This is a genomic window from Dehalococcoides sp. THU4, assembly GCF_043231265.1.
GTDB lineage: Bacteria > Chloroflexota > Dehalococcoidia > Dehalococcoidales > Dehalococcoidaceae > Dehalococcoides > Dehalococcoides mccartyi.
The window spans coordinates 1,294,181-1,409,523 of the sequence record NZ_CP171266.1; the positions used below are offsets into that span (position 1 = coordinate 1,294,181).

Annotated in this window: 114 protein-coding genes, 9 tRNA genes, 1 rRNA gene, 2 pseudogenes and 2 other annotated features (2 of these 128 running past the window's edge); of the genes and pseudogenes, 49 read left to right on the plus strand and 77 right to left on the minus strand. The window is 47.8% G+C overall.

What is annotated here, in order from left to right:
* A protein-coding gene (locus ACE6F3_RS06930) for a cobyric acid synthase (protein WP_279115591.1) crosses the window boundary here: on the plus strand, positions 1-558 show its 3' portion. It extends 954 nt beyond the left edge of the window; 558 of the gene's 1,512 nt are visible here — the last part of the coding sequence; its start codon lies off the left edge, out of view; its stop codon occupies positions 556-558.
* On the plus strand, positions 555-965 hold the full coding sequence (locus ACE6F3_RS06935; protein ID WP_010936641.1) for a PaaI family thioesterase: 411 nt from the start codon (positions 555-557) through the stop codon (positions 963-965). The genes ACE6F3_RS06930 and ACE6F3_RS06935 overlap by 4 nt, the downstream gene beginning before the upstream one ends.
* Before the next feature lie 18 nt (positions 966-983).
* Here ACE6F3_RS06935 and ACE6F3_RS06940 read toward each other — a convergent pair whose 3' ends face one another.
* From ACE6F3_RS06940 to ACE6F3_RS06980, 9 genes are all read right to left on the minus strand, one after another.
* A complete protein-coding gene (locus ACE6F3_RS06940) occupies positions 984-1,796 on the minus strand; it encodes an ABC transporter ATP-binding protein (RefSeq protein WP_010936642.1) in 813 nt (270 codons plus the stop codon).
* On the minus strand, positions 1,783-2,049 hold the full coding sequence (locus ACE6F3_RS06945) for a hypothetical protein (RefSeq protein WP_279115588.1): 267 nt from the start codon (positions 2,047-2,049) through the stop codon (positions 1,783-1,785). Before ACE6F3_RS06945 ends, ACE6F3_RS06940 begins: the two co-directional genes overlap by 14 nt.
* A gap of 9 nt (positions 2,050-2,058) precedes the next feature.
* Entirely contained in the window at positions 2,059-3,348 is a 1,290-nt protein-coding gene (locus ACE6F3_RS06950; RefSeq protein ID WP_279115587.1) for a phenylacetate--CoA ligase family protein, read from the minus strand.
* The gene (locus ACE6F3_RS06955; RefSeq protein WP_041342292.1) at positions 3,339-4,130 is read right to left on the minus strand and encodes an ABC transporter ATP-binding protein; all 792 of its coding nucleotides are present in this window, start codon (positions 4,128-4,130) and stop codon (positions 3,339-3,341) included. Before ACE6F3_RS06955 ends, ACE6F3_RS06950 begins: the two co-directional genes overlap by 10 nt.
* A 20-nt stretch (positions 4,131-4,150) precedes the next feature.
* Complete coding sequence (locus ACE6F3_RS06960; protein WP_010936646.1) at positions 4,151-5,437, minus strand: ABC transporter substrate-binding protein; 1,287 nt, start codon at positions 5,435-5,437, stop codon at positions 4,151-4,153.
* 88 nt (positions 5,438-5,525) lie between these two features.
* The gene (locus ACE6F3_RS06965; protein WP_041342296.1) at positions 5,526-6,818 is read right to left on the minus strand and encodes an ABC transporter substrate-binding protein; all 1,293 of its coding nucleotides are present in this window, start codon (positions 6,816-6,818) and stop codon (positions 5,526-5,528) included.
* A 42-nt stretch (positions 6,819-6,860) separates the two neighbouring features.
* A complete protein-coding gene (locus tag ACE6F3_RS06970) occupies positions 6,861-7,913 on the minus strand; it encodes a branched-chain amino acid ABC transporter permease (RefSeq protein WP_010936648.1) in 1,053 nt (350 codons plus the stop codon).
* A gap of 2 nt (positions 7,914-7,915) precedes the next feature.
* On the minus strand, positions 7,916-8,800 hold the full coding sequence (locus ACE6F3_RS06975) for a branched-chain amino acid ABC transporter permease (RefSeq protein WP_279115584.1): 885 nt from the start codon (positions 8,798-8,800) through the stop codon (positions 7,916-7,918).
* A gap of 9 nt (positions 8,801-8,809) precedes the next feature.
* Positions 8,810-10,702: an AMP-binding protein gene (locus ACE6F3_RS06980; protein WP_041342299.1), complete on the minus strand. Its 1,893-nt coding sequence runs from the start codon at positions 10,700-10,702 to the stop codon at positions 8,810-8,812.
* Positions 10,703-11,035: 333 nt separating this feature from the next.
* Here ACE6F3_RS06980 and iorA point away from each other — a divergent pair, with 333 nt between their 5' ends.
* Together iorA and ACE6F3_RS06990 are read left to right on the plus strand one after the other, a co-directional pair.
* Positions 11,036-12,832 (plus strand): indolepyruvate ferredoxin oxidoreductase subunit alpha, encoded by a 1,797-nt coding sequence (iorA, locus tag ACE6F3_RS06985; protein WP_279115582.1) that lies wholly within the window; start codon positions 11,036-11,038, stop codon positions 12,830-12,832.
* 4 nt (positions 12,833-12,836) lie between these two features.
* Positions 12,837-13,421, plus strand: coding sequence for an indolepyruvate oxidoreductase subunit beta (locus ACE6F3_RS06990; protein WP_279115581.1), 585 nt, complete (start codon positions 12,837-12,839; stop codon positions 13,419-13,421).
* 6 nt (positions 13,422-13,427) lie between these two features.
* Here the strand turns inward: ACE6F3_RS06990 and ACE6F3_RS06995 are convergent, their stop codons facing one another.
* Genes ACE6F3_RS06995 through ACE6F3_RS07005 form a run of 3 tightly spaced genes read right to left on the minus strand, consistent with a single transcriptional unit; the run spans position 13,428 to position 14,516 of the window.
* Positions 13,428-13,916 (minus strand): CBS domain-containing protein, encoded by a 489-nt coding sequence (locus ACE6F3_RS06995; protein WP_010936653.1) that lies wholly within the window; start codon positions 13,914-13,916, stop codon positions 13,428-13,430.
* 14 nt (positions 13,917-13,930) lie between these two features.
* Complete coding sequence (locus ACE6F3_RS07000; protein ID WP_010936654.1) at positions 13,931-14,131, minus strand: hypothetical protein; 201 nt, start codon at positions 14,129-14,131, stop codon at positions 13,931-13,933.
* Position 14,132: 1 nt separating this feature from the next.
* A complete protein-coding gene (locus ACE6F3_RS07005; RefSeq protein WP_010936655.1) occupies positions 14,133-14,516 on the minus strand; it encodes an iron-sulfur cluster assembly scaffold protein in 384 nt (127 codons plus the stop codon).
* Positions 14,517-14,695: 179 nt separating this feature from the next.
* Here ACE6F3_RS07005 and ACE6F3_RS07010 point away from each other — a divergent pair, with 179 nt between their 5' ends.
* The 5 genes from ACE6F3_RS07010 (at position 14,696) to ACE6F3_RS07030 (ending at position 19,506) form a co-directional block, all read left to right on the plus strand.
* The gene (locus ACE6F3_RS07010) at positions 14,696-14,938 is read left to right on the plus strand and encodes an SHOCT domain-containing protein (protein ID WP_010936656.1); all 243 of its coding nucleotides are present in this window, start codon (positions 14,696-14,698) and stop codon (positions 14,936-14,938) included.
* 11 nt (positions 14,939-14,949) lie between these two features.
* Positions 14,950-17,436: a heavy metal translocating P-type ATPase gene (locus ACE6F3_RS07015; RefSeq protein ID WP_096476712.1), complete on the plus strand. Its 2,487-nt coding sequence runs from the start codon at positions 14,950-14,952 to the stop codon at positions 17,434-17,436.
* Positions 17,437-17,531: 95 nt separating this feature from the next.
* Positions 17,532-18,020 (plus strand): Hsp20/alpha crystallin family protein, encoded by a 489-nt coding sequence (locus ACE6F3_RS07020; RefSeq protein ID WP_010936658.1) that lies wholly within the window; start codon positions 17,532-17,534, stop codon positions 18,018-18,020.
* A gap of 54 nt (positions 18,021-18,074) precedes the next feature.
* Positions 18,075-18,902 carry a ferritin-like domain-containing protein gene (locus ACE6F3_RS07025; RefSeq protein WP_279115576.1) on the plus strand — a complete coding sequence of 276 codons (828 nt, stop codon included), beginning with the start codon at positions 18,075-18,077 and terminating at the stop codon, positions 18,900-18,902.
* 25 nt (positions 18,903-18,927) lie between these two features.
* Positions 18,928-19,506, plus strand: a complete 579-nt coding sequence (locus tag ACE6F3_RS07030) for a superoxide dismutase (protein WP_279115575.1) — start codon at positions 18,928-18,930, stop codon at positions 19,504-19,506.
* 134 nt (positions 19,507-19,640) lie between these two features.
* On the opposite strand, the gene ACE6F3_RS07035 is transcribed toward ACE6F3_RS07030, so the two are convergent.
* The 3 genes from ACE6F3_RS07035 to ACE6F3_RS07045 all read right to left on the minus strand — a co-directional run bounded on the left by ACE6F3_RS07035 (position 19,641) and on the right by ACE6F3_RS07045 (position 20,163).
* Positions 19,641-19,716, minus strand: a tRNA-Arg gene (locus ACE6F3_RS07035).
* A 16-nt stretch (positions 19,717-19,732) separates the two neighbouring features.
* A tRNA-His gene (locus tag ACE6F3_RS07040) sits at positions 19,733-19,808 on the minus strand.
* 70 nt (positions 19,809-19,878) lie between these two features.
* Positions 19,879-20,163, minus strand: a complete 285-nt coding sequence (locus ACE6F3_RS07045; RefSeq protein WP_279115574.1) for a Smr/MutS family protein — start codon at positions 20,161-20,163, stop codon at positions 19,879-19,881.
* A gap of 129 nt (positions 20,164-20,292) precedes the next feature.
* Between ACE6F3_RS07045 and hisF the strand changes: the two genes are divergently transcribed.
* The gene (hisF, locus tag ACE6F3_RS07050) at positions 20,293-21,099 is read left to right on the plus strand and encodes an imidazole glycerol phosphate synthase subunit HisF (protein WP_279115573.1); all 807 of its coding nucleotides are present in this window, start codon (positions 20,293-20,295) and stop codon (positions 21,097-21,099) included.
* Between the two features lie 100 nt (positions 21,100-21,199).
* Positions 21,200-22,252 (plus strand): DUF128 domain-containing protein, encoded by a 1,053-nt coding sequence (locus tag ACE6F3_RS07055; RefSeq protein WP_279115572.1) that lies wholly within the window; start codon positions 21,200-21,202, stop codon positions 22,250-22,252.
* 62 nt (positions 22,253-22,314) lie between these two features.
* Here ACE6F3_RS07055 and mtaB read toward each other — a convergent pair whose 3' ends face one another.
* Positions 22,315-23,556, minus strand: a complete 1,242-nt coding sequence (gene mtaB, locus ACE6F3_RS07060; RefSeq protein ID WP_279115570.1) for a tRNA (N(6)-L-threonylcarbamoyladenosine(37)-C(2))-methylthiotransferase MtaB — start codon at positions 23,554-23,556, stop codon at positions 22,315-22,317.
* An 88-nt stretch (positions 23,557-23,644) separates the two neighbouring features.
* Between mtaB and fabF the strand changes: the two genes are divergently transcribed.
* The 3 genes from fabF to ACE6F3_RS07075 are packed head-to-tail and all read left to right on the plus strand — an operon-like array spanning position 23,645 to position 27,245.
* Positions 23,645-24,913, plus strand: coding sequence for a beta-ketoacyl-ACP synthase II (gene fabF, locus ACE6F3_RS07065; RefSeq protein WP_279115569.1), 1,269 nt, complete (start codon positions 23,645-23,647; stop codon positions 24,911-24,913).
* The gene (recJ, locus tag ACE6F3_RS07070) at positions 24,897-26,597 is read left to right on the plus strand and encodes a single-stranded-DNA-specific exonuclease RecJ (protein ID WP_279115568.1); all 1,701 of its coding nucleotides are present in this window, start codon (positions 24,897-24,899) and stop codon (positions 26,595-26,597) included. Before fabF ends, recJ begins: the two co-directional genes overlap by 17 nt.
* A 15-nt stretch (positions 26,598-26,612) precedes the next feature.
* Complete coding sequence (locus ACE6F3_RS07075; RefSeq protein WP_041342336.1) at positions 26,613-27,245, plus strand: glycerol-3-phosphate acyltransferase; 633 nt, start codon at positions 26,613-26,615, stop codon at positions 27,243-27,245.
* Between the two features lie 108 nt (positions 27,246-27,353).
* Here ACE6F3_RS07075 and ACE6F3_RS07080 read toward each other — a convergent pair whose 3' ends face one another.
* The 3 genes from ACE6F3_RS07080 to ACE6F3_RS07090 form a co-directional block, all read right to left on the minus strand.
* Complete coding sequence (locus ACE6F3_RS07080; protein WP_041342339.1) at positions 27,354-28,136, minus strand: prolipoprotein diacylglyceryl transferase; 783 nt, start codon at positions 28,134-28,136, stop codon at positions 27,354-27,356.
* 67 nt (positions 28,137-28,203) lie between these two features.
* The gene (locus ACE6F3_RS07085) at positions 28,204-30,498 is read right to left on the minus strand and encodes a DEAD/DEAH box helicase (protein ID WP_279115567.1); all 2,295 of its coding nucleotides are present in this window, start codon (positions 30,496-30,498) and stop codon (positions 28,204-28,206) included.
* 11 nt (positions 30,499-30,509) lie between these two features.
* Entirely contained in the window at positions 30,510-30,806 is a 297-nt protein-coding gene (locus ACE6F3_RS07090) for a DUF503 domain-containing protein (RefSeq protein WP_279115564.1), read from the minus strand.
* A 179-nt stretch (positions 30,807-30,985) separates the two neighbouring features.
* On the opposite strand from ACE6F3_RS07090, the gene rpsO reads away from it, so the two are divergent.
* From rpsO to ACE6F3_RS07125, 7 genes are read left to right on the plus strand one after another with little or no spacing between them, the layout of a single operon-like run.
* A complete protein-coding gene (rpsO, locus tag ACE6F3_RS07095; protein WP_010936671.1) occupies positions 30,986-31,249 on the plus strand; it encodes a 30S ribosomal protein S15 in 264 nt (87 codons plus the stop codon).
* Positions 31,250-31,290: 41 nt separating this feature from the next.
* Positions 31,291-33,453, plus strand: a complete 2,163-nt coding sequence (locus ACE6F3_RS07100) for a polyribonucleotide nucleotidyltransferase (RefSeq protein WP_279115562.1) — start codon at positions 31,291-31,293, stop codon at positions 33,451-33,453.
* A gap of 16 nt (positions 33,454-33,469) precedes the next feature.
* Positions 33,470-34,261 (plus strand): 4-hydroxy-tetrahydrodipicolinate reductase, encoded by a 792-nt coding sequence (gene dapB, locus ACE6F3_RS07105; protein ID WP_010936673.1) that lies wholly within the window; start codon positions 33,470-33,472, stop codon positions 34,259-34,261.
* A 10-nt stretch (positions 34,262-34,271) separates the two neighbouring features.
* Entirely contained in the window at positions 34,272-35,288 is a 1,017-nt protein-coding gene (locus ACE6F3_RS07110) for an aspartate-semialdehyde dehydrogenase (RefSeq protein ID WP_041342350.1), read from the plus strand.
* Between the two features lies 1 nt (position 35,289).
* The gene (dapA, locus tag ACE6F3_RS07115; RefSeq protein ID WP_010936675.1) at positions 35,290-36,183 is read left to right on the plus strand and encodes a 4-hydroxy-tetrahydrodipicolinate synthase; all 894 of its coding nucleotides are present in this window, start codon (positions 35,290-35,292) and stop codon (positions 36,181-36,183) included.
* A gap of 2 nt (positions 36,184-36,185) precedes the next feature.
* Positions 36,186-36,809 carry an N-acetyltransferase gene (locus ACE6F3_RS07120; protein WP_279115561.1) on the plus strand — a complete coding sequence of 208 codons (624 nt, stop codon included), beginning with the start codon at positions 36,186-36,188 and terminating at the stop codon, positions 36,807-36,809.
* A 1-nt stretch (position 36,810) separates the two neighbouring features.
* Positions 36,811-37,440 (plus strand): GNAT family N-acetyltransferase, encoded by a 630-nt coding sequence (locus tag ACE6F3_RS07125; RefSeq protein ID WP_279115559.1) that lies wholly within the window; start codon positions 36,811-36,813, stop codon positions 37,438-37,440.
* A gap of 75 nt (positions 37,441-37,515) precedes the next feature.
* On the opposite strand, the gene ACE6F3_RS07130 is transcribed toward ACE6F3_RS07125, so the two are convergent.
* The 10 genes from ACE6F3_RS07130 to nusA all read right to left on the minus strand — a co-directional run bounded on the left by ACE6F3_RS07130 (position 37,516) and on the right by nusA (position 46,978).
* Positions 37,516-38,787, minus strand: a complete 1,272-nt coding sequence (locus ACE6F3_RS07130) for an adenylosuccinate synthase (protein ID WP_010936678.1) — start codon at positions 38,785-38,787, stop codon at positions 37,516-37,518.
* Positions 38,788-38,892: 105 nt separating this feature from the next.
* The gene (locus ACE6F3_RS07135) at positions 38,893-39,474 is read right to left on the minus strand and encodes a CDP-alcohol phosphatidyltransferase family protein (protein ID WP_041342356.1); all 582 of its coding nucleotides are present in this window, start codon (positions 39,472-39,474) and stop codon (positions 38,893-38,895) included.
* Positions 39,475-39,519: 45 nt separating this feature from the next.
* Positions 39,520-40,668 carry a glycosyltransferase family 4 protein gene (locus tag ACE6F3_RS07140; RefSeq protein WP_041342359.1) on the minus strand — a complete coding sequence of 383 codons (1,149 nt, stop codon included), beginning with the start codon at positions 40,666-40,668 and terminating at the stop codon, positions 39,520-39,522.
* 43 nt (positions 40,669-40,711) lie between these two features.
* Positions 40,712-41,824, minus strand: coding sequence for an inositol-3-phosphate synthase (locus ACE6F3_RS07145; protein ID WP_010936681.1), 1,113 nt, complete (start codon positions 41,822-41,824; stop codon positions 40,712-40,714).
* 146 nt (positions 41,825-41,970) lie between these two features.
* On the minus strand, positions 41,971-42,144 hold the full coding sequence (locus ACE6F3_RS07150; protein WP_010936682.1) for a DUF5679 domain-containing protein: 174 nt from the start codon (positions 42,142-42,144) through the stop codon (positions 41,971-41,973).
* 46 nt (positions 42,145-42,190) lie between these two features.
* Positions 42,191-43,093 carry a tRNA pseudouridine(55) synthase TruB gene (gene truB / locus ACE6F3_RS07155; protein WP_279115558.1) on the minus strand — a complete coding sequence of 301 codons (903 nt, stop codon included), beginning with the start codon at positions 43,091-43,093 and terminating at the stop codon, positions 42,191-42,193.
* A 2-nt stretch (positions 43,094-43,095) separates the two neighbouring features.
* Positions 43,096-43,452: a 30S ribosome-binding factor RbfA gene (gene rbfA / locus ACE6F3_RS07160; RefSeq protein ID WP_010936684.1), complete on the minus strand. Its 357-nt coding sequence runs from the start codon at positions 43,450-43,452 to the stop codon at positions 43,096-43,098.
* Positions 43,452-45,233 carry a translation initiation factor IF-2 gene (infB, locus tag ACE6F3_RS07165; protein ID WP_058292968.1) on the minus strand — a complete coding sequence of 594 codons (1,782 nt, stop codon included), beginning with the start codon at positions 45,231-45,233 and terminating at the stop codon, positions 43,452-43,454. Before infB ends, rbfA begins: the two co-directional genes overlap by 1 nt.
* Positions 45,214-45,528 (minus strand): RNase P modulator RnpM, encoded by a 315-nt coding sequence (gene rnpM / locus ACE6F3_RS07170; protein WP_010936686.1) that lies wholly within the window; start codon positions 45,526-45,528, stop codon positions 45,214-45,216. Before rnpM ends, infB begins: the two co-directional genes overlap by 20 nt.
* Positions 45,503-46,978 (minus strand): transcription termination factor NusA, encoded by a 1,476-nt coding sequence (gene nusA / locus ACE6F3_RS07175; protein WP_279115556.1) that lies wholly within the window; start codon positions 46,976-46,978, stop codon positions 45,503-45,505. Before nusA ends, rnpM begins: the two co-directional genes overlap by 26 nt.
* A 189-nt stretch (positions 46,979-47,167) precedes the next feature.
* Between nusA and ACE6F3_RS07180 the strand changes: the two genes are divergently transcribed.
* Complete coding sequence (locus tag ACE6F3_RS07180; RefSeq protein WP_103908389.1) at positions 47,168-48,691, plus strand: YifB family Mg chelatase-like AAA ATPase; 1,524 nt, start codon at positions 47,168-47,170, stop codon at positions 48,689-48,691.
* Position 48,692: 1 nt separating this feature from the next.
* On the plus strand, positions 48,693-49,559 hold the full coding sequence (locus ACE6F3_RS07185) for a GNAT family N-acetyltransferase (RefSeq protein ID WP_103908390.1): 867 nt from the start codon (positions 48,693-48,695) through the stop codon (positions 49,557-49,559).
* 44 nt (positions 49,560-49,603) lie between these two features.
* On the opposite strand, the gene ACE6F3_RS07190 is transcribed toward ACE6F3_RS07185, so the two are convergent.
* Positions 49,604-50,032 carry a GNAT family N-acetyltransferase gene (locus tag ACE6F3_RS07190; RefSeq protein ID WP_236628457.1) on the minus strand — a complete coding sequence of 143 codons (429 nt, stop codon included), beginning with the start codon at positions 50,030-50,032 and terminating at the stop codon, positions 49,604-49,606.
* A 109-nt stretch (positions 50,033-50,141) separates the two neighbouring features.
* Here ACE6F3_RS07190 and ACE6F3_RS07195 point away from each other — a divergent pair, with 109 nt between their 5' ends.
* Positions 50,142-50,786 (plus strand): DUF502 domain-containing protein, encoded by a 645-nt coding sequence (locus ACE6F3_RS07195; protein ID WP_010936691.1) that lies wholly within the window; start codon positions 50,142-50,144, stop codon positions 50,784-50,786.
* 75 nt (positions 50,787-50,861) lie between these two features.
* Here ACE6F3_RS07195 and rplL read toward each other — a convergent pair whose 3' ends face one another.
* The 14 genes from rplL to ACE6F3_RS07265 all read right to left on the minus strand — a co-directional run bounded on the left by rplL (position 50,862) and on the right by ACE6F3_RS07265 (position 58,760).
* A complete protein-coding gene (rplL, locus tag ACE6F3_RS07200) occupies positions 50,862-51,236 on the minus strand; it encodes a 50S ribosomal protein L7/L12 (protein WP_041342380.1) in 375 nt (124 codons plus the stop codon).
* 35 nt (positions 51,237-51,271) lie between these two features.
* Complete coding sequence (rplJ, locus tag ACE6F3_RS07205; RefSeq protein ID WP_010936693.1) at positions 51,272-51,802, minus strand: 50S ribosomal protein L10; 531 nt, start codon at positions 51,800-51,802, stop codon at positions 51,272-51,274.
* A gap of 13 nt (positions 51,803-51,815) precedes the next feature.
* Positions 51,816-51,948 (minus strand) — a sequence feature (ribosomal protein L10 leader region).
* A gap of 11 nt (positions 51,949-51,959) precedes the next feature.
* Positions 51,960-52,673 carry a 50S ribosomal protein L1 gene (gene rplA, locus ACE6F3_RS07210; protein ID WP_010936694.1) on the minus strand — a complete coding sequence of 238 codons (714 nt, stop codon included), beginning with the start codon at positions 52,671-52,673 and terminating at the stop codon, positions 51,960-51,962.
* Positions 52,674-52,676: 3 nt separating this feature from the next.
* Positions 52,677-53,099, minus strand: a complete 423-nt coding sequence (gene rplK / locus ACE6F3_RS07215) for a 50S ribosomal protein L11 (protein WP_010936695.1) — start codon at positions 53,097-53,099, stop codon at positions 52,677-52,679.
* 18 nt (positions 53,100-53,117) lie between these two features.
* On the minus strand, positions 53,118-53,651 hold the full coding sequence (nusG, locus tag ACE6F3_RS07220; RefSeq protein ID WP_041342383.1) for a transcription termination/antitermination protein NusG: 534 nt from the start codon (positions 53,649-53,651) through the stop codon (positions 53,118-53,120).
* A gap of 45 nt (positions 53,652-53,696) precedes the next feature.
* On the minus strand, positions 53,697-53,915 hold the full coding sequence (gene secE, locus ACE6F3_RS07225) for a preprotein translocase subunit SecE (RefSeq protein WP_010936697.1): 219 nt from the start codon (positions 53,913-53,915) through the stop codon (positions 53,697-53,699).
* Positions 53,916-53,938: 23 nt separating this feature from the next.
* On the minus strand, positions 53,939-54,106 hold the full coding sequence (gene rpmG / locus ACE6F3_RS07230) for a 50S ribosomal protein L33 (RefSeq protein WP_010936698.1): 168 nt from the start codon (positions 54,104-54,106) through the stop codon (positions 53,939-53,941).
* Between the two features lies 1 nt (position 54,107).
* Positions 54,108-55,310, minus strand: a complete 1,203-nt coding sequence (gene tuf, locus ACE6F3_RS07235) for an elongation factor Tu (RefSeq protein ID WP_010936699.1) — start codon at positions 55,308-55,310, stop codon at positions 54,108-54,110.
* Between the two features lie 28 nt (positions 55,311-55,338).
* Positions 55,339-55,414: transfer RNA gene (locus ACE6F3_RS07240), tRNA-Thr, on the minus strand.
* A 62-nt stretch (positions 55,415-55,476) separates the two neighbouring features.
* A tRNA-Tyr gene (locus ACE6F3_RS07245) sits at positions 55,477-55,560 on the minus strand.
* A 40-nt stretch (positions 55,561-55,600) separates the two neighbouring features.
* A tRNA-Thr gene (locus ACE6F3_RS07250) sits at positions 55,601-55,673 on the minus strand.
* Positions 55,674-55,834: 161 nt separating this feature from the next.
* Positions 55,835-56,548 (minus strand): PIG-L family deacetylase, encoded by a 714-nt coding sequence (locus ACE6F3_RS07255; protein ID WP_353914991.1) that lies wholly within the window; start codon positions 56,546-56,548, stop codon positions 55,835-55,837.
* A gap of 12 nt (positions 56,549-56,560) precedes the next feature.
* Positions 56,561-57,778, minus strand: a complete 1,218-nt coding sequence (locus ACE6F3_RS07260; protein ID WP_392654715.1) for a glycosyltransferase family 4 protein — start codon at positions 57,776-57,778, stop codon at positions 56,561-56,563.
* Between the two features lie 4 nt (positions 57,779-57,782).
* On the minus strand, positions 57,783-58,760 hold the full coding sequence (locus ACE6F3_RS07265) for a GNAT family N-acetyltransferase (RefSeq protein ID WP_279115549.1): 978 nt from the start codon (positions 58,758-58,760) through the stop codon (positions 57,783-57,785).
* A gap of 126 nt (positions 58,761-58,886) precedes the next feature.
* On the opposite strand from ACE6F3_RS07265, the gene ACE6F3_RS07270 reads away from it, so the two are divergent.
* Genes ACE6F3_RS07270 through ACE6F3_RS07280 form a run of 3 tightly spaced genes read left to right on the plus strand, consistent with a single transcriptional unit; the run spans position 58,887 to position 60,518 of the window.
* Positions 58,887-59,225 (plus strand): metalloregulator ArsR/SmtB family transcription factor, encoded by a 339-nt coding sequence (locus tag ACE6F3_RS07270; protein WP_010936704.1) that lies wholly within the window; start codon positions 58,887-58,889, stop codon positions 59,223-59,225.
* Positions 59,225-60,256 (plus strand): permease, encoded by a 1,032-nt coding sequence (locus ACE6F3_RS07275; protein ID WP_279115547.1) that lies wholly within the window; start codon positions 59,225-59,227, stop codon positions 60,254-60,256. Before ACE6F3_RS07270 ends, ACE6F3_RS07275 begins: the two co-directional genes overlap by 1 nt.
* A 19-nt stretch (positions 60,257-60,275) precedes the next feature.
* Positions 60,276-60,518: a thioredoxin family protein gene (locus ACE6F3_RS07280; protein WP_279115546.1), complete on the plus strand. Its 243-nt coding sequence runs from the start codon at positions 60,276-60,278 to the stop codon at positions 60,516-60,518.
* 73 nt (positions 60,519-60,591) lie between these two features.
* Here ACE6F3_RS07280 and ACE6F3_RS07285 read toward each other — a convergent pair whose 3' ends face one another.
* A complete protein-coding gene (locus tag ACE6F3_RS07285; protein WP_279115545.1) occupies positions 60,592-61,404 on the minus strand; it encodes a DivIVA domain-containing protein in 813 nt (270 codons plus the stop codon).
* Between the two features lie 254 nt (positions 61,405-61,658).
* Here ACE6F3_RS07285 and ACE6F3_RS07290 point away from each other — a divergent pair, with 254 nt between their 5' ends.
* Positions 61,659-61,901: a hypothetical protein gene (locus ACE6F3_RS07290; protein WP_279115543.1), complete on the plus strand. Its 243-nt coding sequence runs from the start codon at positions 61,659-61,661 to the stop codon at positions 61,899-61,901.
* Here the strand turns inward: ACE6F3_RS07290 and ACE6F3_RS07295 are convergent.
* The 10 genes from ACE6F3_RS07295 to ACE6F3_RS07340 all read right to left on the minus strand — a co-directional run bounded on the left by ACE6F3_RS07295 (position 61,855) and on the right by ACE6F3_RS07340 (position 74,657).
* The gene (locus ACE6F3_RS07295; protein WP_010936709.1) at positions 61,855-62,364 is read right to left on the minus strand and encodes an HPP family protein; all 510 of its coding nucleotides are present in this window, start codon (positions 62,362-62,364) and stop codon (positions 61,855-61,857) included. The two genes, ACE6F3_RS07290 and ACE6F3_RS07295, sit on opposite strands and share 47 nt — an antisense overlap.
* Before the next feature lie 38 nt (positions 62,365-62,402).
* On the minus strand, positions 62,403-62,639 hold the full coding sequence (locus ACE6F3_RS07300) for a hypothetical protein (protein WP_010936710.1): 237 nt from the start codon (positions 62,637-62,639) through the stop codon (positions 62,403-62,405).
* Between the two features lie 252 nt (positions 62,640-62,891).
* Positions 62,892-63,143 carry a hypothetical protein gene (locus tag ACE6F3_RS07305; RefSeq protein WP_010936712.1) on the minus strand — a complete coding sequence of 84 codons (252 nt, stop codon included), beginning with the start codon at positions 63,141-63,143 and terminating at the stop codon, positions 62,892-62,894.
* A gap of 200 nt (positions 63,144-63,343) precedes the next feature.
* A complete protein-coding gene (locus ACE6F3_RS07310) occupies positions 63,344-63,733 on the minus strand; it encodes an ACT domain-containing protein (RefSeq protein ID WP_010936713.1) in 390 nt (129 codons plus the stop codon).
* A gap of 20 nt (positions 63,734-63,753) precedes the next feature.
* Entirely contained in the window at positions 63,754-65,073 is a 1,320-nt protein-coding gene (locus tag ACE6F3_RS07315) for a phenylacetate--CoA ligase family protein (protein WP_279115540.1), read from the minus strand.
* Positions 65,074-65,276: 203 nt separating this feature from the next.
* Positions 65,277-69,053, minus strand: coding sequence for a PAS domain S-box protein (locus ACE6F3_RS07320; protein WP_279115538.1), 3,777 nt, complete (start codon positions 69,051-69,053; stop codon positions 65,277-65,279).
* Between the two features lie 169 nt (positions 69,054-69,222).
* The gene (locus ACE6F3_RS07325) at positions 69,223-69,792 is read right to left on the minus strand and encodes a DUF4256 domain-containing protein (RefSeq protein ID WP_279115536.1); all 570 of its coding nucleotides are present in this window, start codon (positions 69,790-69,792) and stop codon (positions 69,223-69,225) included.
* Positions 69,793-70,037: 245 nt separating this feature from the next.
* A tRNA-Ile gene (locus tag ACE6F3_RS07330) sits at positions 70,038-70,114 on the minus strand.
* Between the two features lie 287 nt (positions 70,115-70,401).
* Positions 70,402-71,898 (minus strand): 16S ribosomal RNA (locus ACE6F3_RS07335).
* Between the two features lie 1,040 nt (positions 71,899-72,938).
* Positions 72,939-74,657: an ATP-binding protein gene (locus ACE6F3_RS07340; RefSeq protein ID WP_279115535.1), complete on the minus strand. Its 1,719-nt coding sequence runs from the start codon at positions 74,655-74,657 to the stop codon at positions 72,939-72,941.
* Positions 74,658-75,331: 674 nt separating this feature from the next.
* Here ACE6F3_RS07340 and ACE6F3_RS07345 point away from each other — a divergent pair.
* From ACE6F3_RS07345 to ACE6F3_RS07355, 3 genes and pseudogenes are all read left to right on the plus strand, one after another.
* A complete protein-coding gene (locus ACE6F3_RS07345; RefSeq protein ID WP_279115533.1) occupies positions 75,332-75,541 on the plus strand; it encodes an Arm DNA-binding domain-containing protein in 210 nt (69 codons plus the stop codon).
* An 8-nt stretch (positions 75,542-75,549) separates the two neighbouring features.
* A pseudogene (locus tag ACE6F3_RS07350) lies at positions 75,550-75,627 on the plus strand (hypothetical protein); the annotation flags it as partial.
* Between the two features lie 129 nt (positions 75,628-75,756).
* Positions 75,757-76,488 (plus strand): site-specific integrase, encoded by a 732-nt coding sequence (locus ACE6F3_RS07355; protein WP_279115532.1) that lies wholly within the window; start codon positions 75,757-75,759, stop codon positions 76,486-76,488.
* Positions 76,489-76,565: 77 nt separating this feature from the next.
* Here the strand turns inward: ACE6F3_RS07355 and ACE6F3_RS07360 are convergent.
* Positions 76,566-76,642 (minus strand) — tRNA-Glu (locus ACE6F3_RS07360).
* 13 nt (positions 76,643-76,655) lie between these two features.
* Positions 76,656-76,729, minus strand: a tRNA-Gln gene (locus tag ACE6F3_RS07365).
* A 350-nt stretch (positions 76,730-77,079) separates the two neighbouring features.
* Between ACE6F3_RS07365 and rnc the strand changes: the two genes are divergently transcribed.
* From rnc to ACE6F3_RS07380, 3 genes and pseudogenes are all read left to right on the plus strand, one after another.
* Positions 77,080-77,793 carry a ribonuclease III gene (gene rnc / locus ACE6F3_RS07370; protein WP_171973442.1) on the plus strand — a complete coding sequence of 238 codons (714 nt, stop codon included), beginning with the start codon at positions 77,080-77,082 and terminating at the stop codon, positions 77,791-77,793.
* 29 nt (positions 77,794-77,822) lie between these two features.
* Entirely contained in the window at positions 77,823-77,963 is a 141-nt protein-coding gene (locus tag ACE6F3_RS07375; protein ID WP_010936721.1) for a hypothetical protein, read from the plus strand.
* 21 nt (positions 77,964-77,984) lie between these two features.
* Positions 77,985-78,260: pseudogene (locus tag ACE6F3_RS07380) on the plus strand (acylphosphatase).
* A 25-nt stretch (positions 78,261-78,285) separates the two neighbouring features.
* On the opposite strand, the gene ACE6F3_RS07385 reads toward ACE6F3_RS07380, so the two are convergent.
* The 5 genes from ACE6F3_RS07385 to ACE6F3_RS07405 form a co-directional block, all read right to left on the minus strand.
* Positions 78,286-79,020 carry a DUF362 domain-containing protein gene (locus tag ACE6F3_RS07385; protein WP_010936723.1) on the minus strand — a complete coding sequence of 245 codons (735 nt, stop codon included), beginning with the start codon at positions 79,018-79,020 and terminating at the stop codon, positions 78,286-78,288.
* 536 nt (positions 79,021-79,556) lie between these two features.
* Complete coding sequence (locus ACE6F3_RS07390) at positions 79,557-81,044, minus strand: leucyl aminopeptidase (protein WP_279115530.1); 1,488 nt, start codon at positions 81,042-81,044, stop codon at positions 79,557-79,559.
* Entirely contained in the window at positions 81,044-81,646 is a 603-nt protein-coding gene (locus ACE6F3_RS07395) for an ATP-binding protein (protein WP_279115528.1), read from the minus strand. Before ACE6F3_RS07395 ends, ACE6F3_RS07390 begins: the two co-directional genes overlap by 1 nt.
* Positions 81,647-81,694: 48 nt before the next feature.
* Positions 81,695-82,549, minus strand: coding sequence for a DegV family protein (locus tag ACE6F3_RS07400; protein WP_279115527.1), 855 nt, complete (start codon positions 82,547-82,549; stop codon positions 81,695-81,697).
* Positions 82,550-82,624: 75 nt separating this feature from the next.
* The gene (locus tag ACE6F3_RS07405) at positions 82,625-84,148 is read right to left on the minus strand and encodes a class I adenylate-forming enzyme family protein (RefSeq protein WP_279115526.1); all 1,524 of its coding nucleotides are present in this window, start codon (positions 84,146-84,148) and stop codon (positions 82,625-82,627) included.
* 160 nt (positions 84,149-84,308) lie between these two features.
* Positions 84,309-84,572 (plus strand) — a binding site (T-box leader).
* A 145-nt stretch (positions 84,573-84,717) separates the two neighbouring features.
* Here ACE6F3_RS07405 and ACE6F3_RS07410 point away from each other — a divergent pair.
* The 3 genes from ACE6F3_RS07410 to ACE6F3_RS07420 all read left to right on the plus strand — a co-directional run bounded on the left by ACE6F3_RS07410 (position 84,718) and on the right by ACE6F3_RS07420 (position 88,150).
* Positions 84,718-86,082, plus strand: a complete 1,365-nt coding sequence (locus ACE6F3_RS07410; protein ID WP_010936730.1) for a TrpB-like pyridoxal phosphate-dependent enzyme — start codon at positions 84,718-84,720, stop codon at positions 86,080-86,082.
* Positions 86,083-86,204: 122 nt separating this feature from the next.
* Entirely contained in the window at positions 86,205-87,020 is an 816-nt protein-coding gene (locus ACE6F3_RS07415) for a S1C family serine protease (RefSeq protein ID WP_041342424.1), read from the plus strand.
* Positions 87,021-87,028: 8 nt separating this feature from the next.
* Entirely contained in the window at positions 87,029-88,150 is a 1,122-nt protein-coding gene (locus tag ACE6F3_RS07420; RefSeq protein ID WP_279115524.1) for a S1C family serine protease, read from the plus strand.
* 12 nt (positions 88,151-88,162) lie between these two features.
* On the opposite strand, the gene ileS is transcribed toward ACE6F3_RS07420, so the two are convergent.
* The 10 genes from ileS to rpsF all read right to left on the minus strand — a co-directional run bounded on the left by ileS (position 88,163) and on the right by rpsF (position 96,219).
* On the minus strand, positions 88,163-91,207 hold the full coding sequence (gene ileS, locus ACE6F3_RS07425) for an isoleucine--tRNA ligase (RefSeq protein ID WP_279115522.1): 3,045 nt from the start codon (positions 91,205-91,207) through the stop codon (positions 88,163-88,165).
* A gap of 301 nt (positions 91,208-91,508) precedes the next feature.
* On the minus strand, positions 91,509-92,189 hold the full coding sequence (gene jag / locus ACE6F3_RS07430) for an RNA-binding cell elongation regulator Jag/EloR (protein WP_010936734.1): 681 nt from the start codon (positions 92,187-92,189) through the stop codon (positions 91,509-91,511).
* Entirely contained in the window at positions 92,101-93,048 is a 948-nt protein-coding gene (locus ACE6F3_RS07435) for a YidC/Oxa1 family membrane protein insertase (RefSeq protein WP_041223374.1), read from the minus strand. The genes jag and ACE6F3_RS07435 overlap by 89 nt, the downstream gene beginning before the upstream one ends.
* An 11-nt stretch (positions 93,049-93,059) precedes the next feature.
* Entirely contained in the window at positions 93,060-94,175 is a 1,116-nt protein-coding gene (locus tag ACE6F3_RS07440) for a PQQ-binding-like beta-propeller repeat protein (protein WP_010936736.1), read from the minus strand.
* Between the two features lie 9 nt (positions 94,176-94,184).
* The gene (yidD, locus tag ACE6F3_RS07445; protein WP_077975371.1) at positions 94,185-94,397 is read right to left on the minus strand and encodes a membrane protein insertion efficiency factor YidD; all 213 of its coding nucleotides are present in this window, start codon (positions 94,395-94,397) and stop codon (positions 94,185-94,187) included.
* The gene (gene rnpA, locus ACE6F3_RS07450; protein ID WP_172842998.1) at positions 94,369-94,731 is read right to left on the minus strand and encodes a ribonuclease P protein component; all 363 of its coding nucleotides are present in this window, start codon (positions 94,729-94,731) and stop codon (positions 94,369-94,371) included. The genes yidD and rnpA overlap by 29 nt, the downstream gene beginning before the upstream one ends.
* Before the next feature lie 59 nt (positions 94,732-94,790).
* Positions 94,791-94,931 (minus strand): 50S ribosomal protein L34, encoded by a 141-nt coding sequence (gene rpmH, locus ACE6F3_RS07455; protein WP_010936738.1) that lies wholly within the window; start codon positions 94,929-94,931, stop codon positions 94,791-94,793.
* Positions 94,932-94,967: 36 nt separating this feature from the next.
* Positions 94,968-95,399 carry a 30S ribosomal protein S18 gene (gene rpsR, locus ACE6F3_RS07460; RefSeq protein ID WP_324664321.1) on the minus strand — a complete coding sequence of 144 codons (432 nt, stop codon included), beginning with the start codon at positions 95,397-95,399 and terminating at the stop codon, positions 94,968-94,970.
* A 34-nt stretch (positions 95,400-95,433) separates the two neighbouring features.
* A complete protein-coding gene (locus ACE6F3_RS07465; protein ID WP_010936740.1) occupies positions 95,434-95,841 on the minus strand; it encodes a single-stranded DNA-binding protein in 408 nt (135 codons plus the stop codon).
* A 48-nt stretch (positions 95,842-95,889) separates the two neighbouring features.
* Positions 95,890-96,219, minus strand: a complete 330-nt coding sequence (gene rpsF / locus ACE6F3_RS07470) for a 30S ribosomal protein S6 (RefSeq protein WP_010936741.1) — start codon at positions 96,217-96,219, stop codon at positions 95,890-95,892.
* A 163-nt stretch (positions 96,220-96,382) separates the two neighbouring features.
* Between rpsF and ACE6F3_RS07475 the strand changes: the two genes are divergently transcribed.
* Positions 96,383-96,459 (plus strand) — tRNA-Asp (locus tag ACE6F3_RS07475).
* A gap of 236 nt (positions 96,460-96,695) precedes the next feature.
* On the opposite strand, the gene ACE6F3_RS07480 is transcribed toward ACE6F3_RS07475, so the two are convergent.
* Positions 96,696-97,691, minus strand: coding sequence for an HD domain-containing phosphohydrolase (locus tag ACE6F3_RS07480; protein WP_233417623.1), 996 nt, complete (start codon positions 97,689-97,691; stop codon positions 96,696-96,698).
* Positions 97,692-97,965: 274 nt separating this feature from the next.
* Here ACE6F3_RS07480 and ACE6F3_RS07485 point away from each other — a divergent pair, with 274 nt between their 5' ends.
* Complete coding sequence (locus ACE6F3_RS07485) at positions 97,966-98,208, plus strand: hypothetical protein (protein WP_279115520.1); 243 nt, start codon at positions 97,966-97,968, stop codon at positions 98,206-98,208.
* Between the two features lie 75 nt (positions 98,209-98,283).
* Here ACE6F3_RS07485 and ACE6F3_RS07490 read toward each other — a convergent pair whose 3' ends face one another.
* Positions 98,284-98,661 carry a RidA family protein gene (locus tag ACE6F3_RS07490; protein ID WP_279115519.1) on the minus strand — a complete coding sequence of 126 codons (378 nt, stop codon included), beginning with the start codon at positions 98,659-98,661 and terminating at the stop codon, positions 98,284-98,286.
* A 130-nt stretch (positions 98,662-98,791) separates the two neighbouring features.
* Here ACE6F3_RS07490 and ACE6F3_RS07495 point away from each other — a divergent pair, with 130 nt between their 5' ends.
* Complete coding sequence (locus ACE6F3_RS07495; protein ID WP_279115518.1) at positions 98,792-100,117, plus strand: ATPase; 1,326 nt, start codon at positions 98,792-98,794, stop codon at positions 100,115-100,117.
* A 92-nt stretch (positions 100,118-100,209) separates the two neighbouring features.
* Here the strand turns inward: ACE6F3_RS07495 and ACE6F3_RS07500 are convergent, their stop codons facing one another.
* A complete protein-coding gene (locus tag ACE6F3_RS07500) occupies positions 100,210-101,349 on the minus strand; it encodes a tubulin/FtsZ family protein (RefSeq protein ID WP_010936748.1) in 1,140 nt (379 codons plus the stop codon).
* A gap of 183 nt (positions 101,350-101,532) precedes the next feature.
* Here ACE6F3_RS07500 and recN point away from each other — a divergent pair, with 183 nt between their 5' ends.
* The 6 genes from recN (at position 101,533) to ACE6F3_RS07530 (ending at position 108,654) form a co-directional block, all read left to right on the plus strand.
* Positions 101,533-103,299 (plus strand): DNA repair protein RecN, encoded by a 1,767-nt coding sequence (gene recN / locus ACE6F3_RS07505; RefSeq protein WP_279115517.1) that lies wholly within the window; start codon positions 101,533-101,535, stop codon positions 103,297-103,299.
* Positions 103,300-103,301: 2 nt separating this feature from the next.
* Positions 103,302-104,165: a DMT family transporter gene (locus ACE6F3_RS07510; RefSeq protein ID WP_279115515.1), complete on the plus strand. Its 864-nt coding sequence runs from the start codon at positions 103,302-103,304 to the stop codon at positions 104,163-104,165.
* A 103-nt stretch (positions 104,166-104,268) separates the two neighbouring features.
* Positions 104,269-104,826 carry a hypothetical protein gene (locus tag ACE6F3_RS07515; RefSeq protein WP_279115514.1) on the plus strand — a complete coding sequence of 186 codons (558 nt, stop codon included), beginning with the start codon at positions 104,269-104,271 and terminating at the stop codon, positions 104,824-104,826.
* A gap of 102 nt (positions 104,827-104,928) precedes the next feature.
* Positions 104,929-105,612 carry a response regulator transcription factor gene (locus ACE6F3_RS07520; protein WP_041342452.1) on the plus strand — a complete coding sequence of 228 codons (684 nt, stop codon included), beginning with the start codon at positions 104,929-104,931 and terminating at the stop codon, positions 105,610-105,612.
* A 6-nt stretch (positions 105,613-105,618) separates the two neighbouring features.
* Positions 105,619-107,040: an ATP-binding protein gene (locus ACE6F3_RS07525; RefSeq protein WP_279115512.1), complete on the plus strand. Its 1,422-nt coding sequence runs from the start codon at positions 105,619-105,621 to the stop codon at positions 107,038-107,040.
* A gap of 207 nt (positions 107,041-107,247) precedes the next feature.
* Complete coding sequence (locus ACE6F3_RS07530; protein WP_279115510.1) at positions 107,248-108,654, plus strand: MBL fold metallo-hydrolase RNA specificity domain-containing protein; 1,407 nt, start codon at positions 107,248-107,250, stop codon at positions 108,652-108,654.
* A 367-nt stretch (positions 108,655-109,021) separates the two neighbouring features.
* Here ACE6F3_RS07530 and ACE6F3_RS07535 read toward each other — a convergent pair whose 3' ends face one another.
* Both ACE6F3_RS07535 and ACE6F3_RS07540 read right to left on the minus strand, forming a co-directional pair.
* Positions 109,022-109,720: a response regulator transcription factor gene (locus tag ACE6F3_RS07535; protein WP_279115509.1), complete on the minus strand. Its 699-nt coding sequence runs from the start codon at positions 109,718-109,720 to the stop codon at positions 109,022-109,024.
* Entirely contained in the window at positions 109,717-113,022 is a 3,306-nt protein-coding gene (locus ACE6F3_RS07540) for a PAS domain S-box protein (protein WP_279115508.1), read from the minus strand. Before ACE6F3_RS07540 ends, ACE6F3_RS07535 begins: the two co-directional genes overlap by 4 nt.
* 134 nt (positions 113,023-113,156) lie before the next feature.
* Here ACE6F3_RS07540 and ACE6F3_RS07545 point away from each other — a divergent pair, with 134 nt between their 5' ends.
* The 3 genes from ACE6F3_RS07545 to ACE6F3_RS07555 all read left to right on the plus strand — a co-directional run.
* A complete protein-coding gene (locus ACE6F3_RS07545) occupies positions 113,157-114,338 on the plus strand; it encodes a class I SAM-dependent RNA methyltransferase (protein WP_392654716.1) in 1,182 nt (393 codons plus the stop codon).
* Between the two features lie 341 nt (positions 114,339-114,679).
* On the plus strand, positions 114,680-115,102 hold the full coding sequence (locus ACE6F3_RS07550; protein WP_278532789.1) for a hypothetical protein: 423 nt from the start codon (positions 114,680-114,682) through the stop codon (positions 115,100-115,102).
* On the plus strand, positions 115,077-115,343 hold the beginning of the coding sequence (locus tag ACE6F3_RS07555; RefSeq protein WP_278532788.1) for a hypothetical protein. It continues 951 nt past the right edge of the window; the window shows 267 of its 1,218 coding nt (coding positions 1-267); the start codon lies at positions 115,077-115,079; its stop codon lies off the right edge, out of view. Before ACE6F3_RS07550 ends, ACE6F3_RS07555 begins: the two co-directional genes overlap by 26 nt.

Below are 115,343 nucleotides of genomic sequence, written 5' to 3' on the forward strand. Positions count from 1 at the left end.
AAAAAAGCCGGAAAAGGCACCCATGTTTTAGGCGTCTGCGGCGGCTACCAGATTTTGGGAAAGATGATATACGACCCCCACAAGACCGAGTCTGAAACCACCGAATTAAAGGGTCTGGGTTTGCTGGATACCGAAACAACCTTTGAAAAAGAAAAATCCACCACACAGGTAAGCGGCCAGGTCAGGTTTAATAACGGGCTGCTTGCAGATATGGCCGGCTGTGAAGTGGGCGGCTATGAAATCCACATGGGAAGGACCCGCTTATTTACTGCCCAGCCTGCCTTCCAGATTACCAAAACCCCCAAAGGCCCGGCTGATTATCTGGACGGGGCATCCAATGCCGAAGGTACGGTGCTGGGTACATATATACACGGAATATTTGAAAGTGACTCTTTCCGCCGCGGCTTCTTAAATGCAATCCGCCGTTACAAGGGCATACCGGAGCGGCAGGCAGGCTATTTTGACCGTGACAAAGAATATGATAAACTGGCAGATATAGTCAGGGCAAGCATAGACATGAACAAGATTTATGATATTTTGAACGAGGGAATAAGATGACACACCCTGATGCTGAAGAAAATATTAAGCTTCTGCATGAAAAAAGCCGCACTGAACCTGCCCTGAATTTTCTGGGCATAAAAATACTGGAATTGAAACCCGGCTATTCCAAGCTGAGTATCAAACTCAAACCGGAGTTTATAAATGCCTACGGCATAATTTTTGGCGGAATCACCATGTCTTTGGCAGATGAGGCATTCGGTTATGCAGTGAACAGCCTGAAACTGCCTACGGTAGCCGCCCAGTTCAATATCCACTTTCTGTCAGCCCCGGATAATGATGACGAACTAACTGCGGAAGCCAAAGTAGTCAAATCAGGCCGCCGTCTGGCTGTTGCCGAAGTAGAGGTGACCAATGCCAAAGGCAAACTGATAGCTAAAGTAAGTGCCAGCGGCGTTCCGCTTTAAACCCGCCCGCCAGGTAGTTTATTCATCACCCAGATAGGCCGCTATCACGTGTTCATCATTCTTTATTTCTTCAGGCCTGCCCTCAGCTATTTTGCTGCCAAAGTCCAGCACCGCAATACGGTCAGCTAAATCCATAACTACACCCATATCGTGTTCAATAAGCACAATACACTTTACCCCGTCACGCAGTATGGGAGTATCAGGATAGGTTTCACCCTGCCCTTCAAAAATATCTACAATAAAGCGGGCAATATCTTCTTTCTCTTCCAGGTTCATACCCGCCATAGGTTCGTCCAGCAAAAGTACTTCCGGCTCAAGCGCCAAAGCCCGGCCCAGTTCCACCCGCTTCCGCATGCCGTACGGCAGCATACTGACTACCTTTTTGCGGACAGGCTCTATTTCCAGGAAATCTATTATGTCTTCTACTATCTTGCGGTGAGCTATTTCTTCTTTATGGGCTGGCCCGAAATAGGCACCCCCGGTCAGAAAGTTTTGCTTCATAAATATATGCCGGGCGGCCATCAGATTTTCAAGGGTAGTCAAACCTGAATAAAGCTCTATATTCTGAAAAGTACGGGCAATACCCATTTTAGCCACCCGGTCAGGGCGGATACGGGCAATATTCTGGCCTTTATAAACAATACTGCCTGCCTGGGGTTTATAAAAACCGTTAATGCAGTTTAGCAAACTGGTCTTGCCTGCCCCGTTCGGGCCTATTACGGCAGTTATCTGGTTATCATATATATCCAGATTGATTCCCTTCAGGGCTTTGATACCGCCGAACGAAAGGGAGAGGTCAGCTATTTTTATCTTGGTATCAGGCTGATTCATTCTGCCCTCTCTCCTCATTCATAATCTTATCCCGGTAGCTTATAACCCGGTGGCAAAGAGGGCCTTCGCATTTTAAGCCATGTCCGCATTTTTTAGCCCGCTTTGACATCTCTTTCAGGGTATCACGTGAAGGAGAGCCGTATATATCATAAGCAGTACAGCGTACCGAACCATCATCCTTGATGATTATGGTTATCTCATCACAAACTGCTTCGCAGAGTATGGTACAGGCGGTAATCTGCCAATCAACCATTTATTTCCCCTAATCCCACTTGCGTTCATCCAGCATCAGCTTGGTTTCTTCTGCCAGAGCATTTGCAGCTACAAATTCTATATGGTCTGCCTTTAAAAGACACCTGTCCTGAAATTTTTTATTCAGCTCGTCAGACAGCTTTTTGGCATCAAATTCGGTGTCATCGTGGACACAGACAAAGGTCATCTCATCTTTGTTTTCAGGTCGGTTTATCCTTATCTGGCAGCGGACAATCTCCGGGAAAAGCTTAAAAACTTCCTCAGCCTGTTTGCCGACTACAAACATACCCCGTACCTTTGCCGCATCTCCTACCCGCCCTATTATGCCGCTGAGCTTATAGGCGGTACGCCCGCAGCCGCATTTCTCTTTTTTAAGGCAGGATAAATCACCTGTGCCGAATCGCATAAGCCCCCAGGTTTTGTTATTTACCGGGGTAACCACCACTTCACCAACTTCACCTTCGCCAAGCTGCTTGCCAGTCTTTGGGTCTACTATCTCCACTACATATTCATCAGACATAAGGTGCAGGCCGTTTTTTTCTTCACACTCGTAGGCCAAACAGCCTCCGGTTTCAGTCACCCCGTAAGCCTGATAAGTGTCTATGCCATAATCTTTTTCAAGCGTTTTACGGATAGAAGACGTCAGCATCTCACCGGTAAACCAGGCACGCTTGATATTAAGCTCTTTTTTAACATCCAAACCCATCTCTTCGGCTTTGGCAAACAGGCTCAGCAGATAGCTGGGAGTACCCACAAAGGCAGTTACTTTCAGCTCCTGAATAGTCTTAATCTGCATTTCGGTATGGCCGGTGCCTGAGGCAATGGGCGTAGCCCCGCAGTCACGCAAACCCTCGTGGAAAAGTATACCAGCAGGAGACAAGTGGTAAGTAAAGGTATTTATAACCACATCTGCCTTGCGGAAACCGGCTGCCCAGAAAGAACGCCCGAACCAATGGATAGTGCTGGTGTGCAGCGGTTCATAAACAGGGCCGGGAGAAATAAATATGCGTTCAATATTTTCTTCCGGTATCATCAGAAAACCGCCATAAGGCAGGTTCTGTTTCTGCATTTCAATCAGGTCTGACTTGCGGGTAATCGGCAGCCGCTCTAAATCTTCCACCTTGCGGATAAGCTCAGGCTTCAGCCCGGCTTTTTGGAACATAGCTCTGGTTGCCGCCGAATTTTCATAAGCATAAGCAGCAGTCTCTTTGAGCCTGGTGTTTAAAAATTCAACCCTCTCCTCAAGCCCCATGGACTCCAGCTTGTCAAAGTGGTTGTTTTTGCCGTTTTCTAAAGCCATCTTTTCCGCCTCTTGTAATGTTTGACTTCACGATAGCTTTTTTTAGCGCCCACCGTGGAAAGCCCCATATAGAATTCTTTGACATCTTCATTGTTAGTCAGGAATGAAGTATCACCGTCAAGCACTATCCGCCCGTTTTCCAGCACATAACCGTAATGGGCAATAGATAAAGCTACTTTCACATTTTGTTCAACCAGCAGCACGGAGGTGCCCTGTTCTTCGTTAAACCTCTTGATAATACCGAATATTTCCTTGACCATCAGCGGTGCCAAGCCAAGTGAGGGTTCGTCCAGCATCATCAGCTTGGGGCGGGCCATCATAGCCCGCCCTATGACCAGCATCTGCTGCTCACCGCCGGAAAGGTAACCGGCGGTGTTATGCTGAACGTGCCTGAGGCGGGGGAAATATTCGTATACCATAGCCAAATCTGATTTTATATTCTGGCGGTCCTTGCGGTTAAACGCCCCCACAATCAGATTTTCCTCGGTGGTCAAATGCTCAAAAACATGGCGGCCTTCCAGAGCCTGAACTATACCCAGCTTACCGATAGCTTCCGGATTTTTTTTATCAATCCGGGTGCCGTCCCACTCAATATTGCCGTCCGTTACCAGCCCTTCTTCAATATGCAGCAAGCCGGAAATGGCTTTTAAAGTGGTAGTTTTACCGGCACCGTTTCCGCCCAGCAAAGCCACAATGGATTTTTCCGGCACTTCCAGCGAAACGCCGTGAAGCACCTTGATAACGTTCAGGTAGGTAACTTCTATGTTATTTACTTTGAGCATAGACCCAATATTACCTCCCGTTATTTGCCAAACCAGTCAAAATTTTCATACGCAATGCTGGGTGTTTCTATCCAGCCGCTTATAACCTTAAGCTGCCCGTCTTCAATCCTGAAAACCCTTACAGATTTTACCAGACGGTTATCCCCCACTGAGTAAGAAACCGGGCCATGCAAACCGCCCACATCATACCCGTTCAGCCGTTTTATGCCGAATTCTTCAATAATCTGGGGGGTCAGTGAGTCTACACCGCCGGGGGAGTTTTCTATAGCCAGCCGCAGTATCTCAGCTATTATCAAACCCTCAGCCCACGAGACGATATAATCCATATTGCCGTAATTTTCAGGGTGATACCTCAGGCAGTATTCCTTCATCTTGGCCATAGCCGGAACATCTTCGTCCCAGCTTACGGTGGGATACACCCCCATTATACCCTCAGCCTTATCTGCACCGACAAGCTCAAGCAGTGACTGGGTAAAGCCGCCGTGACCGCACCCTATCTGGACACCGGGGTAAATCCCCAGTTCAATCATCTGTTTTACAATGACAGATGTCGGCTGGGGGGTGCTGGATATATAAACCACATCCGGATTTTGGTTTTTCATATTTAACAGATTGGCTGTGTCATCATTAATAGTAGTGGAATGTTCATAAATACCCACTATTTCCACGCCCAGTTCCTCTGCCATAGCATTAGCGGCATCCCGCGCACCGTAACCGGTGGGGTTCTGGAGTATCATCAGGGCTACTTTCGGTTTGCCCTCACCCTGCCAGACATTCTCCAAATAATACTGCATAAAAGCCACCCAGTCATCACCATAATCAGGCAGCTGGGAGTATATATGCTGGGGAGGATGGGTAAGTGATGGTGAACTGAAAGTGGTAAACCCCGGAAAACCTGCCCGGTTGGCTATTTCCATAGATGCCTGCATATCCTTTGAAGAGTTGGTGGTGAAGAATAAACAGTCAGTAGAAATAAACTCGTTTATTACGGTAACCGCTATAGCGGTGTCATATTTGGTATCCCGGAATATAGGCTCAATCTTGTAGCCGTTTACCCCGCCAAGCTCATCGTTTATGTATTTTATGGCATCCAGCTTGGCATTACCCTGGGGTGTACCCTTTTCAGCCGCCGGGCCGGTATAGCATACACTTAAGCCTACTTTGAGAGTTTTAGTGGATGCCGGCGTGTTATTGTTATTATTGCCAATAATATTATCCAGATTACAGCCGCCCAAGGCAACAGGTACAAGGGCAAGCACCAGAGCCATGAAGATTCTAAAGCCAATTTCAGATTTTCCTAGTCTCATCAGATCCCTCCTCTGAGGCTATATTATCTATTATTAAGCTTCGCAACACAACTCCTTACAGCTCCCCTTGTACCTGTTTACAGCCTATTTAGCTGCCAAACCAGCTAAAATCCTCGTACCTGATAAGCGGTGCTTCTACCCAGTCACTCAAGACCTGCATTACACCGTCTGATATCTGGAATACCCTGACCGCTTTGGCCAGACGGTTATCGCCGCTGACATATGAAACCGGCCCCTGCAAACCGCCCACCGTATAGCCATTAAGCTTCTTTATTCCGTATTCCTCAATGGCCTGCGGAGTCAGATTATCTATGCCGCCGGGGGTATTGATAAGGGCTAAGCGCAGTATTTCGGCCACAATCAAACCCTCTGACCAGGAAGCAATATAATCCATGTTGCCGTAATTTTCAGGGTGATATCTCAGGCAGTATTCTTTCATTTTGGCCATTCCCGGCACATCTTCATCCCAGTTTACGGTAGGATATACGCCGTAAATACCTTCGGTATTAGTTACACCGGCCAAATCAATAAGTGCCTTGGTAAAACCGGCATGGCCGCAACCCACAGTTACTCCGGGATAAATATCCATTTGATTCATCTGCTTGATGATAACCGAAGTAGGCTGGGGAGTGCTGGAGATAAAGACTACATCCGGGTTTTGACTTTTAAGGTTTATCAGGTTTGCCGTGTCATCTGTAATCGTGGCAGAGTGTTCGTAAATACCCACTATCTCTATACCCAAATCAGCCGCCAAGGCATTAGCCGCATCACGGGCACCGTAACCGGTGGGATTCTGGAGTATCATGAGGGCCATTTTAGGAGTACCCTCACCCTGCCAGATATTTTCCATATAGTATTTGGCAAATGATGCCCAGCTGTCACCATAGTCCGGCAGTTGGGCATATATATGCTTTGCCGGGTGGGTGCAGACCGGTGAACTGAAGACCGTAAAACCGGGGAAATTTGCCCGGTTGGCAATCTCCATAGATGCCTGCATTTCCTTGGAAGCGCAGGTAGTGAAGAACAAACAGTCCTTATCCATCATCTCCTGTACAATAGTTGCCGCCAAAGCAGAATCATACTTGGTATCACGCCAGAGTACTTCTATCTGGTATCCGTTTACCCCGCCCAGTTCCTCGTTTATGTACTTGATTGCGTCCAGCTTAGCATTCCCCATTACAGAGCCTTTTTCAGCTGCCGGGCCGGTATATGGTATTGAAAAACCAACCTTCAAAGTAGGCTTTTCCGTTCCGTCAGGATTATTGGCATCAGTATCACTTGAACCGCATCCCCCCGCCGCCACTGAAAAAAGCAAAAGGAGCATGCTAAAAAAGGACAAAGCTCCCCTCTTTATCAATTGTTTACGGTTTTGCCCTAACATGACTTGTGCTCCTCCTTTTTTCAGAATTCCCTATTTTTTCGCCTAATACGAGAAAGGCCAATACCGGTAAGAGGACTTGAACAGTTGCCAGCGGTGGGCGAGGCCTCTTGGTTCAAGCACTAAAAACAAGACGATTGCCAGGCCGAATACCATCGGCCCAAGCCCGGCCGCAAAGCCTGACGGCAACTGAGGGAAAGCAGAGCCCATAAGAGGGGATACATACTGGACACCCTGCTGAAGCAGACGAATAAAGAGCGCCCCGAATATAGGGCCAACCCCTGTACCCAAACCGCCTATAATCACAATACCAACGTATAAAATAGAATCAGACAAGGTAAAATTTTCAGCCGTCAAATAACCTATCCAGTGAGCCATAAGCGAACCGGCCACACCGGCCAGAAAACAGCCGATGAAAAAAGCCAGCAGCTTATACTTGAATACGTTTATACCCATAACCTCAGCCGCCAAATCATTATCCCGTATGGCTACAAATGCCCGCCCTATGCGGGTGCGGGCTATATTTTTCATGAAGAAAATAGCCAAAACAGCCACCAGCATAATAATGAAGTACTGGCTGCCCTGAGTGGTAAAGTCAAAATTAAAAAGATTAATCGGGGGTATCACAATCCCGTTAAAACCGCCGGTAAGACTGGACCAGTGGTTTATCACCCAGATTATGATAAACTGGGCGGCAATAGTGGAAATAGCCAGATAAAACCCCTTTACCCGCAGAGAGGGCAACCCGAACAGCACACCCACCAGACCAGCCATAATGCCGGACGCTATCATGTCAAATGGGAAAGGCACTCCCAGTTTGCTGGCCAAAATAGCGGTGGTATATGCCCCCACCGCAATAAAGCCGGCATGGCCTACCGAAAGCTGGCCGCAGTAACCCATAAGTATATTTAAACCGGCCGCAGCCACAACCGTAATGCCTATAAGGTTCATAATACCCAGCCAGTAACTGCTGATATTGAACGGCAGGCTGAATAAAAGAATCAGAAAACCAATCAGCATAGCCCAATGGGTTTTGGTACGGAAGATAGCCATATCCGTCTTGTAGCTGAAATTACGCGTTCCGCAAGGTAGATCCATAGCTATATCCTCTCAATGCGTTCCTGCCCAAACAGGCCGTAAGGCTTGATGAACATTACGATGATAATAATGATAAAGGGTATTACCTCTTTAACGCCCGGCCAGGTGAGGGAGGTAAGATACCCGCCTCCCAGATTTTCCGCCAGACCAATAATAGGCCCGGCTATCATAGCCCCTAAAAACGAATCCAGCCCGCCCAGTATCACCACTGAAAAGGCTTTGATACCGGTTTCCACCAAGCCCAGAGTGATACCGCCTATGCTGGACATCAATACCCCGCCCACAGCCGCCAGCACTATGGCCAGCATCCAGGACAGGGAAAATATACGGGTTACGGGTATCCCGCAGGCCTGAACGGCCTGCTGGTCATCAGCGGTAGCCCGCATGGCCACCCCCATTTTGTGGTATTTGAAAAAGAGGGTCAGCATAGCAAAAAGAAGCAAAGATATGCCGGCCGCCCAAACATATTCCTGTGAAATAACCGCCGAACCTATGTGGATAGGTGTTTCCGGGAAAATCTTGGGCAGGGCGGCCACACTTTGCGGCCAGATAAAGCTGACCACACCCTCAAGGAAAAACCCCACCCCCAGCGTCACCGTAACCAGCGAAAGGATAGGCTGGCCGATAAGCGGCCTCAGGATAATCCTTTCCATCAGCCAGCCCAGAGCCAGTGCAAATAAAACCACACAGATAAACCCCAGCCAGAAGGGCATGCCAACCTGGACCAGCATACTGTAGGTAAACCATGAGCAAATAAGCACCATCTGCCCCAAAGCCAGATTAGCTACCGAAGAAGATTTCCAGATAAGGGTAAAACCAAGCGCAATAAGAGAGTACACCAGACCAACCGTAATACCGGTTATTATATATTGCAATAAATCTGCCATAATCTCCGCCTACAAAGACCTTACTTTTATACTGGTAGTTACCACGCCCTTGCGCCCGTCCCGATAGGTTACCGCCGCTTCCACCTTTACTTCTTTGTCCAGATGGTACATGGCATCTATCAGGTCTTTATACCGTTCAGATACAAAACCCCGCCGAAGTTTCCGGGTGCGGGTAAGTTCAGCTTCATCAGGGTCAAACTCTTTATGCAGCAAAACAAACTTTTTTACCCGTGAGCCTTCCGGTAGATAGCTGTTTACCCGGATAAGGTCTTTGGCAACTAAATCCGCAACCTCTTTTTTCTGGGAAAGGTCTACAAAGGTGGTGAAATTCAAGCGGTTTTTCTGCGCCCACTTGCTCACCATAGTGAAATCAATATTTATAATGGCGGTTACATATTCCTTGTCTTCACCGCCAACCACCATAGCATCTTTTATATAAGGGCTGAAACGGAGGCGCCCTTCAATATACTGGGGGGCATACTTTATCCCGCTTGCCAGCACGCCCAAATCTTTCAGGCGGTCAAGGAATATCAGGTGGCCCTTTTCGTTTATATTTACGGCATCACCGGTGGCAAACCAGCCGTTTTTAAAGCTCTGGGCAGTTTTTTCAGGGTCTTTGTAATAACCGCTGAACATACAGTCACTGCGGATAAGGAGCTCACCTTCATTAGTCAGGCGCACTTCCGTGCCAAGTGCCGGCCGCCCCACGCTTTCAAAGCTGATATCCCCCTTGCCGTGGGAGGAAATAAACCCGGCTTCGGTTGAAGCATAATTCTGCCTCAGCTCAATACCCATGGAATGTATCATTTTGAATGTATCCAGCGAAAGCACCGAACTGCCGGTAACCCCAAATCTGACCTTACTGACCCCCAGTTTGTCTTTTAAGGGGTGAAACAGCAGCCCGTCAGCTATTTTGTGGCCTATCTTCAAGGGGAGACCGGGCTTGCTTCCGGCCAGAGTTTTTTCAGCCATTTTGTATCCCAGCGGGGAAAGTGCCCTGTAAGCCAGACGCTTAAGCGGGTGGGCATCCATTATTTTTACCTGTATTTCACTCACCAGGCTTTCCCACTGGCGCGGGCCGTAGATAACAAAATCAGGCCCGATTTCGCGGGTATCTTCAGCCACGGTTTCCGGCTCTTCGGGGAAGTTTAAGCGCGCCCCGGAAAGTATATGGGGTACAGTAGCAAAAAAGCTGTCACCCACCCATGAGGCCGGGAAATTTGAAATAAGGTCATCTTTATAATCAAGAGGATAGCGGGCAATAAAACCCTTGGCAGTGGTGATAAGTGAACGGTGGCTGAGCATAGCCCCTTTCTGAAGGCCGGTTGTGCCTGAGGTGTAATAGATAAAGGCTATATCATCCGGCTTGGTAGCACCCAGTAGCTCTTCAAATAAGCCGGGGTGAGCTTTTTCATATTCCTGCCCCAGCTTCACCACTTCTTTAAAGCTTATCAGCATGGGGTCATCATAATTTTTAAGTCCTTTGGGGTCCCAGTAAATAATCTTGGTAAGGTTTGGCAGTTCCGGCAGCAGCTCCAGAAATTTGTCAGCCTGTTCCTGGTCATTTACTACTGCTATTTTTACATCAGCATGACGGGCAATATATTTAACCTCGTCAGGGATAGAGTCTACATATATACCGGTGGGGATTGCACCTATGGCCTGGGCGGCAAATTCCGCCCAAAACCATTCGGGTTCGTTATCGCCGATAATAGCCACCCGGTCAGCAGGTTTAGTACCCAAACTGAGCAGCCCCAAACCGAAATACTTAACCGTACCGTAGTAATCACTCCAGGTATATTTCTGCCATATACCCAGATTTTTCATACACATGGCGGGCTTATTGCCCCATTGTTCGGCGTTATTCTTTACCAGTTTGGGTATCGTGTCTACTTCGGCCATTGCACCCTCTTTATTTATCTGCCAAAAAAACTTCACCTCCCGCTTGGGGGAGGTGAGCTTGTAAAACACTTTTGCTTATTTAAACCGGTCTACCTATTTTTACTCATCAACTGCCCCCGAAAGCGCACACAAAGTGCGCCCGGTAAACATGAAGTAAAAATAAGCATAGCCTGTGTATCTCATCGGCGTAGTGTAACACAGGTATAAATGTGTGTCAAACCATAATATTTCCGCCGTACCTGAAAGCACACTCAAATATACATATCCCGCCTGATTGACAAGCCGCAAGCTATTCATTATCCTAGAACTATTAGCCAAGGGGAGAACAAGGTTTTGAAAAAGCTATTATCCGGCAATGAAGCTTTAGCCTTAGGTGCATATAACGCAGGTCTTAAACTGGCTGCTGCCTATCCCGGCACCCCCAGTACCGAAATAATGGAAAATCTGGCCAGATTTCCGGATATACATACCCAGTGGTCATCTAACGAAGCCGTAGCCGTAGAAGTGGCAACCGGCGCATCTTATACCGGGGTGCGGGCTTTGGCGGCTATGAAACATGTGGGTTTAAATGTAGCCGCAGATGCCTTTATGGCTGCATCCACCACCGGGGTAAAGGGCGGCTTGGTCATAGTAGTAGCAGATGACCCCGGCATACATTCCTCCCAGAACGAACAGGATACCCGCCACTATGCCCGGCTTTCTAAAATGCCGGTGCTAGAGCCGTCAAACAGTCAGGAAGCCTATGATTTTATGGCTTTGGCTTTTGAACTGAGCGAGCGCTTTGATACGCCGGTAATTCTGCGCAGCACCACCCGTGTTTCCCATTCCAGCTCTCTGGTGGAAACTTCTGCTGAAAAACAACCCGCAGCCCAGGCTGCGTTTAAACATGATACCGCCAAACTGGTTATGGTACCCACCGCCGCCCGGGTGCGCTGGCCGAAGGTGCTTAAAAGAGAAGAACTGATAGGCGAATATGCCGAAAACTGCCCTTGTAACCAGTACATACCCGGAAATGCCAAACTGGGTATCATAAGCAGCGGCATTGCCTTTCAATATGCTAAAGAGGTTTTCCCTGAAGCTTCATTTTTAAAGCTGGGCATGACCTACCCTTTACCTAAAAACCTTATAAAAGAGTTCAGCCAGAGTGTTGAAACTATATTTGTGGTGGAAGAACTGGATTCGGTTCTTGAAGATTCCCTGTGCCGCATGGGCATTTCGGCCATAGGCAAAAAATATATACCCCGCAGCGGTGAACTTAACCCGGATATAATCCGGGCTGCGGCAATCAAAGCGGGCATACTGCCTGAGATTAAAGACACTCTGCCAAAAATAAATACCCCGGACTTTCCCAAACGGCCGCCGCTTTTGTGTGCGGGTTGCCCGCATACCGGCATATTTTTTACCCTCAGCACTCTGGGACAGCGTTCGGCTCTGCCCGGAAAGCCAAAGCGTGAACCCAAGCTGGTGCTTTCGGGTGACATAGGCTGCTATACCCTGGGGGCTTACCCTCCGCTTTCGGCCATGGATACCTGCGGCTGTATGGGCGGAAGTATCAGCCAGGCAGTGGGCATGGAAAAGGCCGGCCTTGACGAACCCGTTATAGCCATTATCGGTGACTCCACCTTTATGCATTCCGGCATAAACGGTCTGATTAACGCCGTTTACAACCAGTCAAAGATAACCATACTGATACTGGATAACCGCACGACCGCCATGACCGGTCATCAGGGAAACCCCGGCTGCGGCATTGCGGCAAGCGGCCAAACCGTTACCGAGGTAAATTTAGAAGAACTGGTCAGAGGTGCCGGGATAAAAAACCTGCAGGTCTTGCCCGCTTTTGACCTGAAAGCTTTGAGAAACGGGCTGAAAAACGCCATATCCAGCGGCGAGCTGAACGTTATAATTGTACGCGGAGAGTGTAATGTCATCTGCCGGAAACGCTCCCTGCCAAATACCATAGACACCAGCCTGTGCAACAGGTGTGATGCCTGCCTGCTTTTAGGCTGTCCGGCTATACAGCGTGACGGTGACAAACTCTTTATAGACCCGGGCCTTTGCACCGGCAGTAATTGCAACCTGTGCTCCCAGGTCTGCCCCCAAAAAGCCATTAAAACCAATGAGGCGGCGTAAACTTATGAAAAAGTTTGATATATTGATTGTAGGCGTGGGCGGACAGGGGGTCATACTGGCCAGCAATATTCTGTGTGATGCGGCCATGGCTGCCAGTTATGATGTCAAAAAGACAGATACTTTGGGCATGGCACAACGCGGCGGGAGTGTAGTCAGCCACCTGCGTTTTGATAGAGAAGTATCCTCCCCCCTTATCCCCCAGGGACAGACTGATTTGATAATTGCCTTTGAAAAACTGGAGGCCGCCCGCTATATGGAGTATCTGGGCGAACAAACCAAAGCCGTTATAAATGATATGGCCATGCCCCCGGCCTCAATAAGCCTGGGCATTGCAGAGTACCCTTCAGATGCCGAAATACTGGAGGGATATAAACAACTGGGCATAAAAGCAGATTTTATAGCCGCTAACCAGGCAGTCAAAGAGCTTGGGAATGCCAAAATGCTGAATATTTACCTGCTGGGATATGCCGCCCGTTATCTGCCCTTTGACCATGAGATACTAGCCGGGGCTATAAAAAAACGTTTGCCCCCAAAGTTACTTGAGGGCAATTTGACAGCATTCGCCGCCGGATACGCGGCTTCACGCTAGGTAAAACTAGTTTGTAGTGCAGGTATTATCAGATTCGGCGGTCTCAATATCCACCATCAGCTTGGAAAGCAAATCTGAAATCCTCAGTTCGCCCACCAGCTTGCCAGCGTCATCTACTACCGGTATTTCCACCATTTCCTTTTCGGCCATCAGGTTTACGGCATGGGCAATGGTATCGCCCTGCTTGACGCTGATAATTTCGGAAGTTATTTCTTTAATAGTGCATGACTGGCTGAGACGCAGCACCTCAAAGGCATCCGAGCGGGTAACAATGTGCTTTTCAGACACGATATTCAGCTTCACTTTTACCCACTCAAGCAGCTGCTTAAGCTTAACAATCCCGGTCAAAACGCCATCTTTATTGACCACAAAAAGGACGTGGGTATGGGTATGCGAAGCAAAAGCCTTTATGGCATACTCAATACCCATATCATCCCGGACCATCCGCTTCTCAGATATTTTTTCACACAGTTCACTGACTATAACGTTTTCCAAAATCCCTCACCCGTCTATTTTTCTTTTTGTCCGGTCATCTCTGCCTGGCAATGGGGACAAAATGCTTCCCCCCGCCCGACCAACCCGCCGCAAGCCGGACAGTAAAAAAGTGACAGTTTGCAGGCCTTGCAGAAAGGCATACGCGCTTCCGCTTCGGTAGCAATATCACAGTAGGGGCAAGCAGTCGGATTTTTAGCAGAATTTGAATGTGTCATATTAACCTCTGGCCTGAACTTTGCTTTTATAATCAGCAATAGCGCTGTGCAGGGCTTGGGGGCCCATCTGGGAACAATGGCTGCGGTTCTGCGGCAGCCCCTTAATCTCAGCCTCTACTGCCTTGTTATCAATTTTCATAGCTTCTTCAATTGTTTTATCGGTAGCCATCAGGCTTACCAGACTGGATATGGCCACAGCTGCCCCGCAGCCATAAGTTTTAAATTTTACTTCCACCAGACGGTTATCTTTTACCCTTATGTAAAATTCGGTAACATCTCCGCAAATGTCGTTTCCGGCTCTGCCTATGCCGTCAGGATTTTCCATTTCACCCGAATTAAGAGGATTCACAAAGTATTCCATCACCTTTTCAAAGTAAAAAGCCATTTTCCATCCCCTTTTCCCCGGATACTACTAGGATAACAACTGAAAAGCCAAAAATCAAAATCCCAGCCTTTATATAATTTTAACACATACTTTTGGAGCTTAACAGTCAAATCTGAAATCATATCTGATATGCTATAATATTATATGATATTAATAAATATGCCGAGGAGGCCAAAACCATGATGTTTGACTGGTCAAGTGCCGGCTGGGGCTGGATGTTTTTCGGCGGTATTTTCATGCTGATTTTCTGGTGCGCCATTATCGGCCTAATTATCTGGGGTATTGTTCAGCTTGTCCGGAAAGGGCAGCCCTCATCTTCAGCCACTAAAACCCATTACATGGAAACTTTGAAAGAACGCTACGCCAAAGGTGAAATAAGTAAAGAAGAGTTTGACCAAATGAAGAAAGACCTTTTGTCATAAACTTAAAAATAATGCCTGAAAAGAAACTGCCGGATACTTTGCCAAAGATAATCATGGGTATAAGCGGTATGTCATGTACCAGATGCGCCGCCAGTATAGAAGCGCGTTTGTCAAAAACAGACGGAATAACAGACCCCAAACTGAATTTTGCCTCCGCCAAACTTATATTCAGCTATGACCCGGCCGTTATCAGCCTGGCAGATATCAAATCTATTATTTCGGGCCTGGGTTACGGCGTTATCAGCCGCAAATCTATTTTCCCCATAAAGGGCCTCCACTGTGCTTCCTGCGTAGCCAGAGCCGAAAAAGCCCTGAAGAACACAAACGGGGTTCTCAGTGCCAGTGTAAATCTGGCTAACCAGACCGCCAGTGTGGAATATCTGGATTTTATTTCCTACCGTGAGCTCAGCCAAGCCATAAAAAACACCGGCTACGAACTGCTGCCTGAAGAAACACCCCAAAACGAGCTTAACAGCTCGGAAAATGCCGAAACCCGCAAACTGCAACAGGAACTTACAGTTGCTCTGGTGCTGGGAATAAGCCTTATGATTATAGGATTCCTGCCAGCCTTTGGCGGCAAGGAATTTATTATGTTCTTGCTGGCTACGCCTGTGCAGTTCTGGGCGGGGCTGCGTTTTTACCGCGGGGCATTTGCCGCCCTGAAAAACCGCACCTCGGACATGAATACTCTTATCGCCCTGGGTACTTCTGCAGCTTACCTGTACAGCCTGACTGCTTTGGTCTTCCCCTCAATATTTGATTCCCCGCTGCTGGAAAAGCACCTTTACTTTGATACCTCCGCCATGATTATCGCCCTTATCCTGACCGGGCGTTTTCTGGAAGCCCGTGCCAAAGGGCGCACCTCTGATGCCATCCGCCGTCTGGTCGGCCTTCAGCCAAGTACCGCTTCAATTATCCGGGACGGCAAGGAAATACTGGTGGGCATCAGCGAAGTGGTGGCTGGAGATAAAATTGTTATCCGTCCGGGGGAACGGCTGCCGGTTGACGGGCAGATACTGGAAGGCTATTCCAGCCTGGACGAATCTATGGTAACCGGAGAGAGTATACCGGCTGAAAAAAAAGCCGGGGATTATGTTATCGGCGGTACGTTTAATCAAACCGGCGCATTTACTTACGAAGCTCAAAAAGTAGGGGCGGATACCGCCCTGTCCAGGATAATCCGGCTGGTTGAGGAAGCTCAGGGAAGCAAAGCCCCTATCCAGCGTCTGGCGGACAAAATAGCCTCGGTATTTGTACCGGCGGTTATCAGTATAGCCATACTGACCTTTGTGTTCTGGCTGGTATTAGGGCCAGAGCCATCTTTTACCTATGCCGCTTTAAATATGATAGCCGTACTTGTTATTGCCTGCCCGTGTGCTTTGGGGCTGGCCACACCCACCGCTTTGATTGTGGGTATGGGCAAAGGGGCTGAAAACGGAATACTTATCCGCAGCGCGGTGGCACTGGAGAAAATGCATAAACTGGATACAATTGTACTGGATAAAACAGGTACTCTTACCCGCGGCAAACCGGTGCTAAGCAATCTGGTAAGCCACACCATGGATAAAGACGCCTTCTTAACCCTGGTAGCCTCTGCCGAACAGTTTTCCGAACACCCTCTGGCCAAAGCAGTGGTAAAAGAGGCTGCGCGCAAAAAACTAAAGCTTACCTCCCCGTCAGAATTTTCCGCCCTGCCCGGTGCGGGGTTAAAAGCCACTGTCAGCGGCAAACAGGTACTCATCGGCAACGCAAATCTGATGCAGTCAAACCAGATATCCCTTGCTGAATACCAATCTGAGGCTGACAAGCTCTGGGAAGCCGGGGAAAACCTTATCTTCGTGGCAGCGGAGGGCAAACTTGAGGGTATGGTGGCGGTACGGGATATATTAAAACGCGAATCCCAGGCGGTGGTGGCCGAACTCAAGGCAAATAAACTCCGCACTATTATGCTCACCGGTGACAACCAGCGGGCAGCCAAACGCATTGCAGACGAACTTGGCTTGGACCAGTATATATCTGAGGTAAAGCCTGAAGACAAATCCAGGCTGGTACAGGAACTGCAAGACCAAGGTCACTTTGTAGCTATGGTGGGAGACGGTATAAATGATGCCCCGGCACTGGCAAAGGCAGACGTAGGCATAGCCATAGGCACCGGCACTGATATAGCTATGGAAACCGGTGATATCACCCTTATCTCAGGTGATTTATTCGGTCTTACCAAAGCTATCGTCCTTAGCAAGGCAACTTTTAATACTATCCGCCAAAATCTTTTCTGGGCTTTTTTCTACAATATTATCCTGATACCCGTGGCAGCCGGGGTACTCTACCTGTTTTTCAGCCACAGCGGTGTCCCCCAATCCCTTCATTTCTTCCTGGGAGAATACGGATTTTTAAACCCCATACTGGCAGCTCTGGCCATGGCCGTCAGCTCTCTGACGGTAGTCAGCAATTCCCTCCGCCTGCGCAGGGTAAAACTAAATACATATCTAAAGCAATAACACACCCGTTATAAGTATTGATACGTATTGAGACATTTTTACCGGCATGGCATACTTTTATATAAGGAGAGAGCGGGCGAAAAGGAGGTTTGATTATGACTCTGGAAAGATGGCAACCGGGTTGGTCACTGCGTCCCTGGCGTCCTTTCCGAGAAATACTCAGTCCCGGCCTTTGGAGTATGCTAGCTAACGAACGTGACTGGCTGCCGGCTACCGAAATGCTGGAGCTTAAGGACAAATATCTGATAAAGGCAGAGATGCCCGGCATAAATGAAGAGGATATTGAAGTTTCGGTATCAGATAACGTACTTACCATCAAAGGCGAAAAAAAGTACACCAGCGAAGTATCTGAGGAAAATTATTACTTCAGTGAAAGAAGTTACGGCAGTTTCTCACGCTCTATGACCCTGCCCAACAATACCAGCATCCAGAATATTGCAGCCACTCTGGATAACGGCATCTTGGAAATCAGCATACCCAAGGTATCCGAAGCCAAGGCTAAGAAGGTTTCGGTGACCAAGGCCGCCAAAACCAGGAAAGCCAACATAAATACCAAACCAGGCAATCCAAAAACCAAATCCTGACCGTATGTAGATAGACTGCCCGCTCTGAATAATATAGCTAAGAAAGGACTCCGGATGGATAGACCCAAGATCATTGAGCTGCTTAATAGAGATATGGAAGATGAACACGGAGCTATTATCCAGTATCTGGGTCATGCCTACGCTATAGGTGAAGGAGAGACAGCCTGTGAGATAGAAGCTATTGCCCGTGAAGAAATGCGCCATCTGGATTGGCTGGCAGAGGCCATTACAGATTTGGGCGGAGAACCCAGCTTCAAACGGGGCATGATGGATATGACCGGCCAAACTGTATCCGAATGGATGCAGGCCAATATAGGGCTGGAGAACGGTGCTATTGCCCAGTACCGTGAACATATAAGGCTGATTGACGACCCTAAAATAAAGCGTTTGCTTATGCGTATCCTTTCGGACGAGGAATCCCATCAGAGGGACTTTAAACACTTTGCCGAGAAGACACTACGGGAAAAGATGGCCGACAAGCGCGGGAATGCCACCGGTACTACTGCTGAAAACCTGATCTGGGGCATAAAACATGAATACACAGTTATCCTCCAGTATTTGCTCCAGTCTTATGCCGCCAAAAATGAGGAAACCCGGAAAGAGCTCCAGGACCAGGCCATAAACGAAATGCAGCACATGGGCTGGCTTGCAGAAAAAATGATAGACAAAAAAGGTTTTCCGCATCTGGAACATGGTAAAATTGAAAAAACCCTTGAACACAACAAGATGCTCAAGGCAGATATAGAACTGGAACACAAGGTGGCTGACAAATACGACCAATCCGCTATCCAGTCAACCGAAAGTGACGTAAAAGAATTATTCAAAAAACTTTCAGCCCATGAACGCTACCATGCCGAAGTATTTAAAGACCTGTTAGAATAAAATATATTATTATTGCGGAGGGTGTATGTATACAGCTCATGATTATTCAGCCCTATTAGGACTTGAGGGATTCTCCGACACGCTACTCAAAAATCATTTCACTTTGTATCAGGGTTATGTAAACAACACCAATAAGCTTTCAGACACACTGAAAACTATGCTGGCCGAAGGCAAAACGGCTGCTCCAGAGTACGCCGAACTTAAACGCCGCTTCGGATTTGAGTTTGACGGAATGCGCCTGCATGAATACTATTTTTCAAACCTGGGCAAATCCGCCCCCTTATCAAATACAGGCAAACTTTACCAGGCTCTCTCAGCAGAATTTGGCAGTTACCAGCTCTGGGAAACTGACTTTAAAGCCACCGCCTCTATGCGGGGTATAGGCTGGGTAATACTCTACAAAGACCCCCAAACCGGGCGGCTGTTTAACCAATGGATAAATGAACACGAAACCGGGCATTTGGCAGGAATAACCCCGATACTGGTGATAGACGTATTTGAACACGCCTTTATGACGGATTACGGACTTAAACGGGCGGATTATATTGCCGCTTTCCTTAAAAATATAAATTGGGACGAAGCCGAAAAACGATTTCAGAACTAGACCAGATAGATAAAAAAGGGGGGCAGTTTTTTACTTCCCCTCAATTTAATTTTCATATATATTCAAAATAACTATTTTAACAACAAAAAAGCCCCCGGCTTTTTACTGCCAGGGCTTATATTTAGCTTCAAATATGGCGCGCCTAGAGGGATTCGAACCCACGACCCTCGGTTCCGAAGACCGATGCTCTATCCACTGAGCTATAGGCGCAGGCCGTTTAAAAAAATGGGGTGAGTGATGGGACTTGAACCCACGATCTCCAGGGCCACAACCTGGTGCCTTAACCGCTAGGCCACACTCACCAAAACCACAGTATTATAGCCAAAACCCACCTATCATTTCAATTTATTCTTGCAAGAGCCTTATGTGGCTTTAACGCCGCTCCAAGTAAGCGATAGTTACACCCGAACCGCCCTCCCCGTATTCACCCAAACGGTAAGACTGAACAAGGGGATGCCCCTTAAGCTCTTCCCATACCAGCCCACGGATTACGCCGCCGCTTTTCCCGTGTATAATTTTTATAATCATATGCCCGGCCATAAACGCATCATTCAAATACTGCTTAAATGCCGGCAAAGCTTCATCAACAGTCAGGTGACGAAGGCTGATTTCATTTGGCACATTGTCAGGGCGGCTTCGCTTCAAATTGTACGGCACAAGATATCTTAACATCATAGCCGTATACGGGCAATATCAGGGCAATTCTGCTGCACACCTTTGAACCGCCAACTTTACTTTGAACCTCCAAATAGCATACTATTCCCAAGTGCGCCGGTTTATATGCAAATGAATAAAACTGATGGTGATAAGGTGAACCCTATCAAGATTATCCCCTGTTTAGATGTGAAAAATAACCGGGTAACCAAAGCAATAGAGTTTACCCGAATGGCCGATTCCTTTGACCCGGCTGAAGCCGCTTTGGCATATTCCGGACAGGGGGCGGACGAACTGGCCTTTTTGGATATGACTGCCGTTCTGGAAGGAAGTGCTATCCACACGGACTGGGTTAAAAAGATTATAGGGAATACAGATTTGCCGCTGCTTGCGGGCGGAGGTATCAGAAACCTGAGGGATATTGAAAGTTTGTTGTCTCTTGGTGTAAACAGAGTTGCCCTAAATAACATTACACCCCAAAATCTGGGTTTTTTGGCGGAAGCGGCAGCCAGATTCGGCAGTGAACGTATAATTACGGCTATAGATGGGATTAAAAACCCGCCCGAAAGCGGGCTTCACCGTCTGGAAGCTGTTATGCCCAATACAGACAATAAACATGGTTTGGAACTGGTGAACTGGGTGAAACAGATTGAAAAGCAAGGAACGAGTGCTATTTTGCTTACCAGCCGGGATACTGACGGAACTAAAAACGGCTATGACCTGGAGATGACCAAAGCAGTTGCCCAAGCAGTAAATATACCGGTAATAGCTTCGGGCGGTGCCGGCAGTATGGAGGATATATACGCCGTAATAACCGGGGGCAAAGCCCAGGCGGTACTTGCGGCTTCGGTATTTCATTCCGGCATGATAAATATAATGGAACTGAAAAAATATTTATACTCACGGGGCATACCGGTAAATATGCCGCCCTTCAGATAGTTTCCCATAAAATACACCTGCCGCTGTCCGGCCTAACAAATATAAAAATCTTGCCCTGCATACGGCAAATTATTGCCTTATATGACGGGGCGCTGTTACAATGAATAAAAATCTTACACTGAGGATTAACTTGATAAAACAGGACGGACGCGAAGTAGAGCGCGAAAAATTAGCCATTTTGCGTGTTCTGGCCAGTTGCCAGACACCGCTTGGCAGTAAAATCATTGCCCGCCGCCTGAAGAATGAATACGGCATTGAGCTTTCGGAACGGGCAGTCCGCTATCACCTGATAATGCTGGATGACAGAGGAATGACCTGCAAGATAAGCCGGCGTGACGGCCGGAGCATTACCCAGCTTGGTCTTGAGGAACTGGAGAATGCCCTGGTAACTGACAAAGTTGGCTTTGTTATTGACAAAATTGAGCGTCTGGCCTACCTGACAGATTTTAATCTGGACACCCTTAGCGGCATGGTGCCGGTAAATATATCCTTTTTTGCCAAAGAGCAGTTTAAACCCGCCCTCAGGGCTATGGCACAGGCGTATAAAGCCAATTTGTGCGTAAGTGAGCTGGTGTGCATTGCCCATGAAGGAGACAAGATTGCGGATATCAGCGTACCCGCCGGGCAGGTTGCTTTTGCCACTGTCTGTTCCATTGTAATAAACGGCACTCTGCTTAAGGCAGGTATTCCCATGGATTCCCGCTTCGGGGGTACTTTGCAGTTCCACCAGAATAAACCGCGGCGCTTTACGGATATGATTTACTATACAGGCTCTTCGCTTGACCCCTCTGAAATATTTATTGCCAGCCGGATGACCAGCGTTTCAGAAGTAGCCCGAAGGGGTGAGGGCAAAGTATTATGTAATTTCCGCGAGATACCTGCCGCCAGTTTGCCGCTAGCTGAAAAGATAATAGCCAAACTGAGAAATGCCGGAATTAACGGGGTACTGGTTGTAGGTGAAGCCGGTAAATCAGTTTGCGAAATGCCGTCAGGACTGAATAAAGTAGGTATGATAATGATGGGCGGGCTTAATCCGGTAGCGGCCGCTGTTGAAAACGATATACCGGCAGCCAGTCAGGCCATGAGCGGTCTGATACCCTACAGCAGCTTTAAAAATTACTGGGAAGCGGCAGGCCTTAAAAAACCTGCCTGACAGCTTTTACCTGTCTTTATCTGCACATTTGCCTTAAACTGCCGTTTGGAAATAGTGTTATGTCAAACTGTATCAGCGGCTAACATGCCATCAGCATAAATTTTAACCAATTTCACTTGTGAAATAGTATTAGTCGGCTGGCCGGAAAATCTGCCGTACACCCGTATATAGTCTGAAGTATAGCCAAACCAGAGGCCGTCCCGCATTTTATTCTCCCAGAGTACCTCTTTTCCCAAGCCTTTGCTCTGCCGGCGGTACTGTAAGCTGACACTTTTAGCCGCAACCATCACCAGGGAAAGGCGTTTTTTTATAACGGACGGGTCTATTTTACCCTCCATGCCTGATGCCAGCGTACCCGGCCGCTCGGAATACGGAAAAGCATGCACCCTGGCAAACCCGGCCTGCTGTATATATTTCAAGCTCAGGGCAAAGTCTTCTTCGGTTTCTCCCGGAAAACCCACAATCAAGTCTGTAGTCACAGCCGCACCTGGAACCTGAGTGCGTATTGCCTCTAATGCCCGGTTATAATCACCCAGACTATAAGGGCGGCGCATCAAAGCCAGTATGCGGTCACTGCCGCTCTGCATGGCCATATGAAAATGGCGGCACAAACGGGGGTTTTCCCAAAGAGCTAACAGCCGAGGGGTTATTTCCCCAGGCTGCAAGGAAGACAAGCGCAAACGGGGTATTTGGGTATTGGCCAGAATAGCCTCAATCAACCCCGCAAGGTCAACCCCGCCTGAAGCATACTCGCCGATTTCCGTGCCGGTAAGCACAATCTCCTGATACCCTTCAGCCTGCCTAAGGTTTATTTCGCTGATTATTTCGTCAACCCGGCGGCAGCTTTTATGCCGCCTGACAAACGGCACTATGCAATATGAACAAAAATTGTCACAGCCGTCCTGTATCTTGATAAAACTGCGTGTCCGGCCGTTTTCATACAGAGCTGTCGGGCAGACTTCCGGCGGGAAAAGGCGGCTTATTTCAGCCACAATACCGCTTTTACGGCAATTATCCAGTATCAAATCAGCATCCGGGCAGCTTAGCTTATCCCCGCCGTTTTGGGCATAACACCCCATGAGGCAGATAAACCCAGCCGGATTATGCCGGCGGGCAATACGTATCTGATAACGGGCTTTGCGGTCTGCCACGTGAGTAACCGTACAGCTATTTAAAATATAAATATCCCAGTTATCCTGAGGGCTTACCAGACGGTAACCTGCCCGGGCAAATTCACGCCCGAAGGCCTCGGTCTCAGCCTGATTCAGCTTGCAGCCCAGTGTATCTAAAGCTATATTAAACATCAAACCTGATTATACCAAAGCCTCCCCAAACTTGCAGTTATAATATGCCTGTGTTATAAATAGCCAATTTAACAACTGAGGTGAACAGATGACTGATAACCAGCCCCAAAACAGGGTTGTCATAACCGGCATCGGCATTGTCAGCCCTCTTGGACTTGATACTCAAACCACTTGGGAAGGCCTGATAAACGGCCGTTCAGGTATAGACCATATCAGCCTCTTTGACGCATCAAATCTGGCTGTCCGCTTTGGCGGAGAGGTCAAAGATTTTGACCCGGCGAACTATATATCCCGCAAGGATATCCGCCGCATGGACCGTTTCGCCCAGCTGGCGGTAGCCGCCGGCAAACAGGCACTGGAAAATTCGGGACTGGGGACAGATGAAAGCATCCGGCAGGATATCGGGGTGATTGTAGGCAGCGGCATAGGCGGGCTTTCGGTTCTTTTTGAACAAATCAAAGTTTTCCTGGAACAGGGGCCGGACAGAGTCAGCCCTTTTTTAGTACCCATGATGATTGCAGACATGGCCGGAGCCCAGGTATCTATCCAGCTGGGTCTTAAAGGGCCTAATTTCTGTACTACTTCGGCCTGTTCTTCTGGTTCAGACGCCATAGGCACAGCATTTGAAAAAATACGTTTCGGTTCGGCCAAAATTATCCTGGCGGGCGGTGCCGAATCTATTATGAACCCAGTTGGTTTTGCCGGTTTTTCAGCCTTAAAAGCCCTATCCACCCGCAATGAAGACCCCCAGACGGCTTCGCGCCCGTTTGATGCCAACCGGGACGGCTTTGTTATTGCGGAGGGTGCGGCGATTTTGGTTTTGGAAGAAATGGAGTCTGCCAAAGCCAGGGGAGCAAGTATTATTGCCGAGATAATCGGTTACGGCGGCTCTTCAGACGCTTTCCATATCACCCAGCCGGTGGAATCCGGTGTAGAAGCCGCCCGGGCTATAAATGTTGCCCTGAATACCGCCGGCATCAAACCGGAAGCGGTAGACTATATAAATGCCCACGGCACATCTACCCCCCTGAATGACAAGATGGAAACTAATGCTATTAAGGTGGCCTTCGGGGAACATGCCCGGAAACTAGCCATCAGCTCCACCAAATCCATGCTGGGGCATCTGATAGGCGGGGCCGGGGCTATTGAAGCATCCATATGCGCCCTGACTATTAAAAACGGAATTATACCGCCTACCATAAACTACACCACTCCTGACCCTGACTGTGATTTGGATTACACCCCCAATACCGCCCGCAAAGCCAAGGTAAGGGTGGCGCTTAATAATTCATTCGGTTTCGGCGGGCATAATTCGGTGCTTATCCTCAGGGAAATGGGTGATGAAAATATTGGCTAACTGCCTCTGGAAGCTGAAGCCGGCGCCTCCGGAAGAGACCAGCCAGAATTTCCCTTATCCACCCCTGATTATCAGTCTGCTTTACAACCGGGGTATCAAAACCCCTGAAGAAGCTGATATGTTTCTGTCACCCGACAGACGTTTAGACCATGACCCGTTTTTATTTCCTGATATGGAAAAGGCGGTCAGCCGTATTTACAAAGCCCTGCTGACAGGTGAAAAAATGGTGGTATACGGTGATTTTGACGCTGACGGGCTGACGGCAACAGCCGTCCTGACTACGGGTATTGCCCGGCTGGGCGGAAATGTAACCCCCTATATACCCCACCGCATCACCGAAGGTTACGGGCTGAAGATATCCGCCCTTGAAAAACACAAAGCCGAGGGTGCTTCACTTATCATCAGCACAGACTGCGGCATTACCGCCATACCCGAAATAAAGCGGGCAAATAAAATAGGGCTGGACGTGATAGTTACCGACCACCACACTCCGCTTGATGAGCTGCCGCCTGCACATGCCATTATAAACCCCAAAGTACCCGGCTCAGCCTACCCGTTTAAAGAACTGGCCGGGGTGGGCGTGGCTTATAAAGTTATACAGGCTTTGTACCGCAATCTGGGGCGGGAAAGTGAGGCCAGAGACCTGCTGGACCTGGTAGCCATTGGCACAGTTGCGGATATTGTGCCCATTCTGGACGAAAACCGTTATCTGGTAAAGGAAGGCGTAAAACGCCTGAATGCGGAGCCGCGTCCCGGTATAGTAGAAATGGCCCAGCTGAGCCGCCTGCGTTTGGGGGAAATAGAGCCGGAAAGCATTTCCTGGATAATGGCGCCCCGCCTCAATGCCGCCGGGCGTCTGGAGCACGCTATGGCCGGGTACAAACTCTTAACCTCCACGGCTATAAGTGATTCCCAGGAACTGGCTCTCTGGCTGGAAAACAAGAACACCGAACGCCAGCAATTAACTGTCCGTTTTGTGGAAAAAGCCAGAGCCAGGCTGGACAGCCAATCACCTCCCTCCCTGCTGGTATACAGTGATGCCGAATGCCCCCAGGGTATCAGCGGGCTGGTGGCCGGCAGACTCTCAGACGAATACTACCGCCCGTCTATTGTCATCAAGACCAATGCGGACTTTGCCACCGGCAGCTGCCGGAGTATACCTGATTTCAATATTATTCAGGCACTCAGCCGCTTTGCCCCTTTGTTCAGCCATTTCGGCGGGCATGCCCAGGCGGCCGGCTTCACCTTGCCCACAGAACATCTGGATACGTTTATAAAGGGTATATCCGCCTATGCCGAAGAAAGCCTAAGCGGGGTAGAGCTGAAACCCTTTATAGATATTGATATAGATACAGACCTAAGCCAGCTCTGTCCGGCTACCCTGCGCGAACTTGAACGGCTGGCCCCCTTCGGGGAAGCAAACCCGAAACCCGTATTCCTTAGCCGGGGGCTGAATATTACAGATTACCGCTCCATGGGCAGCAACAACGAGCACCTGAAACTGCGGATAAAACATAAAGGCCGCTTCTGGGACGGAATAGCCTTCCGCCAGTTTAAGGAACTGAACGGTTTTCTCCAATCCCCGGTGGATATAGTGTATAATCTGGAACTGGATAAATGGTGCGGGACAGATACACTCCGCTTAAAGATAATTGACATGGCCCCCGCAGGCACCAAGATTTAGTAAAAAGGTGAGCAAATGAACAGCTTGATAATGGTTATAATCGCCCTCATTGCCGCATATTTTATCGGCTCTACTCCTGCCCCTTATCTGGCAGGGCGGATTTTTAAAGGTATAGATATTCGCAGCGTAGGCTCAAAAAACATGGGCTCTATGAATGTTTTTTACAACGTGGGTTTCTGGCCGGGCATACTGGTGCTGGCGGTAGATATAGGCAAGGGTGCTCTGGCTATGGCGGTTGCCAACTGGCTAGGTGAGGGGCTGGGTATCCAGATGCTGTGCGCCCTGATGGCCATTGCCGGTCATAATTACCCGGTCTGGCTGAAATTCAAGGGCGGCAAGGGCGGCGCCACCGCCATTGGCATTCTGGCCTACCTGATGCCGGAGGGCATACCCATATATATAGCCTGTTTTCTGGTGCTGATGGCTATTACCCGTTTCCCCACTCTTAGTTACGGCATATCTTTTTTAAGCTTCATACTGGTGGCCTGGCTGGGACAACATGATTTGGGAAAAGTGCTTTTTTCCCTGCTGGTAGTTATGATACCCATAATTATGTACATACCCCGCATGAAAGAGATAAAAAATAAGGCCGGTTCCGGCAATGCCAAGAGGGCTATTTTCCGTAAAAACCTTAAAGAACGGCTTTAGTCAAACATCATATCCGCAGTAAAAAGCAGAGGCGCTGCAAACTGGAATGTGCTTGCAGCGCCGTTTCTATTTCAAATATAACCCGTTTAGGGCATAAAAGTATCCTGACTAAGTGTTCTTATCCGCCTCTTTTTGTTTCCTCAGGCGGTATATAAAGAACGGAACAGCCAGGGCAATAAGTATCAGACCCACTACCTGGGCCTGTTCCAGCCCCAGAGCAAAATCATCATTCACCCGCACAAAACCAATAGCCACTCTCCAGGCAGCATACAGGCTGATATACAGCAGAAAAAGCTGACCGTCCGGCCGCAGTTTTTTGGCTATAAACAAGCTGAAGGCAAAAAGACACAGCAAAAATATTATTTCGTAAGCCTGGGTAGGAACAACCTCCACCCCGTAAGGTGCGGCTGAGGCAGGGTTAGTATAAATCACACTGCAGCCGCTGCCGCCGTATTCCCCGTAACAACAACCATTCAGCAAACACCCCACCCGGCCTATCGCCTGCCCCAGCAGTATGCCCGGAACAGCCACATCCAGCAGGTAACCCAGATTGAAGTGGGAATAACGGCTGTAAATCCACAAGCCGATAGTTGCACCGATAATAGCCCCGAATATGGTTAAACCTTCACCGCTTAGAATAGCTCCGGGGTTAAGGCTGTAATACTCCCAGGCATCTATAACATGCAGGAGCTTTGAAAAAATAATGCCGGAGGGAATGGCGATAATAGCCGCAGTCAGCACCGTATCATAAGAAATATCAGCCCCGCGTTTAATCCGCCAGAATATCCAGGAAACCAGTGCTATCACACCCAGGGCCATCATGATTCCGTACCATTTGACCACCAGCGAACCGATGCTGAAGGCTACCGGGTCTACATTTATTTCAAACATAAATACCTGTCCTGTTTCAATTTTTAAAAAAGCACTATATTAAAATTATACCCGAACAAATTCAGCATCACAAACAGGCCTTGCCCAGGCATCTTTCCAGTACGGCTTTAGCTCCGTTTTTATCCAGCGGTTTGTTATTATTGCCACACTTGGGTGACTGAACGCAACTGGGACAGCCGTCTATGCAGGTGCATTTTTCAATAACGTTTCTGGCGGCTTCCCAAAGGTCTTTGATGACTTCATATCCCTTTTCGGCAATACCTACCCCGCCGGGGTGTCCGTCATATATAAATATGGCCGGGGTACCGGTATCCGGGTGGAGCGGGGTAGAAACACCGCCGATATCTCCCCGATCACACAGAGCAAATAAAGGCAGCAGCCCGATAAGGGCGTGTTCGGCGGCATGGATAGCCCCGTGAAAATCCATTTTAGTTTTTTCCATAGCGGAGACTATGTCAGAAGGCAGTTTAAACCAGACAGCTATAGTGGGAAAAGTCTGCGGCGGCAAATCCAGCTGCTCCTCGCTCAATACCTGCTCTGTAAACTGGGCTTTACGCCTGTAGCCGGTGACAGTTAAAGTAACATCCACTTTGCCCAGATATACGCTGATATCCCCCACCAGTTTGTTTTTGAGCACTTCAATTATGCTTATTTCGGTAAGGTCACGGGTAACCGTATAGTAGTCCAGTTTTTTCTTTTCCAGCAGGGCTATCTGGGAGTTAAGGTCAAAACGGCTTACCAGATAGCTTTCACCCTGATGCAGATAGACCGCCCCCGGATAGGCTTGCAAAAAGGCGGTTTGAAAGTCCAGCGTCTCAATAATCTGCCCGCTTTCGGCATCTATCAGACAGAAATCCTTGCCCGAAGCTGAACGGATACTGATATCTCCGGCAGGATAAGAAATATCGGCTGACAGATAATAATTGTCCCGCCGCTTATTAAGCACTCTTTCCTGGGCAAGTGCATCCAGCTCCTCAATCAGGTTTTCACCGAACATATCCGTTTCGCTGGCATTTACCGGCATCTCCCAGGCGGCACATAAAAGATGAACCCGGTAGATATATGGATTTTCCGGATTGATAAAAGTGCCTTCAAAACCGCTGTTAAACAGTTTTTCGGGGTTATTCATATAATACTGGTCAATGGGATTATCCAGCCCCAGCAAAAAGGAAAGTGAGTGGCCGCACCTTCGGCCGCTGCGCCCTGCCTGCTGAAAAGTGCTGGAGATACTGCCGGGAAAGCCGGTCAGTATGGTAGCCCCCAGGTCACCTATATCTATTCCCAGCTCAAGTGCATTGGTGGAAACCGCCCCAAGCAATCTGCCTGAGAAAAGCTCTTTTTCTATCTTGCGGCGGTCTTCGGCGGTATACCCTCCCCGGTAAGGCTTGATGAGATCTGCAAACTCCGGCTTTATGGCTATTAGGCGGTCACGCGAATATTTATAAATAAGCTCGGTCAGCCGTTTGGTACGGGTAAAGTCCAGAGTACGTATTTCGTGGCTAACCAGTTCGCTTAGAAGAAACGAAGACTCCGAGTTGGCGCTATGGCGTATGCCGTTAGCCGGGTCAATAATGGGCGGATTCCAAAAAACAAAATCTTTTTCTGACCTGGGAGAGCCGTCATTATCTACCACTGAAAAAGGCAGCCCGGTCAGACTTTGGGCATGAACGCCGGGGCTGGCTATAGTAGCCGAACTGAGAATAAACTGCGGGGAACTGCCGTAGTAACGGCAAAGACGCCTAAGCCTACGGATAATATTTGCCAGATGCGAACCAAATACCCCCCGGTAAATATGGGCTTCGTCTATCACCACATATTCCAGGTGTCGTAAAAACCGCCCCCACTTCTGGTGAGACGGCAGTATGGAAACATGTAGCATATCCGGGTTTGAAAGTATAATCCGGGCTTTCAGGCGTATATCCGCACGGCTGTTGCCGGGGGTATCACCATCATATACAGCTATTTCCTCATCTGCCAGGAGTGAAGGCACTGCCAGGGATTTCAGGCTTCGCAGCTGGTCCTGTGCCAAAGCCTTAGCCGGGTAAAGGTATAAAGCTCTGGCATTCGGGTCTGAGAGCAGTTTTTCCAGCACCGGCAGGTTGTAGCACAAGCTTTTGCCGCTGGCCGCCGGGGTAGCCACGATAATATTCTTTCCCTGCCGGCTGAGGTTTATAGAACTTGCCTGATGGGTGTACAAGGGCAAAATCCGTTTTTTTCTGAGGCGTGCATCTATCCGGAGCAACAGCGGGGCGTCAGTTCTGGCATATTCCGCCGGACGGTATGGCAGGCGTTCAATATGGGCTATCTGCTCCTGATAATCAGGCAGGGACGCAATGTAGGCTAAAAATTCGGTAGTTTCCAAAAGCCTTTATCCTAAACCGCCATTATTTCAATCTGAAAATCACGTATAACCACATCAAACCCGCCGTCAGTCACAAAAGCCAATACTTTATTCAGTAACTGGTCAGCCACCGCGGCACTGTTGCTGATACAGCTTATACCAATAACCGCCGTCTTCCATCTGTCCATTTCTTCGGCTTCGGCTACCGAAAGATTGAAACGGTTTTGCAGCTGCCTGATTAGCGGCTGAATAAGCTGGCACTTGCCCTTCAGCGAGGTATTTTCAGGCAAGTCCAGCCACAGTTTTAATATACCGGCGTGCAAACTCACACAAACACCTCTTTTAAAGCCCTTAAATGAATATAGCGTTACCCATATATTACGTCAAGTAAACACTTGCCGGAATATGGTATATTATACCTAAATATAGCGCATTTGTTTTACAACACAGGTACAGTGTGATATAATTTTGACTTTAAATTGAGTAGAATAACATAAGGGGAATAAGTTTGGACAAACAGGAAAAATCTCTGATTATCAACGAATTCAAAAAGAGCGAAAACGATACCGGCTCTACTGAAGTGCAGGTAGCCTTGCTCACTGCCCGTATTCACCAGTTAACCACCCACATGATTGCTAATAAACATGACTTTCATACCAAGAGAAGCCTGCTTACTTTGGTTGGCCGCCGCCGCCGCTTGCTCTCATACATGCGCAACAATAACGGGGCCGGTTATCAGGAGCTTATTGCCAATCTTGGCCTTAGAAAATAAATATTGCCAAAGGCAAATAACCCTGTAAGGAGATTACGTTATTGATAACTGCCAACTCATTTGAACGAACTATTGGCGGCAGAAAACTTATTATAGAGAGCGGGAAAATGGCCCGCCTTGCAGATGCCGCAGTAACTATCCGCTATGCGGATACCGAATTACTGGTAACACTTTGTGCTGCCAAAAAACCGCGCGAAGGGGTGGATTTCCTCCCCCTGACTATAGACTATGAAGAGCGGATGTATGCCGCAGGCAAAATCCCCGGCGGGTTTATCCGCCGCGAAGGACGCCCCAGTGAACAGGCTATTTTGGCCGGACGTCTGACAGACAGACCTCTCCGCCCCCTTCTCCCCAAGGAGTGGCGGAATGAACTTCAGATTATTATCACCGTAATTGCCTCAGACAAGGAAAATGACGCTGATATCTGGGGTGTGGTAGGTGCTTCAACCGTTCTTACCATGTCACAAATACCCTATGAAGGCCCGGTTGGAGCCAGCCGCGTAGGTTATATAAACGGCGAATTCGTGCTTAACCCCACCTTTGCCCAGCTGGAACAAAGCCAGATGGATTTGGTGGTAGTCAGCACCCGCAAAGCCGTGGTTATGATTGAGGCCGGGTCTAAGGAAATTCCCGAAGACCTTATGATTAAAGCGATTGAGTTTGCCCATCAGGCAAATCAGGAGCTTATTGATCTGCAGGATGAAATCCGCGCCAAGCTGGGCAAGGAAAAACTGCCGGTGCCGGTGCTGGAAATACCCGAAGAAGTCAAAGCAGCGGTAGCCGCCTTTGTAAAAGGGCGGGTAAACGAAGCTCTGAGCCATCAGGATAAAACCCTCCGTGAAAATGCGGTTGAAGCCCTTCAGAGCGAACTGGTTGAAGCTTTGGCAGAGACATATGCCGAGGGCGATATTCTGGCCGCTTATGATAAAGAAATCAAAAAGGCTATCCGCTCAACTATACTTGAAAAAGATATCCGGGTAAACGGACGGGGTATTAAGCAGCTCCGCCAGCTGGACGCTGAAACAGGTATTCTGCCCCGCGTTCACGGCTCAGCTTTGTTCACCCGGGGTGATACCCAGGTTATGGCCATTACCACACTGGGTTCTTTACAGGAAGCCCAGCAGCTGGACGGCTTGAGTACCGAAGACACCAAGCGTTTTATGCTTCACTATAATTTTGCCCCCTTCTCTACCGGTGAAGTTAAGCGTTCCGGCTCCCCCGGACGGCGTGAAATCGGCCATGGTGCTTTAGCTGAAAGGGCTTTGGTGCCTGTCCTGCCCACTCCCGAAGAATTTCCCTATACCATTCGCATGGTAGCTGACGTAGTCGGTTCATCAGGCTCTACTTCTATGGGCAGTGTCTGTTCGTCCAGTTTGTCACTTATGGATGCAGGTGTACCAGTTAAAAAAGCTGTTGCCGGTATCTCCATCGGCCTTATTACCGGTGAAAATGACACCTACTGCACCATTACTGATATTGAAGGCATTGAAGATAACTACGGCGATATGGATTTCAAAGTTGCCGGTACCCGTGACGGCATAACCGCCATACAGGTGGACATGAAGGTCAAGGGTATCAGCTTTGACGTTATCCGTGACGCTATCTATCAGGCCAAAGAAGCCCGCTATACCATACTGGAAGTAATGGACAAGGCTCTTGCCCAGCCCAAGACCGAGCTTAGCCCTTACGCCCCCAGAATGTACAAGATAAGCATTGACCCCTCCAAGATTGGCAGTGTTATCGGCAGCGGCGGCAAGACTATCCGCTCTATTATTGAGCAGACCAATACCACCGTTGATATTGAAAATGACGGCACAGTGGTCATCGGTGCTACTGACGAAGCTTCGGCCCAAAAAGCTATAAAGATAATTGAAGACCTGACCAAAGATGTAGAAGCCGGCAGTGTTTATACCGGTAAAGTTACCCGGATAATGACCTTTGGTGCTTTTGTTGAAATTCTGCCCGGCAAAGAGGGCATGGTACACATAAGCGAACTGGCCGACCACAGAGTGGAAAAAGTGGAAGACGTAGTTAAAGTGGGTGACGAAATAACAGTAAAGGTAACTGAGATTGATTCGCAGGGCAGAATAAACCTGTCACACCGGGTCATTCTCAATCCCAATGCTGTTCCCATCTCCCGCAACCGTGATTCCCAGCCGCGCCGTTCCGGGCCTTTCCGCCCTCAAGACCGGTCTAACTCATAATATATTAGGAGGCGCTATGACACCTATAAAGGTTGTAGTTCACGGTGCCTCAGGCAAAATGGGCCAGGAGGTCTTAAAGACCCTGTGCCAGGAAAATAACCTTCTTCCGGTGGGAGCGGTGGACATACGGGCAAAAAGCCCTGCCCTGCCCCTGCCGGACGGAAGCGGCTCTATCCCCTATTCGGCAGACCTCTCTTCCGTCCTTTCGCAGACCAAGCCGGATGTAATGGTAGATTTTACTATTGCCAAAGCTTCCATGCCTGCTATCCGCATTGCCGCCGCCCACAAGGTTAATCTGGTTATAGGCACTACCGGCTTTTCGCCTGAGGAAATATCAGAAATTGAACAGCTGGCTAAAACTAATGATATCGGCATTATAGTTGCACCCAACTTTGCCCTTGGTGCTATAATAATGGTTCACTTGGCACAGGAAGCATCACGTTTCCTTGCCAGTGCCGAAGTGATAGAGCTGCACCACGATAAGAAACTGGACTCACCTTCCGGTACTGCGCTGGCTACAGCAGCCGCCATGCTTAAAACCCGGGGTGAAGCCTTTAACAAACCGGCTAAGGAAAATATGTCAGATGCCCGCGGACAGGAACATGACGGCATCCGGGTGCACAGTGTGCGCCTGCCGGGTTTGCTGGCCCATCAGGAAGTTATTTTCGGAGCGGCCGGTCAATCTTTGACTATACGGCATGATGCCTTCAGCCGCGAATGTTATATGCCCGGTGTGGTACTGGCGATAAAAGAAATAGTCCAAACCAAAGGTTTTGTTTTCGGTCTGGACAAACTGCTTAAGCTTTAGGAGGCAGTCCATGGGTTACAGAGTGGCCATAGTAGGTGCTACCGGAATGGTAGGTCAGGAATTTATAAAAGTACTGGAGAAACGGGATTTTCCTATGGATACCGTTTCACTCCTGGCGTCAGACCGCTCTGCGGGCAAGAAAATGATGGTCAAAGGCGAGGAAATAGAGGTCAGGGAGACCGCCTATGATTCGTTTAATAACGTAGATATAGCTTTGTTCTCTGCCGGGGCGGATATTTCACGCCATTTTGCCCCCATTGCCGCCCAGCACAAAGCGATAGTAGTAGATAACAGTGCCGCTTTCCGCATGGACCCCAAAGTCCCCTTGGTAGTACCGGAAGTGAATATTGAAGATATTACCAAGCATAAAGGGATTATTGCCAACCCCAACTGCTCTACCATTCAAATGGTAGTCGCCCTGTACCCTCTGCACAAGGTAAATCCGATTAAACGTATTGTGGTAACTACCTTTCAGGCTGTGTCCGGCACAGGCGTAAATGCGGTAGATGAACTGCAAACCCAAACCCGCCAGTTGCTTGACGGACAGAAAGCGGTTGCCCATGTATATTCCCACCAGATTGCCTTTAATGTGCTGCCGGAGATTGACGTTTTCCTGGACAGCGGCTATACCAAGGAAGAATGGAAGATGCTGGAAGAAACCCGCAAGATTATGCATGCTGACAATATACAGCTTTCAGCTACCTGCGTAAGAGTACCGGTTATCACCGGCCATTCTGAGGCTGTAACTATAGAATTTGAACGTCCCATGGAGCCGGAACAGGCCCGGGATATACTCCTTCGGTCACCGGGTATAAAAGTGCTGGACGAACCGGCTGTCAAACTTTATCCGCACCCCTGGCTGGCCACCGGTACAGACGAGGTATTTGTGGGACGGATACGCAAAGACATTTCCAACCCCAATGGTTTGGTTATGTGGGTGGTGGCGGACAATGTCCGGAAAGGCGCGGCCTTAAACGCCGTCCAGATTGCCGAAGAACTGGTCAACCGCGGCATGATAGGAGGTTAGAATGAAAGAATTAGGCAGGCTGATTACGGCCATGGTAACCCCGTTTAAAAAAGACGGGACAGTAGATTATGCCCAGGCTCAGAAACTGGCTCTGGGACTTCTTGATTCAGGCAGTGACGGGCTGGTGGTAGTTGGCACTACCGGCGAATCACCTACCGTTACCTGGGAAGAAGAACACGCCCTGTTTGCAGCTGTAAAATCTGCGGTCGGCAACCGGGGAAAGGTTATTGCCGGAACAGGTGCTAACAGCACCCAGGAAGCATTGGAAAATACTCTCAAAGCGGAGAAGATTGGGGTAGATGCCTGTTTGCTGGTAGTGCCCTATTACAATAAACCCACCCAGGAAGGGTTATACCTCCATTTCAAGACTATTGCCGAGGCTACCAAGCTTCCCTGCATACTTTATAATGTACCCTCTCGCACCATCACCCACATGAGTCCGGAAACAGTAATCCGCCTGAGCCAGATACCCAATATTGTGGGTGTCAAGGAAGCCAGCGGCAAACTGGATGATATAGCCCAGATAATAAACAATGTCCGTCCTGATTTCACTGTCTGGAGCGGTAATGACAGCGATACCCTGCCCATGCTGGCCATGGGGGCTTACGGCGTTATCTCGGTAGCTTCCCACATAGTGGGCAAGCAAATAAAGGAGATGATAACCAGTTTTGTTTCGGGCAATACGGATAACGCAGCCGCTATTCACCGCCACCTGACCCCGCTGATACGCTCACTTTTTGTAGTATCAAATCCCATACCTATCAAATACGCCCTGAATTACCTGGGGTTTGAAGTAGGCGGGCTTAGACTGCCCATGACTGAAGCAGATGAAAAAACTGCTGCCCTGATACGCGAAAGTCTGAAGGGCTATACTATCGACCTGCCCATAAAATAAAAATGATACAGTCTGACAATGGTCTCTACCGTTTGGAAAAAACGGATATAAAACGTCTTGCCTATGTAACTGCCGAAGCCTTCAAAGATGACCAGCTTACTTCGTACCTCCTGCAGGGAGATACCCGGAAAATTAAGCGGTTACCGGTTGTTTTTGAATACTATGCCGCATTGGGCATAAAATACGGGCAGGCTTATGCCTCTTCGCCTGATATGGAGGCAGTGTCCGTTTGGTTTGACGCCCCGGTGCATATTTCTCTCTGGCAGCTGATAAGCTGCGGCTTTCCCGTAAAAAACATGTGGTGCGGGTTTAATTACTTTCAGCAGGATATGCATCTGAACAGCCTGTGTGACAAAATGAGAAACCAGCTATACCCTTTCCCCAACAAATATCTTGCCCTGCTGGCAGTTGCCCCCAAATACCGCTCCAGGGGATTTGCCAGTAAAGTAGTACGCCCTATTCTGGCCGAACTTGACCAAAGTAACACTGCGTCTTATCTTGAAACCCAAAACCAGCCAAATGTAAGTATGTACCGCCATTGGGGGTATGAAGAAATAGGCCGGTTTGGTATCCCGCTTGCCAATATTTCACTGCACGCCATGCTCAGGAAAAACAGAAAGGACTAACATGGAGGAAATTCCTCTTCAATATCTTTACAAGCTGAATAAATCAGATATACCCAAAGCCGCCGAAGTTTGTGCCCGGGCTTTTCAAAATGACCCGGTCATAAGGGAGATTGCCAAAGAAAAAGCCAGCCCGGACGCTCTCTACCAGATTTTTGAATATATACTGAAAAGCCAGATGGAAAACGGGCAGGCTTATGCCAGTTCGGCTAACTTAGAGGGAATAGCCCTCTGGGAACCCAATGATGTCCGTAAACCGCTCGGCCAGCGCCTCAGGCATCTATACTACCTGTTTCAAATACGAAGCCAACTACCCCTTCTGAATGAAATATCCAGAATAGATAAAGTCAGCCAGAACCTGCGGGCCAAATACGCCCCGCCTGTATATTTTTATCTGGCGCTTTTAGCGGTTGACCCTGAGTATCAGGGCAACGGGATTGCCGGGCATCTGATACGCCCCATGCTGGACTTCATGAACGAAACCGGTATACCGTGCTATCTGGAAACTCAAAGCAGCCAGAATGTAGCTATGTATGAGCATATGGGGTTCAAACTGCTGGCCAGCCAGGGGCTTCCAGGTACTGAACAGACCATATACGGTATGCTGAAAAACCCTGACGGCAAAGTATCCTAAGCTTTATAAAGCGGATATTATAAATATAAAAAGGGGGCTTAAAAGCCCCCTTCGGTATTTAGAGAAATATAAGGTTTATTTGTAGATAGTCTGTTCGCGTGAAGGGCCAATACAAACTGCACTCATCTGGCAGCCGATAAGCTCTTCAATACGGCAGATATAATTTTTGGCTGCCAATGGCAAATCATCGTAGCAGCGAACCTCTTTAGTAGAGCAAAGCCAGCCGGGCATTTCTTCATAAACAGGCTTGCACTTGGCAAGTTCACCTGAGTTCGCCGGAAAATATTTTATTATCTTGCCGTTAAGCTCATAAGCCGTACAAATGGATATGGCAGGCAGAATATCCATAATGTCTAAACGGGTCATAATGGCAGTGGTCATGCCGTTTATCTGGCAGCTGAACCGCCCTGCCACCGCATCAAACCAGCCTATCCGTCTGGGGCGGCCGGTAGTTGTGCCGTATTCGTGGGCTTCATCACGTATGATATCCCCGGTTTTATCCAAAAGCTCAGTAGGCATAGGCCCGCCGCCAACCCTGGTACTGTAAGCCTTGAAAACACCCAGGGTAGCACTGACTGAAGCCGGCCCGATGCCTATTCCCAAGCAACCGCCAGCCGCCAGAGGCGAGCTGGAAGTGCCGTAAGGATACGTGCCGAAATCAGGGTCAAGCAAAGCCCCCTGCGCACCTTCCATTATTATCTTTTTATCCTGACTGATAGCCTCTTCAATAATATGAGTTGTTTCTTTTATATTGGGGGCTAACTCTTTACCCCATTTAAGGCAGGTTTCATAAATCTCGTCCAGAGAAATGGGTGCCGCATCATAAACCTTGGTCAGAATCTGGTTTTTACATTCCAGCACATATTCCAGCCGTTCATGCAGATATTCGGGCAGAAGCAAATCACCCACCCGGATACCCATGCGGGCATATTTGTCTACGAAAGCCGGCCCGATGCCCCTGCGGGTAGTACCCAGTGACTTATTGCCCCTGGCCTCTTCTTCAAGACCGTCCAGCAAAATATGGTAAGGCAGCACCAGATGAGCCCGGTCACTTATAAAAACATTTTTTACATCTACGCCCCGGCTGATAAGCTCATTGCGTTCGCGGATAAAAACATCAGGGTTTATAACCACCCCGTTGCCGATAATGCACTTGACGCCGGGATAAAAAACACCTGAAGGTATAATGTGAAGTTTAAACTCACCCATAGGGTTTATAACCGTATGGCCTGCGTTATCGCCCCCGGAAAAACGCACTACATAGTCAGCCTCCTGGGCCAGCATATCTACAACTTTGCCCTTACCTTCATCCCCCCACTGTCCACCTACTATTGCTGTAACAGGCATAACTCCCCCAATTTTGGCTTCAAACATATTTTATCCCCTCACCCAACTACCAGTTGCTGAGGGGAAACCGCTAAAGTTTAACAGATTAGACGAATAAAGTCACTATTATTTGGTCTGACGGTAAACATTGGCAAGCCGCTGGATAACAGTTATTAAACTAAGCACGCTTACCAACACCAGCACCGGCACAAGTATGTTAAACATCATGCCAATGGCCAGGGCAACCACCCGTTCGGGCCGGGTAAAAAACCCTTCCTTACCCTCAAGCCCCATAGCCTCGGCTCTGGCACGTATATAGCTGACCAGCAGGGAAAGGGTAAGGGTAACTACCGCCAGCACCACTTCGGGTGTCTGCCCGCTCTGAGAGTAAAAAGCACATACCCCGATAAGTATTGCCGCTTCCGAAACCCTGTCCAGAGTGGAATCCAGCACCGCTCCGAAGCGGGTAACCTTGCCGGTGCGTCTGGCCAGCGCCCCGTCCAGCATGTCAAATACACCTGCCAGCAGCATAACAATCCCTGCAAGCAACAGATTTCCGTTCACTATAATCCCGGCGGCTACCAGGGTAATAATAAAACCGGTTACCGTAACCATATTGGGGGTAAGACCGGTTTTAGCTAAAAGGTTTATAATGGGATTGGTGACTTTTAGGGCTATTTCCTTACGTAAGTTTGCCATACCAGACATGATATTCAGACTCTTTTCTGCCCTGAGTTAAAGGCAACAGCCAGGCTATTTACCTTCGGGACCATGGTGATTTTTGCTTAACACCAAATGGTAGTACTCTTCAACTTTTTTAGCAACTCTTTTCCAACTGTACTGTTGAACCGTTTTTAGTCCACCGGCGCTGAGTTCAGAACGCAAATCAGGCTGGGCAATCAGTTTTAAAAGAGCTTCTGCCAGTTTATCAGAGTTTTTGGGCGGGACTAACAGACCTTCTTTATTATCCGTCAGTACACACTGGTATCCCTCTATTTGTGAAGCCACAATCGGCACACCCAAAGCCATAGCTTCCAGAAGTACAATGCCGAAACTTTCCTGACCGGTAGCCGGGGAGCAGTAAATATGGGCTGTCTTGTAATACCGCGGCAGCTCATTACAGGCAACCCCGCCGGTAAAAACCACATCTGAAAGCCCATGCCGTTTTACCTTGCTGCGATAATGGCTCATTTGCCTGGGAGTACCCGGCCCCACGACCAGAAGCCTGGTCTGGGGGCACAGGGGCTTAATCTGGGCGTATGCATCAATCAGATAGTCCAAACCTTTTCGGCTCTCCATACGCCCCACAAAAAGGATATTCAGCTTGTCATCCAGATACTCCGGCACAGGCTGAACTTCGGTATTAAATAAATCCAGGTCTATACCGTTGGGCACAATAGTATAGTCACCGGGGATATATTTGGAGGCAAAACGCAGAGCCGCTTTGGAAACCGCCATATGCCCGTGAAGATTACGCCTGCGCCTTCTCAGGAATATGCGGGTAAAAGGCCAGCCCAAATTATAACCGGGCTTGCCCTGACTGGCGTGGAAAGTAGCTACATTGCAGGTTTTGGAAAACCGGAGCATGGCACTGCACAGCATTATCATAAAAGGCTCATGCAGATGGATAACGTCAAACTTTTCGGTTTCCAAAACCTGTTTAATACGGTTTTTAAGATTGACCGAAAGGCTGATGCGAACCACTGTGCCGGAGGTAGCCAGAGGGCGGGGCTTGCCCACCCTGATAAAATCAGTACCGTATTCTGCTGGAGACTTTGATGCTGGAGCAATAATGCGAACATCATGCCCCAGCATCTTAAGTTCTTTATAAAGCGAGCTAACGTGGTTAACTACGCCACCCGGATAGGCAAAATCATAAGGACAGACTAAAGCTATCTTCACTGTTAACCGCCACTAACCTATAGTGCTACTAAGGAAGTCCGGGTTATTTTTCTGCCTTTTTTTCAGCCTCGGCCATTTTTTTAGCAGAGGTCTTCTTTATAAACTCAGCCGTCATAGCGTGAGCAGCATCGTCAGTATACTGAACGGGAGGTGATTTCATAAAATATGAAGAAGGTTCGTTCAGTGAACCTGACATACCGTTATCCATAGCTAATTTACAGCAGCGGATAGCATCAATGACTACACCGGCGGAGTTGGGGCTGTCCCAAACTTCCAGCTTCATCTCCAAATTCAAGGGGACATCACCGAAAGTCCGGCCTTCCATGCGGATATGGCAGAACTTGCGGTCTTCAAGCCACGGCACGTAGTCACTGGGGCCTACATGAACGCAATCAGGGTCAAGCTTGTAATCAAGCTGGGAGGTAACTGCGTTGGTCTTGGAAATCTTCTTTGACTCCAAACGCTCGCGTTCAAGCATATTCATAAAGTCAGTGTTGCCGCCGAAGTTCAGCTGATAAGTCTTCTCCAGCTTTACACCGCGGTCACAGAAGAGTCTGGTCAGTACGCGGTGGGTAATAGTAGCACCCACCTGTGACTTGATATCATCACCGATAATAGGGACACCGGCAGTGACAAAACGCTGCTGCCAATATTTTTCCCGGGCAATAAATACCGGTATGCAGTTAACCATACCGCAGCCGGCTTCCAAAATCTGCTCTACATACCACTTGGTGGCTTCCTCGGAACCCACCGGCAGATAGTTGATAACAACATCTGTTTTGGTCTCTTTGAGGATTTTTACAATGTCAGCGGTAGAGCCGGGAGCCTTCTGAATAATCTGGGAAAGATACTTGCCCAGACCGTCATGGGTCATGCCGCGCTCAACCTTAACACCGGTTGCCGGAACATCAGTAAACTTAAAAGTATTGTTGGGCTTGGTAAAAATAGCTTCACTAATATCTTTGCCGACTTTGTTCTTGTCTACATCAAAGGCAGCGGTGAAATTAATGTCGCTGATGTGATAACCGCCAAGATTTACATGCATAAGACCGGGAACGAACTCAGTATCCTTAGCTTTGCGGTAATAGTGAACACCCTGTACCAGGGATGAAGCACAGTTACCAACACCGATAATGGCAACATTGATTTTACCCAATTTTTTCCGTTTTCTCCTTCCAACAGAAGAGGCTACCCTGAAACGTCACTAACCCTTCAGAAGATAACCTCTGAATAATTTGATACCATCTTTAAGCCCATCCGGGCATTTTTAAAGCCATTTCCCAGGATAAACTAAGCTTAACCCTAGCCTATTCTGTAAACCTTCCCGCCGCAAACAGGGCAGGTACCTTGCCAGGCTCCGCGACCATTTTTCAGAGTAACTCTCTTGGCATCTTTGACGTCAATCTTCTTGCGATCCTTGACACAATAAGCCTGTACCATGGCCGGTCTCCTTTCGGGTATTTTGGAATATATCATCTACTATTAGAGGCGCGTTGTCAAGCATTATAAGTATAATTTTAAGCTAATCCGCATTCTTTTTAGGGCATGAGCTCAGGAAGACTTTGGCAGGGTGCCAGCTGCCGTCAGTTTCAGGGCGGATTACAGCCGCAAAGCGGTTTTCAGCGCTATACACCGCCATAGCTTCCGGCTGCCCGGTCATTTCCAGCCTTATTTCCAACCCGTTTACCAGCCGGGTTATACTTTCATCATTAAGGGTTATACGCGGCAAATGCCCCACGGCGGCTTCCGGCGGCAGCAGAATATCCGCCAGCCTTCCTTCACTTTCAGCCGCTTCAAGGTCAGCCAAATCAAGTGAAGTTGTAAGGTGGAATGGGCCGTAAGATTCCCTGACCAGGGTTTTCAAATATGCCCCGCAGCCCAGTTTCCGGCCTAAATCAAAGGCTATAGACCGTATATACGTACCGTGTCCGCACTCTATCCGCAAACGCAGTACAGGTGAAGCAAAACCGAGGAATTCAATGCCGTAAATCACAGCTTTACGCGGGTTTCTTTCAACCTCTATCCCCTGCCGTGCCAGATTATACAGACGAACCCCGCGGTGTTTTACCGCACTGTACATGGGGGGAATCTGGGTTATCTCACCCAGAAAATCCGGCAAAGCATTACGCACCATATCAGCAGTAATATGTTCACAGCTCTTTCGGGAAGTAACCTCCCCTTCGCTGTCATAGCTATCAGTTTCCGTACCCAGCTCTATTTCAGCCAGATAGGTTTTGCGGACTGAAGAAAGGTACTCTATCAGGCGGGTTGCATTTCCCAGAAAAACAGGTATAACCCCGGTGGCACTCGGGTCAAGCGTACCGCCATGCCCTACCCTTTTCTGAGAGTAAATATGCCTTACTTTTGAGACCACCCCGAAAGAGGTCAAACCTGAAGGTTTGTTGATATTCAAGATGCCATTCATGGCTAATCTTCAGGCTGGTGTTGAGTAACCCGGTCAATAAGGGTATTCAGGCGAACACCCCTTTCAATAGTATCATCCCAGATAAAATTGAAAACCGGCATATAGCGTATATCAGTCTTTTTAGCTATTTCGGTGCGAAAAAAACCGGCCGCTGCGTTTAAAGCGGCCAGTATTTCATCTTTATGTTCATCACCGGCCAGATGGCTCACATATACAGTGGCATGGCGCATATCTTCAGATACATCTACCTCGTTTACAGACAAAAGCGTATCCAGACGCGGGTCACGCACCTCTTTTTGGAGGAGAGCGCTTATATCTGCCCGAAACAGCTGGTTAAGTTTCTTTACCCGCCGTGACATCAGCGTGATTTTTCCTTATGATAAAATTCCAAAATATCACTCTTCTGGAAATCATTGAAATCTTTCAAGCCTACGCCGCACTCATAACCGGCCACCACTTCTTTAACATCATCCTTAAAGCGGCGGAGACTGTTGCTGGGGGCATCTACAATCACTTCGCCACCCCTAAGCAGCCTTACCTGAGAATTCTTTAGAACCTTGCCTTCCAGTACCATACAACCGGCAATGCTAAGCTTTTTAGTGCTTTCAAAGACTGCCCGCACTTCAGCCCGGCCGTCAATAACTTCTTTAATAGTGGGTTCAAGCAGACCCTGAACAGCTTTCTCCACATCTTCTACCAGTTTATAAATAATGTCATAATGCCGGATATCAATATCTTCGGCATCCGCCAGACGCTGGGCATTGGTTTCTATGCCAGTGCTGAAGCCGATAATCAAGCCACCGGAAGCCATAGCCAGCATAACATCACTCTCGGTTATGTTACCGACACCGCTGCGGTTTATGTTTATCTTTATCTTATCGGTACTCAGTTTTTCCAGTGAATCTTTAATGGGTTCAAGGCTGCCTTGAACATCAGTTTTAAGTATTATGTTAAGCTCTTTGATATTGCCCTTGCTAACCTGGTCATACACATTAGTCAGGCTGACTGCGTTTGTTTTACGGGTAATCTGGCTGTTTTCATTAACCATATCCCTGGCCTGTTTTTCGGTGGCCACGGCTATAATCTTGTCACCTACCTGAGGCACACTTTCCATACCCAGCAAGGCCACCGGAGTGGAGGGTTCAGCCTTCTTGATGCGTTTACCCACATCATTAAACATAGCTTTTACCCGCCCCCAGGTAGTGCCGGCAACCACGGTGTCTCCCAGTTTCAGAGTACCGCTCTGAACTAGAACAGTAGCCATAGGGCCTCTGTTCTTATCCATTTCAGCTTCAATAACCACACCGCTGGCAGGCTGATTGGGGTCAGCCCGCAAATCTTCAAGTTCGGCAATCAGCAAAACTGCTTCCAGCAGTTCATTTATACCCTTCTTTTCACGGGCAGAAGTGGGAATGGCCAAAGTATCACCGCCCCATTCCTCAACTACCAGCCCAGCCTCAGCCAGCTGCTGTTTGACCCTGTCCGGATTAGCTTCGGGTTTGTCCATCTTGTTTATAGCCAAAATAATAGGTACACCGGCGGCTTTGGCATGGTCAAGCGCTTCCAGCGTCTGCGGCATAACGCCGTCATCAGCGGCAACTACCAGAATAGTAATATCGGTAGCCTGAGCACCCCGGGCGCGCATGGCAGTAAAAGCTTCATGGCCGGGGGTATCCAGAAAAGTTATCTTTTGGCCTTTGATTTCTACCTGATAAGCACCGATATGCTGGGTAATGCCGCCCGCTTCTTTTTCCATAACATTGGTGGAGCGTATAGCATCAAGCAGACGGGTTTTACCATGGTCTACATGGCCCATAATGGTTACAACCGGCGGGCGAAGGGGGAAATTACTCAGTTTTTCTTTAGCGGGAGAGACCTTTTTGGCGGCGCTTTTCTTAAGAACCTTAAGCTTAGCCTCAAAACCAGCCGCCTCTACAATACCCTTGGCAACCTCAAACTCTATAACCTGATTTATATTAGCCATAATGCCCTTGCGCATAAGGGCCTTAATAACTTCAACCGGATTTGTATCCAGACTATCAGCCAGCTCTTTTACCGATACCGCCGCCCCAAGTTCAATAACCTTAGCCGGAGGGGCAACTTCAGTCTTGGCGCTTGATTTACTTGTCTTCTCTACCATTTTCCTTCACCTCACACACTTCGCGCCCATATTTCAACAATTCTTCGCGGTTCTCCGGAGTAATGGCAATCTTCAAAGCATGGGTAATATAACTGCCCTTCAGCCCGGATTCCCAGCAGGCCATATCTCTGCACAAATAGGCTCCGCGTCCTTCCAGACGCCCGCTATGGTCTACCCTTACGTCATTATCTTCTGTTCTTACCAGCCGGATAAGCTCTTGTTTAGCCTTTTCGGTACGGCAGGCGATACAAGTCCGCATGGGCACAAATTTAGAAGTCGATTTCCTCTGATTCATAATCCGTTACATTCCGCCGTTTTTTGCCCTTCAGCTTGATACCATCTTCAGCGGTATCTTTGCCTTTGACGGTCTTTTTCTTGTTTTTACCCTTGTTTTTATCATCTATGACTATTTCACGCCGGGGCAGCAAATCTTCTGCAAAACGCAGTTTGACTGTATCACCCTCAGCCACTTTATCAAGTACATTAAGGGGCACCACCACACCCTGTTCTTCAGGCACGGCTTCAGTCTTGGCAGGTGTTTCCTTTACCGCCGGTTCGGATATTATAGCCTCAGGCATGACCGGCTCAAGAGGTTCTGATTCGGACTTGGCAGCAGGTGCAGCGGCAGGCTGTTTTTCAATAACCTTTTCGGTTATGGCAGGCTTTTCAGTTTCCCCCTGCTTGCGGGCAGTTTCTTCCGCCCGTTCCACCTCTTCGTCAGAGGCACTCTTTATATCAATCCGCCAGCCGGTCAGTTTAACCGCCAGACGCACATTCTGTCCTTCTTTACCAATACCCAAACTCAGCTGGCGGTCAGGTATGACCACAATAGCAGATTTTTCAGCTTCGTTCAGGATAACTTTTGTAACCTGAGCAGGGCTAAGTGAATTGGCAATAAAATTAGCTATTTCACTATCCCAGGCCACCACATCTATCTTTTCGCCGTTCAGTTCACTGACAATATTCTGAATGCGGATACCCCGCAAACCCACACAGCAACCCACCGGGTCAATCCCCGGCTGTAAAGCGCCTACCGCTACTTTAGATCGTGAACCGGCTTCACGGGCAACCGCCTTTATCTCTACCAGTTGGTTAAAAACCTCCGGCACTTCCATTTCAAACAGACGCCGTACCAAACCGGGGTGAGAACGCGAAACAATAACAGCCGGGCCTTTGGCTGTTTTAGCCACATCCACTACATATACCTTTATACGCTGCCCGGCCCGATACCTTTCACCGTATGCCTGTTCGCTGGCGGGCATTATGGCTTCCACCCGGCCTATATCCACAGTAATCTGCTTGGGCTCTATACGCTGAACCACGCCTACCAGGGTGTCACCCGCCTTGGAGGCATATTCGTCAAAAATAGCCGTATTTTCCGCTTCATGCAGACGCTGCAGGATAACCTGCTTGGCAGTTTGGGCAGCAATACGCCCGGCATCAGCCGGAGTATCTTCAACCATCATAAGGTCGCCTATCTTGGCATCAGCTTTCAGCCGTTTGGCCTCAAGCAAACGCATTTCCTGGCGGCTGTCAGTCACTTTTTCAACTACCAGCTTTTCGGCCATGACCTTTACCTTGCCAGTCAGCTGGTCTATCTTCACCGCGATATTCTGGTTTGGAGCAAAGCTCTCTTTACGATAAGCCGATACCAAAGCCGACTCAACGGTAGCAAGTACTACTTCCTTTGGCAGATTCTTTTCTGCCGAGAGCTGGGTGATAGCGAGCAAAAAGTCGCTTTTCATCTCGGTTATGTATCCTCCTCAGTTTATCCCGATACAACAAAAAAGTGGGTTTGAACCCACCTCAACAACGTGATTTAGCTTTTACAGCAGTATAACACAAACCCCATGCCTTAGCAATACACAGCCGTTCAAAAACTGCCATGCATATCCCGTTGACACCCCCTGTGCTTAACGCTAACATTAACTATTATGCTTGCCAAAGTATCAAGTTGTGCAATTATCGGACTGGAAGGCACTATTGTTGAAGTAGAAGCCGATATCTCGGCCGGGCTGCCCTCATTTACCATTGTAGGGCTGCCTGATACCGCCATTCAGGAGGCCCGCGAACGGGTAAGGGCTGCAATTAGAAACTCCGGTTTCACTTTTCCGGTAAAGCGAATTGTGGCCAATCTGGCACCGGCTGATTTCAAGAAAGCCGGCCCGGCATATGACCTTTCCATTGCACTGGCTATCCTTATAAGTTCCGAACAGTTAAAAGCAGCAGATGTTTCCAACACAGTGTTTCTGGGGGAACTCTCCCTTGACGGCAGCCTGCGCCATACCGCCGGCATACTGCCTATGTCAGCCCTGGCTTTTCAAAAAGGATACCGCAATATAATTGTACCCGCCTGTGATGCCGCTGAGGCTTCGCTGGTAGAGGGGGCTAACATATTACCCTTTACAACCCTGGCGGAACTGGCGGAATACCTGCAAGGTAACCGCCCGGCACCTGAAGTAACTAAATCTAAAGAAGAGCCAAAAAACGATATTCCGGCAAATTATGTTGACCTGTCTTTTATAAAAGGGCAGGAAAATGTAAAACGGGCACTGGAAGTAGCCGCCGCCGGCGGGCACAATATGGTAATGACCGGTCCGCCCGGCAGCGGTAAAACCATGCTGGCAAGGGCACTGGTTTCAATACTTCCGCCCATGACCAGTGCCGAATCTCTGGAAATAACCAAGATATACAGCGTGGCCGGGCTGCTGCCGCCTGATACCCCTTTAATACATAACCGCCCCATCCGCTCCCCCCATTACACTATTTCTTCAGCCGGGCTGGTCGGCGGAGGCACTTTCCCCAAACCGGGAGAAATCAGCTTAAGCCACCGCGGGGTTCTTTTTCTGGATGAACTGCCGGAATTCGGTCACAGCCTGCTTGAGCTTCTCCGCCAGCCGCTGGAAGACAAAACCGTGACCATCAGCCGGGCGCAGGGGAGTGTCAGCTTTCCAGCTAACTTTATGCTGGTGGGTGCCATGAATCCCTGTCCCTGCGGGTTTTATGGTGATAATACCAAGCACTGTACCTGCCCGCCGGGTTCGGTAATACGTTACCAACGGCGGATAAGCGGGCCGTTTTTAGACAGGATAGATATAGTTATAGAAGTACCCCGCATAGAGTACGAAAAGCTTTCCAGCGAACATCTGGCTGAAACATCTGAAACAGTCCGCCAAAGAGTAGCAAGCTGCAGGATTATCCAGCTTGAGCGTTTTCGCGGCAGCAAAATACTTTCCAATGCCGAAATGACACCGGCAGAGATACGGCGTTTTTGCACACTGGAAGGGGATGCCCAGAATCTGCTTCGTTTGGCAACCAAACAGCTGTTTCTTTCGGCCAGAGCCTACCACCGCATATTAAAATTAGCCCGCACCATTGCTGACCTTGAAAATAATGATATAATCAAATCACATCATGTGGCCGAGGCAATCCAGTATCGGCCGCGCTGGCAGGTATAAAATGAAAGAACCATTAGTTCTTCAAACCCCCCGTCTGGAATTGATACCGGCAAATTCGGACATGCTTAACTGCGAAATTCAAGATACAAAACAGCTGGGGCAGTTACTTGGGGCAGAAATCCCGACCAGCTGGCCGCCGGAAGGCTACGGCTGTGAAACCCTGAAGCGGTTACTGACAAAGTATGATGTAAAAACAGGCTATCTCAACTGGTATATCATACTTAACCAATCCGGCATTCACCGCCAGCTTATCGGTCAGGCCGGATTTAAAGGGGAACCTACCGCCGAAGGCCGCATGGAAATAGATTACTCCATATTAGAGCATTACCAGCACCACGGATACGCTATGGAAGCAGTTCACAGCCTTATCGGCTGGATATTTGGTGACCAAAGCGTCAGAGAGATTATTGCCCAGACATATCCGGAATCTATAGCCGCCCAGAAACTTCTGGTAAAAATAGGCTTCAGCGCTTCCGGTAAAGGCGCAGAGCCGGGTACAATTCTTTTTACCCTCCCACGCGAAGATTATAAAACCGAACTGCCGCCCATATCTGAAGGAGATAAAACTATGAAAGAAGATTTAAAAGCTAATTCCCGCAAGGCTGCTGAGAGTTTCGGAGAGATGCTGGCCGCTTTCGGAAGCGCCGTCAGCGAAATATTTAATGACCCCTCGTTAAAAGAGAAGGCCAAAGAATTTGGGCGGAGTGTCTCAAATTCGGCCGGAGCTGTCACAGACCGTTTTAAAGACGAGGAGGTAAAGGTAAAATTTAAAGAAGTGGGTGACGCTGCCCAGAGTTTCGGCAAGAACGTGAGCAATATCTTCAAGGACGACAAAAAAGAACCCAAAAAGCCGGATACCGAAACTTAGATTATTTGGCAGATAGTTCACAAAATGAAACCCGGCCTGGGTACTTACAGGCGGAGATACATCTGAATATGCTCTATGCCGTCTTCCATAAAGGTATCCCCCTGGGGGGTATAACCCAAACTGGCATAGAAACCGACCGCACTTGTCTGGGCATGCACCACCACCCTGTCCGCCTGTTCCGTTTTCAGCAGTTCGGCCGCATATTCCATAATCTTCCGTCCCAGACCAAATTTGCGGTGGTCTCTGTCCACCGCCACTCTTTCAATCTTGGCAAGGTTTTTATCCAGCAACCTTATGCGGCAGCAGGCTAGTGCCCGTTCTCCATTATGTATAACCAGATGACGGGCGCTTTTATCATGCTGGTCATATTCGGTATCAGGGTCAATCCCCTGTTCAGTCACAAACACCCGGTACCGAAGGTCAAAAACCATCTTCAAAATATTTTCATCTGCAACTAAACAAACTTGATACATAATCATGGTATTATATTTAAACTGCAGCGGGCATTCAAATTAAAAAAATATATTCTTTTTGCCCTTTACTGCTAGAATATATAAAACCATATGCACCCGGAGGTCAAATATGTCATCATCCAACAATCAGGCCCTGAAAACACTGAGAAACCGCTTTTTGACCGGGCTGGCCTTTGTCTTACCCATAGGGGCGGCTCTGGGATTGCTGATTTGGGTATTTAACATTATAGACGGGCTATTAAAACCGGTTATAGAGTTTTTCTTTAACTGGTACTTCCCCGGCCTGGGTCTTCTGGTAACCCTGGTTCTGATATATCTGGTTGGTCTGATTTTAAGCAACTATTTTGGTAAACAAATACTGGGCTGGGTTGATAAAATACTAGTCAAAGTACCCATTTTCAATCAGGTATATAACAGTGCCAAGCAGGTCATAGAAACGCTGGGAGTAAGCAACAAGGTCTCTTTCAAGGAGGCGGTAATGGTGGAATTCCCCCGCACCGGAATGCACAGCCTGGCGTTTATTACCAATGAAACCACAAATTCGGCTGGTGAAAAATTGTATCTGGTATATGTGCCCGGCTCTCCAAACCCCACCAGCGGTTTTTTGGAACTTCTCAGGGAGAACCAGATTGAACGGGTAAATGTTTCGGTTGAAGATGCCATGAAAACCCTTATTTCCTGCGGTCTGGTATTTCCGGATAATGTTCAGGCGATTGATGTCGGCAAAGGGGATTTGCACCCCAATAAACTCTAGGGCACCAGTTTTCGGGCATAAAGAAGGGCGGGATTTAAACCCCGCCCTTTGTTTTTGGTTTCAGCTAACAGTAATTTATTTGATTTCTACGGTAGCGCCAGCGGCCTCAAGAGCCTTCTTGGCGGCGTCAGCTTCTTCCTTGCTGACATTCTCTTTAACAGCCTTGGGGGCGGCCTCAACCATATCCTTGGCTTCTTTAAGACCCAGGCTGGTAAGTTCGCGGACAGCCTTGATTACGTTAATCTTGTTGGCGCCAACATCTTTCAGGATGACATTGAATTCGGTCTTTTCTTCTTCAGCAGCAGCGGCAACAGCGGCACCACCAGCAGCGGGGGCGGCTACGGCAACAGCAGCGCTTACACCGAATTCCTTTTCAAGGGCCTTTACCAGTTCGGACAGTTCAATAACGGTCATGCCCTTAATGGCACTCATCATTTCGTCAATAGTCATGAAAATAACTCCTTATTATATTTTTATTACTTTATTTAGCCTTCAAGCTGTTTCATACGGGCTTGAAGTACCACGGCCAAACCACGGGCAGGGCCATTGAGAACCATTGCCAAACCGGCAATAGGACTCTGCATACCAGCCAAAACCTTGCTGATAAGCACTTCGCGAGACGGCAACTTGGCAAGTTCGGCTACTTCTTCAACGGAAATAAGCTTGTTGCTGAGATAACCGCCGGTTACTTTCAAAGTAGACTTGGAGCCAGCCAGATAGTCCATCAGGACTTTAGCCGGGGCAACCACATCACTTGAAGAGTAAGCCATAGCCACAGGACCTTCAAACGCACTCTTGATATTTGCATGGTCAGTGTTGTCAGCTGCGCGCCGGGCCAGGGTATTTTTAAGTACCCGGTAACCTACACCAGCTTCACGCAGCTTCATGCGTATTGTAGTCAGCTCCGATGTACTGATACCGCGGTAATCGGTAAAAACCGCAGACTGGGCAACAGCTAAAGCGTCAGTTAACTCATCAACTGCTATCTTTTTCTTTTCACGTATCTTTTTTACCAAACCGCACCTCCTTTTCTAAAAAAATAGAGTCCTTATGCCAAAGCACAAGGACTCAAGAAAACCCTTAGTAAAAAGTCTTGTATCCTCAGCAGGCAGCGTATTAAGCCCGAAGGCACCCACGTCTCAGGAAATATTCAGTTATAAAACCAGGGCTGACTTATGCGCCACCCATGGCGGAAACAGCCCGAAGGTCCATCTTAACACCAGGCCCCATGGTAGTAGCCAGGTAAGCACTCTTGATATACTGCCCCTTAGCACCGGTCGGCTTTGAGCGGATAATAGCATCTACCACAGAGGTCATATTCTCCAGCAGAGCCTGACCTTCAAAACTGGCCTTGCCCAGTATAATATGCACAATGCCGGAACGGTCTAACTTAAATTCCACCCGCCCCTTGCGGGCTTCCTCGATAACTTGTTTGAAATCTTCGGCCGGTACCACAGTACCGCTCTTGGGGTTAGGCATAAGGCCGCGCCGGCCCAAAACTTTACCCAGTTTACCAACCTTGCTCATCATGTCAGGGGTGGATATAGCCACATCAAAATCAAGGAAACCGGCTTCAACCTTCTTTATCAGTTCGTCGCCGCCGTATACATCAGCACCGGCTGCCTGGGCCGCTTTTTCAGCTTCACCCTGAGCAAACACCAGTACACGTACAGTCTTACCCAATCCATGAGGCAGCACAGCCACGCCGCGCAACTGCTGGGTAGCATTTTTAGGATCAAGGCCCATCTTCAGATGCATCTCAACGGTTTCATCAAACTTGGCAGCGGCCATTTTTTTGGCCACATCAATAGCTTCAGCCGGAGCGTAAGCCAGACTCTGGTCAAGCAATTTTATTGCGTCCTGATATTTTTTACCGCGTGTTACCATCTGTTATTCCACCTTAATGCCCATGCTGCGGGCAGTACCTTCAATAATTCTCTCAGCACCCTCAATATTAACCGCATTCAGGTCTTTCATCTTGACCGAAGCAATTTCCCTGAGCTGCCCCTTTGAGATAACGGCAACTACGCTCTTGCTGGGAGTACCCGAACCGGCCTCAACACCAGCCGCCTTTTTCAAAAGGTCAGCCGCCGGAGGGGTCTTGGTAATAAAGGTAAAAGAGCGGTCATCATATATGGTTATCTCAGCAGGTACAATAGTGCCCGCCATAGAGGCTGTGCGGTCATTATATTCCTTACAGAACCCCATGATATTGATACCGTGCTGACCCAGCGCCGGACCAATGGGAGGAGCAGGATTGGCTTTACCTGCGGGTATCTGTAACTTTACAATTGCCTTTACTTTTTTTGCCACGTATGTCTCCTAAAGCCTCTAGAGCTTTTCGACCTGCAAAAAGTCAAGCTCTACCGGAGTTTCCCGCCCGAACAGGGAGAGAAGCACCTTAACCTTGCCTTTTTCAGTATTAATTTCGTCTACCATGCCGATAAAATCAACAAACGGCCCGTCAATAACCCTGACACTCTGCCCCTTGCGGAAACCGACCTTAACCCTGGGTGATTCGGCTTCCATCTGGTCCAGAATGCGGCTGACTTCTTCAGGCGGCAAATTGGTAGGCTTGCCTTCTGACCCTACAAAGCCGGTCACACCGGGGGTATTGCGGACTATAGTCCAGCTTTTATCGTTCATATTCATCTGCACCAGCACATAGCCGGGCAGTATTTTTTTCCTTATGGTACGCCGCAGACCGTTTTTGACTTCAACTTCTTCTTCGGTAGGCAGTACAACCCGCTCTATATCATCCTCGGCATCCATAGATTTAATCCGCTCTTCAAGACCCTTGCGGACTCTCTCTTCGTGCCCGGAGTAGGTATGCACTACATACCAGTTCTTCTGTTTAACAGTCATAAAATCTCACCCGTCAGTTGGCAACCCATAACATTTCTAAACGTACTATTTCACAAATACGTTATCAATAAACCAGCTAAAGCCGTAATCTACAACGCCCAGTAAAATACCAACCGCTATAGCAACCACCAAAACCATGGTAGTAAGCTTTATCACGTCTGGCCGTGAAGGCCAGACTACTTTTTTCAATTCGGCAACAAGGTTGGAAAAGAAACCAGGTTTCTTACCAGCCGCCTTGGCAGTTTGCTGTGCGGAAGGACACATATTACCTAGCTCTCCTCCTCAAATTACTTGGTCTCGCGATGTACCTTTGCCTCACGGCACCGCGGGCAGTACTTGTTAAGCTCTATACGCCTGGGATCGTTGCGCTTGTTCTTTTCAGTGGTGTAGTTTCTTTCACCACAGTCAGTACAAGCCATATTTATCACAATTCTTGTGTCAGTTTTTTTGGCCATATTACGACAATACCTGAGAGATGGCACCCGCACCAACGGTTTTACCGCCTTCGCGGATGGCAAAACGCATACCCTTTTCCATAGCTACCGGATAGATAGTGGAAATCTTCATTTTTACATGGTCTCCGGGTACAACCATCTCAACGCCTTCGGGAAGATGAATTTCGCCGGTTACATCAGTAGTTCCAAAGAAGAACTGGGGCTTGTAGCCATTGAAAAAAGGAGTATGGCGGCCGCCCTCATCCTTGCTGAGTACATAAACTTCAGCTTCGGCATTAATATGGGGCTTGATAGAGCCGGGTTTGGCAAGTACCATACCGCGCTCAATATCTTCACGCTCAACACCGCGGAGAAGCAACCCAACAGCATCGCCAGGTTCAGCGGAGTCAAGAATCTTATGGAACATCTCCAAGCTGGTAACAACAATCTTGCGGGGTTCATGATGCAGACCAACCAGGTCAACTTCATCGCCGCCTTTAATAATACCGCGTTCAACACGGCCGGTAGCAACAGTACCGCGTCCCTTGATGCTGAATACGTCTTCAACCTTCATCAGGAAGGGCTTGTCAACCGGGCGGGGAGGAATGGGTATGTAGGAATCAACAGCATCCATCAGCTTCCAGATTCTGCCGCACCATTCACATTCACGTTTGCCGCAGCCGCATTCAAGGGCTTTAATGGCACTTACCCGTACAATCGGTATTTCGTCACCGGGGAAAGAGTTTTTGGTAAGAAGTTCACGAACCTCAAGCTCAACCAGCTCAAGCAGTTCTTCATCATCCATCATGTCACATTTGTTAAGGGCTACTACTACAGCAGGTACTTCTACCTGGTGAATCAGCAGTACGTGTTCGCGGGTCTGGGGCATGGGGCCATCAGGCGCGGAAACTACCAGAATAGCGCCGTCCATCTGGGCAGCACCGGTAATCATATTCTTGATATAGTCAGCATGTCCAGGGCAGTCAATATGGGCATAATGCCTGGTCTCGGTCTGATATTCAATATGAGAAATAGCAATAGTCAGACCTCTAGCTTTTTCCTCAGGAGCGTTATCAATCTGGTCATAGGCGCGGAAATCAGCCCAGCCCTTGGTTGAAAGGGTTCGGGTAATAGCCGCTGTCAAGGTAGTTTTGCCATGGTCTACATGCCCAATAGTGCCTACATTACAATGAGGCTTAGAGCGGTCAAACTTTTGCTTTGCCATTTCTTTTAATTATTCCCCCTTATTATTATGGAGCCCACAATCAGATTCGAACTGATGACCCCGTTCTTACCAAGAACGTGCTCTACCTACTGAGCTATGTGGGCAACGCTTACATTATATTTATTTTAATACCCACTGTCTAGCCCGACGGGGTCATAAAATACTCTGGAGAGGGCAGGGTTCGAACCTGCGTAGCCCTTAGGGCGGCAGATTTACAGTCTGCTCCGATTAACCACTCCGGCACCTCTCCATGATGCTGTTAAAAAAGCCCAAAAAAAAGTTAGCGGCTCAGCCCGAGAGGGGATTCGAACCCGCTAACCTACCGATTACAAGTCGGTTGCGCTTCCTTTGCGCCACTCGGGCAATATTTTTATCACGTTTCAGGCTGATTGTCAAACAATCAAAGTGAGATTATACGTAAATAAAGCTCCAAAGTCAAGCAAAATCAGCTGTTTTCGTATCTATTTTCGCAGACAGCCAGAGCCACGGCCATTTTAGCCAAATACCCCAAAGACGGCTGTCCATTACCACCACATATCCACCCGGTGAAATGACTCGGTCCTTATATACTTTTCGGCATCAGGGTACATCTCAGTGTATGTACTGATATCGCTCTTACCGCTTAGGGCCGAAATAACCTCGTCCATCCGGCCTCCGCCCTGGCTTTTATGGCAGGAAATGGATTTAAGTTTAAGTATGGCCGTCTGGCTTATATCAACCTCATAGTTAGGCTCCTGGGGGTTTGAAAGCAAAAGCTCACTCACTTTATGCGGCTCCAAACCTTCGGCAATAAGGTCAGGGTAAGCCAAATGGTCACGCGAATACGGGAAAATAGCGTCCATTACGGCTTCTCCGCACTGGCGGTGGTCTCTATGCCACCACATATAACGCTGATACGGGTCTGTAGTAATAACCGTAAACGGTTTGAAAGTGCGTATCTGGCGTACCAGTTCTTTGCGCAGTTCAGGCGTATTTTCAAGCCCCTGGTCAGGTTTGCCCAGGAAAACTACCCTGCCAACCCCCAGTACGGCTGCCGCCTGACGCTGCTCTTCTTCACGTATCTTTATCAGCTCCAACGGTATCATATTGCGGTCAGAAGTGCCTTTATCTCCATTGGTACAGACTACATAAGCCACTTTTTTACCTTCGGCGGTCATTTTGGCAATAGTACCGCCTGCCCCGAATTCGGCATCATCCGGATGAGGCATTATAACCAACACATCAACTTTGAAAGACATAACCCCTCCGTTCTAAACAATCTCTGCTGTTTTGGCAGATAAAATAGCATAATACACAGACTCTACCTGAGCCGATACAGATTGCCAGGCGTATTTACCGGCTATTTCCCTTATAGCTTTGCGGTCAATTTCTTTCTGGTAAAGCCATTCCTTCATGCAACCAGCCAGCTGTTCCGGCTGATTGCCGGGGGTAAGACAGCCGTTTACGCCTGGGCAAATTATGTCAGGCGCAACCCCCACCCTGCCGCTAATCACCGGAGTGCCGCAGGCCATAGCTTCCAGGATAACCATGCCGAAACTCTCATAATAAGAGGGAACTACGCAAACTCTGGCGGCATTATAATAACCTGCCAGCATATCCTGCCTGACCGCCCCGTAAAATTTCACTTTATCCGAGATGCCAAGTTCTCCGGCCAGAGCTTCCAGCCGGTTTCTTTCCCCCTGGCTGTATTCATCACCGCCCACCACCATAAGCTCCATATCACTATCAATCAGGGCAACCGCCCTCAGCAGATTATCCAGCCCCTTCAGCTTCTCCAGCCGCCCCACAAATAATGCCTTAGGCACTTGGGAAAGCCCCAGGACCGCTTCAGATTCGGTGCGGCTGGCCAGAGAGAAGAGATTGGTATTTACCCCGCAGGGAATTACCCGTATTTTATCCGCTGACGACTGATACAAAGATATCAGGTCTTCTTTTTCATTTTGGGTAGAGGCTATTATCAGGTCGGTTTCCTGGACTATATTCTGCTCGGCATCTAAGCGAAGCTGAGGGTCAACCTGGGCCTGCATCAAACGGTTTTTAACCTTTCCCAGGGTGTGAAACATAACCAGATGGGGTACATTCCAGTGCTTACTTAAAACCAGCCCGGCTCTGGCAGACAGCCAGTAATGGCTGTGGATAAGGTCATATGTAATACCCTCGTGTTTACGGAATTTTTCCAGCCCGCAGACAAAGCTCTCCAGATGCTCATACTGGGCCAGCTTGCCCATATCCTCTACCGGCCCGGCCTGAATATGAATAAGCCGCACGTTCGGGGCTAAAAACTCCCAGACATCATCACGGGGGTCATGGGCGCGGGTATAAATATCAACCTGGTGCCCTAAACGGCCTAAAGTCCGGGCCAGTTCGCAGATATACACATTCATACCGCCGGTATCCCGTCCGCCGGGCTGCCCCAGAGGACAGCTGTGCAAGCTGATAAGTGCAATACGTAATTTTTTTCTGGCCAAAAGTTTATACCTGACTATCCAGAGTTATGCGGCAGCGGTAAACCGGCTGGGATTTCCCGCCCAGATGAAATTTATATTTTTCCTCTCCGCGCAGAAAATCAAAGGCATCATAGCCTTTTTCAATAGAATCCTTAATAGCCAGCATTTTAGACAGCACTCCCACACTAAGGTTGGAATACTCCGGGTTGTAGCCGCTGTTATACAAGTATCTTATATTATTATAATCAAAGCAAAACAGACTTGCCAAAACAGTCTCCCCGGTTTTTAGAAAAATAAGACGCAGATAGCCCTGACTGCCAAGCCAGTCTGCCAGCTGCTTAAAATAGCAGCGCATTTCCGGATTAAGGAAAACTGCTTTCTCAGGGTGGCTGAGCTCCATCTGGTCAAGCAAAATATCTAGATCACCGGGGCTGGTCACTACTTCCAGCCTGGGTGTCAGAGTTTCCTCAAGACGGCGTAATTTGCGTTTAAGTTCATGGCGCTGGTGCTTTTCCAGCCCTGCCAGGTATTTTTCAAAGTCAGCCGGCAGCTCAAGCAGCGGAGAAACGTCTGCCTGTTCGCAAACTACCAAAATACCTTTTTCTTTCGCCAGCGGCAGCAGAACGTCATAAGCCTGGGAACGGGCTGTAAGCCCCTCCAGTTCCAGCACCTCAACCTGGTTTTGCTTCAAGAGCTTAAGCAGCAACTCAAAATATCCGGCCTGATGGCCGGGTTTTACCGCAAAATCCAGGTAATCAAAAACATTTCCGTCAGCTATAAAACGGGCAACCCCGCTGTCTATCCGCAAGGCTATAAGCCCCACCGTCTCAGACCCCAAAGTCACCAGCCCGCAAACTTGCCTGCCGGGCGGAGAAAAACACTTCTGCCAGACAGACTGCCAGCCAGGGTGCAGAAAGGGATAAACAAAATTAAGCCCGTTTTGGCTGGACGCAAAATCAGAGCTTAATTTCTCAAGGCTGAGTTCCTTAAAAACATATACCATCTTTAAAGCATAGCACCTGCCCGTTTTTAAGACAATTTTGGGTATACAGGCCTGATATGTATTTGACAGCCCTGCCGAATAGTTTTAATATATTCTTATATGCTAATATACGCATATGGGGGTTTTATGGAAAAATATGCATCCATTTTTAAAGCACTGGCAGATGAATACCGTCTGCGGATACTGAGTTTACTTTTCAAACAGGAGTGCTGCGTCTGTGAAATCCAGCAGGCACTGGGCATAAGCCAGACTTCTGCTTCCCGTCACCTGCAAAACCTGCATCAGGCCGGGCTGATAAAACTCCGCCGTGATGGTTTATGGGCACTGTATTCGGTAAACTGGGCTGAATTTGCACCTGACCTTAAAAAGGTCATGCAGAGCGTATCAGCCATGCTGGAACAAAACCCGCAGGCAGACACAGATTTCGGGCAGCTAAAATCCAGCTGCAGAAGAAGTAACGGCTAATGGACTTTATACTGAGTTTGCTGGCGGGCGGCTTTTCCGCCCTGCTGGAATACCTTTCCGCCCACGTGATAGCCTGTCTGGTTCCGGCATTTTTTATTGCCGGGGCTATTTCGGTTTTCCTTGACCCGTACATAGTCACCAAATATTTCGGCAGTAAAGTAAACCCGTTTGTCTCATACAGCATTGCCTCTATTTCAGGGTTTATACTGGCCGTATGCTCCTGCACTGTTTTGCCGCTTTTTGCCGGTATTTACAAACGCGGCGGAGGTATCGGCCCGGCAGTCACCTTTCTTTATTCCGGCCCGGCCATAAGTATTCTGGCGGTCTCCCTGTCTGCCGGAGTACTTGGCTACGATATCGGTATTGCCAGAGCTATCTTTGCCATCATATTTTCTATACTAATCGGGCTTATTATGGCCTACCTATTCCGCAAAGATAAGCTGGATACCGCCCAGCAGATAACCAGCCTGCCCGCAGATACGGCCGCTAAACGCCCTCTATACCAGACCTTGGTTTATTTCGGCAGTCTGATTGCCATACTGATATTCGCATCCGCCAAAAATATACCCGTATTCCTGCTGGCACTTTTAGTATTGCTCTTCTGCCTGTGGCGGTTTTTCAATATGTCTCAGATAAAAGAATGGCTTTCCGAAACATGGCGTTTTGTGAAGCTTATTTTCCCGTGGCTGGTAGGCGGCATTTTTATAGCCGGGGTTTTAAAAACCCTTATTCCGGCTGATTTTATCACCAGCTACATGGGCAGCAATAACCCTGTTTCAAACCTTATAGCCTCGCTTTCGGGGGCGTTACTCTATTTTGCCACCCTGACCGAAGTCCCTATAGTCAAGGCATTTGTTGATTTAGGTATGGACAACGGCCCGGCACTGGCTCTGCTGCTAGCAGGACCGGCTGTTTCTTTACCCGGTTTCCTGGTTATCCGCAAAATACTGGGTAACCGCAAAGCCCTCACCTATATAGGGCTGGTAATCCTTAGTTCAAGTTTAGCCGGGTTTATATTCGGCATATTCTAATATCAAAGGGAGAAAAGACATGATAATCAAAGTACTGGGCACAGGATGCGCCAAGTGCAACAAACTGGAAGAAATGACCAAGGAAGCCGTACTGGAACTGGGTTTGTCAGCCCAGATTGTAAAAGTAAAAGATATAGACAAAATATCAGCCTATCCCGTACTGATGACCCCGGCACTGGTCATAGATGAAGAGGTGGTTGTATCTGGCAAACTGCCCACCAAAGAGGAAATGCAAAAACTCCTGCTCTCCAAAGCCAGCTAAACACAAATAAAAAGGCCGGCACACCGGGGCTTAATTCCCCTTCAAACTGTGCCGGCCACTCCCTTAGAATGCTTTACTTAACGGCGTTGGCCACCAGAGATATTTCGTATTTACGCCGTACAATCCCGCTCCCGTTGGGGCTGGCCGGAATTTCATTTACCTTGCCTACCATACTCAGTTTCTTAAGCACATCCAGCAGGCTGTTGGGCTTATTTTCATATACTATAATCACCGGGTGATTGGGGCGGGGTATCAGCTCTACCACCTCAACCTCACTGGCGTTTTCCAGCTGGTCCATTATTTTAGTTATTTTCACCGCATCTACTGGCGGCAGTATCTCCAGCTCTATTTCCTTGTCACGTACAATCAATTCTCTGGTATCCGATTCCAGAATATCTGAGGTGTCCACTGACTTAGCCATAAAATCACTTTGTTCACGCACAGGTGTTTCTTTAACCGGGGCGGTCATTACAGGCTCAGCCGTGACTGCTGTCCCCTCAGACTTAAAATCAAAATCCTTGTCCAGGCTGTTTACCTGCTGCTTCAGAGTGTTCAGTTGGCGGTAAATCTGTTCGTACACTTTCCTGGCTTTTTCCTCAGCCTTTGCAATCAGGCTGTCTGACTCTGCTTTAGCTTTAGCCACAGCCTCTTCTTTAAGCCTCGCCGCCAGCTTATCAGCCTCTATAACCGTGGTGTCTGCCAGTTTCTTCAGGGAATCCAGATGCTCAGCCTGCTCTTTCATTCTGGCAAGTTCGGCCGTATAGCGGCTATTTTCCTCAAGCAGTTTTTCTATAAATACCTTAACCTGTTCGGGGTCAAGCCCTTTTTGGATTATGCTAAATTCGTGGTCATTTATGGTGAATATATTGGGGTTATTGCCTGCCATTTCTATACCCTCCAATCAGTATGCCTTAAAAGCATAGTTGTTTATCTGAGTATAGTTAAATAGCCAGATAGTAACTTTTAGATAGTTACCTAAGTACCATAAATATTTAGCCGGAGCCGAATAAAACTAAAGCAATTAATGCCGCATTTAGCGGGCCAAAACCCACCTGAACACTCGTCATCAGACAGTCAACTATGCTACCTTATCTACCCTAACTATACCCCAACTATACCAAACTATAGTACGGTATTCAGGTGCCAATACCAGAGCGGGACTGTCCGCTGGGGCTGACTGTTTGGCGTAGCGCTTTCCCTTACAGATGTGTACGCTGCGGGGAGTACCTGAAACGCTGTACCAAAAATGCGGTTGAACTCAGCCACTCCCCGCTTTCAGGCATAGAGGATATACCGGCTGAAAATGAAACCTGGCCGGTTATGGCCAGCCAGGAGTTCAAGCCAGATCTTTTAAAAAACCCTTCATCCGACTTTGAGCCATAGACAGCACCAGAGCACTGGTAACCACCGCAATCAATACCCCGGGGCTAAAGCCTGTTATGGCAACACCCAAAGCGGTACCCGCCGCCGGAGCGTGTTTTAAATCCATAATCATCATCAAAAAAATGCAAAGCCCCACTGCCAGAGCGTAAACCAGGGCATCAGTCAGCATATATTGGTGAGGTATCAAATTTACCAGACACCCAATACAAAATCCCAGTACGTGCCCCCAGAAAATACGGCGCGGCACAGCCGGGGGTGAACTGGGCTGAGTAAAAACAATGAAGGCCGTGGAAGCAATAGACGCAATAACGACCGCATTTTCAATGCTAAGTGTCAGGGCAATTATAAAAAGTACAAGGGTGGCCAGAAAGCTTTGAAAAAGATATAGTTTCCAGTGTATTTTGAGCTCACGTATCCGTTTCAGCAGATAACGGTATGCTTTTCTCAAATAACCTAGATGCATTTAAATTCTCAAGTACTCCCGGCCACCCCGGCCATTTTCTAAGCTAAATACATATCCTGTGTGGAAGCTATAAACTCATTGTGGCAAATGGGGCAGTAAAATGCGGCCTTTTCCACTGACATCGTAGTAGTATCATGTTTCTCTACCCTTGAAACCTGGGCTTCAAACCCGTCTTTGGGGCATTTGGCGCAAATATAGCGCTTATAGCCAGACTCAGTTTCGGTAAAGACTTTGGCATCAGCCAGCAGTTCACAAATAAGCTCAGTCTCAGACATGCAAACCCTCCGGATAGTATTATTTTTTTATTATACCCTAAAACTGTTTTTTTTAAATCCCGGCTTCAAATATATAGAGTTACCCATAGCTGATAATGGGCGTATTTTGCTTGTTTTCCGCCTCAAAACGCACTAAAAACAGTGTTATCTCAAGTCTTAAAGCAAATGAAGGCGGTTATTTTTTAAAATAAAAAACCGGCTCCTTTTAGGGGGAGCCGGGTAGCTTTCTATTTCAGCTTTGGGATAACCGTATTATTTCTGGGGTTTGTTTTCGTGGGTGGCAAGCTCTGTAGTAATGTCTTCCACCATTTTGTTAAAGACGTTGCGGATCTTCTTCATAACAGCCTCAGCGGCTTCTTCGCCAGCCCTGCGCGCTTCTTCAGCGGCCTTTCTGGCATCTGCGGCGGCCTGTTCTGCCCGGATAATACTGCCGTCAATTTCGTCCAGTATCTGGGGCAGGGGCTTGCTTAAGATCTCGTGACTGCCTTTTGTTGGTTGGTTCACTGCTTTCCTCCTCCTCTAGCACATCCTGAAAGTATTATACAATTTATAAATATTTATTTTTTAAGCTACCTATAGCTAAGGCCAAAATAATTTTTATTATGTAAATTTATCTGCCGGCATTCCCCATCTAAAACAAATATCCCACCCCCAAAGGGGTGGGACACTCAGACATGATACAACCTGTAATTTTATAACCAACTTCAGCCTAAGATAGTTTCAGCTTTCTCAGGGTTGCTAACCTTCAGCACTATCCTGGCCCGACCCGGTGTAGAATCCAAAAAGGCATAGAAATAATCTATATTTATATCAGCTTTGCCAAGCGGTTCAACTACTGTCTTCAAAAGCCCGCTGGGAATATCCGGGATTTCAGCCGTAACCATCATATCCGTACGGCTGGTAAAACCGGCTTTTTTAAGTGCCTCTGCCCCGTCATCAGGATTATCTAAAATCATGCGGACAATACCGAATTCGGCGGTTTCACTAACAGATAAGGCCCGGATATTTATTTTTGACTTATCCATAGCCTGCAAGATTGCAGACAAACGCCCGGGTTTATTTTCCACAAAAACGGAAACCTGTTTTATCATCATTTTCCTCTTCCTCCTGGTTGCTACCTGTTTTCAGGTAATTCGGAACGGTCAATAACCCTTTTTGCTTTGCCCTCAGTCCGGGCCAGACTGCGCGGTTCTACCAGCTTGATTTTGGCGCGTATACCCAGTACGCTATCCAGCTCGGCCTGAAGTTTTTTCTGAAGGGCATTCAAACCGGCCATTTCGTCAGAGAAAATGCCTTCGGAAACTTCCACCCATATTTCCAGCTCATCTGAGGCAAAAGCATTGTGCCTGTCTACTATTATCTGGTAATGGGGTTCAATACCCTCTACGGTAAGTAGAACACTTTCAATCTGGGAGGGGAACACTGAAACGCCCCTTACCCGTATCATATCATCACTCCGGCCGGATATCTGTGCCATACGCACCATAGTCCGCCCGCAGCCACACTTTTCAGGCATCAGGCTGGTAATGTCTTTAGTCCGGAAACGCAGTACCGGCTGGGCCTGTTTGTTTATGGTGGTAATTACCAGTTCTCCTTTTTGGCCGTAAGGAAGTACTTCACCCGTTTCAGGGTTTATTATCTCCACCAGGAAATTATCCTCCCAGATATGCAGGCCGCATTTCTGGGGACATTCCATAGCCACACCCGGCCCGGTTATTTCGGTCAGGCCATATATATTAAGGGCGGTTATACCCAGCTTGGCTTCTATTTCGCGGCGCATATTTTCGCTCCACGGCTCGGCACCCATAATGCCCAGCTTGAGCGAAGAATTATGAAAATCCAGGCCCATTTCCTTGCCGGCTTCATACATTATCAGGGAGTAAGACGGGGTACAGCTAATGACCGTAGTACCCAAATCCTGCAGCAGCATTAGCTGGCGTTTGGTGTTTCCGGTAGAGGCCGGCACTACCGCCACCCCCAGTTTTTCCGCCCCGTAATGAAGCCCCAGCCCGCCGGTAAAAAGCCCGTAACCGTAAGCGTTCTGCAAAATATCTTCAGGCACTACCCCGGCACAGCTTAAGGAACGGGCTATCAGTTCAGCCCAGGTATCCACATCCTTGGCGGTATAGGGAGCGATAACAGGCTTGCCGGTAGTACCGGACGAAGACTGTATGCGGGATATTTCATTTTTAGGCACACAGCATAATCCGAAGGGATAGTTCTGCCGGAAATCTTCTTTACTTGTAAAGGGAAGGCGGGCTATGTCTTTTAAGGTTTTTATATCGGCGGGTTTTACCCCCAGTTTATCCATACTCTGGCGGTAAAAAGAGTTTCGCTCATAGATATAAGAGACTGTCTCCTGAAGTCTTTTCAGCTGCAATTCTTCCAGCTGCGGCCGGGGAAGGGTTTCATATTCGGGGCTACGTATAACCACTGGCTCCTCCTAATATAATGACAACTATATAACAGGGTAAACGGAATTACCCTGGCAAATACTGCCGGCAAAAAGTATAACAGGGAATATTTTACCCCTTTTTCTCTAATGAGGAAATAGCTTTTATTTATATCTTTCCAAAGTAAGCGGAATAAATTTCCAGGGCTTCAGGCCGAAGGGGAATAGCAAAACAGCCGCCGATATCAGTTTGGCTGTGAAAGTATCTTAAGCAGGGTGTCTTTCAAAACGGCTATATTAAAAGGCTTGTTTATACAGGGTATATCATTGGCAACCATAAGCTTGCCGGAGGTATCACCGGTAATAAAAATCACCCGTTTTGCCATCTTGGGCCATTTAGCGGTTATTGCTGAATAAAGCTCCAGACCGCTCATGCCGGGCATGCGTATATCCAGAAGAATAGCATCATATTTATGTTTAGAAATCATCTCCATAGCTTCCTGGGGGGCTTCGCATTCATCTACTTGATAGCCATCTTGGGTAAGCACAATCCGTATCAGTGACCGGATAGCCGGCTCATCATCAACTGCCAGGATAGATGCTTTTTTAGCTAGCTCTATAGCCATGCTATCCTGATTGCTGATAGCAGATTTTTCGTTGGAAAGCTTTATGGGCAATTCCACAATAAATTCAGCCCCTTCACCGGGGATACTTTCTCCCCGGATAGTGCCATCATGTTCCAGTATGATACCGTGAGACAAACTGAGCCCCAAGCCCGAACCTTCACCTGGCTCTTTAGTGGTAAAGAATGGCTGAAAGAGTTTACCCAGTGTCTCGGCGGACATACCCATACCATTATCACGGAAAGACATTCTGATTCTATCCCCTGTCCGGCTGACGGTAATAGTCAGTGTGCCTTTTTCATGGGCTTTTTTCATGGAATATTCGGCATTTAAAATCAGATTCAAAATAACCTGCTGGATTTGGCCGGAATCAACAGTCAGCAGCGGCAGACCGGGTTCATAATGTCTGACTACATCTATGTTGGCTGTTTTCAGCACGTAACTGCGTAATTCCAAAGTATTATCAATAAGTTCGGTAATATTTATACTGCTTCTGACCGGTTTGGATTGGCGGGCAAATGTAAGCATCCGCTTTACAATCTCCACTACCCTTTGACTGCCGGAATTGATTATCTGCAGCTGCTCCATAGCATCAGGCGGCAAATCTTCCCTATCCATAAGGATAGAAGCAAAACCGATTACCCCCGTCAGAGGGTTATTTATCTCATGGGCAATTCCGGCGGCCATTTCGCCTATTGCCGCCAGACGGCTGGACATTTCAGATTGGTGACGCAGTTTTTTCTGTTCTTCCTCCAGCCTCTTGCGTTCGCTTATATCCCTGGCAAGGGTAATAACCGTATGCTTGCCCCCAAACTCAAACATACGCGAGTGCAGTTCAACCGGTATGGTTTCACCTGATTTCGTCTTTAGCGTTTGCTCAGCTACCAGTTCAGAATTTTTTTCTGCCTGACGCATGGTATCTGTAAATACATTAACCGTGGGTATTCCTTTTGAAACCACATCCAGCGGGTTCATCTGCAGCATTTCCTGGCGGCTGTACCCCAGCATAGCCACCGCAGCATCATTCATCTCTATAAATTTGCCGGGTGAATAATCCGCCTCCGGCTGATACACCAGAATGGCATCGGTAACGCTATTAAAAAGCACTTGATAATTCTGCAGGCTTTCGCTCAGGGCTTTTTCAGCCTGTTTGCGCTCTGTAGTATCCCGGATAATATTTATCAGGGTGGTTGTCCCTTCAATATCTGCTCCCCGTGAGCTGACTTCCACCGGGAAAGTGCTGCCGTCTTTACGGCGGTGCATGGTTTCAAAAAGCATGCCATGAGCATAGGCTTGCTCAAACTCAGAGTCACTAAGTATCCTGGCTTGCGGGGCACGCAAATCTTGTATTCTCATTGACAAAAGCTGTTTACGGCTATATCCGTAGGACTTTACAGCCGCGGTATTAGCTTCCAGCAATCGCCCGGTTTGCCTGTCCAGGAACAGGATAATATCCCGGCTGTCTTCGGCAATCAGTTTGTATTTTTGGAGGGCATCTTCGGCTTCTTTACGGGCTGTAATATCTACAATCATAGCCAGATAGTAAAGCAGATTCCCACCGGCATCGCGGATACCGGCTACGGACAGATGCACCCAGAATACACTGCCGCTTTTGTGAATATATCTCTTATCCGTTTCATAACGGCTGATTTCCCTGTTTTTCAGCTGATTCAGATGGATTAAATCTTTAGGCCAATCATCCGGGTGGGTAATATCCCTGACTGACAGATTAGTCAGCTCGTCATCAGAATAATCTAACATTTTACAGAATTTATCATTGACCTGCCGGTATTTGAAGCCCAAATCATATATGGCAGCACCTATAGGAGACTGGTCAAAAGTTGAACGGAATCTGGCTTCGCTTTCACGGAGTAATTCTTCGGCTTGCTTTCTCTTGGTAATATCCTGAATTGTACCGAACACCAAATTCCGCTTGGCATCATACTCTGCTATAGAGTGTACATACAAAATAGCTCCGTCGGTAGGCCGTTTTATTTTAAACTCAATATCATACGGAATAGTATGTTTTATCAGGTCATTCATAGCTTTATCCAGGTCAGACCTGTATTCGGAAAGAGGTATCTGCTGGACAAAAGGAATAGTGATACTCTCGCTCTCTAAGCCATATATTTCTCTGGCACCGGCAGAGGGATATACCAGCCCATTGGCTAAATCAAATTCCCAATAACCGAATCCGGCTACCTGTTCGGCTTTTACCAAACGGCTATGGCTTTGCTCAAGTTCACGGGCGGCCTCTTTACGGCTGGTTATATCCCGGGCCAGAGTAAGCACCGCCGGCTTGCCCTGCAAGTCAAATAAATGGAATGTCATTTCCACCGGAATAGCCTGACCGCATTTGTGCCGCAGGCTGGACTCACGGGTTATTACCTTATGACGGTAAAGTTTATCGGTGGTCTCTTCCAATATAAGGTCTGACGGCAAACTAAAAAACAGCTCTTTTACTGACATTGACAAGAGCTGTTCATGGGTATAGCCGAGCATATCCGAAGCCACTTTATTCAGTTCAATAAACTCATCCGCCCACTTATGGTCGTCAATATAACAGACAAAAGCCGCATCACCTATGCTTTCAAAAAGGGCCTGATATTTCCGCTGGCTTTCCCTGATAGCTTCTTCTGCCAAATGCCTCTGGGTAATATCCTGCAATGTGCAATGGGTTTGTTTAAAATTACCCTTGGTATCACGGGCTATTTTCCCGCTGAATGCTATCAGCACCACTGACCCGTCTTTGCGGTTCATATAAAATTCGGTAGCGGCAGTACCAGTATTTTTGAAAACAGCAAAGCGTTTCTTGAAAAGGTCTATCTGGTCAGGCCGTAAAAAATCACCGAACCAGCGGCCGGCAACTTCTTCTTTGGTGTATCCCATTTCATCCAGCCAGACCTGATTGACCTCTATCAGACGGCCTTCGGAATCCAGTGACTGGTAACCAATGGGGGATTTCTGGTAGAACTCCCGGTAACGTTCTTCAGTTTTGCGCAGCTCTTCTTCCGCCAGTTTGCGCTCGGTGATATCCCGTATATTGCACTGGAGGATTTTATCCTCACCGACATAATAGGTATTACTGGTAAATTCCGCCTGGCGCATTTGGCCGCTTTTTGTCTCAAGGTATACGTCTTCGTGGCGAATACCGCTTTTAGCCTGCAGAACTTCAAATGCTTTGCGGTTGGAAACTATATGATGGAATAGACCAATTTCCCAGAGTTTTTTACCGATAATAGCGTCTGTATCATAACCCAGCATCTCAAACAAAAAGGGGTTGGCATCAGTTATTTTGCCGGATTCGGCATCAATAATAAGAATACCGTCTTGAGCCGTTTCGAAAAGGCGGCGATATCGCAGTTCTGAAACTTCCGGATTCGGCCTTTTGTTATTCATTTATACCCACCCTACCCGCAGGAATATAGGATCTGATGATTTAAGGTAACCCCAAAGGCGTTTATACCCGCCGCCACACTATACTCCATCTTCACAGTATTACTTTACCTTGTAACATTTCCGCTGTCCATGAAAATTATATCTTCCTTTCCGGCCAAACGGATAACACCTAAACCCTAAGCAACCCCCTGAATCCTCTGGAGGCATACCATGAGATTGCGCCGTTATGAAACACAAACACATGGCCGTAACGGCAATCAGCAAAAATAGCCCCGCCCAGTTTCCGGATATCCGCCGGAGTTTTTAACCAGCTTTCAGTCTTGGTATCAAAACTGCCGGATTTTTGCAATGTGCGGTACTGTTCCTCGGTTAAAAGTTCAATCCCCATCTCAGTTGCCATATCAACAGCATTCCCGCCCGGTGCCGGCCGCTTAGCTGCCGCCGCACTGTCGTAACACACTTTTCGGCGTCCTTCCGGGCTTTGGGGCGAACAATCATAGAACAAATATTCACCTGTACTTTTATCATAATCAATAACATCCGGCTCACCGCCGGTTCTTTCCATCTCACCCAATGACCACAATTTAAGGTTATCTGCCTTAAGCTTTTCTTGCACCTTAGCCCAAACAATGCCTTCGTGGCGGTGTATATTTTGCTCAAAACGCCCTTTAAGCAGGCCAAGTAATTTAGCCTGTTCTTCCGGAGATAATACTTTTTCTGAACCTTCATTACTTATCATACTGTTATATTACCTCTGGCAATCAGTCTTTTTAAAGTAAATATTTTCATTTCACAAAGATTTTTTGCCCGCTCAATAACCCGGTAAATACTAAACTATACCAATTTGCAGCACAGGGTATTCACATAAAATGGGATAATAGACATTATCTTCCTGCTTCTTTATAAAAAAACCGGTTCTCTTGCGAAAAACCGGTTTATCAGCAGGTAATCTTGTTCGTTTGATTATGCTAAGTTTTAGCTTTATGGTGGGCCATCTTGGTCTCGAACCAAGGACCTCAGTCTTATCAGGACTGCGCTCTAACCAGCTGAGCTAATGGCCCGATTGATAACAACAGACAGATTGGGTATCTTCGAAATACTACCCGAAAAACGTCAATATAATATAGCAAACAGGACGCTTAGCGCAAGTCCTTCAGCCCAAAATGCCTAACAAAACCTACATGAGTTTCAAAGCGGGATAGATACAGGTTGGCAATCAGGAGAAAGTAATTTCTATCCCCTTATAACACTAACACCTTAACCCCTGGATAGCGGAAAGAAAAGAGAAGTATCCGTTTTAAGTCGGATATCGACCTAGGTTAATAGGCACGAGGCCAATTATCCTTAGAAAGGAGGTGATCCAGCCGCAGCTTCCGCTACGGCTACCTTGTTACGACTTCGTCCCAATTACCAGTCCCACCCTCGGCGACTGCCTCCTTGCGGTTGGCACATCGACTTCAAGTGTTACCGGCTTTCATGACGTGACGGGCGGTGTGTACAAGGCCCGAGAACGTATTCACCGCACCTTGCTGATATGCGGTTACTAGCAACTCCAACTTCATGCAGGCGGGTTTCAGCCTGCAATCCGAACTGAGGACAGCTTTGGGGATTAGCTCCAGTTCACACTGTTGCAACCTATTGTTCTGTCCATTGTAGCGTGTGTGTAGCCCAAGATATAAAGGCCATGCTGACTTGACGTCATCCCCACCTTCCTCCCCGTTTCGCGGGGCAGTCTCGCTAGAAAATTTAACTAGCAACAAGGGTTGCGCTCGTTGCAGGACTTAACCAAACACCTCACGGCACGAGCTGACGACAGCCATGCAGCACCTGTGCAAACTCCTGACTTAACAGGTCGTTTCCCTTTCGGTTCACTACTTCATGCATGTCAAATCTTGGTAAGGTTCTTCGTGTAGCATCGAATTAAACCACACGCTCCGCTGCTTGTGCGGGCCCCCGTCAATTCCTTTGAGTTTTAGCCTTGCGACCGTACTCCCCAGGCGGGACACTTAAAGCGTTAGCTTCGGCACAGAGAGGGTCGATACTCCCTATACCTAGTGTCCATAGTTTAAGGCGTGGACTACCAGAGTATCTAATTCTGTTCGCTCCCCACGCTTTCGAGCCTCAGTGTCAGTGACAACCTAGAAAACCGCCTTCGCCTCTGGTGTTCCTCCCGATATCTACGCATTTTACCACTACACCGGGAATTCCGTTTTCTCCTGCTGTACTCTAGTCCAACAGTATTGAATGACACGTCCCGGTTAAGCCGGGAAATTTCACATCCAACTTGAAAGACCACCTACGCTCACTTTACGCCCAATAAATCCGGATAACGCTTGCTTCCTACGTATTACCGCGGCTGCTGGCACGTAGTTAGCCGAAGCTTATTCCACAGGTACCGTCATTATTCTTCCCTGTGAAAAGAGGTTTACAACCCGAAAGCCTTCATCCCTCACGCGGCGTTGCTGGGTCAGGCTTTCGCCCATTGCCCAAGATTCCTTGCTGCTGCCTCCCGTAGGAGTCTGGGCCGTGTCTCAGTCCCAGTGTGGCTGATCATCCTCTCAGACCAGCTACCGATCGAAGCCTTGGTAGGCCATTACCCCACCAACTAGCTAATCGGACGCAAGCCCCTCACCAAGCACCTTGCGGCTTTAATGAACCGACTTATGTCAGCCCATCACATGCGGTATTACCTTCAGTTTCCCGAAGCTATCCCCCACTTAGAGGTAGGTTACTTACGCGTTACTCACCCGTTTGCCACTATCTTAATTGCTTAAGACCGTTCGACTTGCATGCATAAGGCACGCCGCTAGCGTTCATCCTGAGCCAGGATCAAACTCTCCAAGCTCAATAATAATTACTAGTGTATTGTTTTAAAACTTTTCTTTCCGCTATCCAGTTGTTAAGGTGCATTAGTTCCAGACAAAGAGAGATAGTATCACATTCCATTACTCTCTGTCAAGGAAAAACCCCAGCCTGTTGAAGGCTTTTGTGGAGTTGTTTACCGTGTAACCTGTCTTTTAAGGTGGCCGTTTTTATTCGGCAATCAATTTCAACGTGGGAGAGTATATCATAGGGTTTAGGGGAAAGCAAATCCCTTTTTAGCTTTGGAGGGGGGTATTTTTTAAAATATTTGGCATATTTTTTGTTATTTTTGCCCATCTGTCATATAACCTGGCATACATATGCTGGTCACGCAGTGTACCCTTAAAGATTTCTTTGGTGTGACGTGGCCCGTGTGGACCCCAAAATTTATCAAATTTATTTTTTGCCTAGTTTAAAAATAAGCTCGGGCTGCACTTATTAAATAAGCAACTCAAAAAGGCAGAAAGTTACTTTTATTCCGGCATCCTGGCTTGAAATGAGAAATAAATAACAGCAAACAGGTAAAAATAAAGCCCTCTTCAAAACTTTTCAGCTTTGTGAAAGGGCTTTAACTATCTATTGGTAGCGCATACCGGATTTGCCAAAAGTCATGTTATTTGGTACTTTTACGTTCATTTTGGTGTTTCTCAATAAAATGGCAAATTGTCATTCTATTCGTAAAGTAACGTTTTGTACCACCCTGTGTTTTTTAATCCGTTAGCAAATGGTTAGCAAAATCATATTCAGTTTTCACTTAAATAAGCGTGACTTATACTTCTATTATTGCAATACCAACACGTACTTTGTGTAACACAAAATCCCAGTATGTAAGTAACCCCTTATGCCAACAAAGCTATGCGTTGACATTATCGTTGTTATGGACTAGGAAAGAAGGAGGGGGTAAGGGGATAATGGATTTTACGAATACCCTACGACCTTTCTATGCATTCCAAAAACCCAAAGTTATGGGCAATTAAATATGTGTTCTCTGCTGTCTTATATCTTTAAACTAAGTATTAACGATTATTGCGGTGCTTTAAATTCAATACCGAGGCGCTCTTTCAAAAATTCTTTCATTCGTATTACCTGGACTTTTGTTGCTTTGCTTTGTGAATCTAAAAAATAAGTATGATGGCCATTCTCAGTGTTTACTTTCAATTCTCTCTTATCGTTCTCTTCAATACCTTCCAATTGTTGATTTGGCAGGAGGTTCTTTGAAAAATCCCAACATACTATCCATCTTAAGTACTTAAAGGCATGGTTAAATCTTTTATAGGAAAGTGTATGTTTAAGTTCTATATACCAATAGAGTGGTTCGTGTATATGTCCATCTCGATTTTTTGCGATTATATCAATTCCTCTATTCGTATTATAATCACAAGGATCAAATTCGAAGATTTCAGGATGCATAGTATGAATAATTATTAGTAAACTAAATAATTCGGACTCATTTTTGGGTTCTAATAACTGTCGCCCTTCTAATACTGCGACTTTACGATTTGAAATAACTTTAAGCCGTTGTTCATATTCAGTTTTTTCCTGTGCAAGAGTACGAGATTCAGCTTGCCATTCTCTTAATGTATACAGGCCTTTATTACGCAACTCTTTATCTACAGTTTCAATATGTTCTTTTAAACGTTCTTTTAATTCTTCCAATATCCCTGGATCAGTATTCGCGATGTCTCCGCGATTGGCTGTTAGCCTGAGAGATTGACAATTAATAAAACCATGTAGATATGTAAATGCATTCGAACCTGAACCAAAACCACTTATCCAATCATTTACTCTGGTGATGGGAATGTAATCTTTGCATAACCAAATACCATATCTATCACCAACTCTGTATCGATTACTACCGGATCTAATTCGTTCGCCAAGTAATGCATTATATTGGCGTTTGACAGAATCTCCTTCAACTGAAATTACTGCGTCATAGGTTACTTCAGGGTGTTTTTCTAACTGTTGATCTTGCCAAATATATCTTTTAACATACCAATCCGCAGCCTCAGCACCTTTTTCTTTGAATAAAGCATTTATGTCTTGGTTTTCTGGTGGAAAAAGATGCCCAAATACTATTGTTTGAAACTCTCCTCGACCCAAACATTTAAGATAGACTTTAAAATTGGAATTGTCAGTAATCCCAAATATATGTTCTATTGAGCCAGCTTTAGTGAACCATTGAATATAATCAGTAACAAACTCTTGTGTAAATTTAGAACGCTCATTATCATTGTAACCTATAATTGTAATCTCAGTACCTGTGTAATCCTGATACTTGCTAATAGTTCTGGTTTCAGGTTTGTGCAATCTTTTAGCTGACAAATCGCTCATAGGTTTATTACATCTTGATTCAAGCGCATATTCTGAGCATTGTGTGCGGACTATTACAGATTCTGATCTTAAATATATTTTGGTTCCATGTCCCTTTTCACCGATTGCATCAGCTTTTTCTCTAAATTGCGAATATCCTAAACCCCAAAAATCTCTGTGCAGTATTTCCTCTGTCATTCCTGTTCCATTATCACTAATAACAACTACTAATCGGGTATTTCCTTCAACCGGTTTTACATCAAAACTAATGCGGACCCAAGTAGCCTTAGCATCAAATGCATTTGATATTGCTTCTCTGATTAGTTCTAACGGGTTACCAAAGTCATGCAAAATTTCATAAAATTCAGCCTCCGAATTAACCTTCGGCACTATATGCTGCCATTCACTTTGGATTTCTGTATCGTCGATCATGACTTATATATCCTCTTTGTTATTTAAATATACAATTAGGATATAGTGTACTCTACCAGTTTATAGTACACAATATATTTAATTAATTCTTTAGTAGGTACTAACTTTTATATTCAAACTACACTAGTCGGTAAGTGCCCTCTGTAATAGTCACTGACCGTATGTGATTTATACAATCATAAATTATCGATCAATTCATGTATTGAGTCCTCCTCTTGGCTATTTAAGATTGCGTGCAGTTGTGGGTAATATATCAAGTATAGGGGGGCGACGACGGGCCCTGCCCCACCCCGCCGTCTTTTTCTTTCTTCTAGGGTAATTGGCAAGGGACTGGTAACGGCTATCAATTGTTTGCTCAGCTTCGCTTTCGCCTTGAGTACCTCAACAGCTCTTTGACCTGTTTCAGCCCTCAAGTTCAAATCACCTTTACTCCCTTGTAGGTCTTTTCTTATCATAAGCATCAAATGCTAAACTGGCGTTTGCTCTCACGCCATACCCATAAAGGCATGAGAGCTACACCTAGCCATTTTCCAGGCATTTGCACACTTATCCCTCTGTCAATAAGGTTTTCCTTCTCAAGGGATTTCAAACTGCAAAGACTTGAGCAAATATTTGAGTAGTGTTAAAGTTTGCCTCAAGTTTAGTCAAAATAATAGCCAGAAAAGAGATTCTCTATGCGAGGACATATAACTAAAAGAAGCAAAGATAGCTACTCCATTGTGCTCGAACTAGATAAAGACCCTGTCACTGGAAAACGTAAACAACAGTGGATAACAGTAATAGGCACTAAGAAAAATGCTGAGAAAAAACTCTCTGAGTTACTCTCACAAATTGATACTGGCTCTTTTATTAAACCAGGTAAACAACCGTCAGGGAATACCTAATAAGGTGGCTGGATGATTACGCAAAAGTTAATCTATCTCCCCGCAGCTTCGAGAGGTATTCAGGCATTATTATCAAACATCTAATACCGGATTTCGGGAGACTCACCCTAACACAATTAAAACCAGAACACCTTCAAAGACATTACACAACTAAACTAAGAGAAGGACTCAGTGCAAGAACTGTAAGATATCATCATGCCATAATTCATTCTTCCTTGCAGACGGCTGTTAAATGGGGGTTAGTAGCTCGTAATGTAGCTGATGCAGTTGAACCACCAAGAATACAAAGAACAGAAATGCAGATTTGGAATGAAGAGGAAATAAATATCTTTTTAGAAAACTTAAAAGATAGCCCATATTATGCTTTATTTTACACAGCTCTTTTCACAGGCATGAGGCGATCCGAATTATTAGCTTTAAGATGGCAAGATATAGATCTAATTTTGGGACAAATTCATGTAAACCGCAGTTTACATCACCTCAAAAACGGAACTTATATCTTCTCACAACCAAAGTCAGCAAAAAGTAGTCGAACGATAGCTCTTACTCCATCGACAATAATAACTCTCAGGGAATATCAACAAAAGCAAAAATTAGAGAGAGCAATGTTTAATTTTCCATTCTCAGATGAAAGTTTAATTTTTAGTGATATAGAGGGAAAGCCATTTCGTCCTAACACTATAACCAGAGCTTGGACTACTCAAGCAAATAAGTGCGGATTAAGCCCTATACGCTTCCACGATGCCAGACATACACACGCTTCGCTAATGCTAAAACAAGGTATACACCCGAAAGTAGTCCAGGAGAGATTAGGCCATTCTAGCATTCAAATGACTATTGATACTTATAGCCATATTGCGCCTGGCATCCAAGAAGCAGCTGCTAACCGTTTTGATGAAATGTTAAATCGTACACCAGAAAATACATCCTCAGAAACAATCCGTTAGCAATTCGTTAGCAAACAGGTAAAAACAAAGCCCTCTTCCAAACTTTTTAGCTTTGAAAAAGGGCTTCTAATGACTATTGGTAGCGCATACCGGATTCGAACCGGTGATCTCGTCCTTGAGAGGGACGCGTCCTGGGCCGCTAGACGAATGCGCCGTAAAGAACGAAATGGCTGGGGAAGAAGGATTCGAACCTTCCCATACGGATTCAGAGTCCGCTGTCCTACCGCTAGACGATTCCCCAACATGCACACGGATTATACAGTGAACCAAGCTGCAAAACAATGCCGCATCAATATTAAAAAGTGCGGCATTGTTTTGCAAAAACTATCTTATGAAATAGGGGTAATTGCAGGAGGCATATAAAGGAAGCCATAGAAAATAACTAAACTTATGCCAAAGCAACAAAACAGGAAGGCTAAGATGAAAGCTATGACGCCGGCATTCTCTAATAGTTTACTCATTCCGTTTCCTATCTCCTATATACATTTTTATATCAGGACTATCATAAATGCTTTTTAATTTTAAGTCAAGAAAACCCTGCATTTGTTCCTGCTTGACATGTATTTGCCGAATGGCATAATCTTATCTGAAATGTTAGATTTAACTGAACTTGAAAAATCCCTGGGAGTAAAGTTTGAAAATCTGTCCCTTTTGGAGCAGGCACTCATACATACTTCATGGGTAAACGAAAACCCAAACCACTTAAGCGGCTCTAACGAAAGAATGGAATTTCTGGGTGATGCCGTACTGGGTGTAATATTTGCAGACCGGCTTTACCATGATTTTCCTGATATTCAGGAAGGTGACCTGACCCGTTTCCGTTCCCTGCTGGTGCGGCGGGAAAGTCTGGTAAGGGTAGCTTTGGGCATCAATCTTGGCAAATACCTCTATTTGGGGCGGGGTGAAGATGCCTCCAAGGGGCGTTTTAAGCCGGCTAATCTGGCGGGTGCATTTGAAGCCGTGCTGGCAGCCATATATCTGGATAAAGGCATAGATGCAACCAGGGAAGTTATCTTCCGCCTTTTTAAGACCGAAATGGAACGGGTGCAAACCCTGAGTTCCAACATTGATTACAAATCACGCCTGCAGGAGCTTGTTCAAGCCCAATTTCAGCTTACACCCCGCTACCGCATTATAGATTTCAGCGGGCCGGAACATAACCGTCTGTTTATAGCCGAAGTCTATACCGAAGACAAAGTACTGGCGGAAGGTTCGGGGCGCAGCAAAAAAGAAGCCGAAACCAGCGCCGCCAAAGAAGCCTTGCAGCAGTTTGAAAACAGCTTTACAGCCGAAGATAACATTTGATAAACTTTTAGCATTGTAGGAGGACACGTATGGGTGGCAGAGATTTTCAATCACGCGAGACCAAAAAACAGAAGAAAGATTCCAAAAAACCGGCAGTTTCGGGTGAGTTTTTCCAGCCGAATGTAGAACCGGAAGTAGTCCGCAAAAAGAAGAAAAACAAGGATATATAACTTGGGATACGGGGTTCAGGCGTGCATTGTCTGAAAGCGGTTGTCAAAGGGAAAGTTCAGGGAGTTTACTTCAGGGATTTTACCCGGACACAAGCCATACGTCTGGGGCTTTGCGGATACGCCCAAAACCTTGAGAGCGGCACTGACATGGAAGTGATAGCCGAAGGAGACAAAGATATTCTGCTTTAATTTCTAAAACTGCTCCGCTCCGGCCCTCCCCATGCTGAGGTTCAAGAAGTGGAAGTAAGCTGGTCAAGCACAAACGGCAACTACGGTGATTTCCACATCAAATACTAAACCGAATAAATAAAAATCAAGGGTTTTAAGTCCAGCGTTCCAGTTCAACGCTGGACGTTTTTATTAACTCCAGATAATCTGTTTTTATATTAAGCGTACGTGAAACTTCGGTATCCACTTCATAAGGTTCACCCGCAAATATCTTGCCCACGTGCTCAATCTCGCCCTTAGTGGGGTCACCATGACTGGTAAATTTCTGGGTGGCCTCTATGATGCCCATATCAAAGGGCAACGTAAAGTAAAGGTCAGATAAAACCTTTTCAATACCCTGATTATAAAGCGCGTCCCAGCCTGTTTTGCCGCTGCCATATTTGCTGGAAGGCAGTACCGGCAGCAGATTTGAGATTGAGAAGTTGCCCTTGCCGTTTATAACCTGCAACGGGGTAACACTTATCAGAAAATCACTGGATAAGATAACATTTGGCACCCAAAAGGTAGGTATAACCAGAGGCTTGTTAAGCGGGTTATCCACCTCAACCCAGGTGCAATCATTTACGTCCAGCAGGACCACCCTTTGAAAATCATACGAAAGAGATTTATAAATACTCTTCATGGGCGCACCGCCGGGTGCTCCCTCCAGTATGATAATATCCGCATCGCTTAGCTTGCGTATTCCGGCTATGATTTTGGAGATGAGCTCACGGCTGGTACTCACCGGATACTGCACCGGATAATGGGCACAAGGCTTTATCAGGACTCTTCTGGCACGGGAAAGTATTTCCGGTGCTTTAAAATTATATTCGGAAGCATTGTATATCAAGAATGTACTCCTGGTTCATCATAATAAGTAAAATGGCATCTTAATATTTGGTTATCTTGGGTTAAACTGCGGCTAATATCCTGCAGGTGAATGGAGCAGGTCAAAATGCCCCCACCTGAAGAACACCCCCGACTTGCCGGCTTGGTAAGTCACAAATCGGATACCCCTATTCAGCCCGATACTAAAGCATAAAACCGATGCCTTTATCCCGGCTAAAAAATACTCCACCAGAGTTTTTACCCGGTTAAGCATCGGCTGTCAGCTTAGCCATATTGCAGCTTTTTCACAGATATTAAAACCCCCGGCCTATGTAATAGCAGCCCAATAACAAATAATCCGCCTCCAACCACAAAAACAACTTTGGCAAAACCAAAATTGCAGAATCTTGAGGCATATTATTCACCCTGGGCTAAACCCGGCCAGGATAATCTGTCCTGATGCAAGAGAGGGCAGTACATTGCTTGCAAAAACCAACCCTCATTTGCAACCCATTCATTTTAGCACAAAAGTCAAGGTTTTCAGCCATATATTTATAATTATTTTGCAGTATTTACTGCCAAACGTATCAGAGTAGCTACAGATGCTCCTGAACCGCCCTTGACCCGGTAACCGCTGTCCTTATCAAGATAGGCCGTGCCGGCAATATCCAAATGCACCCAGGGTGTATCTTGCACAAATTCTTCCAGAAACAAAGCCGCCGTGCTGGCACCGGCAACCGCACCACCCACATTTTTTATATCGGCCACATCGCTCTTTATCATTTCTCTATACTCTTCAAAAGTGGGCAGCTGCCAGATGCATTCGCCCGCCTGTTTGGCAGCAGATACAACCCCGGCATAAAAGTCATCATTATTGGTAAAACCGCCGCTGCAGGCACTGCCGAATACACGTGAGCAGGCACCGGTAAGGGTGGCAATATCTACTATTTGTTTAGCCCCCTGCCGGCAGGCATAATCAAGGGCATCAGCCAGTATCAGCCGCCCCTCAGCGTCAGTAGAATGGATTTCTACCGTCTTTCCGCTGGCCATCCGCAGAACATCACCCGGCTTGATAGCACAGCCGCTGGGCATGTTTTCAGTAGCCGGCACAATACCCATAATATTTACCGCCGGCTTCAGCTTAGCAATAGCCCCCATAGATGTAATCACGGCCGCCCCGCCGGACATATCCGACTTCATTTCCCACATTTTATCCGAGGGTTTCAGGGATATGCCGCCTGAATCAAAGGTAATAGCTTTACCCACGTAAGCCAAATCAATTTCATCACTATCACGCCCGGTATATTTGAGGACAATAAATTTGGGTGCCTGACATGAGCCTTGCCCCACTCCCAGCACGCCACCCATGCCTTTTTCAAGCAGTTGGGATTCATTAAATATCTGGCAGCCAAGGCCTGTAGATTCGGCCAAACGCTGTGCAAAATCTGCCAAATCAGTAGGGGTCATGTTGCTGGAAGGTTCGTTTATAAGGTCACGGGCAGAACAGACCGCTTCGGCTACAATCTGCCCCCTGATAAGCCCTTGTGAGGCGCTGGCCAGGTCAGCATTGTCCCCCAGTACCAGTTTAACTTCATCAATCACCCCGTTTTCATTGCCGCTGGTAAAATACTTGCGGAAACGGTAACTGCCCATAAGTGCACCGCCAACCGCTGTTTCAGCCAGCACATCTGCCGCAAGCGGAAGCTCGCCTAACCAGATAGCAATATTCTTGAAAGCCTTTTTGGATAAAGCCCTTGCAAGCTCACCCACAGACTTACGGAGTTCGTCTGGCCCGAATTTATCAGCTTTTCCCAAACCGAATACGGCCAAATAGCGAACAGGTAGATTGCCCAGCGTATTTATCAGATAAAGCTCTCCTGTTTTGCCCTTGAGCTCGGTTTTATCCTTCATTTCAGCCAAGCTGCCCCCCAGCTTGGCATCCAGTTCTTTAAGTTCAAAACTCAAATCCTGTCCTTCAAAAACAGGCATTGCCAAAACATCAGCCGTAATTGACCGGGGGTTTTGCTGAATGACTTTTATTTCCATTATCTGCACTCCTCTTGTGAAATATAGTTTTTTACATCTTTTATTAGATACTCCAGCACCGGCTGAAAGTCAGACTCACTCTTTATACGATAACATTTACCGGAAACAGGCTCAAACTTCGGCCTCAGCTGCAGGTAAATCTCCCAGTCCGCATCAGAGCGGGATGTACCCTGCCGTATCCGCTCGTTCAGGTGTTTTTTGATAATCTCCGGAGGCAAATCAATCTCTACAACAAAATTTCCGACTCCCGCCCCGGAGGCAATCTTATATAAAGGTTCGCGGTCTTTAGCGGTCAGGCTGGTAGCATCCAGCACCAGAGATACTTTCTGCTTTAGCAGTTTGGCCATAAGCGTATGCACTGCCGTAAAAACTCTGGTATGCTCAGTATCAGTATAAACCGGTTGTGTTACCAGAGTTTTACGCAAAGCGTCACTCTCCAGTACCACAGCCGGTATGTGTTCTACAAAATGCTTTGCAAAGGTACTTTTACCTGTTCCCGGCAGCCCGACAAGTATAAGCAGAAACGGGCATTTCTCCGGCGGAGGCAACTTCCCCAAACTGGACAGCAATAATCCGGTATCATTTTCAGACGCAAACAGCATAATAACTAAACATTATATTCCAAAAAAACTGAAAAACCCAGACAGTTTTCAAGCCTCGTAAAAAGCTATTCCGACTACCCCCGGACCGGTATGCACCCCCATCACCGGGGTAAATTCCATCAGCAAAATTTCTGCCTGAGGATATTTTTCCTTTATGCTCTGTTCCAGGCTGTGTGCCCGTTCCAGGGCATCAGCGTGCATTACCGCCGCTGTGAGTTTCCCTTTGCCCTTTACATGCTCGGTCATCAAGTCCAGTATATTCTGCAAAGCTTTTTCAGCAGTCCGCGGCAGAGCTATAGTCTGGGCATCCCCGTTCCGCAGCGTAAAAACCGGCTTTATCTGAAGTACAGAATCTGCCAGAGCCGCTATTTTGGGAATACGCCCGCCTCTAATCAAATAATCAAAGGTATCCAAAGTGGCATACAGATATACCCTCTGCATCAGGGTATTTACCTGGGCAACCAGATTATTCAGGCTTTTGCCGGATTCAGCATGGCGGGCGGCTTCCAGAACTACCAAGCCTAAACCGGCAGCCGCTGTTTCGCAGGGAATTACTTTTATGCAAAGGTTTTTCTGCTTTTCCAGTACCTGCATGGCCGCCAGCTGGGCGGCATTGAACATACCCGAAAACCGCACCGGCTCGGTAATGCACAATATCTGGTCAGTTCTGGACGCCAAACGGCTGAAGGCTTCAATATAAGGGCCCGGCACCGAACCAATAGTTTTAGCGGTCAGGGGAGATTCTTTGAGCATCCGGTAAAAGCGGCCCAGCTCTAGTTCGTTATCGGGATAAACCTTGCCATCTATCACTACGTCTATCGGGATAACTTCTATCTGGTATTTCCGGACAAGTTCGGAGGGTATACAGGCAGTGGTATCGGTTACTATGGCTACGTTAGCCATATTTCACCTCTCATCAGCTACAGTATGTAACTTATTATACACATAGCTATGAGTTTGGCAACATATACATTCCGCTCATTTTTGCATCTGCCTTAGAGTTTCCCGGCAGGGCAAACCCAACAAATCACAGGGCAGTTCTTTTAAAACAAAGATTTCCCGGGGGGTTTTATACTGCGCCAGATTATCCAGACAGTATTTCTTAATACCGGCAGGGGTTTGCTCAAACCCGTCCCGAAGTACCACCGCCACCCGAACCACTTCACCCCGCATACCATCAGGATCAGGTATCCCCACTGCCAGTACTTCTTTCACCCCCGGGCATGAAAGAAGCAAATCTTCAAGGTCAGAAAAATATATATTCTGGCCTTTGGTAATAAGCATTGGTTTAATGAAATTCTTTATGTAAACAAATCCCTCGTTATCCTTATAGCCGATATCCCCGGTATAAAGCCAGCCGTTACGCAGCATCTGGCTGGTTCTTTCAGGCTGACGGTATATCCCCTGCATAACCGGCCCGCGGATAATGACCTCCCCCGCCTGAAACGGCAGTAATAAATGCCCTGCCCTGTCCACCACCTCCAGTTCAAACCCGTTAAGTGTTTTACCCACTGAACCGGGTTTACCGCTTCGGTCTAACGGCTGGCAGGTTACATGGGAAGTAGATTCAGTCAGGCCGTAAAAATCCACCAGGTCCCTATCCAGCAAAATCCTGTAGGCCAGCACCAGTTCCGGGGGCAGGGGCGCACCGGCACTGCCGCATAATCTGAGTGAAGTCAGGTTGTATTCAGAAGAATTTTCACGCAAATGGCGAACCAGCATGGCATGAATAAAAGGAACGCCCAGAAATACGGTAATGCTTTCCCTTTCAATAGTTTTTAGCAGGCAGTCTATAGAAACACCGGCAAGAAGTATCACACTCCCGCCGCAAAAAAGAGTACCCAGCATTACCACCACCAGCCCGATGATGTGATGAAGCGGCAGGGCAAAGAGTATTACCCTATCTTCGGCTGTTTGTTCAAACCCGCAGGCGGATATAGCGGCTGTTTTTACCAGATTTTCATGGCTTATCATGACGCCTTGAGGGCGTAACTGGGCAGCCGATGTATAAGCGATATGGGCTACCTGAGTTTCAGGCACATCAATTTCAAAAGGCAACTCCGATATGTTAGCCAAAAAGTCTTTAAGCACAGCTACATCCGGATAAACAGTATCTTCCAGACTGATATAATGCTGGATATAACCCAGTTCAGAGCGGTGCGGGTGCAATATATTTAACCCCTCGGTTTGGCAAACCAAGGCTACAGGCTGGCAGTCATCCAGCAGGGCTTTCAGTTCAGGCCATTTGTATTTGGGGTCAAGCGGTACGGCCACAGCCCCTATTTTGACTATACCGAAATAAAAAAACACAAATTCAAAGCAGTTTGGCATCAGGAGCGCCACCCGTTCGCCCGCAACCACTCCCCGGCGGGTAAGCGCCCAGGCGTAACAGTCGGAAATACTGTCCAATTCGTTATAAGTAACCTGTTTATTTTCAGATTTCAAGGCGACAGCCTCAGGCCGGGCTGCCACTATTTCTGAAAGCCTGTCAGCAAGATTCAAATCTCACCATCCGGAAATATATTGTCTGAAGCATTAGATGAGCCAGTGTACCAGATTTTATATTTTGTATCAATTTTTTAATATCATTCATTTTGTTTGTTTAACTGAAACCAGCTTGACAAGCAGACACCCAGTGATTAATATGTAGCTAACTGAATATTCAAAGGCTGTGAACAAGACTAGTAATTTTCAAGCGAGGCTGAGAGAGCCGGGCAAGGTGTGAGCCGGTGCTGACGCAGAGGGTGAATGGACTTGGGAGCCGCAAACCGAACGGAGTTATCCAAGTAGGCCTTGCCGCAGGGGAAGCGTTAACGTATCCTAAGGCATACAGGGTTCGCCCCAAGTGCCTGTTAAAGATGGCCGGTAGCTTTAGGGTTACGGCTAATTAGGGTGGTACCGCGGAAGTGAACCTTCTGCCCCTTTCAGGGCAGAGGGTTTTTTATTATCCCTGCCCGGACAAACCTGATACGGCTAAGGAGGCTTTAGATGGACTGGGGCTGACTGGCACAGGGAAGTAAATACTAAACCAAGGCAAAACGGATACTAAAATAATCTCAAGGAGAACAGCCATGGCTCAAACCAAGTTTCTACTGCAAGAAAAGGATATGCCCCAGGTCTGGTACAATATCCAGCCTGATTTACCCGTACCGCTGCCCCCGGTTCTGCATCCGGGTACCGGCCAGCCGGTAACTCCGGCTGATATGGAAGCCATATTCCCCATGAGCCTTATCATGCAGGAGTTCAGCCCCGAAAGGCATATACCCATCCCCGAAGAACTGCTGGAGATATATAAAATCTGGCGGCCTACCCCCCTGTACCGCGCCCACAGGCTGGAAAAGGCCTTGCAGACCCCGGCCAAAATCTTTTACAAACTGGAAGATGTCAGCCCGGCCGGTTCTCACAAACCCAATACCGCTCTGGCTCAGGCCTATTACAATAAAAAAGCCGGCATAAAAAGGATTTCCACCGAAACCGGCGCCGGACAGTGGGGCTCTTCGCTGGCCATGGCCTGCAAATTTTTTGATATAGAGTGCAAGGTCTATATGGTAAAGGTAAGCTACAATATGAAGCCTTACCGCCGGGTCATGATGGAAACCTGGGGCGCGTCAGTTGTACCCAGCCCCAGCCCGGATACCAAGATAGGCCGTGAAATACTGGAACGTGACCCAGAATGCCCCGGCAGCCTGGGTATTGCTATAAGCGAAGCGGTGGAAGACGCCGTAACCCATCCCGGCACCAAGTATGCTTTGGGCAGCGTACTTAACCACGTTCTGCTGCATCAGACTATTATCGGTCAGGAAGCCAAAAAACAGATGGCTATGGCAGACTGTTACCCGGATATAGTTATTGGCTGCGTAGGCGGCGGCTCTAACTTCGGCGGTATTGCCCTGCCCTTTGTAGAAGACAAGCTCAATGGCACTCACAAGGATACCCGCATTATGGCTGTTGAACCTGCCAGCTGCCCTTCACTGACCAAGGGGCTGGATGCCTATGACTTCGGTGACGAAGCCGGCATGACCCCCATGATGAAAATGTTTACTCTGGGACACCAGTTTATGCCACCTCCGGTACATGCCGGCGGCCTGCGCTATCACGGTATGTCTCCTTTGCTGTCTCACCTAAGCCGCCTGAACCTGATTGAGGCCACAGCGGTCAACCAGATAGAGACCTTTGAGGCAGGCATACAGTTTGCCCAGACCGAAGGTTTCATAAGCGCACCCGAAACCAACCATGCCATAAGGGCGACTATTGATGAAGCCCTGAAATGCCGCGAAACCGGCGAAGCCAAGACTATACTCTTCTGCCACAGCGGCCATGGCCACGTAGACATGGCTTCCTATGACCTGTACCTGCGGGGCAAGCTGAGCAATTATGAATACCCCGCCGAACTGGTTAAAGAAGCCCAGAAAGGTTTGCCCAAAGTAAGCGCTTAGGTAAATACCTCAAAACTGTTTTCACAAGGGAGGGGCAAAAAAACCCCTCCCTTTAGTTTATAAATAATTTCTACACAATTTCCTGCTATAATAAAACCAATAACTCCATACAGGAAGAGGCTATGAAAAAATTTTCCAAGAATTTCTTCGGTCTGTTTATTTCAATCAGCTTGGTGGTATCCATGCTGTTGGCTCAGGGCTGTGACCTGCTTCAGGAGTTCAGCAATTCCCCTGAAGATGACACCCAAAACCAGAGCAATAACCAAAATCTGCCTGACGGCAGTGATGAGCTGGGCAGTGTGCCCAGCCCGGTTAATTTCGTAAATGCCGTAAAAGCGGTAAAACCTTCGGTAGTGGCTATAAATGTAGAGCTGGTCACCCGTGATATTTTCGGGCGGACAGTAGTAGAACAGGCTGCCGGCTCCGGCTGGATTATAGATTCAAACGGGATTATCGTAACTAATAACCACGTGGTGGAGGACGCCACTAGCATAACAGTAACCCTGGATGACGGGCGAACTTTCAATGCGGTAGCGGTACGCACTTATCCTGCCAACGACCTGGCGGTGATAAAGATAGATGCCACCAATCTGCCCGCAGTCAAGCTGGGAGATGCATCTAAACTGGCGGTAGGAGAACCGGTGGCCGCTATAGGTAATGCGCTGGGTATGGGTATTTCCATGACCGGCGGCTGGATAAGCCGGTTAAATACCACTGTTCAGTTCAGCGATACCGAAAGCCTGACCGGGCTGATAGAAACCGATGCCGCTATAAATCCGGGTAACTCCGGCGGACCGCTGGTAAACTATCAGGGTGAAGTTATCGGCATAACCAGCGCCAAAATACAGGAGGTAGGGGTGGAGGGCATCGGCTATGCTATCAGCCTGTATATAGCTTTGCCCATTATCAATAACCTTATCTCCCAGCTGCCGGCTTGAGCAAAACTATGAAAAAGAAACAAAAATTATTAAGTCTGTTTCTGGGCATAGTACTTATTGTTAGTGTTCTCAGCGGAGGCTGTGATTACTTATCCCAGCCTATAAACTCTGACAATACCGACAGCACTTCTACCCCTATTGATGCAGACTGGACATTCCCCACCCCCCAGCAGAATCTGCCGGAACTGGCCAACTATGCCATGGTGGTTGCCATGGTAAAACCAGCCGTGGTAGCGGTAGATGTGGAATACATAACCCAGGATATATTCGGCCGCCAGACGGTTGCCGTAGCCTCAGGTTCGGGTTTCATAATAGACCCCAGCGGCTATATTATTACCAACAACCACGTAGTTGAAGGCGGAAGCACTGTCACCGTCACCCTTTCAGACGGCCGTACCTTTACCGCCAGCCAGGTGGTAACAGATTCACGCACAGACCTGGCGGTAATCAAGGTGGATACACTGGGTGAAGACCTGCCGTTTGTATATATAGGTGATTCGTCAGCTTTGGAAGTAGGCGAACCGGTGGCGGCTATCGGCAATGCCCTGGGGCTGGGGATAACCATGAAAGGCGGCTGGATAAGCCGTCTGGATGCCCAGATAACCGTTGACCAAAGTGTAACCCTGTACGGTTTGATAGGTACAGATGTAGCCATAAACGAAGGCAATTCCGGCGGCCCGCTGGTAAATATGGCCGGTGAGGTTATCGGCATTACCTCTGCCAAAATAGCGGAAGTGGGGGTGGAAGGGGTAGGCTACGCCATAAATATAAACTCCGCCCGCACCTTCATTGAAGAGCTGGTCAAAAAAGGCTATATTACCCGGCCTTTTATGGGAGTGGCCGGCATACTGACCGTAGACAGTTCAATCCAGTCGTACTTCAGGCTGGGCATAGACAGAGGGGTGCTTATCCGGGGCGTGTCTGAAGGCGGACCCGCCGAAAAAGCAGGTCTAATGGCAAATGATGTTATTCTGGCCATAAACGACCAGCCAGTGCTGACTGATGAAGAACTGATACTGGCTATCCACGGCAAAAAGATAGGCGATAAAATAGAGGTCAGCTATTTCCGGGACGGAGTAACCGCTACTGTCACTATGACACTGGCAGAGACCCCGCCGCCGGAAAGCTAGTTTTTTAGTTTTTTAGCGTGCCACCCACAGGCTCAGGGAGTGGCCGTCAATATCCAGATTTTCAGCATACGCCCCTTCGGGGGCGTTTCCCTTTATAAGCTGGTTGGAGAGTGTTTCTTTCTTTATATATTCGCTATGCATCCGGATAACACTATCCAGATATTCATCAGCCTGATAATGGGTATTTATATAATCTGCAATCTCAAATCCGGCAGATTTCCGCATGGTCTGCAAACGGTGGACAATCTCACGGGCAGTGCCTTCAGCCAGCAGTTCGGGTGAAAGCCCGGTATAAACGGCTACTGTATAAGCCCCCTCGGTACTGGCGGCATAGTTTTTCTCCGGTATAACTGTGCCCGGCTCTTCCACTGCCAAAGCCTTTACATTCAGCTCTTCCAGCACCTGCTCGGCCAGACGCATAAGTCCTGTTCTTTCACTAGCGGAAGCCAGTACCACCCGCACCTCAGCCAGAGGCTGGCGGACTTTGAGAGCCGCTTTGCTTCTGGCAGAACGTCCCATACTGGAAACCTTCATCACCAGCCGTATTTCGTTATCCAGCTGTTCGTCTATAAGCGCTGTGTCCGCCACCGGAAAATCCGCCAGGTGGACACTTTCCAAAGCAGACGGGTCTGCCGAAAGCACCAGGTTCTGGTAGAGTTCTTCGGCTACAAACGGGGTAAAGGGAGCCAGCAGTCTGGAAAGAGTAACCAGACAGGTATACAAAGCCTGATAGGCTGAAAGTTTGTCAGCATCATTTTCGCTCTTCCAGAAACGGCGGCGGCTGCGGCGGACATACCAGTTGGAAAGGTATCCCACAAAATCTTCAATCCGCCGTCCGGCCTGAGTTGGGTCATAATTATCCAGCCCCTTATCCACATCCAGCACCAGCTGGTTAAGCTCGGATAAAATCCATCTATCCAGTTCGGGCACTTCGCCTTCCAGATACTTTTCCGAAGGGGTAAAGCTATCTATATTGGCGTAGGTAACGAAAAATGAATATACGTTCCAGAGCATCAGCAGGAACTGGCGGGTTACCTCACCCACCAGTTTTTCGGAAAAGCGTCTGGCATTTCCGGGAGGGGCCGCAGTATAGAAATACCAGCGGACAGCGTCTGCCCCGTATTTATCCAGCACCGTAGCCGGCTGAATAACATTATTTCTGGACTTGCTCATTTTTTCGCCGCGCTCATCCAGTATATGCCCCAGACAGATTACATTCTGATAACAGGGGCGGTTGAATATCAGGGTAGAAATAGCATGCAAACTGTAAAACCAGCCGCGTGTTTGGTCTACAGCCTCACAGATATAGTCAGCAGGGAAACGCCCGTCTTTGGCAATAGACCTGCTTTCGGGCTCAAAGGGGTAATGGTACTGGGCAACCGGCATAGCCCCGGAGTCATACCAGCAGTCCATAACCTCGGTAACCCGTTTCATATTCCCGCCGCATTTATCACAGTCATAAGTCCACTCGTCTACATATGGGCGGTGGATATCCAGTTTTTCCTGCATGCCTTTAAAATTCGGCTTGGCTTTGAGTTCGTCAATCCCACCGACACACTCCGTCCGGCCGCATTTTTCACACCGCCAGATGGGTACAGGCGTTCCCCAGTAACGCTCGCGGGAAAAAGCCCAGTCAATATTATTTTCCAGCCAGTCTCCAAAACGGCCATCTTTTATATGTTCGGGATACCAGTTTATCTGCTGGTTACCCTTTATCAGCTCGTCTCTGACCGCGGTAGTCCGTATATACCAGCTTTGCTTGGCGTAATAAATAAGCGGGGAATCACACCGCCAGCAGAACGGATAGGTATGGTGCATACGTTCATTACGGAACATCAGCCCCCGCTCTTTAAGGTTGCGGGAGATATCCTTGTCAGCTTCTTTAACGAATTTGCCGGCAAACGGGTAACTGCCGGTTATCCTGCCCTGCAAATCCACATGGTGGACAAATTTCAGCCCGTACTTCACCCCGGATTCATAGTCCAGTTCGCCGTAAGCCGGGGCGGTATGGACTATACCCGTACCGTCATCCATAGATACATAGCTGGTGGTGATTACCGGATAAAGCAGTTCTTCAGAAATACCTGTCTCAGAGTTATCCTGCATATTTCTCACAGGAATACCGAATTCCCGCGGGTCAAACAGCGGCTTATAAAAAAGCCCGCTAAGGTCACTGCCTAGGCACTCCCCCGCTACGGGGTTTTCCGCCAGTTTAAGGGCTGACAGACGGGGTTTGGCCAGTACCATATAGTAATCCGTCATATCCAGTATGGCATACTGGTCCGCAGCGGATACCGCCAGTGCGGTATTGGCGGGTAAAGTCCAGGGGGTAGTAGTCCAGGCCAGCAGGTAAAGCGGCTTGTCAGCCGGGTAAGCCCATTTCTTTGCCAAACCTGCCTTAGCCAGACTTTCTTTGGCTATTTCAAACTTTATAAATACGGAAGGGTCTTCGGTATTATCCTTATATCCCTGCGCCACCTCATGAGAGCTTAGCGAAGTGCCGCAGCGCGGGCAATGGGGGGTAACCCTATGCCCCTGATACACTAATCCCTTGTCCCACATCTGTTTGAGCGCCCACCAGCCGCTCTCTATATAGTTGTTATCCATAGTTATATAGGCATTGTCCAAATCCACCCAGTAGGCAATCCGTTCGGTCAGCTTGTTCCACTCGGACACATATTTAAAAACGCTGGAACGGCAACGGGCATTGAACTCAGCAATGCCGTACTTTTCAATATCATTTTTGCTGGTAAAGCCCAGCTCTTTTTCCACCTCAAGCTCAACCGGCAGGCCATGGGTATCCCAGCCGCCAATCCTGGGGGCATAATAACCCTTCATAACCTTGTAACGGGGTATTACGTCCTTAAAAACCCGTGAAAGAACATGATGAATACCGGGACGGCCGTTGGCAGTGGGCGGCCCTTCGTACAGGGTAAAACGCTTGCCGTCACGGCGGTTTTCAATGCTCTTTTTGAATACGCCCTTGTCCTGCCAAAGTTTCAGGATATCTTCTTCCATCTGGGGGAAGTTTTGTCTGGGATTCACAGCCTTAAACATTCATCACCTCTTAAAAAAGAAAATCCCGTCCTTATCAGGGACGGGACAAATAAGCCCGCGGTACCACCCCGCTTCCCCTGCCCTAAAGCAGAGGCTCTCATAAGGGCACTAACATGCCCCGCCCATTATAACGGGTGGCGAACCCGGCCAGGTCTACTTGGCCGAAAGGCTTTTTGGCTGGCGGCTCAGGAGTGATTTTCGGGATAACCGCGGGAAGGTCTGCTTTCACCGTACCAGACTCGCTGCTGCACCGCAGATAACCTACTCTTCTCCGTCAAGGCCTTTTGTAAGGTTTATTGTACTATTCTTTTAAGACTACCACAACTTTTCTTGATTCACCAAAACCAACGCTCTGGGTAGTTACTTCATCATCACCAGCCAGCGCCAGGTGGATAATCCGCCTCTCATAGGCCGGCATGGGTTCCAGTGAAAAAGGCATATGCCTAAGTTTTACCTGTTCGGCAGTCCTCCAGGCCAGAGACTGAAGAGAGCTAAGACGCCGCTGCCGGTAACCGTTTACGTCAACCACCACCGGTTCAAACCTGCCCAGCTGGTGAGACAGCATCAGCCTGATTATCTGCTGCAAGCTTATCAGGGTTTGCCCCTTGCGCCCGATAAGTATACCCAGGTCTTCGCCCACAATGTTTAAAACAGTACTCGGCTGGGATTCTTCATCGGTAACCATTTTTTCCGGCAGGATATCTACATAGGCCTCAATATCCATCTTGTCCAGCAGAGTTTCAAGGATACTCTGAGCCAGGTCACCGGCATCCATCTGGTTGCCCGGCGCAATATCGTCATCATATTCATTTTCAAGAAGATGCAGGCATACCCTGGCATCTTCGCCCCGCAAGCCCAGCAAACCATGCCGGCCTTCAGACAGAACCTCTACCTCAACCTCGTCTCGGCTTACGTTTAGCTGATTTAGACCCAGCTTTATTGCTTCCTCCACCGTCTTGGCGCTCGTCTCGACCTTTTTCATCTATACTACCTTCCATCTGCTTACCTTTGGCCGAAGAATCAATCAACTGACCAGACGGAGTTGCAGTTCTTTTTTCAGTTTTATATGTATTTCCTGTCCGCACCTGGCGGCCGCCCCGGAAATAAGAGATTACCTTTTCGGCCATAGGCTCAAGCTGCCCCCAGCCGGTAATGAAATACTGCATTATGATACCCACTATGGCGGAAACGAACCAGTAGAAAGCCAGACCGCTGGGGAAAGAGAGCGAGAAGAAGAAGAACATGAACGGCATCATGAAACTCATCATCTGCCCCTGAGCCGCCTGCTGCTGGTTAATAGCTTTGGGAGTAGACATTTTCTGCTGGACATACATGCTGACACCTACCAGCACAGCTAAGGCAAAGTCCGGAAGGGAAAGGTCCATCCAGAGGAAATGATTGCTGAGCGGCAGGGTTTGGTAAACTACCGGCCATGAATAAAGATGATCAGCCAGATTCATGAAATCTTCCGGCGTAACAGCCAGTACCCGCACTATTGCCTGGTACAAGGCTATCCAGATGGGAAACTGGATAAGCATGGGAACCAGACAGCCGGTAGGTGAAACCCCGGACTCTTTGTAGAGCTTCATTTGCTCTTCAGCCAGTTTCTGGCGGTCATTACCGTGCTTTTTCTTCAAAGCCTCCATGTGGACGGTAATTTCCTGCATCTTCTTGGTGGCAGTAAGCTGTTTGCGGTTAAGCGGCCAGAGTGCCAGCCTTATAACCACAGTCAGAACAATAACTGTCAGCCCGAAGCTCCCCCATAGATTGTGGGAAAGCCAGACCATGCCGTTTATCATCGGCGAAAGTATTACTAAATCCCAAATAGCACCAATATCCAACGACTACCTCGCTAACTTACTACAAAAGTCCAGATTATAGTCCGGCTCTCCGGATTTATAGCATAGACAGTTTCATCTTCCTGGGTATGTATGTATACAACTTCACCTGACACCGTAACCGGTGCAATCACTTTCAAGGCAAGGTCGGTAACAGCCTTCATTTCCATTGAAGATACATTTATGGAAAAAATCTTGCCGGTCTTAGTGGCTACAATCACATTGTCACCCAGCAGGGCCGGGGAAGAAGCCACCTCGTCAGTCATATCAATTACTTTAATCTGAGAACCAGTCAAAGCATCAAGTACATAGGTGTTGCCGTCCAGATTGGGGGCAAAAACTTTGCCGTCAGCCACAACCGGGGTCGCCCAGAACCAGTTGGGTGATTCAAAGACCCATTTCTGGCTGCCATCTTCCAAATCCAGGGCGTACAGATTGCGGTCAAAACAGCCCACATAAACAACGCCGTTATCAACTACCGGGGCGCTGGCAAAGGGGCTTTGGGTTTCAAAAGTCCAAACAGGGCTGCCGGTGTTGATATCCAGGGCATATACTTTCTTGTCAAACCCGGGGACTATTACCAGATCTCCGGCAACAGCCGGTGAAGCCCAAATCTTGGCACCGGTCTGATATTCCCAAACCTTTTGACCGTCTGCCTTGCTCAGGGCGTAAACAACCCCGTTAGTATCCGCAAAAAAGATTTTATCTCCGTTAGGAGCAATACCGCTGACAATGGCAGATACTGACCCGGTTCCGGGGTAAACCCATTTCAGACTGCCGTCAGCCTGATTGTAGGCATAAACTTTGCCGCCGTAGGTTGAAACGTAAATAACCCCGTCAGAGACTACCGGTGTACCGTATATACCTACAGTAGTAACAGCACCGGCACAGCCGCCGCCATTGGTAGTGGTCTCAAGTGATATTTGATACCGGGGAGTGCTGGCATCCTTGTTAAGAGCTATAAGTTTGCCAGTCATAGAACCAAAAATGGCATCATTATCAGAGATAAGTATGCCTGACCAGCCTAAAGGTTTCTGTCCGGAACCTATACAGCCGCTTAAAACAACTAGAATGCCGATAAGGCTAAACAGCAAAATAACTTTTTTGGGTATGCGATTGGTTTTGAACAATTTTCCGTCCTATTCTGGCACTGGGTCGTAGCCACCCTTGTTCAAGGGGTGGCAGCGGCTAAGCCGTTTCACACCCAACCAAATTCCCTTAAATATTCCAAATCTTTCAATAGCTTCGTAAGTATACTGGGAGCAAGTGGGAATAAACCTGCATGAGGGAGGTGCAGTTTTAGAGTAGGTATTCTGGTATAATCTAATCAGTTTTAGAGCTAGTTTTTTCATTTGCTTTTGATAGTATCTGCGCCTTGCCCAGCAAGTGCTTAACTACCCTCTCCATTTCGGCACATTTCACTGTAGCCGCTTTTGCCCTAGCTATAAATACTATGTCCCAGCCCTGTTTGAGGCCGGTAGTCCGCAGGCTCTCCCGCAGTATCCGTTTAGCCCGGTTACGCTCTACAGCCCCGCCTACTTTTTTGCTTACAATGAAGCCCACCCGGCTCAATTCAAGGCTGTTAGGCACAGCTTTCATCACAGCCAGCTGCCCTATATAAGTACCGCCGCTGGCAAGCACCCGGGAATATTCCTCCCGTCTGGTAAGCCTGTTTGAGTGTTTCATTGTAAATAGTGTAACCATACTCCGGATATATAATCAACCCGGAGTATGCCAATCACACTCTAGACTACAATCAGTTTCTTGCGCCCCTTAGCCCGGCGGGCGCTGAGTACGCCGCGTCCTCCGCGGGTGCTCATCCTTGACAGGAACCCATGAACCCTCATGCGGGGGATACGTTTCGGTTGATATGTCCTCTTAGGCACATTAACTCCTTAAATGGCAAGAAATAGTTTATTATTTTAGGCAGATTCTGCAGATTCGGAAGTTTCGGCTGCAGGAGCAACCTCAGCCTTTACTTCAGGTACCGCAGCTTCAGCCTTGGCCTCAACCTTAGGTTCAGCCACTTTGGGTTCAGGCCTTAGCTCACGCATAGGCGAAAAAGTAGCCACATTACCCTGGCGGCGTACATGTTCGGACACAAAGGGCATCAGGGCAATAAAACGAGCCCGTTTAATGGCATTAGCCAAAGCCCTCTGGTGCCGGGCACAGGTACCGGTGCGGCGGCGGGGTTCAATTTTGCCGCGGTCAGATATGTATCTGGCCAGTTTAGCCGAATCCTTGTAATCAATACGGCTAACCTTTTCAGCGCAGAAAGAACATATCTTGCGCTTGGGGGTATAGCGGCCGCGCCCACCCCTGGCTGGTCTGTTAGGTCTTTCCTGGATACTCACTCAAGCAAACTCCTATCAAGAGATTTAATATTCACTAAAACGGAATGTCTTCCGGTTCTAATTCACCGCCGCCATTGTCATCATCACGGGCATCCATACCGCTGCCTGCACTGGCTTTCTCAAGGAAGGTAACCCGTGAAGCAATTACCTCAGTACGGTAATGCTTGACGCTATCCTGTCCTTCCCAGCTGCGGGTGCGAAGCCGCCCCTCCACATACACCAGCCGCCCCTTGGAAAGAAACTGGTTGCACTGCTCGGCAAGCTTGTTCCAAGCAACCACCGTAAACCATTCGGTTTCCTGCTTGCGCTCACCTTCAGGGGTATTATAAACCCAATTGGTAGCAACTTTAAAGGAGGTAACGGGATGCCCGCTGGGGGTATACCGCATCTCCGGTTCACCGCCAACATTGCCAATTATCATAACCTTATTCAAACTCACCATCTCTCGTGTCTCCTCTCTGGCAAAATGCCCGGCAGCATCAAGCAGATATTACTCTTCGTCCATATTAATGGCCATATGGCGGATAACCTGCTCTGAAATACGCAAATCAGCGTTTATCTTGCGTATGGAAGAAGGCTTGGCCTTCATCTTGATAAACACGTAATAACCCTCGCCATATCTGCCGATAAGATAAGCCAGCTTACGTTTACCCCAGTGATTCACTTCGGTAAAGCTGCCATCTTTTTCAGCTATGGTCTTACTAATGCCTTCCAGAATGGCCTCAACCTTTTCTTTGGGGGTGTCAGTGGTTAAAATAACCACCAATTCGTAATCACGCAGGTTTTCAACTCTGGATTTAAGTAGCTCGCTTGCGGCCATGTTTTCCTCTCTAAGTTAAAGGCAATATATTCCCTTAAAAAATCTGACGGTCATTATAGCATATAGCGAAGAAGCAAACAATATTGGCCGAAATGAACCTGCCCGGACACCAAATTATATTTGACAGATTGCTTCAAATACTCTAAACTGTTTTCCGCTTCTAGGCCCCATGGTGTAGCGGTCTAACATGCCACCCTGTCACGGTGGAGATCGGGGGTTCGAATCCCCCTGGGGTCGCCAATAACAGGCTACGTTTTGTTCGTCAGATACTGCATAATTTATATTAGCTATGTTCCCGTCAAGCTCTATCTTCTCTATAAACTGAGGCAAAAAAGCCTTTTTTATTCGGAAAACACCGCAGGTATTTCAGAATTTTTTTAAAAACGCCCGCCTTGGCATCAGTTATGTCAGGTATTTTCAAGATTTATTTTGCCCTGACTGCCTATTTAGGCCAAACTTGTTATAAGACTATTTTACTAGCAGATTGTGCCTGAATAAAAAAGGTCTAAAAACAAGTTACCGAATTCCGGGCAGAACTGACTGCCCAGGTTCTTCTTAATTTCTTCAGCCGCCTCTTCGCAAGACAGGGCCTTTCTGTATGGGCGGTCAGAGGTCATAGCATCATACGTATCCGCAATAGCCAGTATTCTTGACCCCTCCGGTATAGCCTCGCCCTTAAGACCGTCGGGATAGCCCTGCCCGTCAAATCTTTCGTGATGATGGCGGATAATGCTTATTATCGGTTTAAACTTTTCAGCCGATGCCAGAATATTTCCGGCAATAATGGTATGGGTTTTGATGTGGTTATACTCGTCAACAGACAGTTTATCAGCTTTGTGGAGCACTTCCTCCCGGATACCGATTTTGCCTATATCATGCAGCTGGGCGGCTAATTCCACCTGGTCTTTTATGGGAGAAAGACCCCATTTATATTCAGCCATTTTAGAAGCCAAACCGCAAACCCTCATAGAATGGCCTTTGGTATAGGGGTCTTTGGCTTCCAGGGTGTTAATAAGGGAGAAAATTAAAGATATAAACATCTGGGAAAGCTTCTCTTTTAACTCGGAGACCTTTTCCTCCATCTCCTTTAAGTTATTTGAGCGGGCCATTTCCAGTTGGCGGCTGTCAGTTATATCCCGGCTGATAACCATTGAACCTATATATTTATTATTCTCATCCCGGATAGGGTTATAGGTGTTCTCATAATACTTGCCGTTTTCGTGGTCAGTTATCATGCGGACAAAGGTTTTAGTGTCTTCTTTCTGGAGGTACTGGAGAGCCCGGTCAACTGATTTCTGGGAATTAGGCGGATGGCACATGAAAATATGCTTGCCCACCCGGTCTTCTGCCGAAATATGCCGGATTTTTTCGGCAGATTTGTTCACAAAAACAATCTTGCCATCGGCATCTACCACGATTACACCTTCCGGCAACTGTTCCAACACCCTGGTTATAAGCTCAGCATCAACCAATTTCTTTACCTCTTATCAGGTCAAGATAAACAGGTCTGCTTACCCTCTATAAATTCATTCGAAGAACGGGCACGCTTAAACACATTTTTAGCACACCTTAAGTCAACAATCAATACCTTAATACTTTTATCCGAATTTAGGCCAAATTTTTTGCACCCCCTCACGCCCTATTTTACAGTGGGCAGCAGCCACCAAAGAATATATTTGGCACATACCTTTCTTATACGGCAAATATAGGTTAAAATATCTCCAGAGTATCCTTAAGGAGCGGCCGATGGAAACTGAAAAATTTGAAATAGTGATTACCAGCCCCAATGCCAAAGAAATAAAAACCGTAACTATGGAAGGCACTCTTGATGAGACTAAGGCTAAAACTGACCATATTGCCAGAGAGAATATAGGCAGTATTGTCTCCGCTTTTGCCACCAACGGCTTTAAATCTGTTTACCAGAAACACTATCTATCTGCTATAAAGTGCCCCAAATGCGGGGAGATTATCCCCATAGAACACCTGTAATCCTAAAATATTTTTAAATAAAAAAGCCGCTCACAGCTTAACTGGAGGCGGCTTTGTGTTTTCCAATTGGCAGAGTTATACCCCAGGCAGATAGGCAACTGCCTCTATTTCCACCACTATTTCCGGAAAAACCATACCGGCAATGACAGTTGAGCGGGCAGGTTTGGCCGCACTGAAAAAAGTCGTGTAAACGCTGTTCATCTTGGCAAAGTCTTCCTGGCTCTTTAAAAATACGGTAGTCTTTACCACATCATCAAAAGAAGCACCCGCGTCTTTAAGTAGCTCAGCCATCTTTTCCAGACAGCGTTTGGTCTGGGCTTCCACCCCAGCCAGAGGTTTGCCCTCTATATCTGTGTGGCCTATCTGGCCGGAAATATACAGATAATCTCCCGCCCTTACCGCCAGTGAATAGGGACCCTGGGCACCGGGTGCTGAAAAATATTTTTTAGTCATTTTCCCGTTCTTTCTTTATTATTTTTGCAAACGGACTGCCGTCTCAGAGCGGCCTTTTAAAGCGTTGCTATAGCGGATTTTTAATTGTAGAATAACTTGTCCGAAATTACCAAATTAAATGAGGTGGAATATGACCGATGAAACCGGCAAATCAGCCAAAGAATCCGCTGAAGAATATTTAAAAGTTACCCGTATAGCCTTAAAACAAGCTGAAGACCAGGCCAGGGCAGCCAAAAAAGCGGCTGAAAATGCGGCCAAAGACTCTCAGTCTGCTATAGATAAGGCCGATGCCGCTGCCAAACAGTATCAGGACAGTATGGAAAAATATACCGTCCTGTATGCTCAAAAAGCCGAAGAGGCCAGCCGCCGTTCTGAGGAAATGATAGCCAAATATACCGACCTGTTTGAAAAAGCCATAAAACGGGCAGACGACACCAGCCGCTGGGCAAAGGACAACTGCGAAGAGGCAGTGCGCCAGACCAAAGAAGCCATGCTTCGGATAGAAGATGCCACCCGCTCTGCCAAACAGTCTGCTTTAGACAGCACCCGCACCGCCAAGGAGATGAGCGAGGAATGCATACGTGCCTCCCGGGATGCCGTTTCCCAGTCTGATGAAACTATAGATATGCTGAAAAAAACCGCTGATGTGTCGGTAAGGGCTTCCGAATCTGCCCTGCTCAAAATGCAGGAAAACGGTGCCCGGATACGTGAAAATGTAGATACTAATGTAAAAAATGCCACCAAAGCTATAGCCGAAATGAACCAGCTCAGCCAGAACTCTTCGGCAGAAGTTTCAGCGCTTATAAACAGGCTTCAAGAGGAAATCCGCAAAGCCGAGGCCATGAATGCCCAGATGAAAAATCTGGTAGATTCCTCCAACGCTCATCTTAAAGAAACTGTAACCAGGGTTGAGGAAGTTCAGCAAAACACCGTTCAGGCCGTAAAGCAGATACAGGAAACTTCCCGCAAGGCCGCCGATGATGCCAAAGCAGCTTCTACCAAGGCTATTGAGGCCAGCTGCAAAGCTGCCCAGGAAGTCTCCCAAACCTGGATTGGTGTATTTAAAGAGTTTATCGGCAGTGTGGATACCTCAAAACAGATTATTGCCGCAGTTACCAAGCAGACAGCCGAAAAGCTGGATGCGGTAGCCAACGAACCGCCTGCCACCCGCCCGGCAATCTCACCCCGCCCTCCCCGCCAGATGCAGGCCGTAACACCTGAAGCCGTAAAAGCCGATGGCATAGCTGATGATACTGATGAACAAACCGAAGTTTCATCAGAGGAAAACCCCTATTACTCCGAACCGGAAGAAAAGAATAACCGGGCAGACTTCCCGGCCAAAGAAGTAAACGAGGCTACCCAGAACCGTCTGGAGTATCTGGCCAAAATGTATGCTGCCAATAAGGCCCGCCGTGATAATGAGCCGGGCTCTAAAAACGCAGAAGATGACGATTAAACTTCCGGCTTAAAATAAACCTGTATGCCAAGAGCCGTACTTTTAAAAGTACGGCTCTTTTTTATCAGAAATATAAGAGGGAATAAACCCTATCAGTCCAGCAGGGAGGGTATGCTCCCAAAAGCGTCTTCTACATTGAACCCCTGTGACAGACGCTTGTCCAGGGAAATAAAGCGGATAGTGCGGTCAAAATAATCCATAACCTTTTTGGGGCTGGAAATCTCTGACATAATCACCGTCACGCCCATATTGTCTCCCCGCGGGTAATCGCCGCTGCGGATAATGGCATGTTTGGCGTTATCCCTCAGGGTGGCTGAAAGCTCCTTGATAATATCTATACTCATCTTGTTGGGGTGAGCCGACAGCAGATACAAAGCCCGCCTGGCGTCTTCGGGGCGGCATTTCAAAGAAAGCTCGGCAATGGCGTCTTCCATAGCCTGAGCCCCCTTTTGGGTTTCGGCATGTTTGCCTCTGAAATCCAGCCGGAAGGGCAGGAATGAACTGGCAATTTTGCTGTGGCCGATAACCGTCCAGCCGGACAGGGTCTGGATAATATCACCGGCATCCAGCACCTTTGAACCGATATAACGGGGGTTAGTTTCCTCACCGGCGGAGAGTATATTGTAAAAAGGCTCTACGAAACGATAGTTTATCTTGCTGAAATTATCACTTATAGAAGAGGCATCACGCACATAACGCTGATTATCCGCCAGTATTACGGCATCCGCCACCCCGTAGGCAGACTTTAAACAGGTGCCTACATTATAAATAGTCCGCTCTTCGGTAGTTTCCTCGTAATTAAAGGGCAGAACAATCATATTGTAAACAGGTTTATCCACAAACCGTTCTTTTATCATCTTGGTCAGCACCGCAATCGCCCCTGAGCCGGTACCGCCGGATGCACCCGCTATCAGCAAAAAGGCATCGGTATCCTGCAGCAGGCGGGTTTCGCGGATACTGTCCAGTATTTTATCCCCGTCTTCACGCGCCAGCTGGGCTCCCAGCTCATTCAGTTTACCCACGCCATGCCCGCTGGTCTTGCGGCTGCCGATAAGAATACGGTGTTTATAATCCGCCTTTATATGCACCAAACCGGACAGGTCAGCAATGTCGGTATTTACCGCCAGGACATTTGAAACTATGCTGATGCCGCGCTGACGTCTGGCGTTTTTACCTAACAGGGCAAACTGGTCAGCAATACGCCCGCCGCACTGGCCACAGCCTATGACCATTAATTTCACTTTTTCACCTGCTTTTCAGCAAAAAATCCAAAAACCTTTAAAAGTTTAACTGCTAAGATAGCAATAGTCAATCCAAAGCCTGCCGGTTTATGACATCTCAAGCTGTTTTCTTGATTTTTCAGCCTCAAAACCAGATAATGTTTTTAATATAAAAAGCTGGGCTGATACGATTTTATGCTAGTTGAGCTTCGGGTAAAAAATTTCGGCATTATTGAGGATATCACCTGGTCACCCGGTGAAGGTCTTAATGTCATTACGGGTGAAACCGGAGCCGGAAAGTCACTGGTCATAGATGCGGTGGAAAGCCTGCTTTCGGGGCGTATTGGTGATGAACAAATCCGCCATCAGGCCAGCGAAGCCAGTCTGGAGGGAGTGTTTTATTTAAACCCCGCCAGCCGCCTGAAAATAGCCGCCATGCTGGCCGAAAACGGGCTGGAACTGGAAGATGACAGCCTTATTATCCGTCTTGAGTCAAAACTGGCCGGCCGCAGTGTGCTAAGGTTAAACGGCAGCGCCATAAGCCGCTCGGTCTTAAGCCGCCTCTGCCCCTATCTTATTGATATACACGGCCAAAGTGAACACCTTTCCCTGCTTAATAAATCTTTCCATCTGGATATGCTGGACGGTTATGCCCATACTGCCGGTGAACGCACCGAGTTTGCCCGTCTGGCAGGTGAGCTTACCTGTCTGCAAAGGCAGCTGTCCGAACTGGAAAAGACCAACCGCGAAGCCATCCGCCAGCAGGAGTTTCTGCGTTTTCAGGCAGATGAAATAGAAGCGGCCAATCTTGCCGAAGGCGAAGAGGAAAACCTGCTTTCCAAAAGGCAGGTCATGGCCTCCGCCGAAAAGCTGAAAACCCTGACCCACCAGTCACTGGAGTATCTATGCAGCAGCCAAAGCGGAGGGGCCCTGGCAGATTTAAACCAGGCTATGCAGTCCCTCAGGAAGATTTCCGAAATAGATGCCTCACTAAAGGAAACGGCAGACGAGGTGGAAAACGCTTATTTCAGCCTTGAGGAAAACTGCCGCTCAGTCCAGAACTATAACCGGGGGCTTGATTTTAACCCCGCGGAACTGGAAGATATTGAAAACCGTCTGGCACTCATCCACAGTCTGGAAAGGAAATACGGGCGGGATATCCCCCAGATACTGGCTTTTCTGGCTAAAACCAAAGCCGAGCTGGATAGCATAACCAGCTATGCCGAAAAAACAGATAAACTAAGCGGGGCTATCACCGAATTAAAAAACCGCCTCGGAGCTATGGCATCAGGATTAAGCAAACACCGCAAAGAAGCCGCCCTTAGTCTTGAAAAAGCAGTACAGGCCGAACTGGCGGACCTTAACATGGGGCAGGTAATATTTAAAGTAAATTTTCAAACCCAGTCTGATGAAAACGGGCTGCCGGTTGGCGGGCAGATGCTTGGCTTTACCTCAAGCGGCACAGACATTGTGGAGTTTTTTGTAAGCACCAACCCCGGCGAGCCTCTCCGCCCGCTTAACAAAATAGCCTCTACCGGTGAAATATCACGCATTACTCTGGCTTTAAAAAGCGCTGCTTCACGGCTGGACGATATACCGGTGATGATATTTGATGAAATTGATATAGGGGTGGGCGGACGCTCCGGAGACATGCTGGGGCGGAAGCTCTGGAAACTTTCACAGGGGCATCAGCTGATAAGCGTTTCCCACCTGCCCCAGATAGCCGCATATGCCGACCATCACTTTTATGTATCAAAAACCGAACTTAACGGCCGGATAAACAGCCGGATTGCACGCCTGGATAATGAAGAACACCTTGCCGAACTTTCGGTAATGCTATCAGGCAACCAGACAGGCGAAAAATCACTGGAAAACGCCCGCGAACTCCTGAAAAAAGCTTCTTTATTCAAGGAAACCAGCCCCGAACAACCCGAACTGAATATGCCCCCAAGCGGAAAGTAACCATGCCCAGGCATATCTTAATAGCACTTATTTTTACCATTTTATTCTGGTCATCAGCCTTTGCCGCCATACGGGTAAGCCTGGCAGACTACAGTCCGTCCCACCTGGCACTCCTGCGTTTCCTGGTGGCATCTCTGGCTTTGGTCATATACGCCCTGATAACCCGGATGCGCCTGCCGGACAAACGGGATTTACCGGCAATATTTCTGCTGGGGCTGATAGGCATAAGCCTGTATCACTTTGCCCTCAACTACGGCGAAAAAACCGTAACTGCCGGCGCCGCCAGCCTCATTATTGCATCTGCCCCAATATTTAGTGTTTTGCTGGCCAGATTTTTCTACAAAGATAAACTCACTCCGGCTGGCTGGCTGGGCATACTCCTCAGCTTCGGGGGAATTGCAGTAATCACTCTGGGCGAAGGCCAAACCCTCAGCTTTGAACCCCACGCCTTCTGGGTACTGCTGGCTGCCCTCTTTACCAGCATTTACATAGTATTTCAAAGACCCCTGCTCAAAAAATACAGCGGGTTTGAGTTTTCCACCTATGCCATCTGGGCGGGAACCCTGCTGCTTATGGTAGGCGCACCCGGTCTTTTAAAGGAAATATCCGCAGCCCCTGCCTCATCTACCTTGGCGGTAGTTTATCTGGGTATATTCCCTACCGCCATATCTTACCTTTTATACAGCTACGCCCTGTCCAAAGCCCGCATCTCACAGGTAATCAGCTTTTTATACCTGAACCCTGTTTTTGCCATAGGTATAGCCTTTTTGTGGCTGGGGGAAATACCTGCCCCAATCAGCCTGCTGGGCGGTCTTTTGGCACTGGCGGGGGTCATACTGGTCAACCGTTACGGCCACTACCGCTGATATTTTTAAATCAATTTTGACATACCATTTACATACCTCCTCCATAATATCTCCACACCTGGCCTGTATAGTTAATACATAACAACTCAAGGAGGTTAGAGAAATGAAAAAAGGTCTAAAAGTCTTAATCATTGTGGGGGTAGTAGCTGCCCTCTCCGCCCTGTTCCTGTTTTCCACTGTTTCAGCTGCCGGTCAGAACCGCAGCTTTGCCGGTGATTGTAACGGAACAGTGCTTAGTCTGCTAAACATGACCCAGGCAGAGCTACAGGCGGAACACCAAAGCGGTAAAACCCTGGCGGAAATCGCCGCCGGACAGGGCATCACTACCGATGCGCTGGTAAATGCCCTGATGGAACAGCACAGGGCCTCAGTGCAGGCTATGGTAAATACGGGTCAAATCACCCAGGAGCAGGCTGCTTACCGCCTGCAGATAATGGAACAGAATGTTCTCCGCATGGTCAACCAGACTGGCGGTGCCGGAAATGGTGTCTGTGACGGAACCGGTATCGGCAGCGGTGCAGGCTTGGGCAACGGCGCCTGTGACGGCAGCGGCCCTATAAGCGGTGCCGGTGATGGAACCGGGATTAGCGCCGGAAGCAGCAACGGCATCTGTGACGGAACCGGGATTGGTAGCGGTGCCGGACAAAGAGGCGGCAGATAAGTCTGCCGGGGGCTGTGCAATATTATGCCGGTAAAGATGGGGGCAGGCCCTAAAAGCCTGCCCCTTGCCGTTTGGCAGTTTACATTATAATATGAGAAGAATATGTCGAAGAAAATACTGATAGCCGATGATGAGAAGAAAATAGCTGAAATCCTTAAAGCCTATCTTGAACGCGAAGGCTTTAAGGTGAGCGTTACTTATAATGGCAAAGAGGCCCTGGCAAAATTCCGTGAAGAGAACCCCGACCTGATAATACTTGACCTGATGCTGCCCGAAATATCCGGCTGGGATGTCTGCCGTGAAATCCGCAAGGAAAGCCGCGTGCCTATAATCATGCTTACCGCCCGGGATGAACTTACCGACAAGCTGATAGGGCTGGAAATAGGGGCGGATGACTATATGACCAAACCCTTTGAGGCTAAAGAACTGGTAGCCCGCGCCAAAGTCCAGCTGAGGCGGTCTGAACACACCCCTGCTTCCGAGCCGGTACTGGTTATTGACCGCCTGGAAATAGATACAGAACGGCGTTTGGTAAAAATGGACGGGGAGAATATAGACCTGACCGCTACCGAATTTGATATACTGGCAAATCTGGCCGCAAGCCCGGGGCGGGTTTTCTCCCGTATGCAAATACTGGACAAATTGGGTGAGGCTTACGAAGGCTATGAACGCACTATAGACAGCCACATTAAAAATCTGCGTAAAAAAATAGAGCCCGACCCCGAATCCCCGGCCTATATCCTGACCGTACACGGGGTAGGTTACAAAATGAAAGACAAAGGATAAAAGAGCGTGTCCCGCTTAAGCTATAAAATTTTCGGTGCCCTGCTGCTGACTGTTTTGCTGTCGGTGGGTCTTACTTCGTTTGCCGCCAACCAGCTGACCGCCAGCCAGTTCCGCCAGTATATTATCCGGGGGAATACCGAATTTATAACCAGCGTGGAAAGTGCACTGGGCACATATTATGCCCAATATCAAGGCTGGGATAACGTAAATGGTGTGCTTATCCAGCTGCTGGGCAGTAACGGCGGGCGTTTAGTATTAAGCGATGCCAGCGGGCTGATAGTAGCTGACACCCAAAACAAATGGATAGGCTACCAGGCAGACGAATACAGCCTGTCAAACGGTACTTTGATAAGCATTTCGGGTACAGATGCAGGCTATCTATACTGGATTGGCAGCCAGGGCAGCGGCTCCGGCAGCGGTTACGGTAAAGGAATGCAGAGCGGGCAGAACAATAGCGGTAATGCCGCCGCTGGCATAATCAGCGAATCCCAGCAGCAACTGCTGGATGAAATGAACAGGTCTATCTGGCTGTCCGGGGGCTTAGCCGGTCTGGCGGCCCTGGGTCTGGGGCTGCTGCTGGCCAGCCAGATTATCCGTCCGCTTAAAGCCCTCAGCCGGAGTGCCAGACAGATTGCCGGGGGAGAGCTTTCCCAGCGGGTAAAAGTAGACTCCCGTGACGAACTGGGCGAACTGGCTGAAAGCTTCAACCACATGGCCCAAAGCCTGGAAACCAACGAACAGTCACGCCAGAGACTACTGGCTGATATTGCCCATGAACTTCGTACCCCGCTTACAGTTATTGAGGGGACAGTGGACGGAATACTGGACGGGGTATTTGAGGCTGATGCCCAGCACCTTACCACTATCAAAGAAGAATCCGCCACCCTTACCCGCCTTATAAAGGACCTCCGGGATATATCTCTGGCTGAATCCGGCAAACTCAAGCTGGAAATGACCCAGGTGGATATCGCAGACATTATCCGCCGTCAGGCCAAACAGGCATCTATACTGGCCAAAGACAAATCTATTGCCCTATTCAGCGATATTCCCGCTAATCTATCTACCGTTACGGGTGATGCCACCCGCTTAAACCAGATAACAGCCAACCTGCTCAGTAATGCCCTGCGGCACACACCTGCCGGCGGGCAAATCAGCCTCAGCCTGAAAAACATGCTTTACCGGGATAAACCCGGGATTATGGTATCCATAACTGACAACGGAGAGGGGATACCGCCGGCAGACTTACCCCATATTTTTGACCGCTTTTACCGGGTAAATACGTCCAGAGCCCGAAGCGAAGGCGGCAGCGGGCTTGGTCTGGCTATTGTAAAAGAGATGGCAGAAGCCCACGGCGGTTATGTCTGGGCCGAAAGCTTACTTGGGAAAGGCAGCACCTTTAACTACTGGCTGCCTGCCAGCCATACCTGATATCCCAACTTGAAAAAACGCCTGATAATCTGAAAACTCCCCCTTTCCTCCGGGCAGCTATGTAAACTGCAAATACTGTTCTACACAACCTGGGATGCGGCTGTCTGCCGGACTAACATCTATATACTCAACTTTATTTACCCCATTTATCCCCCTATTTTGAGTAATTAGGGTATAATGGGAAAAATTAAGTGGGAGCATATCTTGATGAGTATAGAAATACAGTTTTTAGGGGCAGCCCGAAATGTTACCGGCTCAAGATATCTGATTAAAACAGACCATACCCAGTTGCTGGTGGATTGCGGGCTTTATCAGGAACGGCGGCTGCAAGACCGGAACTGGCAGCCTTTTGAGATACCCCCCCAAAGCTTAAGTGCTGTAATCATCAGCCATGCCCATATTGACCACTGCGGTTTGCTGCCAAAGCTGGTAAAGGAAGGTTTTGCCGGGCAGGTTTTTGCCACAGAAGCCACCGCAGAAATTGCCCGTATCTCCCTGGCAGATGCCGGTAAACTTCAGGAAGAAGATGCCGCTTTTAAAAAGAAACGCCATGAACGCGAAGGCCGCAAAACCAAGTATCCCGAAATACCCCTTTACACCGCCGAAGACGCCAGAGCCGTATCTCCCCTTTTTAAAACAGTGGAATACAGCCGGGAAACAGCCGTAGCAGAAGATATCACTGCCACATTTCATAATGCCGGGCATGTTTTCGGTTCGGCCAGCATAGAGCTGAAAATACAGGAAAACCACCAGCAGAAAGTGATAGTTTTTTCAGGTGATTTGGGAAACTGGGACAGACCGATTTTGAAAAACCCTGACCTTGTAAATCAGGCAGATTACGTGGTCATAGAGTCCACTTACGGAGACCGCACCCACCAGGACATAAATGAGGCTTCCCTGAAACTGGCCGAGATAATAAACCAGACTGTTCAACTGGGCGGGAATATCGTTATTCCCAGTTTCGCTCTGGAACGCACTCAGGACCTGCTGTTTTTCCTTAACCGCTTTATGTCAGAGGGCAAAATACCCCGCTTGAAAGTTTTTGTAGACAGCCCCATGGCTATCAGCATTACTAAAATATTTAAAGAACACCCGGAACTGTATGACCGCGAAACCAGCGGTTGGGTGAACAACGGAAGCTCCCCGTTTGAATTTGAAGGTCTTTACTTTACCAACAAAGCGGCGGATTCTAAAGCCATTCTGGCTGAAAAATACCCCTGCATAATTATAGCCGGTTCGGGTATGTGTACCGGCGGCAGGATAAAACACCATCTGGTAAATAACATCAGCCGCCCCGAATCAACTATCCTGTTTGTGGGCTTTCAGGCAACCGGGACTCTGGGCAGGCTGATAACTGACGGAGCAAAAGAAGTACGGATACTTGGCCAGCACTATCCGGTACAAGCCCGCATAGAGGAACTCAGGGCTTTTTCGGCACACGCAGATCAGCCTACCCTGCTGCGCTGGCTGAAGGGGTTTAAAAATAAACCTGAAATGGTATTTGTAACCCATGGCGAGCCGGAAACAAGCACCCGGTTTACAGAAACTATAAAAAATACTTTGGGCTGGCAGGCAAAAGCACCCGAATACCAAGAAAAATTTATTTTAGATTAAAGGCAAATAAAAAACCGCTCTAAGAGCGGCAATCTTTATAAATATGCCCGAACTTGGGGGGTATCCATAAATCTAGGCTTTATTTTCTTCTGCCCCGCCCGGATTGCCGATGCTCAGTATAAGGGCTATCAGGATAAGCCACAAACCCAGCCCTGACATATCAAACCCCTAAGAAAGTTTTGGCAGACCCTTCCGATAACCGATTACGCCTAGGGCTCAGCACACGGCAGGGGACCTGGATGAAATTTAAGCTTTAGCTGCCTCAAACTAAAGCACCCTAGTTTCCCCCGAAAGAGTCTGCCCGAAACTAATATAAACTATAACCGCATTGATAGATATACGTACGTTTACGTAATTACAGAATAAATTATCCCGTAGTTTCCTCAGGCATACTTTTTTCAGATACATCATACATATTTTCCGGGGGGATGATACCCCTTTGCAGGGCGTAACGTAAGAGCTGGGTCTGGTTACGCAAATCCAGCTTACGCATCATATTAGCGCGGTGAACCTCTACGGTGCGGGGTGAGATAAACAGCCTTTCGGCTATTTCGGCACAGGTATGCCCCTGCGCTACCAGATGAAGCACTTCCCGTTCCCGTATGGTTAAAGTTTCATAAGGGTCAAGTGATGTAGCTTCGGCAGATTTTTCCATGTAGGCTTCAATAGCTTTTTCAGACAAGGGGGAACTGAGATACCGATGCCCCTGCACAGCTTCACGGACAGCCCTTACCAGTTCCTCGGAAGTAGAGTCCTTAAGTACATAAGCCCTTGCCCCGGCCCGTAAGGCTTCATGGACATAGGCCTCATTGCCGTACATAGACAGGATAACCACCGCAGTTTTAGGTGAACGCTTGACCACCTGATACGTAACCTCAATACCGCTCATGCCGCCCATCATAAGGTCAGTTACCAGCACCCCCGGCTGCAGGCTTTCAACCAGATTTACCGCTTCAATACCATCTGAGGCTTCTCCCGCAACCTCAAAATCAGCTTCCGCCTCAAGCAAAGCTTTCAGCCCGTGCCTCACAATCTGGTGGTCATCTGCCAGCACTATACTTATCATGGTTCGCCTCCGTTAATCCTGTCCCGTTCTTCATTCAAAGGAAGTTCAACTATGATATGAGTTCCCTCACCCGGTTTGGATTCTATATCCAGCTTACCGCCGAGGAAACGCACCCGTTCCTTCATACCTTTCAGCCCGCTGGACATACCTGTAGCCCGCTGGGCAGGGTTAAACCCCTTGCCCTTATCCTGGATTACCAGCGCCAGCTGGTTTTTATCCGCCTTGGCCCGTACCAGCACATTATCAACCCCTGCATAGCGCACAACATTAGTCAGGGCTTCCTGAATAATACGGTATACAGCCGTACCCAGCTGGGGAGAAAACTTGCGTTTGAGACCGGCATGCTGGAAATTTACGTTTATACCTGTTTGGCTGGTAAAGCGGTCAAAATACCAGAGCAAAGCCGGCAAAAGCCCCAGGTCATCTAACATCCGCGGGCGCAAATCAAGTGACATATTTCTGACACTGCTGATAAGTTCGCTAACCAGCGGCTGGGCTTCAGCCAGCAGTTCTTCGGTCTTATCCGGCGGACTATCTTTTGCCTTGTCCAGCATAAGCTTCAAAACCGTAAGGGACTGCCCTATCTGGTCGTGCAGTTCCCGGGCGATAATAGACCGCTCTTCCTCCTGCAGCTCAACCAGCCGCTGGGAAAGAGTATGCAGTTCGTATTCGGCAGCCTTGCGTTCGCTTATGTCACGTGAAACCCCAAGTATACCTAAAAAGTGGTGGTTTTCATCATACAGGGGGCGCATCAGTGTCTCGGTCAAGATTACTTTGCCGTCCTGGCGTTTTACATCCAGTTCCAGCGGATTCACAATAAGCTCCGAACCGCTTTTGCGTACCTGCTGGTACACATACAGCAGTTTCTCATAAGATTCGGGGGTGAATACCATGGAAATATGTTTGCCCAGTATATCTTCAGGATAATAATTCAGCAGGCGGATAGTAGACGGGGAAAGGTAACTGATATTCAAGTGCCCATCAATAGTCCAGACAAATGCTACCATATTATCTGCCAGCAGACGATACCGCCTTTCGCTGTCCCGCAGGGCTTCCTCGGCCATTTTATGCTCGGTAATATCCTGAATAGTTCCCAGTACCCTCTGCGGAACCCCGGTATCACTCAGGGTGATTTCCGCCAGTTCATGCACATACCGCAAGTGTCCGTCAGGGCGTATTATCCGGTGCTGGATATTTAGTCTTGAACCGGAAACTACCGCCTTTTGGGCCTCACTGCGCAGCATATCCCTATCCTCAGGGTGGACTATTTCCATAATCTGCTTAAAACCGGGAAGCCCGTCTTCAGAGCGTAACCCCAGTATATTGTAAACCTCGTCTGACAGTATCATGCTATGCCCCAAAAGGTCATAATCCCAGTTGCCTATATGGGCAATCCTCTCCGCCTGAGCCAGTAAACCAGCCTGATAACGCAAAATAATCCGCTGCATATGGCTGCGCTCGGTGACATCGTGAAAAATAGTCAGTTTAGAAGTAGTGCCGTCAGGATTTTTTATAGGCGTGGCCATAAGCTCATAATCACGCTGGTTATGGGGGGAATGCCAAGCCCACCGGACAGTCTGGCCGTTTAGCACCTCTTTACTTTTGCAATAGCTGCAAGGAATCTGGCGCTCATGAAAATAGTCGTAACATTTCCTGCCGGATATAGGTCCGAACTGAGCCATAAGCGGCGGATTAATATACTCTATCTCATAATCAGCGTCTACAATGTAAACACCGTCCTCCATAGCATCCAGTATCCCCCGCAGTTTATCCCTCTCCAGTTTCAGGGCAGCTTCAGCCTTTTTACGCTCGGTAATATCACGGGCTACCGAAATAACCACAAACCGGTCTCCCAGTTCAAACCGCTGGATATTAAGTTCAACAGGTACAAATGTACCGTCACGGCGCAGATGCCGCTGCTCAAAGATAGCCCGTTCTTCTTCATTCAGCTTCTTAACAGCTTCCGCCACCGATGCATCAAAAGCAGGGTCATCTATCTGGCTGGGAGACATACTAAGCAGTTCTTTACGGCTATACCCAAGCCGCTTGCAAGCCACTTCGTTCACTTCAATAAAGTTACTTTTTTCACCCTCCGGTGTTATGTAGTGAACAAAAACCGCATCTCCGGAACTATTAAACAAAAAGCGGTAACGCTTTTCGCTCTCCTCCAGCATCTGACGGGTCCGGCTGCTCCGAAATGCGATAGCCGCTAAAGACCGAAATGACGAAGCCACCCGGATATCGGATACGTCAAACCCGCCGGGTTTATCAAAAAGAGCCAGCAGACCCACACTCCGCCCGCCAAGACGCACCGGCGTAAAAAGGGCATTTTTTAAATCCCGGCAACTGTCTTTGAATAACTCATTATCTTTATCCAGGGTTAAATCATTTTCCAGTACAGACTTCCCGCTTAAACTGGCCTGCAAAGCCAGACCTCTAAGCAGTATAGATGAAGGGAATTGAAAGTGCTTATTATTGCTATCCGCATAAATAATGCGGCAGACATCACCCTCTATTTGCCCTACAAAACCGCTCTGGCAGGAGGTGATTTTTTTGCAAGAAGAATAAATTGCAACAGCAGCTTCCTGAAGACCGGGGCGCTCCAGTATGGCACGTGATGCCTCCAGCAAAACCGCTGTTTCGTGGATACGCCGCCGAGTTTCCTCAAGCGAATTTTTCAGAGCTATTTCCATATGTTTACGGACAGTGGTTTCCAGCAGGGAAAATACCAGCCCCTGCACCCGCCCGTCAGCACTTTTGATTGGCACTAAACTCCAATCCCAGTATGTGATACCCCTCCATGGCTGGTCAGCATACTCAAAGGGTTTGTCATGGAATTCTACTGATTCGCCGGTTTCAACCGCTTTTCTAAAAATAGCTTCGTTTTCAGCATTTGGAAAAAGAATGAAATGATTGGAACCTATCAATTCTTCTTCTGTATGACCGCAATTTTTTACATAAGCCCGGTTAACTTTTATAAAATTAAAATCCCGGTCCAAAAAAGCCAGCTGGATAGTGGTATTATCCATGATAGATTGCAAAGCATAACTGTTAGACATCATTGCAAAGGCAAGCGCTTTATCCTCTAAAGCAGCCTGACCGGGCAGCCTCTCTTGGGCTAAATTTATATTTTTACACCTGCTTATGTCTGAAACAGTTTTGGAAACTTCTGAAGATGCAGGCAGAGGCTTACTTTCCAAAAAGGCCTGAGATGCCGTAACTGAAAGTAACTGCTCATAACGGCACTGCAATTCCTCAAGTTCGGCTGCCAGCTGGGCTTTGGTCTTGCTAATCTTGGGCATAATCCCCCCAGAAAACCGATTATCCTAATTTTAGGCTATAAGTAAACGGGTAACAAGACATTTTTTAAGCTGATGAATGCACCCGCCCCGGACTGAACGCCAAATCTTCATTTATGATACAATTCCCTCTGCATATGAACGAAATTACACCTGAAATCATTGAAAATGTCTGCCTGGAAAAAGGCGCTAACTCCGGGCTTACCAAAGTAACCCTGACTGACCGTACCCTGGAAATTTTCGGGGGTATTCCAGGAGAAACGGCAGATATCCGCCTTTTTACCCATAAAGCCGGGCGCGGCTATGCTCAGGTAATAAAAGTGCATACCCCCTCTGCCGAAAGGGTCACTCCTGCCTGCCCGTATTTTGGTGATTGTACCGGCTGCACCTTCCAGCATATAAGCTATCCCCACCAGCTGAAACTAAAGCACCAGATTATCTTGGCCGAATTTGAAAAAGCAGGGCTGGACGGCACTTATATCTCAGAGGTAATACCCTCGGCAGCCGAATATGGCTACCGCAATCATGCCCGTTTTTCCATATATCACGCCAAGCTGGGTTTTGTAAACCGGTTTTCACGCCGCCATATACAGGTAGACCACTGCCGTATAATGAACTCCGGCATAAATAAAGTGCTGTCAGAACTGCAAGATAAATGCGGAGAGACCCGCCAGCTTTCCATCCGCCACGCAAGCAATAAAAACAGCTATCTTATCCAGCCTAAACTGACAAAAGCCGATATAAGCATTGAAAGCGGGCAGAAAGAGTACCATGACCTGCTGCTGGGGCATGATTTTTGCATATCTGCCGCTTCGTTTTTTCAGGTAAACAACCCCCAGGCCGAAAAAATGGTCGGACTCATAAAAAAACACCTGAACCTTAGCGGTGGGGAAACGCTGGTAGATGCCTATGCCGGAGTGGGTACATTTGCAGTCCTGCTCAGCCCTGACTGCAACAGGGTAATAGCCATTGAGGAATCTGCCGCCGCCATCAAGGATGCCCGCCTGAATATTGCGGGCATAGATAATATTGAACTTATCCAGTCTAAAACAGAGGACGTTATCAGCCAGTTTCAGGGGCAAATGGACGCACTTATACTTGACCCGTCACGCAGCGGAGCCCACCCGTCTGTCTTAGCCAGCATATGCCAAAACCCACCCCGTAATCTGGTATATGTGGCTTGTGACCCGTCTTCACTGGCCAGAGACCTCAAAATACTGCTTGGCGGCCCGTTTGAACTTTCACAGGTAATACCGGTGGATATGTTCCCCCAGACTTACCATGTGGAGACGGTAGTATTGATAACGAAGAAAAAATAACGAGTGCGTGAAAAGCCTAGTAATACTGGGCTTTTTGCGTATCTGTGATATAATTCTATTGTGTGAAAAATGGAAAATTATAGCTTTGCGGGAATATGTCCACGGAAGCGGATTTGATAGTTAAGTGGTCAGTTTAGATGTAAGAGCTTGATGAAACAGCAGATTAGATGTATGACGTTCACGACAGAACGGTTTAGATGTTTTTCGGATTTTTAGAGGTTGAGAGAGCGAGTTAGATGTAAGAAACGATTATTGTAATAGTGTGCCGTTAGGCTCAAAGAGATTTGCTTATTGTGAGAGAGTAGCATAAATAAAATGCATTTAAAAAGGGGGAGAGTTAAATGCCAATGTATTTAAAAAGAGATACGATCCGATTATTAGAGGCTAGTGTGAACTCAATAAGCATGGCGGTTACTTCACTGGGTTTACCACAAAGATATGAACTTCGTGAAGCAGCTTCTGAAAATGCTATTGCAATTGGGTTGGCAGGTGTTTCAGTAGAACTTGCGATGAGTTCAATTATTGTACAAGCACAAGGAGAACAAGCATTGTGCCTCCCTTCTGGTTATTATAAAACGGGAACTCATATTGTTGATGATTTTAAAGCTCTTATTAATTCACAAATTCCCAAAATGCTTTTTTTTGACACAAGGAATCAAGAATCCAACAGAGCATATTGCTACAATCATACAACTTTCCTCGAAATTCAAATTACTTACAAAATCCCGTGCAGGGGGATTGCACGCTGGGAAAGGGCCATCTAGGGATGTTTGTATAGCATGCGTTAATGATGTTATTTGTTTTTTAAACCTACTTGGCGAATCATCTAGAATAAAACCGTATACAGAAACAGTTCCACATATTATTGAGATGCCAAAAAGTTATGAATTGATCATCGATGACTTAATCGGAAAAATAGATAAATCTGTCTCGGATATTGATAAAGCAAATGCACTCGCATCAGTCTACCTTGTTATTCCAGAATTACCAAAAGAAGAACCAGAG

Coding starts and splice junctions, on each gene's coding strand:
- ACE6F3_RS06935 (WP_010936641.1), top strand. CDS start 555: ATGACACACCCTGATGCTGAAGAAAATATTAAGCTTCTGCATGAAAAA.
- ACE6F3_RS06940 (WP_010936642.1), bottom strand. CDS start 1,796: ATGAATCAGCCTGATACCAAGATAAAAATAGCTGACCTCTCCCTTTCG.
- ACE6F3_RS06945 (WP_279115588.1), bottom strand. CDS start 2,049: ATGGTTGATTGGCAGATTACCGCCTGTACCATACTCTGCGAAGCAGTT.
- ACE6F3_RS06950 (WP_279115587.1), bottom strand. CDS start 3,348: ATGGCTTTAGAAAACGGCAAAAACAACCACTTTGACAAGCTGGAGTCC.
- ACE6F3_RS06955 (WP_041342292.1), bottom strand. CDS start 4,130: ATGCTCAAAGTAAATAACATAGAAGTTACCTACCTGAACGTTATCAAG.
- ACE6F3_RS06960 (WP_010936646.1), bottom strand. CDS start 5,437: ATGAGACTAGGAAAATCTGAAATTGGCTTTAGAATCTTCATGGCTCTG.
- ACE6F3_RS06965 (WP_041342296.1), bottom strand. CDS start 6,818: ATGTTAGGGCAAAACCGTAAACAATTGATAAAGAGGGGAGCTTTGTCC.
- ACE6F3_RS06970 (WP_010936648.1), bottom strand. CDS start 7,913: ATGGATCTACCTTGCGGAACGCGTAATTTCAGCTACAAGACGGATATG.
- ACE6F3_RS06975 (WP_279115584.1), bottom strand. CDS start 8,800: ATGGCAGATTTATTGCAATATATAATAACCGGTATTACGGTTGGTCTG.
- ACE6F3_RS06980 (WP_041342299.1), bottom strand. CDS start 10,702: ATGGCCGAAGTAGACACGATACCCAAACTGGTAAAGAATAACGCCGAA.
- ACE6F3_RS06990 (WP_279115581.1), top strand. CDS start 12,837: ATGAAAAAGTTTGATATATTGATTGTAGGCGTGGGCGGACAGGGGGTC.
- ACE6F3_RS07000 (WP_010936654.1), bottom strand. CDS start 14,131: ATGACACATTCAAATTCTGCTAAAAATCCGACTGCTTGCCCCTACTGT.
- ACE6F3_RS07005 (WP_010936655.1), bottom strand. CDS start 14,516: ATGGCTTTTTACTTTGAAAAGGTGATGGAATACTTTGTGAATCCTCTT.
- ACE6F3_RS07010 (WP_010936656.1), top strand. CDS start 14,696: ATGATGTTTGACTGGTCAAGTGCCGGCTGGGGCTGGATGTTTTTCGGC.
- ACE6F3_RS07015 (WP_096476712.1), top strand. CDS start 14,950: ATGCCTGAAAAGAAACTGCCGGATACTTTGCCAAAGATAATCATGGGT.
- ACE6F3_RS07020 (WP_010936658.1), top strand. CDS start 17,532: ATGACTCTGGAAAGATGGCAACCGGGTTGGTCACTGCGTCCCTGGCGT.
- ACE6F3_RS07025 (WP_279115576.1), top strand. CDS start 18,075: ATGGATAGACCCAAGATCATTGAGCTGCTTAATAGAGATATGGAAGAT.
- ACE6F3_RS07030 (WP_279115575.1), top strand. CDS start 18,928: ATGTATACAGCTCATGATTATTCAGCCCTATTAGGACTTGAGGGATTC.
- hisF (WP_279115573.1), top strand. CDS start 20,293: ATGAATAAAACTGATGGTGATAAGGTGAACCCTATCAAGATTATCCCC.
- ACE6F3_RS07055 (WP_279115572.1), top strand. CDS start 21,200: ATGAATAAAAATCTTACACTGAGGATTAACTTGATAAAACAGGACGGA.
- mtaB (WP_279115570.1), bottom strand. CDS start 23,556: ATGTTTAATATAGCTTTAGATACACTGGGCTGCAAGCTGAATCAGGCT.
- fabF (WP_279115569.1), top strand. CDS start 23,645: ATGACTGATAACCAGCCCCAAAACAGGGTTGTCATAACCGGCATCGGC.
- recJ (WP_279115568.1), top strand. CDS start 24,897: ATGAAAATATTGGCTAACTGCCTCTGGAAGCTGAAGCCGGCGCCTCCG.
- ACE6F3_RS07075 (WP_041342336.1), top strand. CDS start 26,613: ATGAACAGCTTGATAATGGTTATAATCGCCCTCATTGCCGCATATTTT.
- ACE6F3_RS07080 (WP_041342339.1), bottom strand. CDS start 28,136: ATGTTTGAAATAAATGTAGACCCGGTAGCCTTCAGCATCGGTTCGCTG.
- dapB (WP_010936673.1), top strand. CDS start 33,470: ATGACACCTATAAAGGTTGTAGTTCACGGTGCCTCAGGCAAAATGGGC.
- ACE6F3_RS07110 (WP_041342350.1), top strand. CDS start 34,272: ATGGGTTACAGAGTGGCCATAGTAGGTGCTACCGGAATGGTAGGTCAG.
- dapA (WP_010936675.1), top strand. CDS start 35,290: ATGAAAGAATTAGGCAGGCTGATTACGGCCATGGTAACCCCGTTTAAA.
- ACE6F3_RS07120 (WP_279115561.1), top strand. CDS start 36,186: ATGATACAGTCTGACAATGGTCTCTACCGTTTGGAAAAAACGGATATA.
- ACE6F3_RS07125 (WP_279115559.1), top strand. CDS start 36,811: ATGGAGGAAATTCCTCTTCAATATCTTTACAAGCTGAATAAATCAGAT.
- ACE6F3_RS07130 (WP_010936678.1), bottom strand. CDS start 38,787: ATGCCTGTTACAGCAATAGTAGGTGGACAGTGGGGGGATGAAGGTAAG.
- ACE6F3_RS07135 (WP_041342356.1), bottom strand. CDS start 39,474: ATGTCTGGTATGGCAAACTTACGTAAGGAAATAGCCCTAAAAGTCACC.
- ACE6F3_RS07150 (WP_010936682.1), bottom strand. CDS start 42,144: ATGATATATTCCAAAATACCCGAAAGGAGACCGGCCATGGTACAGGCT.
- truB (WP_279115558.1), bottom strand. CDS start 43,093: ATGAATGGCATCTTGAATATCAACAAACCTTCAGGTTTGACCTCTTTC.
- rbfA (WP_010936684.1), bottom strand. CDS start 43,452: ATGTCACGGCGGGTAAAGAAACTTAACCAGCTGTTTCGGGCAGATATA.
- infB (WP_058292968.1), bottom strand. CDS start 45,233: ATGGTAGAGAAGACAAGTAAATCAAGCGCCAAGACTGAAGTTGCCCCT.
- rnpM (WP_010936686.1), bottom strand. CDS start 45,528: ATGAATCAGAGGAAATCGACTTCTAAATTTGTGCCCATGCGGACTTGT.
- nusA (WP_279115556.1), bottom strand. CDS start 46,978: ATGAAAAGCGACTTTTTGCTCGCTATCACCCAGCTCTCGGCAGAAAAG.
- ACE6F3_RS07180 (WP_103908389.1), top strand. CDS start 47,168: ATGCTTGCCAAAGTATCAAGTTGTGCAATTATCGGACTGGAAGGCACT.
- ACE6F3_RS07185 (WP_103908390.1), top strand. CDS start 48,693: ATGAAAGAACCATTAGTTCTTCAAACCCCCCGTCTGGAATTGATACCG.
- ACE6F3_RS07190 (WP_236628457.1), bottom strand. CDS start 50,032: ATGTATCAAGTTTGTTTAGTTGCAGATGAAAATATTTTGAAGATGGTT.
- ACE6F3_RS07195 (WP_010936691.1), top strand. CDS start 50,142: ATGTCATCATCCAACAATCAGGCCCTGAAAACACTGAGAAACCGCTTT.
- rplL (WP_041342380.1), bottom strand. CDS start 51,236: ATGACTATTGACGAAATGATGAGTGCCATTAAGGGCATGACCGTTATT.
- rplA (WP_010936694.1), bottom strand. CDS start 52,673: ATGGTAACACGCGGTAAAAAATATCAGGACGCAATAAAATTGCTTGAC.
- nusG (WP_041342383.1), bottom strand. CDS start 53,651: ATGACTGTTAAACAGAAGAACTGGTATGTAGTGCATACCTACTCCGGG.
- secE (WP_010936697.1), bottom strand. CDS start 53,915: ATGTGTCCTTCCGCACAGCAAACTGCCAAGGCGGCTGGTAAGAAACCT.
- rpmG (WP_010936698.1), bottom strand. CDS start 54,106: ATGGCCAAAAAAACTGACACAAGAATTGTGATAAATATGGCTTGTACT.
- tuf (WP_010936699.1), bottom strand. CDS start 55,310: ATGGCAAAGCAAAAGTTTGACCGCTCTAAGCCTCATTGTAATGTAGGC.
- ACE6F3_RS07255 (WP_353914991.1), bottom strand. CDS start 56,548: ATGTCTTTCAAAGTTGATGTGTTGGTTATAATGCCTCATCCGGATGAT.
- ACE6F3_RS07265 (WP_279115549.1), bottom strand. CDS start 58,760: ATGGTATATGTTTTTAAGGAACTCAGCCTTGAGAAATTAAGCTCTGAT.
- ACE6F3_RS07270 (WP_010936704.1), top strand. CDS start 58,887: ATGGAAAAATATGCATCCATTTTTAAAGCACTGGCAGATGAATACCGT.
- ACE6F3_RS07275 (WP_279115547.1), top strand. CDS start 59,225: ATGGACTTTATACTGAGTTTGCTGGCGGGCGGCTTTTCCGCCCTGCTG.
- ACE6F3_RS07280 (WP_279115546.1), top strand. CDS start 60,276: ATGATAATCAAAGTACTGGGCACAGGATGCGCCAAGTGCAACAAACTG.
- ACE6F3_RS07285 (WP_279115545.1), bottom strand. CDS start 61,404: ATGGCAGGCAATAACCCCAATATATTCACCATAAATGACCACGAATTT.
- ACE6F3_RS07295 (WP_010936709.1), bottom strand. CDS start 62,364: ATGCATCTAGGTTATTTGAGAAAAGCATACCGTTATCTGCTGAAACGG.
- ACE6F3_RS07300 (WP_010936710.1), bottom strand. CDS start 62,639: ATGTCTGAGACTGAGCTTATTTGTGAACTGCTGGCTGATGCCAAAGTC.
- ACE6F3_RS07310 (WP_010936713.1), bottom strand. CDS start 63,733: ATGATGATAAAACAGGTTTCCGTTTTTGTGGAAAATAAACCCGGGCGT.
- ACE6F3_RS07320 (WP_279115538.1), bottom strand. CDS start 69,053: ATGAATAACAAAAGGCCGAATCCGGAAGTTTCAGAACTGCGATATCGC.
- ACE6F3_RS07325 (WP_279115536.1), bottom strand. CDS start 69,792: ATGATAAGTAATGAAGGTTCAGAAAAAGTATTATCTCCGGAAGAACAG.
- ACE6F3_RS07340 (WP_279115535.1), bottom strand. CDS start 74,657: ATGATCGACGATACAGAAATCCAAAGTGAATGGCAGCATATAGTGCCG.
- ACE6F3_RS07345 (WP_279115533.1), top strand. CDS start 75,332: ATGCGAGGACATATAACTAAAAGAAGCAAAGATAGCTACTCCATTGTG.
- rnc (WP_171973442.1), top strand. CDS start 77,080: ATGTTAGATTTAACTGAACTTGAAAAATCCCTGGGAGTAAAGTTTGAA.
- ACE6F3_RS07375 (WP_010936721.1), top strand. CDS start 77,823: ATGGGTGGCAGAGATTTTCAATCACGCGAGACCAAAAAACAGAAGAAA.
- ACE6F3_RS07390 (WP_279115530.1), bottom strand. CDS start 81,044: ATGGAAATAAAAGTCATTCAGCAAAACCCCCGGTCAATTACGGCTGAT.
- ACE6F3_RS07395 (WP_279115528.1), bottom strand. CDS start 81,646: ATGCTGTTTGCGTCTGAAAATGATACCGGATTATTGCTGTCCAGTTTG.
- ACE6F3_RS07400 (WP_279115527.1), bottom strand. CDS start 82,549: ATGGCTAACGTAGCCATAGTAACCGATACCACTGCCTGTATACCCTCC.
- ACE6F3_RS07410 (WP_010936730.1), top strand. CDS start 84,718: ATGGCTCAAACCAAGTTTCTACTGCAAGAAAAGGATATGCCCCAGGTC.
- ACE6F3_RS07415 (WP_041342424.1), top strand. CDS start 86,205: ATGAAAAAATTTTCCAAGAATTTCTTCGGTCTGTTTATTTCAATCAGC.
- ACE6F3_RS07420 (WP_279115524.1), top strand. CDS start 87,029: ATGAAAAAGAAACAAAAATTATTAAGTCTGTTTCTGGGCATAGTACTT.
- ileS (WP_279115522.1), bottom strand. CDS start 91,207: ATGTTTAAGGCTGTGAATCCCAGACAAAACTTCCCCCAGATGGAAGAA.
- jag (WP_010936734.1), bottom strand. CDS start 92,189: ATGAAAAAGGTCGAGACGAGCGCCAAGACGGTGGAGGAAGCAATAAAG.
- yidD (WP_077975371.1), bottom strand. CDS start 94,397: ATGAAAAAACTAGCTCTAAAACTGATTAGATTATACCAGAATACCTAC.
- rnpA (WP_172842998.1), bottom strand. CDS start 94,731: ATGAAACACTCAAACAGGCTTACCAGACGGGAGGAATATTCCCGGGTG.
- ACE6F3_RS07465 (WP_010936740.1), bottom strand. CDS start 95,841: ATGGTGAGTTTGAATAAGGTTATGATAATTGGCAATGTTGGCGGTGAA.
- rpsF (WP_010936741.1), bottom strand. CDS start 96,219: ATGGCCGCAAGCGAGCTACTTAAATCCAGAGTTGAAAACCTGCGTGAT.
- ACE6F3_RS07485 (WP_279115520.1), top strand. CDS start 97,966: ATGGAAACTGAAAAATTTGAAATAGTGATTACCAGCCCCAATGCCAAA.
- ACE6F3_RS07490 (WP_279115519.1), bottom strand. CDS start 98,661: ATGACTAAAAAATATTTTTCAGCACCCGGTGCCCAGGGTCCCTATTCA.
- ACE6F3_RS07495 (WP_279115518.1), top strand. CDS start 98,792: ATGACCGATGAAACCGGCAAATCAGCCAAAGAATCCGCTGAAGAATAT.
- ACE6F3_RS07500 (WP_010936748.1), bottom strand. CDS start 101,349: ATGGTCATAGGCTGTGGCCAGTGCGGCGGGCGTATTGCTGACCAGTTT.
- recN (WP_279115517.1), top strand. CDS start 101,533: ATGCTAGTTGAGCTTCGGGTAAAAAATTTCGGCATTATTGAGGATATC.
- ACE6F3_RS07510 (WP_279115515.1), top strand. CDS start 103,302: ATGCCCAGGCATATCTTAATAGCACTTATTTTTACCATTTTATTCTGG.
- ACE6F3_RS07515 (WP_279115514.1), top strand. CDS start 104,269: ATGAAAAAAGGTCTAAAAGTCTTAATCATTGTGGGGGTAGTAGCTGCC.
- ACE6F3_RS07520 (WP_041342452.1), top strand. CDS start 104,929: ATGTCGAAGAAAATACTGATAGCCGATGATGAGAAGAAAATAGCTGAA.
- ACE6F3_RS07530 (WP_279115510.1), top strand. CDS start 107,248: ATGAGTATAGAAATACAGTTTTTAGGGGCAGCCCGAAATGTTACCGGC.
- ACE6F3_RS07535 (WP_279115509.1), bottom strand. CDS start 109,720: ATGATAAGTATAGTGCTGGCAGATGACCACCAGATTGTGAGGCACGGG.
- ACE6F3_RS07540 (WP_279115508.1), bottom strand. CDS start 113,022: ATGCCCAAGATTAGCAAGACCAAAGCCCAGCTGGCAGCCGAACTTGAG.
- ACE6F3_RS07545 (WP_392654716.1), top strand. CDS start 113,157: ATGAACGAAATTACACCTGAAATCATTGAAAATGTCTGCCTGGAAAAA.
- ACE6F3_RS07550 (WP_278532789.1), top strand. CDS start 114,680: ATGCCAATGTATTTAAAAAGAGATACGATCCGATTATTAGAGGCTAGT.